This is a genomic window from Isoptericola sp. NPDC019571, from assembly GCF_044389385.1.
GTDB lineage: Bacteria > Actinomycetota > Actinomycetes > Actinomycetales > Cellulomonadaceae > Isoptericola > Isoptericola nanjingensis.
The window spans coordinates 216,611-328,800 of record NZ_JBIRXZ010000001.1; the positions used below are offsets into that span (position 1 = coordinate 216,611).

101 protein-coding genes, 4 tRNA genes and 1 riboswitch (1 of these 106 cut by a window edge) are annotated in these 112,190 nt (G+C 74.1%); of the genes, 56 read left to right on the forward strand and 49 right to left on the reverse strand.

The genetic code is table 11. The features are described from left to right. Window positions 1-60: 60 nt before the first annotated feature. On the reverse strand, window positions 61-414 hold the full coding sequence (locus ACH443_RS01015; RefSeq protein ID WP_429766118.1) for an STAS domain-containing protein: 354 nt from the start codon (window positions 412-414) through the stop codon (window positions 61-63). A gap of 180 nt (window positions 415-594) precedes the next feature. On the opposite strand from ACH443_RS01015, the gene ACH443_RS01020 reads away from it, so the two are divergent. Beyond that, the gene (locus ACH443_RS01020; protein WP_430556383.1) at window positions 595-2,793 is read left to right on the forward strand and encodes a SpoIIE family protein phosphatase; all 2,199 of its coding nucleotides are present in this window, start codon (window positions 595-597) and stop codon (window positions 2,791-2,793) included. A 49-nt stretch (window positions 2,794-2,842) separates the two neighbouring features. On the opposite strand, the gene ACH443_RS01025 is transcribed toward ACH443_RS01020, so the two are convergent. Continuing rightward, window positions 2,843-3,292, reverse strand: a complete 450-nt coding sequence (locus ACH443_RS01025) for a DUF3151 domain-containing protein (protein ID WP_430589227.1) — start codon at window positions 3,290-3,292, stop codon at window positions 2,843-2,845. Window positions 3,293-3,378: 86 nt separating this feature from the next. Here ACH443_RS01025 and ACH443_RS01030 point away from each other — a divergent pair, with 86 nt between their 5' ends. From ACH443_RS01030 to ACH443_RS01055, 6 genes are all read left to right on the forward strand, one after another. Beyond that, on the forward strand, window positions 3,379-3,741 hold the full coding sequence (locus ACH443_RS01030) for an STAS domain-containing protein (protein ID WP_429735554.1): 363 nt from the start codon (window positions 3,379-3,381) through the stop codon (window positions 3,739-3,741). Between the two features lie 121 nt (window positions 3,742-3,862). Continuing rightward, window positions 3,863-5,158 carry an adenylosuccinate synthase gene (locus ACH443_RS01035; RefSeq protein ID WP_429766113.1) on the forward strand — a complete coding sequence of 432 codons (1,296 nt, stop codon included), beginning with the start codon at window positions 3,863-3,865 and terminating at the stop codon, window positions 5,156-5,158. Then, window positions 5,155-5,877 carry a transporter substrate-binding domain-containing protein gene (locus ACH443_RS01040; protein ID WP_430589228.1) on the forward strand — a complete coding sequence of 241 codons (723 nt, stop codon included), beginning with the start codon at window positions 5,155-5,157 and terminating at the stop codon, window positions 5,875-5,877. Before ACH443_RS01035 ends, ACH443_RS01040 begins: the two co-directional genes overlap by 4 nt. A gap of 19 nt (window positions 5,878-5,896) precedes the next feature. Further along, window positions 5,897-6,361 carry a PPOX class F420-dependent oxidoreductase gene (locus ACH443_RS01045; protein WP_430589229.1) on the forward strand — a complete coding sequence of 155 codons (465 nt, stop codon included), beginning with the start codon at window positions 5,897-5,899 and terminating at the stop codon, window positions 6,359-6,361. Between the two features lie 80 nt (window positions 6,362-6,441). After that, complete coding sequence (gene purD / locus ACH443_RS01050) at window positions 6,442-7,722, forward strand: phosphoribosylamine--glycine ligase (RefSeq protein ID WP_430589230.1); 1,281 nt, start codon at window positions 6,442-6,444, stop codon at window positions 7,720-7,722. A 139-nt stretch (window positions 7,723-7,861) separates the two neighbouring features. Further along, entirely contained in the window at window positions 7,862-8,776 is a 915-nt protein-coding gene (locus ACH443_RS01055; RefSeq protein ID WP_430556505.1) for a phosphoribosylaminoimidazolesuccinocarboxamide synthase, read from the forward strand. Window positions 8,777-8,798: 22 nt separating this feature from the next. Here the strand turns inward: ACH443_RS01055 and ACH443_RS01060 are convergent, their stop codons facing one another. Next, the gene (locus ACH443_RS01060; RefSeq protein WP_430589231.1) at window positions 8,799-9,659 is read right to left on the reverse strand and encodes a septum formation family protein; all 861 of its coding nucleotides are present in this window, start codon (window positions 9,657-9,659) and stop codon (window positions 8,799-8,801) included. 232 nt (window positions 9,660-9,891) lie between these two features. On the opposite strand from ACH443_RS01060, the gene purS reads away from it, so the two are divergent. Genes purS through ACH443_RS01075 form a run of 3 tightly spaced genes read left to right on the forward strand, consistent with a single transcriptional unit; the run spans window position 9,892 to window position 11,419 of the window. After that, on the forward strand, window positions 9,892-10,179 hold the full coding sequence (gene purS, locus ACH443_RS01065; protein WP_429766102.1) for a phosphoribosylformylglycinamidine synthase subunit PurS: 288 nt from the start codon (window positions 9,892-9,894) through the stop codon (window positions 10,177-10,179). Beyond that, window positions 10,179-10,898 (forward strand): phosphoribosylformylglycinamidine synthase subunit PurQ, encoded by a 720-nt coding sequence (gene purQ / locus ACH443_RS01070; protein WP_429766101.1) that lies wholly within the window; start codon window positions 10,179-10,181, stop codon window positions 10,896-10,898. Before purS ends, purQ begins: the two co-directional genes overlap by 1 nt. Next, on the forward strand, window positions 10,895-11,419 hold the full coding sequence (locus tag ACH443_RS01075; protein ID WP_430589232.1) for a GNAT family N-acetyltransferase: 525 nt from the start codon (window positions 10,895-10,897) through the stop codon (window positions 11,417-11,419). Before purQ ends, ACH443_RS01075 begins: the two co-directional genes overlap by 4 nt. A gap of 51 nt (window positions 11,420-11,470) precedes the next feature. Here the strand turns inward: ACH443_RS01075 and ACH443_RS01080 are convergent, their stop codons facing one another. From ACH443_RS01080 to ACH443_RS01090, 3 genes are read right to left on the reverse strand one after another with little or no spacing between them, the layout of a single operon-like run. Next, window positions 11,471-11,857, reverse strand: a complete 387-nt coding sequence (locus ACH443_RS01080) for a GNAT family N-acetyltransferase (RefSeq protein WP_430589233.1) — start codon at window positions 11,855-11,857, stop codon at window positions 11,471-11,473. 29 nt (window positions 11,858-11,886) lie between these two features. Further along, window positions 11,887-12,792: an LLM class flavin-dependent oxidoreductase gene (locus ACH443_RS01085; protein ID WP_430589234.1), complete on the reverse strand. Its 906-nt coding sequence runs from the start codon at window positions 12,790-12,792 to the stop codon at window positions 11,887-11,889. Between the two features lie 43 nt (window positions 12,793-12,835). Next, window positions 12,836-13,606, reverse strand: a complete 771-nt coding sequence (locus ACH443_RS01090) for an MBL fold metallo-hydrolase (RefSeq protein ID WP_430589235.1) — start codon at window positions 13,604-13,606, stop codon at window positions 12,836-12,838. Window positions 13,607-13,738: 132 nt separating this feature from the next. Between ACH443_RS01090 and ACH443_RS01095 the strand changes: the two genes are divergently transcribed. Then, on the forward strand, window positions 13,739-14,542 hold the full coding sequence (locus tag ACH443_RS01095) for a DNA polymerase beta superfamily protein (protein WP_430589236.1): 804 nt from the start codon (window positions 13,739-13,741) through the stop codon (window positions 14,540-14,542). 10 nt (window positions 14,543-14,552) lie between these two features. Here ACH443_RS01095 and ACH443_RS01100 read toward each other — a convergent pair whose 3' ends face one another. The 4 genes from ACH443_RS01100 to recC all read right to left on the reverse strand — a co-directional run bounded on the left by ACH443_RS01100 (window position 14,553) and on the right by recC (window position 24,602). Further along, window positions 14,553-15,626, reverse strand: a complete 1,074-nt coding sequence (locus ACH443_RS01100; protein WP_430589237.1) for an LLM class flavin-dependent oxidoreductase — start codon at window positions 15,624-15,626, stop codon at window positions 14,553-14,555. A 104-nt stretch (window positions 15,627-15,730) separates the two neighbouring features. After that, window positions 15,731-17,677: an exodeoxyribonuclease V subunit alpha gene (recD, locus tag ACH443_RS01105; RefSeq protein WP_430589238.1), complete on the reverse strand. Its 1,947-nt coding sequence runs from the start codon at window positions 17,675-17,677 to the stop codon at window positions 15,731-15,733. Continuing rightward, the gene (locus tag ACH443_RS01110) at window positions 17,674-21,192 is read right to left on the reverse strand and encodes a UvrD-helicase domain-containing protein (RefSeq protein WP_430589239.1); all 3,519 of its coding nucleotides are present in this window, start codon (window positions 21,190-21,192) and stop codon (window positions 17,674-17,676) included. The genes recD and ACH443_RS01110 overlap by 4 nt, the downstream gene beginning before the upstream one ends. Further along, the gene (gene recC / locus ACH443_RS01115; protein WP_430589240.1) at window positions 21,189-24,602 is read right to left on the reverse strand and encodes an exodeoxyribonuclease V subunit gamma; all 3,414 of its coding nucleotides are present in this window, start codon (window positions 24,600-24,602) and stop codon (window positions 21,189-21,191) included. The genes ACH443_RS01110 and recC overlap by 4 nt, the downstream gene beginning before the upstream one ends. 155 nt (window positions 24,603-24,757) lie before the next feature. Between recC and ACH443_RS01120 the strand changes: the two genes are divergently transcribed. Then, window positions 24,758-25,756 carry a PIN-like domain-containing protein gene (locus ACH443_RS01120; protein WP_430589241.1) on the forward strand — a complete coding sequence of 333 codons (999 nt, stop codon included), beginning with the start codon at window positions 24,758-24,760 and terminating at the stop codon, window positions 25,754-25,756. Window positions 25,757-25,943: 187 nt separating this feature from the next. On the opposite strand, the gene ACH443_RS01125 is transcribed toward ACH443_RS01120, so the two are convergent. Then, complete coding sequence (locus tag ACH443_RS01125; RefSeq protein WP_430589242.1) at window positions 25,944-26,480, reverse strand: DUF1992 domain-containing protein; 537 nt, start codon at window positions 26,478-26,480, stop codon at window positions 25,944-25,946. Window positions 26,481-26,552: 72 nt separating this feature from the next. Between ACH443_RS01125 and ACH443_RS01130 the strand changes: the two genes are divergently transcribed. From ACH443_RS01130 to ACH443_RS01150, 5 genes are all read left to right on the forward strand, one after another. Next, the gene (locus ACH443_RS01130) at window positions 26,553-27,152 is read left to right on the forward strand and encodes a TetR/AcrR family transcriptional regulator (protein ID WP_430589243.1); all 600 of its coding nucleotides are present in this window, start codon (window positions 26,553-26,555) and stop codon (window positions 27,150-27,152) included. A 167-nt stretch (window positions 27,153-27,319) separates the two neighbouring features. Beyond that, on the forward strand, window positions 27,320-28,036 hold the full coding sequence (locus ACH443_RS01135) for an ABC transporter ATP-binding protein (protein ID WP_430589244.1): 717 nt from the start codon (window positions 27,320-27,322) through the stop codon (window positions 28,034-28,036). After that, on the forward strand, window positions 28,036-28,962 hold the full coding sequence (locus ACH443_RS01140; protein WP_430589245.1) for a hypothetical protein: 927 nt from the start codon (window positions 28,036-28,038) through the stop codon (window positions 28,960-28,962). The genes ACH443_RS01135 and ACH443_RS01140 overlap by 1 nt, the downstream gene beginning before the upstream one ends. Window positions 28,963-29,102: 140 nt before the next feature. Beyond that, entirely contained in the window at window positions 29,103-30,425 is a 1,323-nt protein-coding gene (locus ACH443_RS01145; protein WP_430589246.1) for a sensor histidine kinase, read from the forward strand. Continuing rightward, window positions 30,422-31,081 carry a response regulator gene (locus ACH443_RS01150; RefSeq protein WP_430556401.1) on the forward strand — a complete coding sequence of 220 codons (660 nt, stop codon included), beginning with the start codon at window positions 30,422-30,424 and terminating at the stop codon, window positions 31,079-31,081. The genes ACH443_RS01145 and ACH443_RS01150 overlap by 4 nt, the downstream gene beginning before the upstream one ends. Before the next feature lie 71 nt (window positions 31,082-31,152). Here ACH443_RS01150 and ACH443_RS01155 read toward each other — a convergent pair whose 3' ends face one another. Then, window positions 31,153-31,731: a TetR/AcrR family transcriptional regulator gene (locus ACH443_RS01155; RefSeq protein WP_429766073.1), complete on the reverse strand. Its 579-nt coding sequence runs from the start codon at window positions 31,729-31,731 to the stop codon at window positions 31,153-31,155. A 99-nt stretch (window positions 31,732-31,830) separates the two neighbouring features. Between ACH443_RS01155 and ACH443_RS01160 the strand changes: the two genes are divergently transcribed. Both ACH443_RS01160 and ACH443_RS01165 read left to right on the forward strand, forming a co-directional pair. Further along, window positions 31,831-32,217, forward strand: coding sequence for a DUF1304 domain-containing protein (locus ACH443_RS01160; protein ID WP_429766072.1), 387 nt, complete (start codon window positions 31,831-31,833; stop codon window positions 32,215-32,217). Between the two features lie 32 nt (window positions 32,218-32,249). Beyond that, window positions 32,250-33,266, forward strand: coding sequence for an NADP-dependent oxidoreductase (locus ACH443_RS01165; RefSeq protein WP_429766070.1), 1,017 nt, complete (start codon window positions 32,250-32,252; stop codon window positions 33,264-33,266). Between the two features lie 7 nt (window positions 33,267-33,273). Here ACH443_RS01165 and ACH443_RS01170 read toward each other — a convergent pair whose 3' ends face one another. The 3 genes from ACH443_RS01170 to ACH443_RS01180 all read right to left on the reverse strand — a co-directional run bounded on the left by ACH443_RS01170 (window position 33,274) and on the right by ACH443_RS01180 (window position 36,047). After that, entirely contained in the window at window positions 33,274-33,888 is a 615-nt protein-coding gene (locus tag ACH443_RS01170) for a class I SAM-dependent methyltransferase (protein ID WP_430589247.1), read from the reverse strand. A 405-nt stretch (window positions 33,889-34,293) separates the two neighbouring features. Beyond that, window positions 34,294-35,559, reverse strand: coding sequence for an O-succinylhomoserine sulfhydrylase (locus ACH443_RS01175; protein ID WP_429766066.1), 1,266 nt, complete (start codon window positions 35,557-35,559; stop codon window positions 34,294-34,296). Further along, the gene (locus tag ACH443_RS01180; protein WP_429766064.1) at window positions 35,556-36,047 is read right to left on the reverse strand and encodes a rhodanese-like domain-containing protein; all 492 of its coding nucleotides are present in this window, start codon (window positions 36,045-36,047) and stop codon (window positions 35,556-35,558) included. Before ACH443_RS01180 ends, ACH443_RS01175 begins: the two co-directional genes overlap by 4 nt. Before the next feature lie 303 nt (window positions 36,048-36,350). Then, a riboswitch (SAM riboswitch) is annotated at window positions 36,351-36,467 on the forward strand. 34 nt (window positions 36,468-36,501) lie between these two features. On the opposite strand from ACH443_RS01180, the gene ACH443_RS01185 reads away from it, so the two are divergent. Beyond that, entirely contained in the window at window positions 36,502-37,944 is a 1,443-nt protein-coding gene (locus tag ACH443_RS01185; protein WP_430589248.1) for an aminotransferase class V-fold PLP-dependent enzyme, read from the forward strand. 73 nt (window positions 37,945-38,017) lie between these two features. Here ACH443_RS01185 and ACH443_RS01190 read toward each other — a convergent pair whose 3' ends face one another. Continuing rightward, window positions 38,018-38,191 (reverse strand): CsbD family protein, encoded by a 174-nt coding sequence (locus ACH443_RS01190; RefSeq protein ID WP_429766061.1) that lies wholly within the window; start codon window positions 38,189-38,191, stop codon window positions 38,018-38,020. Between the two features lie 110 nt (window positions 38,192-38,301). After that, window positions 38,302-39,198: an NAD(P)-dependent oxidoreductase gene (locus tag ACH443_RS01195; RefSeq protein WP_430589249.1), complete on the reverse strand. Its 897-nt coding sequence runs from the start codon at window positions 39,196-39,198 to the stop codon at window positions 38,302-38,304. 49 nt (window positions 39,199-39,247) lie between these two features. On the opposite strand from ACH443_RS01195, the gene ACH443_RS01200 reads away from it, so the two are divergent. Further along, a complete protein-coding gene (locus tag ACH443_RS01200; RefSeq protein WP_429766059.1) occupies window positions 39,248-39,655 on the forward strand; it encodes a MerR family transcriptional regulator in 408 nt (135 codons plus the stop codon). Here the strand turns inward: ACH443_RS01200 and ACH443_RS01205 are convergent, their stop codons facing one another. Then, entirely contained in the window at window positions 39,656-41,134 is a 1,479-nt protein-coding gene (locus ACH443_RS01205) for an amidase (protein WP_430589250.1), read from the reverse strand. A gap of 86 nt (window positions 41,135-41,220) precedes the next feature. Here ACH443_RS01205 and ACH443_RS01210 point away from each other — a divergent pair, with 86 nt between their 5' ends. The 3 genes from ACH443_RS01210 to ACH443_RS01220 all read left to right on the forward strand — a co-directional run bounded on the left by ACH443_RS01210 (window position 41,221) and on the right by ACH443_RS01220 (window position 45,569). Then, complete coding sequence (locus tag ACH443_RS01210) at window positions 41,221-41,793, forward strand: GNAT family N-acetyltransferase (RefSeq protein ID WP_429766056.1); 573 nt, start codon at window positions 41,221-41,223, stop codon at window positions 41,791-41,793. 133 nt (window positions 41,794-41,926) lie between these two features. Then, window positions 41,927-43,426 carry a peptide MFS transporter gene (locus ACH443_RS01215; protein WP_430556409.1) on the forward strand — a complete coding sequence of 500 codons (1,500 nt, stop codon included), beginning with the start codon at window positions 41,927-41,929 and terminating at the stop codon, window positions 43,424-43,426. Between the two features lie 28 nt (window positions 43,427-43,454). Next, complete coding sequence (locus ACH443_RS01220; RefSeq protein WP_430589251.1) at window positions 43,455-45,569, forward strand: CocE/NonD family hydrolase; 2,115 nt, start codon at window positions 43,455-43,457, stop codon at window positions 45,567-45,569. Window positions 45,570-45,572: 3 nt separating this feature from the next. Here ACH443_RS01220 and ACH443_RS01225 read toward each other — a convergent pair whose 3' ends face one another. The 4 genes from ACH443_RS01225 to ACH443_RS01240 form a co-directional block, all read right to left on the reverse strand. Beyond that, window positions 45,573-46,493 (reverse strand): LLM class flavin-dependent oxidoreductase, encoded by a 921-nt coding sequence (locus ACH443_RS01225; RefSeq protein ID WP_429766052.1) that lies wholly within the window; start codon window positions 46,491-46,493, stop codon window positions 45,573-45,575. 272 nt (window positions 46,494-46,765) lie between these two features. Beyond that, window positions 46,766-47,788, reverse strand: coding sequence for a MaoC family dehydratase (locus tag ACH443_RS01230; protein ID WP_430589252.1), 1,023 nt, complete (start codon window positions 47,786-47,788; stop codon window positions 46,766-46,768). Next, entirely contained in the window at window positions 47,785-49,140 is a 1,356-nt protein-coding gene (locus ACH443_RS01235; RefSeq protein WP_429766049.1) for a 3-oxoacyl-ACP reductase, read from the reverse strand. The genes ACH443_RS01230 and ACH443_RS01235 overlap by 4 nt, the downstream gene beginning before the upstream one ends. Before the next feature lie 9 nt (window positions 49,141-49,149). Next, complete coding sequence (locus ACH443_RS01240) at window positions 49,150-50,448, reverse strand: acetyl-CoA C-acetyltransferase (RefSeq protein ID WP_430556506.1); 1,299 nt, start codon at window positions 50,446-50,448, stop codon at window positions 49,150-49,152. A gap of 157 nt (window positions 50,449-50,605) precedes the next feature. Here ACH443_RS01240 and ACH443_RS01245 point away from each other — a divergent pair, with 157 nt between their 5' ends. Both ACH443_RS01245 and ACH443_RS01250 read left to right on the forward strand, forming a co-directional pair. Further along, a complete protein-coding gene (locus ACH443_RS01245; RefSeq protein ID WP_430589253.1) occupies window positions 50,606-51,385 on the forward strand; it encodes a TetR/AcrR family transcriptional regulator in 780 nt (259 codons plus the stop codon). Further along, window positions 51,382-53,469, forward strand: coding sequence for an acyl-CoA dehydrogenase (locus ACH443_RS01250; RefSeq protein WP_429766045.1), 2,088 nt, complete (start codon window positions 51,382-51,384; stop codon window positions 53,467-53,469). The genes ACH443_RS01245 and ACH443_RS01250 overlap by 4 nt, the downstream gene beginning before the upstream one ends. 88 nt (window positions 53,470-53,557) lie before the next feature. On the opposite strand, the gene ACH443_RS01255 is transcribed toward ACH443_RS01250, so the two are convergent. Both ACH443_RS01255 and ACH443_RS01260 read right to left on the reverse strand, forming a co-directional pair. After that, window positions 53,558-53,902 (reverse strand): hypothetical protein, encoded by a 345-nt coding sequence (locus ACH443_RS01255; RefSeq protein WP_429766044.1) that lies wholly within the window; start codon window positions 53,900-53,902, stop codon window positions 53,558-53,560. Between the two features lie 98 nt (window positions 53,903-54,000). Further along, entirely contained in the window at window positions 54,001-54,522 is a 522-nt protein-coding gene (locus ACH443_RS01260) for a hypothetical protein (RefSeq protein WP_429766042.1), read from the reverse strand. A 264-nt stretch (window positions 54,523-54,786) separates the two neighbouring features. Here ACH443_RS01260 and ACH443_RS01265 point away from each other — a divergent pair, with 264 nt between their 5' ends. Then, entirely contained in the window at window positions 54,787-55,404 is a 618-nt protein-coding gene (locus ACH443_RS01265; RefSeq protein ID WP_430589254.1) for a hypothetical protein, read from the forward strand. Window positions 55,405-55,417: 13 nt separating this feature from the next. On the opposite strand, the gene ACH443_RS01270 is transcribed toward ACH443_RS01265, so the two are convergent. Further along, entirely contained in the window at window positions 55,418-56,440 is a 1,023-nt protein-coding gene (locus ACH443_RS01270; protein ID WP_429766038.1) for a LacI family DNA-binding transcriptional regulator, read from the reverse strand. A 156-nt stretch (window positions 56,441-56,596) separates the two neighbouring features. On the opposite strand from ACH443_RS01270, the gene ACH443_RS01275 reads away from it, so the two are divergent. From ACH443_RS01275 to ACH443_RS01290, 4 genes are all read left to right on the forward strand, one after another. Then, window positions 56,597-58,519 (forward strand): glycoside hydrolase family 127 protein, encoded by a 1,923-nt coding sequence (locus tag ACH443_RS01275; protein WP_429766036.1) that lies wholly within the window; start codon window positions 56,597-56,599, stop codon window positions 58,517-58,519. Window positions 58,520-58,634: 115 nt separating this feature from the next. Then, window positions 58,635-59,957 carry an ABC transporter substrate-binding protein gene (locus ACH443_RS01280; protein WP_429766035.1) on the forward strand — a complete coding sequence of 441 codons (1,323 nt, stop codon included), beginning with the start codon at window positions 58,635-58,637 and terminating at the stop codon, window positions 59,955-59,957. After that, window positions 59,954-60,862, forward strand: coding sequence for a carbohydrate ABC transporter permease (locus ACH443_RS01285; protein ID WP_430589255.1), 909 nt, complete (start codon window positions 59,954-59,956; stop codon window positions 60,860-60,862). The genes ACH443_RS01280 and ACH443_RS01285 overlap by 4 nt, the downstream gene beginning before the upstream one ends. Window position 60,863: 1 nt before the next feature. Then, window positions 60,864-61,817: a carbohydrate ABC transporter permease gene (locus tag ACH443_RS01290; protein ID WP_429766031.1), complete on the forward strand. Its 954-nt coding sequence runs from the start codon at window positions 60,864-60,866 to the stop codon at window positions 61,815-61,817. A 19-nt stretch (window positions 61,818-61,836) separates the two neighbouring features. Here ACH443_RS01290 and ACH443_RS01295 read toward each other — a convergent pair whose 3' ends face one another. After that, a complete protein-coding gene (locus ACH443_RS01295; protein ID WP_430589256.1) occupies window positions 61,837-62,355 on the reverse strand; it encodes a putative immunity protein in 519 nt (172 codons plus the stop codon). Between the two features lie 350 nt (window positions 62,356-62,705). Between ACH443_RS01295 and purL the strand changes: the two genes are divergently transcribed. Together purL and gdhA are read left to right on the forward strand one after the other, a co-directional pair. Continuing rightward, complete coding sequence (gene purL / locus ACH443_RS01300; protein WP_430556420.1) at window positions 62,706-65,057, forward strand: phosphoribosylformylglycinamidine synthase subunit PurL; 2,352 nt, start codon at window positions 62,706-62,708, stop codon at window positions 65,055-65,057. A gap of 191 nt (window positions 65,058-65,248) precedes the next feature. Further along, window positions 65,249-66,586: an NADP-specific glutamate dehydrogenase gene (gene gdhA, locus ACH443_RS01305; protein ID WP_430556421.1), complete on the forward strand. Its 1,338-nt coding sequence runs from the start codon at window positions 65,249-65,251 to the stop codon at window positions 66,584-66,586. Window positions 66,587-66,698: 112 nt separating this feature from the next. On the opposite strand, the gene ACH443_RS01310 is transcribed toward gdhA, so the two are convergent. Next, entirely contained in the window at window positions 66,699-67,184 is a 486-nt protein-coding gene (locus ACH443_RS01310) for a Dps family protein (RefSeq protein ID WP_429766026.1), read from the reverse strand. A gap of 101 nt (window positions 67,185-67,285) precedes the next feature. Beyond that, entirely contained in the window at window positions 67,286-68,221 is a 936-nt protein-coding gene (locus tag ACH443_RS01315) for an alpha/beta hydrolase family esterase (protein ID WP_430589257.1), read from the reverse strand. 66 nt (window positions 68,222-68,287) lie between these two features. Here ACH443_RS01315 and ACH443_RS01320 point away from each other — a divergent pair, with 66 nt between their 5' ends. After that, complete coding sequence (locus ACH443_RS01320; RefSeq protein ID WP_430556423.1) at window positions 68,288-68,686, forward strand: hypothetical protein; 399 nt, start codon at window positions 68,288-68,290, stop codon at window positions 68,684-68,686. 112 nt (window positions 68,687-68,798) lie between these two features. On the opposite strand, the gene ACH443_RS01325 is transcribed toward ACH443_RS01320, so the two are convergent. Beyond that, on the reverse strand, window positions 68,799-71,030 hold the full coding sequence (locus tag ACH443_RS01325) for an NADP-dependent isocitrate dehydrogenase (RefSeq protein WP_429766021.1): 2,232 nt from the start codon (window positions 71,028-71,030) through the stop codon (window positions 68,799-68,801). Window positions 71,031-71,199: 169 nt separating this feature from the next. Here ACH443_RS01325 and ACH443_RS01330 point away from each other — a divergent pair, with 169 nt between their 5' ends. Next, window positions 71,200-72,705 carry an RNB domain-containing ribonuclease gene (locus ACH443_RS01330; protein ID WP_430589258.1) on the forward strand — a complete coding sequence of 502 codons (1,506 nt, stop codon included), beginning with the start codon at window positions 71,200-71,202 and terminating at the stop codon, window positions 72,703-72,705. Window positions 72,706-72,737: 32 nt separating this feature from the next. On the opposite strand, the gene ACH443_RS01335 is transcribed toward ACH443_RS01330, so the two are convergent. After that, window positions 72,738-73,175 carry a YybH family protein gene (locus ACH443_RS01335; RefSeq protein ID WP_430589259.1) on the reverse strand — a complete coding sequence of 146 codons (438 nt, stop codon included), beginning with the start codon at window positions 73,173-73,175 and terminating at the stop codon, window positions 72,738-72,740. A 303-nt stretch (window positions 73,176-73,478) separates the two neighbouring features. Here ACH443_RS01335 and ACH443_RS01340 point away from each other — a divergent pair, with 303 nt between their 5' ends. The 10 genes from ACH443_RS01340 to purM all read left to right on the forward strand — a co-directional run bounded on the left by ACH443_RS01340 (window position 73,479) and on the right by purM (window position 85,869). Beyond that, window positions 73,479-75,227, forward strand: a complete 1,749-nt coding sequence (locus ACH443_RS01340) for an ABC transporter substrate-binding protein (RefSeq protein WP_430589260.1) — start codon at window positions 73,479-73,481, stop codon at window positions 75,225-75,227. Between the two features lie 129 nt (window positions 75,228-75,356). Next, complete coding sequence (locus ACH443_RS01345) at window positions 75,357-76,349, forward strand: ABC transporter permease (protein ID WP_429766014.1); 993 nt, start codon at window positions 75,357-75,359, stop codon at window positions 76,347-76,349. Next, complete coding sequence (locus ACH443_RS01350; RefSeq protein ID WP_430589261.1) at window positions 76,342-77,367, forward strand: ABC transporter permease; 1,026 nt, start codon at window positions 76,342-76,344, stop codon at window positions 77,365-77,367. The genes ACH443_RS01345 and ACH443_RS01350 overlap by 8 nt, the downstream gene beginning before the upstream one ends. Then, entirely contained in the window at window positions 77,364-78,284 is a 921-nt protein-coding gene (locus tag ACH443_RS01355; protein WP_430589262.1) for an ABC transporter ATP-binding protein, read from the forward strand. The genes ACH443_RS01350 and ACH443_RS01355 overlap by 4 nt, the downstream gene beginning before the upstream one ends. Next, on the forward strand, window positions 78,281-79,108 hold the full coding sequence (locus ACH443_RS01360; RefSeq protein ID WP_430589263.1) for an ATP-binding cassette domain-containing protein: 828 nt from the start codon (window positions 78,281-78,283) through the stop codon (window positions 79,106-79,108). The genes ACH443_RS01355 and ACH443_RS01360 overlap by 4 nt, the downstream gene beginning before the upstream one ends. Window positions 79,109-79,182: 74 nt before the next feature. Continuing rightward, window positions 79,183-79,557, forward strand: a complete 375-nt coding sequence (locus tag ACH443_RS01365) for a sterol carrier family protein (protein WP_430589264.1) — start codon at window positions 79,183-79,185, stop codon at window positions 79,555-79,557. A 248-nt stretch (window positions 79,558-79,805) separates the two neighbouring features. Further along, window positions 79,806-82,616: an ExeM/NucH family extracellular endonuclease gene (locus ACH443_RS01370; RefSeq protein ID WP_430589265.1), complete on the forward strand. Its 2,811-nt coding sequence runs from the start codon at window positions 79,806-79,808 to the stop codon at window positions 82,614-82,616. A 42-nt stretch (window positions 82,617-82,658) separates the two neighbouring features. Next, window positions 82,659-83,108: a hypothetical protein gene (locus ACH443_RS01375; RefSeq protein WP_429766005.1), complete on the forward strand. Its 450-nt coding sequence runs from the start codon at window positions 82,659-82,661 to the stop codon at window positions 83,106-83,108. A 48-nt stretch (window positions 83,109-83,156) separates the two neighbouring features. Beyond that, the gene (purF, locus tag ACH443_RS01380) at window positions 83,157-84,704 is read left to right on the forward strand and encodes an amidophosphoribosyltransferase (RefSeq protein ID WP_429766003.1); all 1,548 of its coding nucleotides are present in this window, start codon (window positions 83,157-83,159) and stop codon (window positions 84,702-84,704) included. A 58-nt stretch (window positions 84,705-84,762) separates the two neighbouring features. Beyond that, a complete protein-coding gene (gene purM, locus ACH443_RS01385) occupies window positions 84,763-85,869 on the forward strand; it encodes a phosphoribosylformylglycinamidine cyclo-ligase (protein WP_429766001.1) in 1,107 nt (368 codons plus the stop codon). Window positions 85,870-86,000: 131 nt separating this feature from the next. On the opposite strand, the gene ACH443_RS01390 is transcribed toward purM, so the two are convergent. Further along, window positions 86,001-86,201 carry a DUF3073 domain-containing protein gene (locus ACH443_RS01390; protein WP_429765999.1) on the reverse strand — a complete coding sequence of 67 codons (201 nt, stop codon included), beginning with the start codon at window positions 86,199-86,201 and terminating at the stop codon, window positions 86,001-86,003. A 398-nt stretch (window positions 86,202-86,599) separates the two neighbouring features. Here ACH443_RS01390 and ACH443_RS01395 point away from each other — a divergent pair, with 398 nt between their 5' ends. After that, window positions 86,600-86,806, forward strand: a complete 207-nt coding sequence (locus ACH443_RS01395; RefSeq protein WP_079575713.1) for a BldC family transcriptional regulator — start codon at window positions 86,600-86,602, stop codon at window positions 86,804-86,806. Window positions 86,807-86,849: 43 nt separating this feature from the next. Here the strand turns inward: ACH443_RS01395 and ACH443_RS01400 are convergent, their stop codons facing one another. The 5 genes from ACH443_RS01400 to ACH443_RS01420 form a co-directional block, all read right to left on the reverse strand. Continuing rightward, window positions 86,850-87,167 (reverse strand): DUF3618 domain-containing protein, encoded by a 318-nt coding sequence (locus ACH443_RS01400; RefSeq protein ID WP_429765998.1) that lies wholly within the window; start codon window positions 87,165-87,167, stop codon window positions 86,850-86,852. Beyond that, window positions 87,164-87,580 carry a phage holin family protein gene (locus ACH443_RS01405; protein WP_429765996.1) on the reverse strand — a complete coding sequence of 139 codons (417 nt, stop codon included), beginning with the start codon at window positions 87,578-87,580 and terminating at the stop codon, window positions 87,164-87,166. Before ACH443_RS01405 ends, ACH443_RS01400 begins: the two co-directional genes overlap by 4 nt. Window positions 87,581-87,704: 124 nt before the next feature. Then, a tRNA-Phe gene (locus ACH443_RS01410) sits at window positions 87,705-87,780 on the reverse strand. Between the two features lie 50 nt (window positions 87,781-87,830). Continuing rightward, window positions 87,831-87,904: transfer RNA gene (locus ACH443_RS01415), tRNA-Asp, on the reverse strand. Window positions 87,905-88,052: 148 nt separating this feature from the next. Further along, window positions 88,053-88,125 (reverse strand) — tRNA-Glu (locus ACH443_RS01420). A gap of 58 nt (window positions 88,126-88,183) precedes the next feature. Here ACH443_RS01420 and ACH443_RS01425 point away from each other — a divergent pair. Continuing rightward, a complete protein-coding gene (locus tag ACH443_RS01425) occupies window positions 88,184-88,546 on the forward strand; it encodes a metallopeptidase family protein (protein WP_430589266.1) in 363 nt (120 codons plus the stop codon). An 84-nt stretch (window positions 88,547-88,630) separates the two neighbouring features. Here ACH443_RS01425 and ACH443_RS01430 read toward each other — a convergent pair whose 3' ends face one another. Then, the gene (locus ACH443_RS01430; protein ID WP_430589267.1) at window positions 88,631-89,854 is read right to left on the reverse strand and encodes a D-alanyl-D-alanine carboxypeptidase family protein; all 1,224 of its coding nucleotides are present in this window, start codon (window positions 89,852-89,854) and stop codon (window positions 88,631-88,633) included. A 269-nt stretch (window positions 89,855-90,123) separates the two neighbouring features. Here ACH443_RS01430 and ACH443_RS01435 point away from each other — a divergent pair, with 269 nt between their 5' ends. Further along, window positions 90,124-90,699 carry an antibiotic biosynthesis monooxygenase gene (locus ACH443_RS01435; protein WP_429765990.1) on the forward strand — a complete coding sequence of 192 codons (576 nt, stop codon included), beginning with the start codon at window positions 90,124-90,126 and terminating at the stop codon, window positions 90,697-90,699. 17 nt (window positions 90,700-90,716) lie between these two features. Here the strand turns inward: ACH443_RS01435 and ACH443_RS01440 are convergent, their stop codons facing one another. Both ACH443_RS01440 and ACH443_RS01445 read right to left on the reverse strand, forming a co-directional pair. After that, the gene (locus tag ACH443_RS01440; RefSeq protein ID WP_430589268.1) at window positions 90,717-91,481 is read right to left on the reverse strand and encodes a glycerophosphodiester phosphodiesterase; all 765 of its coding nucleotides are present in this window, start codon (window positions 91,479-91,481) and stop codon (window positions 90,717-90,719) included. 46 nt (window positions 91,482-91,527) lie between these two features. Beyond that, a tRNA-Lys gene (locus ACH443_RS01445) sits at window positions 91,528-91,600 on the reverse strand. A 271-nt stretch (window positions 91,601-91,871) separates the two neighbouring features. On the opposite strand from ACH443_RS01445, the gene ACH443_RS01450 reads away from it, so the two are divergent. Further along, entirely contained in the window at window positions 91,872-92,156 is a 285-nt protein-coding gene (locus ACH443_RS01450; protein ID WP_429765986.1) for an iron-sulfur cluster biosynthesis family protein, read from the forward strand. Between the two features lie 194 nt (window positions 92,157-92,350). Next, window positions 92,351-93,166 (forward strand): DUF1206 domain-containing protein, encoded by an 816-nt coding sequence (locus tag ACH443_RS01455; protein WP_430589269.1) that lies wholly within the window; start codon window positions 92,351-92,353, stop codon window positions 93,164-93,166. A 21-nt stretch (window positions 93,167-93,187) separates the two neighbouring features. On the opposite strand, the gene ACH443_RS01460 is transcribed toward ACH443_RS01455, so the two are convergent. Continuing rightward, window positions 93,188-93,934 (reverse strand): M50 family metallopeptidase, encoded by a 747-nt coding sequence (locus tag ACH443_RS01460; protein ID WP_429765982.1) that lies wholly within the window; start codon window positions 93,932-93,934, stop codon window positions 93,188-93,190. A gap of 171 nt (window positions 93,935-94,105) precedes the next feature. Here ACH443_RS01460 and ACH443_RS01465 point away from each other — a divergent pair, with 171 nt between their 5' ends. From ACH443_RS01465 to ACH443_RS01475, 3 genes are all read left to right on the forward strand, one after another. Next, window positions 94,106-95,587 (forward strand): DEAD/DEAH box helicase, encoded by a 1,482-nt coding sequence (locus ACH443_RS01465; protein WP_430589270.1) that lies wholly within the window; start codon window positions 94,106-94,108, stop codon window positions 95,585-95,587. Window positions 95,588-95,647: 60 nt separating this feature from the next. Continuing rightward, window positions 95,648-96,052 carry a peptide-methionine (R)-S-oxide reductase MsrB gene (gene msrB / locus ACH443_RS01470; protein ID WP_429765979.1) on the forward strand — a complete coding sequence of 135 codons (405 nt, stop codon included), beginning with the start codon at window positions 95,648-95,650 and terminating at the stop codon, window positions 96,050-96,052. Between the two features lie 61 nt (window positions 96,053-96,113). Beyond that, window positions 96,114-96,890 carry a tyrosine-protein phosphatase gene (locus ACH443_RS01475; RefSeq protein ID WP_430556435.1) on the forward strand — a complete coding sequence of 259 codons (777 nt, stop codon included), beginning with the start codon at window positions 96,114-96,116 and terminating at the stop codon, window positions 96,888-96,890. 82 nt (window positions 96,891-96,972) lie between these two features. Here ACH443_RS01475 and ACH443_RS01480 read toward each other — a convergent pair whose 3' ends face one another. The 4 genes from ACH443_RS01480 to ACH443_RS01495 form a co-directional block, all read right to left on the reverse strand. Further along, window positions 96,973-97,458 carry a MarR family winged helix-turn-helix transcriptional regulator gene (locus tag ACH443_RS01480; protein ID WP_429765975.1) on the reverse strand — a complete coding sequence of 162 codons (486 nt, stop codon included), beginning with the start codon at window positions 97,456-97,458 and terminating at the stop codon, window positions 96,973-96,975. Between the two features lie 112 nt (window positions 97,459-97,570). Continuing rightward, window positions 97,571-99,196, reverse strand: coding sequence for an MDR family MFS transporter (locus ACH443_RS01485; protein WP_430589271.1), 1,626 nt, complete (start codon window positions 99,194-99,196; stop codon window positions 97,571-97,573). Next, window positions 99,193-99,669, reverse strand: a complete 477-nt coding sequence (locus ACH443_RS01490) for a MarR family winged helix-turn-helix transcriptional regulator (protein WP_429765971.1) — start codon at window positions 99,667-99,669, stop codon at window positions 99,193-99,195. Before ACH443_RS01490 ends, ACH443_RS01485 begins: the two co-directional genes overlap by 4 nt. A 221-nt stretch (window positions 99,670-99,890) precedes the next feature. Beyond that, complete coding sequence (locus ACH443_RS01495; protein ID WP_429765969.1) at window positions 99,891-101,330, reverse strand: sugar porter family MFS transporter; 1,440 nt, start codon at window positions 101,328-101,330, stop codon at window positions 99,891-99,893. Between the two features lie 185 nt (window positions 101,331-101,515). On the opposite strand from ACH443_RS01495, the gene ACH443_RS01500 reads away from it, so the two are divergent. The 3 genes from ACH443_RS01500 (at window position 101,516) to ACH443_RS01510 (ending at window position 104,025) form a co-directional block, all read left to right on the forward strand. Then, window positions 101,516-102,115, forward strand: a complete 600-nt coding sequence (locus ACH443_RS01500) for a hypothetical protein (protein ID WP_429766289.1) — start codon at window positions 101,516-101,518, stop codon at window positions 102,113-102,115. Between the two features lie 282 nt (window positions 102,116-102,397). Continuing rightward, window positions 102,398-103,018 (forward strand): DUF47 domain-containing protein, encoded by a 621-nt coding sequence (locus ACH443_RS01505; RefSeq protein ID WP_429765967.1) that lies wholly within the window; start codon window positions 102,398-102,400, stop codon window positions 103,016-103,018. Window positions 103,019-103,020: 2 nt separating this feature from the next. Then, window positions 103,021-104,025, forward strand: coding sequence for an inorganic phosphate transporter (locus ACH443_RS01510; RefSeq protein WP_429765965.1), 1,005 nt, complete (start codon window positions 103,021-103,023; stop codon window positions 104,023-104,025). A 16-nt stretch (window positions 104,026-104,041) separates the two neighbouring features. Here ACH443_RS01510 and ACH443_RS01515 read toward each other — a convergent pair whose 3' ends face one another. From ACH443_RS01515 to ACH443_RS01535, 5 genes are all read right to left on the reverse strand, one after another. Continuing rightward, window positions 104,042-105,037 (reverse strand): NUDIX domain-containing protein, encoded by a 996-nt coding sequence (locus ACH443_RS01515; RefSeq protein WP_430589449.1) that lies wholly within the window; start codon window positions 105,035-105,037, stop codon window positions 104,042-104,044. 58 nt (window positions 105,038-105,095) lie between these two features. Continuing rightward, complete coding sequence (locus ACH443_RS01520; RefSeq protein ID WP_429765963.1) at window positions 105,096-107,471, reverse strand: RNA degradosome polyphosphate kinase; 2,376 nt, start codon at window positions 107,469-107,471, stop codon at window positions 105,096-105,098. A gap of 49 nt (window positions 107,472-107,520) precedes the next feature. After that, window positions 107,521-108,516 carry a mycothiol synthase gene (gene mshD, locus ACH443_RS01525; RefSeq protein WP_430589272.1) on the reverse strand — a complete coding sequence of 332 codons (996 nt, stop codon included), beginning with the start codon at window positions 108,514-108,516 and terminating at the stop codon, window positions 107,521-107,523. A gap of 332 nt (window positions 108,517-108,848) precedes the next feature. Next, window positions 108,849-110,864 carry an acetate--CoA ligase gene (gene acs, locus ACH443_RS01530; RefSeq protein ID WP_430589273.1) on the reverse strand — a complete coding sequence of 672 codons (2,016 nt, stop codon included), beginning with the start codon at window positions 110,862-110,864 and terminating at the stop codon, window positions 108,849-108,851. Between the two features lie 524 nt (window positions 110,865-111,388). Then, a protein-coding gene (locus ACH443_RS01535) for an HAD family hydrolase (protein ID WP_430589274.1) crosses the window boundary here: on the reverse strand, window positions 111,389-112,190 show its 3' portion. It continues 35 nt past the right edge of the window; only the last 802 of its 837 coding nucleotides appear in the window; the start codon falls outside the window, past its right edge — the gene reads right to left on this strand; its stop codon occupies window positions 111,389-111,391.

A 112,190-nucleotide genomic window follows, 5' to 3' on the forward strand; every position in this document is an offset into this window, starting at 1 on the left:
CGGGCGATGCCGCAATCTTGCGGCATCGCCCGGGCTTCTCTATCTCGGCGAGGAGCTTCTCTATCTCGCGGTCGGGGACTCCAGGTCGAAGCCGGGGTCGACGTCGACGATCTCCAGCAGCTCGCCGATCCGCGTGACCTCGAGGAGGAACCGGACGGTGGGCGGGGCGCGCAGCACCCGGACACGGTGCGGGCTGCGCGACGCGAGGCGTGCGAGGAACGCCACACCCGAGGAATCCATGAAGGTGACGTGATGGGCGTCGATCTCGACGGGGAGGCCGGAGCCCTCGGCGTCGGAGATGGCCTCGCCCAGCTCGGCTCCGATGTCGGCGTCGATCTCGCCGGACAGCACGACACGGGCGCGCGACGCGCCCACGATGACGTGCACGCTCGCGGGGTCTCCCAGCTCAGGCACCGCGTCTGCCTCCCTCACGTCCGCACGCCGCAGATCACGGGGGGTCGTGTTCGATCCGTCGTGCACGGTGCTCCTTCCACGCGCGGGGCGTTCACCTCGAGTCTCGGCGGACACCAATCTACGGTTGAATGACCAGCAAGAACACCAACCAGGGCGGGGAATCTCGGCAGTGGAGGCATTATGACCGAATCATCCGGTCCTGTGCCGCCCCTCCCGGACGGATTTCTCGACGGGGCGATCGCGGCCGCCGTCATCCCCGCGTTCGTCACCGGCGCCTGGGAGGACGGGATGCCCGTCCTGTGGATCAACGACGCCTTCGCACGGGAGTCCGGGATCGGCGTCAACGACCTCGCCGTCCTGGGCAGGCACCCGCTCCTGGAGCTCGTGGACGACGACGCGGAGCGCGAGCGCAGCCAGGGCGACCTGCGCGCCGGGCGGCCCACCACCCGCATGGTGAGCGGGCGGCTCGTGGACGGCCGCGCCACCTGGTGGCAGATCACGATGTCGCCGGTGCCGGGCGGACGGGGGCCGGCCGAGCACTGGTTCGGCACCGCCACGGACGTGTCGACGCACGTCGAGCGGCAGGCCAACCAGCTCGCCTCCCTCGAGGTGGAGCGCCGCGAGCGCGCGGACCTCGACCTCATCGCCCAGACCACGGAGCTGCTCGGCGACCTCGAGTACCCGTACGCGCTGCGCGACATCGCCGACCTGCTGCGCGCGCTCGTCCCCTGGGCCGGCTTCTACGTCAACGACGACGGGCTCGTCTTCGCCGACGGCGTGGACGTCGCGTCGCCGCCGAGCGGCCGCGGTCGCCGGCACGCCCGGTACGTGCCCGAGCTGCCCGACGACGCCTCCGGGGAACGGCCGGACCCGCCCGCCGACGGCGAGGCCCGCGAGCCGGTGCGGGACGAGGTGCAGGACCTGCTCGAGGGGGTCGTCGAGGGACCGGTGATGCTCCGTCTGGGGGCGGGCTTCCCGGCGCACTCCGCCTCCGGGTGGCTGCGCCGCGACCTGCTGCGTCGCGTGGTCGAGGAGACCGGGGCGCTGCCGCGCGCCGTCGTCGTGCACGCGGTGGCGGGGCGCCGCCGCGTGCTGGGGTTGCTCGCCACCTGGCACGGCGTGGGGGTGGCGCCCGACGGCACGGTCACCGAGGAGGTCCGGCCCGGTCCGGGCGAGCCGCAGCACGTGCACACCGTGATCGAGGTGGTGGCGCGCCGGGCGGGCACCGCCATCGACAACGCGCGCCTGTACGCGCGCGAGCACCGGCTCGCCGAGGCGCTGCAGCGCGCCATGCTGCCCGAGCAGGCCGACGTGTCCGGGCTCGACGTGTGGACCTACTACGCGCCCAACGCCGAGCACGCCCAGGTGGGCGGCGACTGGTACGACGTGCTGCAGATCAACGAGGGCACCGTCGGGCTGGTGGTCGGCGACGTCGTCGGGCACGACGTCGAGGCCGCGGCGGCCATGGGGCAGCTGCGGTCCGTGGTGCGGTCGTACGCGTTCGAGCTCGCCACGCCCGGGATCGTCGTGGACCGGGTGGACCAGCTCGTCACGGGGATGCGCATCCCGCGGTCGGCATCGATGGTCTACGCCACCCTCAAGCACCAGCAGGACGGCGACGCGTGGACCGTGCAGTACACGCGCGCCGGCCACCTGCCGCCCCTGCTGCTGCGCGACGGCAAGGTCACCCAGCTCGCGGGCGGCGCCGGCTCCCTGGTCGGCTTCGGGTCGAAGCCGCGCACCACCGGGCAGGCCGAGCTGCGCCGCGGCGACGTGCTCCTCTTCTACACCGACGGCCTGATCGAGCGCCGCGACCGGTCGCTCAAGGTCGGGCTCGACGCCCTCGTCGAGACGTCGGGCCGCATCACCGCCCGCGACGCCGCCGGGGTGGGGGAGGAGCTGCTGTCCCGGCTCGCCGACGCGCCCGAGGACGACGTCGCGCTCGTCGTCGTGCGCGTGCCCGACCCGGTCGCCGACGCGCAGGTCCAGCCGCTCAGCCCGCGGTCGCGGCGGTGGCTGCTGCCCAGCGAGCCGGCGTCCATCGGCCGGGCCCGGCACGCCGTGCTGCGCACCTGCCAGGCCTGGGGCCTGCCGGAGTCCGCGTCGGCGGAGCTGGTCGTCTCCGAGCTCGTCGCCAACGGCGTGCTGCACGGCTGGGGCAACATCGCGCTGCGCCTCTTCGACACCGGCGACGGGCTGCGGATCGAGGTGGAGGACTCCAACCCCGCGCCGCCCGTCACCACCGACGGCCACCCCAACCGCGTGGGCGGGTTCGGGATGCAGATCGTCGAGCGGCTCGCCGACTGGGGCTGGCGGCCCGCCGGCTCCGGCAAGCTCGTGTGGGCCAAGCTGCACGCGAACGCCGTCGCGCCCGGCTGACCTGGTCCGTCGGTCGAGCCTGTTCGAGACCGTGCGTGTCTCGAACAGCTCAACCCACGAGCGCGCGGACCTCTTCCGGCGAGGTGCCGGAGTCGCGCAGGAACTGCGCGCAGCGCTCCGCCTCGTCGGCCTCGCCGATCTGCGCGGCCGCCTCGGACAGCGCGGCGAGCGCGCGCAGGAACCCCTGGTTGGGCTCGTGGTCGGCGGGGATCGGGCCCTGGCCGCGCCAGCCCGCTCGACGCAGAGCGTCGAGGCCGCGGTGGTAGCCGGTGCGCGCGTACGCGTACGCCGTCACGGACCGGGCGGCGGTGGGCGCGTCGCCCGCGGCGTCGAGCGTGGCCTCGGCGAGCACGGCCCAGGCGAGGGACGACGCGGGGTGGTCGGCGGCCAGCCGGGCCGGGTCCTCCCCGGCGTCCAGGCCGTCGCGCACCTCGGGGTGGTCGTCGGGCAGGCGGGTCGGGGGCGGGCCGGCGAGCAGGTCGTCCACAGGGGAGGTCATGACGCCCATTCTGGCCCGACTCCCGCCCGCTCCACAGATCGACGCCTCGGGCGCCGCGCGGGGCCGGTCGCGGGTACGCTCGCTCCATGATCGAGATCGCGACGTCTTCGACGACGACGACGCTCGTGATCGCCGGTGACCTCGACCTCGCGGAACGTGACCAGTTCCCGGAGATCGCCACCCGGGTGGTCGGGCTGCGGCGCCAGCTGCTGGTGATCGACATGTGCCGCGTCACGTTCATGGACTCGACTGGGGCCGCCTTCCTCATCTCCCTCGCGGACGCCGGGCGCAAGCGCGGCGGTGCCACCGTGCTGCGCGGCGCGGACGAGCGCGACCTGTTCGTGCTGGAGGTGTGCGGGGCCCTCGACCTGTTCCGCATCGACCGCGACCACCGCTGCGAGTCGGCGCCCGCGCCGTCCACCCCCGCGACGCACCACCCGGCCGGCTGAGCGCGCCGGACCGACGGGCAGGTCACGGGCGGGTAAACTCGGGCGCGGCCCGGACCAGGAGGCCCGCCTCCTCAGGTGACGTGGGTGAACACGCCGGGCCTCGTCGACGCGAGGAGATTTCATGCCAGCCGTGGTGCTCGTCGGTGCCCAGTGGGGCGATGAGGGCAAGGGGAAGGCCACGGACCTGCTCGGGTCCCGGGTCGACTACGTCGTGAAGTTCAACGGCGGCAACAACGCGGGGCACACCGTCGTCATCGGCGACGAGAAGTACGCCCTGCACCTGCTGCCCTCCGGCATCCTGTCGCCCGGCGTCGTCCCCGTCATCGGCAACGGCGTGGTGGTCGACATCGACGTGCTGTTCGAGGAGCTGGACGACCTCATCGCGCGGGGCGTGGACGTCTCCCGCCTGCTGGTCTCGAGCCAGGCGCACGTCATCGCCGGCTACCACCGCACGCTCGACAAGGTCACCGAGCGCTTCCTCGGCAAGCGCCGCATCGGCACCACGGGCCGCGGCATCGGGCCGGCGTACGCGGACAAGATCAACCGGGTCGGCATCCGCATCGGCGACCTGTTCGACCCCAAGATCCTGCGGGAGAAGGTCGAGGGCTCCCTCGACCAGAAGAACCACCTGCTGGTGAAGGTCTACAACCGCCGCGCCGTGGAGATCGACGAGACCGTCGACGAGTTGCTGGCGCACGCCGAGCGTCTCAAGCCGATGGTCGCGAACACGCCGCTGGTGCTCAACCAGGCGCTCGACGCGGGCAAGAACGTGCTGTTCGAGGCCGGCCAGGCCACCATGCTCGACATCGACCACGGCACCTACCCGTTCGTCACGTCGTCGAGCGCGACCGCCGGCGGCGCGGTGACCGGCTCGGGCATCGGGCCCACCCGCGTGGACTCCGTCATCGGCGTCATCAAGGCGTACACGACGCGCGTCGGCGAGGGCCCGTTCCCCACCGAGCTGTTCGACGACATGGGCGAGTACCTGCTCAAGACCGGCGGCGAGTACGGCGTCACGACCGGCCGCGCGCGCCGCTGCGGCTGGTACGACTCCGTCATCGCGCGCTACGCGTCGCGCATCAACGGCCTCACCGACCTCGTGGTGACGAAGCTGGACGTGCTCACGGGCCTGGAGAAGGTGCCGGTCTGCGTGGCCTACGACGTGGACGGCACCCGCTACGACGAGATGCCCGACGACCAGTCCGCGTTCCACCACGCGAAGCCGATCTACGAGGAGATGCCGGGCTGGTGGGAGGACATCTCGCACGCCCGCACCATCGAGGACCTGCCGGCCAACGCGCAGGCGTACCTCGCCCGGCTGGAGGAGCTGTCCGGCTGCCGCATCTCCGCGGTGGGCGTCGGCCCGCGGCGTGACGAGATCATCCCGGTGCACGACCTGATCCACGCCCGGGCATGACGGCGACGGGCCAGGTCGTCGACGCGCTCGCCCCCACGGGCGTGCTGCGCGCGGTCGTCAACCTCGGCAACCCGGTGCTGGCGCAGGGCACGCGCCAGCACCCGTCCGGGGTGACCGTCGACCTCGCCCGCGAGCTGGCCCGGCGCCTCGGCGTCGAGGGAGTGCTGGAGTGCGTCGACGCGGCGCGGCACTCGTTCGCGGCGGTCGCCGACGGCCGGGCCGACGTCGGCTTCCTCGCCGTGGAGCCGGAGCGCGCCGAGCAGGTCGCGTTCACCGCGCCGTACGTGCTGATCGAGGGCGTGTTCGCCGTGCCGGAGGACTCGCGCGTCCGCGCGGCCGAGGACGTCGACCGACCGGGCGTGCGCGTCGGGGTGAAGCAGGGCTCGGCGTACGACCTGTACCTCACGCGCACGCTCCGGCGCGCGGAGGTGGTGCGCGGGGCCGACGGCACCGTCGCCTTCGAGGAGCACGGCCTGGAGGTGGCGGCCGGCATCCGGCAGCCGCTGACCCGGTACGTCGCCGAGCACCCCGGGCTGCGCGTGGTCGAGCCGCGGTTCACCGAGATCCGGCAGGCCGTCGCCACCGGCCGCGACCGCGACCCCGTCGCCGTCGCGTGGCTGCGCGACGTCGTCGCCGAGCTGACCGCCGACGGCTTCGTCGCGGAGTCGCTCGCCCGGTCGGGGCAGGACGCCACCGTGCCCGGGGGAACAACGGCCTGACCTGGCGGGTTGTCCCGGCATGACGACGTCGGGAACGACCGAGACGGACGACCAGCGCGCCCTGCTCGCCCTGGTGGCGGACGGCAACAAGGGTGTCCTCACGACCCTGCGGCGCGCGGGCCGCCCCCAGCTGTCCAACGTGCTCTACGCGTGGGACGAGGAGACGCGGACGGCGCGCGTGTCCGTGACCGCGGACCGCGCCAAGACCCGCAACGCCGCGCGCGACCCCCGCGTCGCGCTGCACGTGAGCGCCCCGGACTTCTGGAGCTACGCCGTCCTCGACGGCACGGCGGAGCTGAGCGACGTGGCGACCGACGCCCACGACGCCGCCGCAGACGAGCTCGTCGAGACGTTCCGCGTCGCCGCCCGCCAGGAGCATCCCGACTGGGAGGAGTTCCGGCAGGCGATGGTGGCAGACCGTCGCCAGGTGCTGCGCCTGCGCGTCGACCGCGTCTACGGGATGGCCCGCCTGCCGCAGCCCTGAGCGGCCCGGCGCGGCTCGCGGGCACGGCGTCCGCGGACGCCACGGCACCCCCGTCGCGGGGGTCGTTAGCATGGTCGCCCGTGAAGATCCTTGTCGTCGGGACCGGCGCCCGCGAGCACGCCATCGTCCACGCCCTCGCGTCGGAGGAGACCGCGCACGAGCTGCACGCCGCGCCGGGCAACCCCGGCATGTCCGCGCAGGCCGAGCTGCACCCGGTGGACGCGAACGACGGCCGGGCCGTCGCCGCCCTCGCCCGGACGCTCGGCGTCGACCTGGTCGTCGTCGGGCCCGAGGCTCCCCTCGTGGCCGGGGTGGCCGACGCGGTCCGCGAGGCCGGGATCCCCGTCTTCGGGCCGTCGGCCGAGGCGGCCCGGCTCGAGGGGTCGAAGGCGTTCGCGAAGGACGTCATGGCCGCCGCGAACGTGCCCACCGCGATGGCGCACGTGTGCACCACCGTCGAGCAGGTCGCCGACGCGCTCGACGCCTTCGGCGCCCCCTACGTCGTCAAGGACGACGGGCTCGCCGCCGGCAAGGGCGTCGTCGTGACGTCGGACCGGGACGCCGCCCTCGCGCACGCCCGCGAGGCGCTCCAGGCCCGCGGCGACGACGGCACCGTGGTGGTCGAGGAGTACCTCGACGGCCCGGAGGTCTCGCTGTTCTGCCTGTGCGACGGCGCCACGGTCGTGCCGATGGTCCCCGCGCAGGACTTCAAGCGGGTGGGCGACGACGACGCCGGCCCCAACACGGGCGGCATGGGCGCGTACACGCCGCTCGACTGGGCGCCGTCGGGCCTCGTGGCCGAGGTGGTCGACCGGATCGCGCAGCCCACCGTGGACGAGATGGCCCGCCGCGGCACCCCGTTCTCCGGCGTCCTCTACGTGGGGCTGGCGCTGACCTCCCGCGGCACCCGCGTGGTGGAGTTCAACGCCCGCTTCGGCGACCCGGAGATCCAGGCCGTGCTCGCGCGGCTGCGCACCCCGCTGTCGGGCGTGCTGCTCGCCGCCGCCACCGGCCGCCTCGACGGCATCGAGCCGCTGCGCTGGTCGGACGAGGCCGTGGTGAACGTCGTCGTCGCCTCCCAGGGCTACCCCGAGTCGCCGCGCAAGGGCGACCCGATCACTGGCATCGCCGACGCCGAGGCGCTGGCCGACGTGCACGTGCTGCACGCCGGCACCGCCGTCGTCGACGGCGCGCTGGTGTCCGCCGGGGGACGCGTGCTGTCCGTCGTCGGCCGGGGCGCGGACCTCGCGGCCGCCCGGGCGGCGTCCTACGCCGGGGTCGAGAAGATCGCGCTGGACGGCTCCCACCACCGCAGCGACATCGCGCTGAAGGCCGAGCGCGGCGAGGTCGCCGTCCCCTGACGGCTGCCTCCCGACGTCGTGCGAGACGCTCGACGCCGCCCCGCGGCGCGGTGAGAGACTGTGCGTCGTGACCGAGACGCACGATGTCGACCAGCCCGGTGCCGACCAGAACGACGCCTTCGCCGGGGGACCGCTCGACCTGCCGGGGTGGCGGCACGTCTACTCCGGCAAGGTCCGCGACCTGTACGAGCCGGACCTGCCGGCGCTGGGCGGCGTGCACCCGCTGGGCGACGTCGTCCTCGTCGTCGCGTCCGACCGCCTCTCGGCGCACGACCACGTGCTCACCCCCGGCATCCCGGACAAGGGCGTGGTGCTCACGCAGCTCAGCCTGTGGTGGTTCGAGCAGCTCGCGGACGTCGTGGACAACCACGTCGTGTCCACCGAGGCGAGCGCCGAGCCGGGCGACGGCCTCGTGCCCGACGTCGTCGCCGGCCGCGCGATGATCTGCCGCCGGCTCGAGATGTTCCCCGTCGAGTGCGTCGCGCGCGGCTACCTCACCGGCTCCGGCCTGGCCGAGTACCGCGCGTCCGGCGAGGTCACGGGCATCCCGCTGCCGGCCGGCCTGGTCGACGGCTCGCGCCTGCCGGAGCCGATCTTCACCCCCGCAACCAAGGCCGAGGTGGGGGAGCACGACGAGAACGTGCCGTTCGAGGAGGTGGCCCGCCGGATCGGCGACGACGCCGCCACGCGCCTGCGGGACCTCACGCTCGCCGTCTACGCCCGCGCCGAGGAGATCGCGCGCGAGCGCGGCGTGATCCTCGCGGACACCAAGCTGGAGTTCGGCGTCGACCCTGCGACCGGGGCGACCGTGCTCGGCGACGAGGTGCTCACGCCCGACTCGTCGCGGTTCTGGCCCGCCGACGAGTGGGAGCCGGGGCGCTCGCAGCCGAGCTTCGACAAGCAGATCGTGCGCGACTGGCTGACGTCCCCCGCCTCCGGCTGGGACCGCGCGTCCGACGTGCCGCCGCCCGTGCTGCCGTCCGAGGTCGTCGAGCGCACCCGCGACCGCTACCTCGAGGCGTACGAGCGGCTCACGGGGGCGCCCCTGCGCTGAGGCGCCCCCGCGGGTCGGCGGGTCAGAGGCCGGAGCCCTGGACGCTGGCCTCCAGCGGCGAGTCGTCCGGGTTCTGCGCCCAGCACATGAGGCGCCGGTCGCCGAACGTCCACGACGCCTCGGTGGGGTAGAGGTACATCATGTCGAGGCCGGACGCGTCGTAGTCCGTGCCGACGTAGTCGGCGAACTCCTCGAAGCAGAAGTCCTCGGTGGTGGCGACGACGGAGTCCTCGCCCGGGTACTCGGCGTCCGTCAGCTCGTCGACGCCCACCAGCTCCGCCCCGTGCGGCGACGTGCAGTCGACCGCGACGATGCCGGTGAGGTCGGTGGCGTCGGCCGGCAGCTCGAAGCAGTCGCCCAGGTTCAGGTTCGCCCCGGTGCGGTCGGCGTACGACTCCTCGAAGCCCTGGCTGAACCCCTCCTGGAGCTCGTCGTTCGTCGCCGCCAGGACGACCAGCCCGACGACCAGGAGCCAGCCGAGGATCCCGAGCGCGCCGAGCACGACGCCGGCGATCGCCAGGCCACGGCCGCTCTGTCCCGTACGCCGGGTGCGCCGCATCCCCGCGATGCCGAGGCCCAGCGCGACGGGGCTGATGCCGAGGATGCCGGTGATCAGCGCGGCGATCGAGAGCCCGTCCGTCCCCGGCGCGGGCTGCCCGTACGGGGACGGCGCGCCGTAGGGCGCGGGCTGCGCGTACGGGGTCGGCCGGCCGCCGTACGGGCCCTGCTGGTCGTACGGCGACCCCGGGGCGGGCGAGCCGGGCTGGGCGTACGGCGCCGGCGGCTCGGTCGGGGCGGGCTCCGGCGAGGGCGTCGCGCCGGCGTCGGGCGTGGCGTACGGGTCGGGCGTGCCGCCGGAGGGCGGAGGGGTGGGTGCGGACATGCTTCCTCGGGGTCGGTGCGATGGTGGATGACGCGGCATCGACGGCGCCGTCGTCCGGCTGCGCCCCGCGGCGTCAGAAGGCTAGCGCGCGGGCGGTAGACTCGTCGCGGAATCCCGCCGTCGTGCTCCCGCCCCCACGCGCGCGCCTCCGCGGCGCCGCCCGTGCCGGGATCCCGGAGCGGCGGCCGCTGGACCACCCGGCCAGCTACCGGTCACGATCCAAGGAGCACCCGTGGGACGCGTCGTCGTCGAGGTCATGCCCAAGCCCGAGATCCTGGACCCCCAGGGCAAGGCCGTCGTGGGGGCACTGCCCCGCCTCGGCTTCACCCAGTTCAGCGGGGTGCGCCAGGGCAAGCGGTTCGAGCTCGAGGTGGACGGCGACGTCACGCCCGAGGTGCTCGCCGCCGCCCAGCAGGCCGCCGAGACGCTGCTGTCCAACCCCGTCATCGAGGACGTCGTGCGCGTGGCGGACGCCGCGACGGACGCCGCTGGGACGATCACGTCCGAGGGCGTGGCCTGATGTCGGCCGCCACCCTCGCCTCCGCGCGGATCGGCGTCATCACCTTCCCCGGCACGCTCGACGACCGGGACGCCTTCCGCGCGGTGCGGCTCGCGGGCGGGGAGCCCGTGTCGCTGTGGCACGCCGACGGCGACCTCCAGGGTGTCGACGCCGTCGTCCTGCCCGGCGGGTTCTCGTACGGCGACTACCTGCGCGCCGGCGCCATCTCGCGCTTCGCGCCCGCCATGGACGCCGTGGTGGACGCCGCCAAGGGCGGCATGCCGGTGCTCGGTATCTGCAACGGCTTCCAGGTGCTGACCGAGGCGCACCTGCTGCCCGGTTCGATGGTGAAGAACGACCACCTGCACTTCGTGTGCCGCGAGCAGGTGCTGTCGGTCGAGAACACGTCGACGGCCTGGACCAACCAGTACCGACCCGGTCAGCACATCACCATCCCGCTGAAGAACCAGGACGGCCAGTTCGTGGCCGACGACCGCACCCTCGACGAGCTCGAGGGCGAGGGCCGCGTCGTGTTCCGCTACCAGGGCTGGAACCCGAACGGCTCGCGTCGTGACATCGCGGGCATCACCAACGAGCGCGGCAACGTGGTCGGCCTCATGCCGCACCCGGAGCACGCCGTCGAGGCCGGGTTCGGTCCGGACGGCGAGGCCGGCCCGCGCTCCGGCACGGACGGCCTCGGCTTCTTCACGTCGGTGCTGGCCTCGCTCGTCTCGGCATGACCGCCACCACGGTCCTCCCGTCGACCGTCGGGCCCGAGGGCCTGACGGTCGACGCCGTGGCGTGGGACGACCCCGCTGCCGCGGGGCTGCGCGCCGCGCAGGAGGCCGAGATGGCCGTGCGGTACGGCGGAGAGGACGAAGCGCCGACGATCGACCCGCGGTCGATCGTCGTCACGCTCGTCGCCCGGCTGGACGGCCGCCCCGTCGGCACCGCCGCGGTGCGCGACGTCTCCGGCACGGACGACCGGCGCGGCCGCGGCACGGCGCACCCGGCCGCGACCGGCGAGGTCAAGCGCCTGTACGTGGACGGCGACGCCCGCGGGCGCGGCGTCGCGCGGCGGCTGATGGCCGAGCTGGAGCGCGCCGCCCGTCAGGTCGGCTTCCGCCGGTTCGTGCTCGAGACCGGCACCGCCCAGCCCGAGGCGATCGCGCTGTACGAGGCCATCGGCTACGAGCCGATCGAGTCCTTCGGCGACCACGCCGGGTTCGAGCAGCAGCGCTGCTACGGCAAGCGGCTCTGACCTCTCCCGTCGGTCGAGCCTGTCGAGACCACGGTTCGGGTGTCGACAGGCTCAACCAGCGGCGCCCGCGGACCAGGCGGGCAGCTGCTGCAGCGTCCAGGAGTTGCCGTCCGGGTCGGCGAACGTGACGAACCGGCCCCAGGGCTGGTCGTCCACGCCGTCGGCCTCGACGCCGACGCCCCGCAGGTGCGCCAGCGCCTCGTCCGCGTCGGGCACCACCACCTGGATCGCGTCCAGCTGACCCGGCTGCAGCGTGCCGCCCAGCCCCGTGCCGAACGCGATGGAGCATGCTGAGCCCGGCGGCGTCATCTGGACGAACCGCAGGTCGTCGTTCACCTGCTGGTCGTGGTCGGCGTGGAAGCCGACGCGCTCGTAGAACTCCTTCGCCCGGTCCACGTCGCTCACGGGCACGTGGATGAGCTCGATCTTCCAGTCCATGGTCTGCTCCTCGGTCGTCCTCGGGTGGGTCATGCCTGGTCGAGCAGGGGCCGCACCTCGCGGCCGAGCAGCTCGACGAACCCGGCGAGGTCGGGCTCGTCGGCGGTCGGCTGCACCGCGACCGCGGAGGCGCCGGCGGCCGCCAGGCGGAGCACGGCGTCGGCGATGGTGCGTGCGTCGCCGGCCGCGCCGATGCCGCGCCCGGGCTCCGCACCCCACAGCGGGAGCTCGGCGTCGAGCCGCTGCTGCGCGCCGTCGCCCGTGGCGGCGATGAGCGTGGCGTACACGTTCGGAGCGGGCCGACCGGCCTGCTGCGCCGCAGCCCCGGCGGTCTCGGCGGCGGCGCGTACGTCGTCGGGCGTGAGCGCGTTCGCGAGGATCAGGCCGTCGCCCAGCTCGCCTGCGAGAGCCAGGGAGCGCGGGCCCACGCCGCCCACCACGATCGGAACGTCGGGTGCCGGCCACGCCAGGCGGACGGAGTCGAGCCGGACGTAGCGTCCCGACGTCGTCACCTCCTCGCCGGCAAGGAGGCTGTGCAGCGCCGCGGTGTGCTCGCGCAGAAGGGTCAGCGGGGAGTCCACCCGCACGCCGGACTGGCCCATCCACTCCTGCACCCCGTGCCCCACCGCGGGCACGAACCGGCCGGGGAACATCCGCGCGACGGTGGCGATCTCCATCGCCGTCACCGCGGTGCTGCGCAGCGGGGCCGGCATGAGCCCGATCCCGACGCGCACCCGCTCGGTCCAGGCGAGCGCGGCGGCGGCCGACGCGATGCCGCTCTGCTTGAAGCAGTCCTCCCACACCCACAGGTCGTCGAGGTCGGCGGCCTCGACGGCGGTCGCGAGGGAGCGCAGCGACTCCGGTTCCATCGTGGGGACGAAGGCGACACCGAGGCGGACGGCGGGGCGGGCTTCCGGGACTGGGGTGACCGTCATCACGCCATCGTGCCGCGGGACACCGACACCCGCCCGCGTCAGGTCAGGCGGGCTCGTCGCGCAGGTACGCGAGCTGGGCGACGACGGACTGCCGCGCCGCGCGGCGCACCGACGGGTCCACCTCGGCGTAGACGTGCGCCACGACCGCGTCGGCGTCCGCCGTCGGGCCGAGCGTCGCGAGCGCGGCCCGCACCTGGTCCAGCCGCTCCAGGCGGTGACGCCGGTAGACCCGCACGGCGTCGCCAAGGTCCTCGATCCCGGGTCCGTGCCCCGGCAGGCCGACCCGGCCGTCGCCCACCCGTTCCAGCGCGTCCAGGCTGGCGAGGTAGTCCCGCAGGGACCCGTCCGGCTCGGCGATCACCGTGGTGCCCTGCCCGAGCACCGTGTCGCCCGTGAGCACCACGGGCTCGCTCGTCCCGGACGGGCCCGGCGCCGCCACGACGAACGACACGGAGTCGGCGGTGTGCCCCGGCGTCGCGAGGACGTCGACCCGGAGCCCGGCCGCGTCGATCGTCTCGCCGCCGCGCAGCGGCTCCCCGCCGTGGCAGTGCCCCGGGTCGGCGGCCCGCACCGGGGCGCCGGTCAGCGCGCGCAGGCGCGCCGAGCCGGCCGTGTGGTCGGCGTGCCGGTGCGTGACCAGCACCAGGTCCACCGGGCCCGCCTCGGCCAGGGTGGCGAGGTGCCGCTCGTCGTCGGGGCCCGGGTCCACGACCACGCACGACGTCGAGCCCGGTGCTCGCAGCACATACGAGCGCGTGCCGTCGAGCGTCATCGGGCCGGGGTTGTCCGCGCGGACGACGGTGACGTGGGGCATGCGCGTCTCGCTCTCGTGCGTCGGTGGTGGTCGGTGCCCGACCCGGCGCGTCCACGGTAGTCGAGTCACCGGGCGCCGCAGACCGCCGGAATTCCCGCGACGCGACGCCCGTCGTCCGGCTACGGTCGCGCGATGCGAGCCGTCCCCGCCACCCTGGACCCCGCCGTCGTCGCGGAGATCGACACGCGCCTCCTGGGCGTCGAGGCGTCGTCCGGGGTCAGCGTCCGGTGGGCGATCGAGTCGGGCAGCCGGGCCTGGGGCTTCCCGTCCCCGGACAGCGACTACGACTTCCGGTTCCTGTACGTGCACCCCGCGGACCGGTACCTGTCCCTCTGGCCCGGGCGCGACGTGATCGAGACGCCCCTGGACGAAGTCTTCGACGTCAACGGGTGGGACCTCGCCAAGGCCGTGCGGTTGCTGGTGAAGGGCAACGTCACCACGGTCGAGTGGCTGCGCTCGCCGATCGTCTACCGCGGCGACCCCGGCTTCCGGGACCGGCTGCTGGCGCTCGCCGACGACGTCGTGGACCGCGGGGCGGTGGGGCGCCACTACCTGCACGTCGCGCGGCAGCAGCGGCTCCTCGGTCCCTCGCTGAAGAAGTTCCTGTACGCGCTGCGCCCGGCGGTCGCGCTGCGGTGGCTGGCGGACCACCCGGGCGCGGTCACCCCACCGATGGACCTGCCGACGCTCGTCGCCGAGAGCTCGCTGCCGGCCAACGTCCGCGCGGCCGTGACTGACGTGGTCGCGCTCAAGGCGGTGACCCGTGAGCTCGGCGCGGCGACGCCGCCCGCCGTGCTCGAGCGGTTCGTGGACGCCGAGCTCGACCGCGCGGCCGCGTTCGACGAGCCGGGGCCGGTGCGGGACACGACCGAGGCGCGGGCGCGGGCCGACGCGCTGTTCCGGGCCGAGGCGGAGCTCGCGGCGGCCGCCGTCTGACGCGCGGGCGTCAGACGGCGAGCGCCTCGGCCAGCAGCTCGAGGGTGCGGACGCGGCCGGGCGTGGCGTCCAGCGGCTCGGACTCGTAGGAGCCGGCCACGGGCACGACCATGACCTCGTCCACGCCGTGCCGGGCGGCGAGGTCGCGGAGCTGGGCGGCGGCCTGGTGGGGCTCGCCGACGACCCAACGGGCGCGCATGTCGGCGACGATCTGCTCCGCCATGGGGTCGAGCGGCTCGGCGGCGGCCTGCTCGACGGTCTCCGCGCGGCCCATCGGCTTGCCGGTGCGCAGCCGGGCCATCGACCGGAGCTGCGGCAGGGCGCGCTCGTGCGCCTCGACGGCGGTGGGCGCGACGACGACGTTCGCCGTGAGGAACGTCTGCGGCTCCGGGTGGGCGGGGCTGGGGCGGTAGCCGTCGCGGTAGAGCGCGAGCACCTGGTCGACGCCCGCGCCCGAGAAGTGGTTCGCGAACACGTACGGCAGGCCGAGCTCGGCGGCGAGGCGGGCGGAATAGTCGCTGGAGCCGAGCAACCACACCGTCGGCGTGCCGTCGGCGGCGGGGGTGGCGTGCACGTCGTAGAGGTTGCCGTCGCCGAGGCGCAGGGCCGCGCCGTCGGGGCTCATGAGGGAGAGGATGTCGCGCACGTGCTGCGGGAACCGCTCGACGTCGGACGTCGGGCCGGACTGGCGCAGCAGCGCGGTGACCACCGGGTCGGAGCCGGGTGCGCGGCCGAGGCCGAGGTCCACCCGTCCGGGTGCCAGCGCCTCGAGCGCGGCGAACTGCTCCGCCACGACGAGCGGAGCGTGGTTGGGCAGCATGACCCCGCCCGAGCCGACGCGGATGCGCTCCGTGACGGCGGCGGCCGCCGCGATCATCACCGGCGGCGTCGACGCCGCCACCGCGGGCATGTTGTGGTGCTCGGCGAACCAGTACCGCTCGAAGCCCAGCTCGTCCGCCCGGCGCACCAGCGCGAGCGAGGCGGCCAGCGCCTGCGGGCTGGACTGGCCCGTGCGGACCGGGACCAGGTCCAGGACGGACAGTCGGGGGGACGTGGGCGCGGGGGCGGGGGCGTCGGCGTTCATCGCCTGGGACAACCCGCGCGACCCGGGGCCCTATTCCGTGACGTGGTGGGCGCTCGTTCAGCGCTATCCGTGGGGCGAACAGCGCCACAGGAGCGCCCACCACGTCAGGGGAGGGGGTCGCGCAGCCCGCTCGCGCGGCGGACGGGGTGCGCGACCGCCGCGCGCACGGCGTCGGCGGTGCCGACGACGCGCACGAACTCCTGGGCGCGGGTGACCGCCGTGTACAGCAGCTCGCGGGTGAGCAGCGGCGACGTGGGCGGCGGCAGCACCAGGGAGACGCGGCGGAACTGGCTGCCCTGCGCGCGGTGCACGGTCATGGCGTGCACCGTCTCGACGGGCGGCAGCCGGTGGGTGCGCACGCGCAGCGGGGCACGCGGGTCGCCGAACGCCGCGACCACCGCCCCGTCGGCCGGGTCGCCCTCGGCGACGAGCACGCCGGTGTCGCCGTTGTAGAGGCCGACGTCGGCGTCGTTGGTCGTGACGAGCAGCGGGCGGCCGACGACCCACGGCGAGCCGGGGACCGTCGGCGGCAGGGTGCCGTCCGCCGTCGCCTCCTCGACCCAGGCCTCGACCTGCGCCGCCCAGCGAGCGACGCCGACCGGCCCGCGCCGGTGCGCCACCATGACCCGGTGCGCGCCCAGCGCCTCCAGCGCGCGCGCCGCGTCGCCGGCCCGCGCCGCGGCCACGAGCCGTCGGCCGGCGTCGATCGCGTCCTCGTGCAGGCCCTCCACGGCGGACTCGTCGAGGCGCTCGGTGTCCGCCTCGACGAGCTCGACGCCGCCCGTGCCGGCGCGCAGGACGTCGAGCACCGCGTCGGCGTCGCCGTCCCGGATGGCGGCCGCCAGGGGCAGGATCGCGGAGTCCTCGTCCTGGCGGTGCACGGTCACGAGCCGGACGACGCCGTTGGCGAGGGTCTCGTCCTCGACGGGCTCCACCACGGCCCGGGTGGTGGTGACGTGCTCGGCCAGGTCCTCGACGACCGCCGGCCGCGCGACGAGGTCGCCGAGCACGGCCCCCGCCTCGACCGACGCGAGCTGGTCCGGGTCGCCGACGAGGACGAGCCGCGCGTCCGGGCGCAGCGCCTCCAGCAGCCGCGCCATGAGGGACAGCGGCACCATCGACGTCTCGTCGACCACGACGACGTCGTGCGGCAGGTGGTGCCCGGCGTGGTGCCGGAACCGGGTGGCGCTGCGGTAGCCGAGCAGGCGGTGGACGGTCGTGGCCTCGGGCCGGCCGGTGCGCTCGCGGTCCTCAGGCGGCAGGGCGCCGACGACGTCGCGGACCGCCTCCTGCAGCCGGGCGGCCGCCTTGCCCGTCGGGGCGGCGAGCGCGACCCGCAGGGCGGGCTCGCCGGCGACGTCCTGCAGCACGGCCAGCAGCCTCGCCACCGTCGTCGTCTTGCCCGTGCCCGGACCGCCGGTGAGCACCGTGAGCCTGCGGCCGGCGGCGTGCGCGGCGGCGAGCCGCTGCCGCACATCACCCGCCTCCGGGAACAGTCGCGCGAGCGCCGCCTCCAGCCGGCCCGCGCCCGCGGGCACCAGGGGAGCTGCCTGCAGCCGGGCGTCGACCAGCCGCCGCACCGTGAGCTCGTCCCGCCAGTACCGGTCGAGGTACAGCCGGCCGCCCACCCAGCGCGCGGGCCGGTCCTCGGGGCCGCCCGCGCCGACGGCCACCAGGGGGCTGGCCTCGATGGCTCGGACCCACGCCGCGTGCTCCGGCCACGGGGGTGGAGCGGCCGCGCCGGGGCTGTCGGCGGCGTCGCCCCGGTCGGCGTCCTCGGGCAGCGCGAGGGTGGCGAGCTCGTCCGGGTCGTCGAGCCGCACGCAGACGGACCCGCCGCGCAGCGCCCGGACGGCGAGCGCGACGGCGAGCAGCACCGTCGCGTCGTCCTCGCCCGTCAGCCGCCCGAGCCGCGTCGCGACGTGCACGTCCGTCGCGGCCACGAGGCCGGCCGCGTTGAACTCCCGCAGCAGCTCAGGCGCCGCGGCGGCGAAGCGGACGTCGCCGGAGGTCGTGACCGGTCCGCCCGGGAACGTGGTGGTGTCGGTCATGCGTCGCCTCCGTCGAGCAGCGCGGACAGCGCCGGCACCAGCCCGCGCGGCGGCACCCACGACACGACGCCGTACGGGGCGCCGTCGGGCCCGGTGGGGGTGCCCGGCCCGCACATGCCGCGCACGAACAGGTAGAGCCCGCCGCCGAGGTGGACGTCCGGGTCGTAGCCCGGCAGCCGCCACGCCAGGTAGCGGTGCAGCGCCACGAGGTAGAGCACGAGCTGCAGCGGGTAGTGGGCGTGCAGCATCGCGTCGACCGTGGCCTCGGGCCGGTAGTCGTGCGCCGTGAGCGGGGCGTCGAACGCGCCGAGGCGGTTCGTCTTGTAGTCGACGACGAGGAAGCGCGGTTCGCCGTCCTCCCCGGGCGCCCGCAGCACCGCGTCGATCGACCCGGTGAGGTAGCCGCGCAGGGGGCGGGCGGTGGGGTCTGCGGCCGCGAGCTCGGCCAGCGCGGCGGGATAGGCGGCGAACGCGTCGTCGTCGCCGAGGTAGCGGCCCAGCAGCGCGGCGATCCCGGCCAGGGTGGCGCCCTCGAGGCCGGGCCCGCCGGCGCCCGTGTCGCCGCCGGCGAGCGGGAGCTCGAACTCCAGCTCGGCGAGACGGTCGCGAGGGACGACGTCCGCGAGCGTGCGACCGCCCGCGAGCGGCCCGAGCGGGGTGCGCGCGACGACGCCCAGCGCGGCGGCGAGCTCGGCCGGGTCGGTACCCGGCACCCGCGTCGTCGCGGCGGCGGCGCACCGGGCGAGCAGCTCGGCGTCGAGGTCGGGGGCCGCGGTGTCCGCGTACTCCAGCACCTCGTGCACGAGGGTGCCGAATCCCGTCCCGGCCGGCAGCCCCGACATCGGGGACGGCAGGTCGGCGCCGGGCACGTCGCCGGTCGGGGCGTCGGCCGGACCGCCCGGCCGGACCGCGGTCGGTGCGGCCTCGGCCGGCTCGTCCTGCAGGCCACCGCCCTCCGGCTCGGACTCGACACCGCCCGGGGCGGGCTCGGCCGTGCCCGGCGTTGGCGTCAGTCCGCCCGGGCGACCGGCGTGCGCCCCGGCGGTGAGCGCGGAGTACGACGCGCGCCGCCACGTCGGGTCCGGCACCCGGTCGAGGTGCGCGACATCCAGCGCAGGCTCGTCCTGGGCGGGCGGCCGCCAGCGCTCGGCGGACGGCGTGCCCGGCACCTCCTCGACGGCGATCGTGCCGCCGGAGCCCTGGGCGAGCGTCCCGAGCGACGCCCGGACGGCGTCGTCGCGCATGGCCTGCTGGGGCGCGTGCGGCGCGGGCTCGCCGCCGAGCGTGCGGTCCCCCAGCACGACGCGGGTCAGGCCCGCCTTCGCGGAGTTCGCCTTCGACGGCGCCCAGTGCGCCACCACTTGGTGCCGGGCGCGGGTCAGCGCCACGTACAGCAGGCGCAGGTCCTCGCCGCCCTCCTCCCGGCGGTGGCGTTCCAGGGCGGCGTCGTACCCGAACGAGCCGGGGCCGCCCACGTGCAGGATGCGGCGCCCGTCGCCGGCGTGGAACCGCAGCACGTCGGGCTGGCGCGGCTCGAACCGGTCCCAGGCGAACGGCACGTACACGACGCCGAACTCCAGGCCCTTGCTGGCGTGCACGGTGACGACCTGCACCGCTGCCGCGTCCGTCTCCAGGCGGCGGCTGCGCTCCTCGTCGTAGTCCTGGGCGGCCTCGCGGATGCGCCGCCGCAGCCACGCCGTGAGCGCCGAGGCACCCAGGCCCTCCGTGACCGCCGCGGCGTGCAGCACCTCGCCCACGTGCCGCAGGTCGGTGAGGTGGCGCTCGCCGGTGCTGGTGCGCATGAGCCGCTCCGCCAGGCCGTCGCGGGTCACCGCCTCCTGCAGCGCGGCGACCCCCCGCGACCACAGCAGCCGCGACCAGCGCCGCACCGTGTCGGCGAGCGCGTCGTGCGCGGCGTCGTCCGCGGTCGCGAGCCGCTCGGCGTCCCAGCCGACGAACGGCGTCAGCGCCAGGGCGGCGGCCCGCCCGTGGGCGCCCGGCTGCTCCAGCGCGGCGAGCAGGGTGAGCCAGTCGCGCGCGGACGGCGTCGCGAACACGCTCGACAGCCCCGAGACGACGGCCGGCACGCCGCGCTTCGTCAGCTCGGACCGGACCGCCTCGGCCTGCGCGTTCGTGCGGGTCAGCACCGCGACGTCGCGCGGCTCGAGCGGACGCCACGCGCCGTCCTCGGCCCCGGTGTCCCGGTCCACCAGCCGGTCGCGGCCCAGGCGTGCGGCGATGTCGGCCGCGACGTCCGCGGCGACGAGCTGGCGCGGCGGACCGACCGGCGGCGTCTCGCCCGGCGACATCCCGAGCGCGGCACGCGTCACCTGCCGCAGCCGCAGAGGTGCGCCGCCGTCGAAGCGCGACCCGCGGTGCGCGGCGTCCACCGGCCGCACGACGATCCGCTCGTCGCCCAGCGCCGCCCCGCCCAGCAGGGTGTCGAGGGCACGCAGGAGCGGTTCGTCGCTGCGCCAGCTGGTGCCGAGCGTGGCGACGGCGGTCGCGTCCTGCTGCGCGTCGAGGTAGGCGACGACGTCGGCGCCGCGGAAGGCGTAGATCGCCTGCTTGGGGTCGCCGATGAGCACCAGGGTGCGGTGCCCGTGGAACGCGGTGCGGAGGATCTCCCACTGCACGGGGTCGGTGTCCTGGAACTCGTCGACCATCACCACGCGGAAGCGCGAGCGCACGCGCTCGGCCGCGACCGGGCCGTGCACCGGGTCGGCGAGCGCGTCGCGCAGCATGACCAGGAGGTCGTCGTAGTCCAGGAGGTGCTGCGCCCGCTTGCGGCGCAGCGTCTCGTCGCGGGTCTCCTGGGCCACGGCCCGGCGCAGCGCGCCCGGGGAGGAGGGTGCGCCCCCGCCCGGTTCTGCGGGCTCGACGACGGCCTGGTGGTCGCTCACGGCGGCGCGGCCCAGGTCGGCGGCCATCGACGGGGTGAGCGCGGGGTGCGCCTCGTCGGAGAAGAGGCGCACGTACAGGTCGTCGGACACCTCGCGCACGAGGTCGGCGACGTCGGCCACGAACGTCGCCGCGGGGTCCACGTCGGCCGCGATGCCGAGCGACGTGAGCATCTGCTGGCAGAAGCCGTGCGTCGTCGTGATCGTCGCGGCGTCGAGCTGCGACAGCGCGGCCGCGAGGCGGGCGCGGCGGCGGTCCAGCTCGGCCGCGTCGACGTCGGCGAGCAGCGCCACGACCGGGTCGTCGCTGGTCGCCGGGTCGGATCCGCGCAGCGCCCGCTCGGCGCTCACGAGCCGCTCGCGGACGCGGTCGCGCAGCTCCGACGTCGCGGCCCGGCCGAACGTCACGAGCATGAGCTCGCGCAGCTCGGCGCGGCCCTCGGCGACGAACCGCGTGGCGAGCGCCGCGATCGTGAACGTCTTGCCGGTGCCGGCGCTCGCCTCGAGCACCGTGGTGCCGTCCGGCAGCGGCCCGCACACGTCGAAGACCGGGCGCTCGGGGACTCCCGCCAGACCCCCGGTCGCGTCGGTGCCGAAGCCCGTCCCCGCCGTCATGAGGTGCCCTTCTGCTCGTGCGCCAGCAACGGGTCCCACACCCGCCGGGCGAGCGCGCCCAGCCGCCAGGGCTCGTCGGGGAACCGGCGCCGGTCGTCCTCGTCCGGCACGCCGGCGATCGCGTCGAACGACGCCCCGTCCCCCCAGACCATCAGGTGGTAGGCGTCGGACTTCTCGAAGCCGCCGTTCCAGGTGAAGCGGGCCTCGCTGGTCGCCTGGCCGGGGTCGCCCGTGCCGCCGCCGCGGGAGACGGCGTACGCGTGCGACGCGTCCGGCGGCAGGGGGAGCGGAGCGCGGGTCGCCTCGGCACGCAGCGCGACCAGGTCGTCGAGCAGCCGGGCGGCGTCGGCCGGGTCGGGCGACTGGATCAGGCTCCACGCCGCCTTCGCGCCGCGGCCCGGTGCGCGCCCGACCGTCCCCGCGTGCCACCGCTGCCCCTCGGGCAGCCCGCCGTCGCCGCCCGACGCCGCGAGCGCGAGGGTCTGGACCCAGGCGCGGAGCCGGTGCTTCGGGCCGAGCTTCGAGTACTCCGCGCGCACGACGCGGCCGCCGTGCACGCCGGGGACGGTGCCGGTGACGAGGACGCCCGAGGGGAGCGCGGCGGACACGTCGACGGCGCGTGCCGCCTGGTCGGCGCGGACCTGCCGCGCCATCGTCTCCACCGGCTGCACCCGCTCGACGACGTCGCGCAGCGCGGTGCGGCCCAGCTCGCGCGGCGGGGCCTGGCCGCGCCGCCACTCCGCCTGGAACGCCCGGCCGGGGTCGGTGCCCCCGAGCACGGCCGTGAGGATGCGGTCGCCCGCGCCCCACGCCGCGAGCGGCGCCATCGTCAGGGGCAGGCGGTCGTCGACCTCGTCCTCGTCCTGCGCCACGCGCACGTCGAGCGTGGTCCGCAGGAACCACCGGACCGGGTGCTCGAGCATCGCGACGAGGTCGTCGAGGTCCACCTCCGCCGGGGGCGAGGCCTCGAGGGCGAGCGGCTCGGGCACGAGCAGCCCCGGCTCGACGCGCGCCCCGCGCCCGGCCTCCGCGCCCCGGAACGCCGCCGTGTCGAAGCTGAACGGGCCCGGGGCGCCGAGCGCGCCGGCCTCGAAGTTGCGCTCGCCCACCACCTGCAGCGGGTGCCGCACCACGACCTGCCGCCGCACCGACCCGCCGTCCGACGCCTCGCCGACCCGGTCGAGAGCGTCCAGCAGCTCGGCGACGGGCACGGCGGGCGGGCGGGCGGCGCCGGTGCGCTCGTCGGCGCCGGAGTGCAGCACCACCAGGTGCTCGCGCGCGGCGGTGAGCGCGTCGAGGAAGATCTGCCGGTCCTCGCTGCGCCGGTCGCGCTCGCCCAGCAGCGGGTCGCGGGCGAGGAGGTCGTCGCCGTCGGGCGTCGCGGACCGGGGGAACGCGCCGTCCTCCATGCCCAGCAGGCACACCACGCGGTGCGGGACGGCACGCATGGGCTCCAACGAGCACACGGTGAGCGCGCCGGTGCGGAAGCCCGCGCGCGTGGGGCGCCCGGCCAGCCGGTCGGCGAGCAGGGCACGCACGTCCTCCAGCCGCAGCCCGTCGCCCGCGGTGGCCCGGCCAGCGCCCGCGGCCCGCACGTCGCCGAGCACGCGGTGCGCCTGCAGCGACTGCCATGCGTCGTCCGGCGCCGGGTCCGCGAGCAGCGTGACGGCCCGGTCCAGGGTGTCGAGCCAGTGCTCCAGCGGGTGGGTGCCGTCGAGGTCGGCGAGCAGCCCGGTCAGGCGGGAGACCAGCTCGGCGAACCGGCCCGCGACGTCCACGTCGGTGGAACCGACGTCGTCGAGCGGCAGCGCCGGGCCCACGAACCGCGAGTCCTCCTCGGCCATCGCGACGCCCAGCAGCACCCGGTCCAGGGCCGCGTCCCAGGTGCCCTGCCGCACCCGCGGGTCGATGCCGAAACGCTCCCGCCGGGACCCGTCCTCGCCCCAGCGCACCCCGACCTCGACGGCCCAGTCGCGCCAGCGGTCGAGGTCGTCGTCGGAGAGGCGGAAGCGGCGGCGCACGGGCTCGGTCGTGGCGAGGTCGAGCACCTCCGACGCCGTGACGCGCCCGTCGGCCAGCCGCAGCAGGGTCGCCAGCACGCCGAGCACGGGGTTGATGACGCCGGGCCCCCGGTCGGCGAGGCTGACCCGCAGCCGCTGGCCGGGGTGCACCTGGGTGACGCCGTCGGGCGCGGCGCCGAACGTGGCCGTCACGAGCGGGGCGAACGACTCGACGTCGGGACACATGACGATGACGTCGCGCGCCTCCAGCGTGGGGTCGGCGGCGAACAGCCCGGTGAGCACCTCGCGCAGCACCTCGACCTGGCGCGCGCGGCCGTGGCAGGCGTGCACCTGGACGCTGCGGTCGTCGGGGGCGACCTGCACGGGCGCGGCGTCGGGGTCGTCCGCGCGCAGGGCTGCCTGGAGCGCGCCCAGCAGCGTCCCCGGGGGCGGCGGCGCCGGGTGGGAGGAGACATGGACCTCGGGGGCTCCGTCGTCGTCGGCGTCGAGGGCGCCGGAGAGCCTGAGCTGCAGCTCGACCGAGTCGCGCGCGGTCGAGGCCAGCAGGGCGTGGCGTGCGGCCGGGGGCAGGTCGTCACGACGCGCCCCGGCGACGGCGCCCTCGGCGACCAGGCCTTCGACCGACTGCCACAGCGCGGGTGACGGGTGCGGCAGCCACAGGTGGACGTCGCGGTGCAGCGCGAGCGCGGCGAGCACCTCCCGCTGGTCCTCCGGCAGCCGGGTGGGGCCGAAGACGGACAGCCGGGCGGGGAGGTCGACCGCGCCCGGGTCGGTGCGCAGCACGCCGACCGCCTCCGTCAGCACCTCCGCGGGCCCGGGCGCGTCCACCCGCTCGCGTATCCGCCGCCACAGCCGCGGTTGCCACGCGAGGTCGTCAGGGACGGGCGCGCCGGCGCCGTCGTCGTCACGGCCGTCGAGCCAGGCGGCGAGCAGGGCGGGCCGCTGCTGCGCGTACGCGGCGAACAGCTCCGCCACGCGCTGCGCGAGCGCGACGCGGCGCGAGCGCCGGACGCCGTCCTCCCCGACGTAGCGCGCGAGCGGCGCCGCCCAGCCCTCGTCGAGGGACGCGTCGATCGTCTCCAGCACCGGCCACACGAGCCGGACGCGGCGCCACGGGTCGTCGTCGGGCTCGACGCCGGTCACCGCCGTGACCGCGGACGCGACCAGACGCGACGGCGAGGAGAAGTCCACGTTGGCGCAGATGCCCGCTCCCGAGCCTCCGTGGACCCCGAGCCGGTGCGACAGCCGCTGCGCCAGCCACCGCTCGATGCCGCGCGTGGGCACGGCCACGACGTCGGGGACGAACGGGTCGTCCGGCGGCACGGCGAGCACGTCGGCGAGGGGAGTGACCAGCGCGTCGGAGCGCTCGGACCGGTGGACGTGCAGCACGTCCACAGACTACGGGGCAACGATGCGCAGCGGGCCGCGCCGTCCACACGTATGCGAGTCCGGAGCCATACTCGAAGTACCCGGGCCACAGCGTCAGCCGTGCATTGTGTCCTGGATGATGCCCAGAACTGCATCACCAGATATAGGGTATGGCCGTGGCTGAGGGGTTCAGGTACCATCAGGGGCGGCCGTCAGATGACGAGGTTGTCGCGGGGATTCAGAGTGGCGTCGTCGCGTTCGATGCCAACGTGCTTCTCAACTTCTATGAGGCCGATCCTAAGACTCGGCGCAAGCGGGTCGAACTCCTTGGCATGCTCGGGGATTCATTGTTCATCCCCTTTCAGGTAAAGGAAGAGTTTCATCGCCGAAGAAAGGAGAGCGCGAGGAGTGTCTCTAAAGAGTATGCCGCTCTGCGGACTGCGGTAGCCGAGCTAAAAAAGGTCGGAGCCGCGTTCGGGAGAGTCAACAAGGCGACGTCCAAGAGTAGAGACCCTGTCTCGGTTTCCAAGGCGCGGAATGTCATAACGGAATGCATTCACGATCTGCTTGGGCAGATCGAAAATCTTGAGCGCGAAGATCCGCACATTGTTGATCTCGCCGAAGATCCGGTACTTGCTGGCCTGGTTAGCGTATTTGAAGGTCACGTTGCTGAGATTCCTTCCGCGAGGAAGATCGCCAAGCGGGTTCGAGAATTTGTTGAAATTCGAGTCCCTTTGGGGATTCCACCCGGCTTTCGCGATGTCACGAAAGGCGACGAGGCTCAGGCGGCAGGCGACTACCTGATCTGGTCGGAACTGATTGGTTGTGCCAAGTCGCGTCAGGTCGATCTAGTCTTTGTCACGGACGACCTCAAGTCGGACTGGTGGGTTGAAGGGTCGAGAGAGAATCCGACGGCAGCGCATCCGTCGCTGATTGCCGAGTTCGGCCGCGAAACCGCCGGGCGCCGCTATTTTCAAGTAACTGCCAACGAGTTCTTTGCCCGGGCGGTCCGCGCATTAGGTGATCCGCCGGTTGATAGAACGTCGATTGACATGTCCAATACGGACCCGTATGAGGGCGAGTTCGAAGACGGCCCGACCTCGCCCGGTCTAATCGCGAGTGTGCTCGATGACAGTCTATACATGGAGATTTCGCGGTCAGAGCCCCCCTTCTAAAGGGCGCTGCGATTCGTGGCGCTGCCGGGGGTGGATTCGGAAACGCTTTGATGGGGCCAAGGGGCGTGAACATCAATGTGCACGGACCGGGGCGTTCTTGCTATGGCTCTATCCCAACTCGGAGGCGGTTTCCGAGGCATGGCATCGACTTCGTTAGGAGAGGACCTCGGGTGGCACTCGCCGAACCTCAGTGCCGCCGCCGACGGGAGCGCTGCCGCCAGGGCCGACGATGGCGGTCCTCCTCGGCCTCCGCCTCGGCCCGCGCCTGCTCGCGCGACAGGGCGGCCCGCGCCTCGCGGCGGTCCGCCCAGGCGGTGACCGTCGCCTCGACGTCGCGCGGCATGGTGACCAGCGGCGGCCCGGCCGCCGGCTGGTAGCGGCCGCGCAGGACCCGTCGGTTGAACTCCTCGACCTCCTCGCGCACGTCGTCCTCGCTCCACAGCTCGTCGAGGAGCCCGTCCAGCGCGGCGTCGTCCTTGCGCAGCTGGATCGAGGGCGGCAGCACCACGAGCTTCTCGCGGCGCATGAAGGCCTTCAGCCACCAGTCCGGGTCGTGGAGGTCCTGCAGGTCGAGCGGCTTGCCGCTGCCGGGCAGGTCGTCGAAGTCGCCGCGCTCGATCGCCTTCCTGAGGTGCATCTCGGCGAGCAGCGCGATCGCCACCTCGTCGTCGATGGCGACCGCGTACGGGTCGAAGAACGCCGCCGGCGGCTGCTCGTCGGTCATCGTGGCTCCCGTCCTGGCGCGTTTTCGGTCAACTGTATTATGTCGAGCGTACGACAACCCGGGAGGGGCACGATGCCGAAGCTGGTGGACCACCAGGAACGCCGCGAGGAGATCGCGCACGCGCTGTGGCGCGTCGTCGACCAGCACGGCTGGGCGGGCGCGTCCCTGCGCGAGGTCGCCCGCGAGGCGGGGGTCTCGCTCGGCCAGCTGCAGCACTACTTCGCGTCCCGCACGGCGATGCTGACCTTCGCGACGGAGTTCGCCGCCGAGCGCACCTCCGACCGGGTCGAGCGAGGGCTCGCCGCGCTCGACCAGCCGCCCCACCCCCGGGACGTGCTGCGCGTGGTGCTCACCGAGATGCTGCCCCTGCACCCCGACGCCCGCGCGTCCAGCCGCATGAGCGCCGCCTACGTCCTCGAGGCGCTGCACGACCCGGTGCTGCGCGAACAGGCGGGCCTCGGGCTCCGCGACGGCCGCGCGACGGTCGAGCGCCTCGTCCGCCAGGCGATCGCGCAGGGCCGGATCGCCCCGGACCGGGACCCCGACGTCGAGACGGACCTCCTCCTGGCACTGACCGGGTTCACGCCCCTGCTCGAGCTCGGCGTCATCGAGCCGGAGGCCGCGCTGGCGGCCGTCGACCAGCACCTGGAGCGCCTCTTCGCCGCGGCGTGACCCCGATCCCTCTCCGTCGCCCGGTCGGGCGCCGGGACGCACGACCTCCCCCGAGAGTCGCAACCGAGGTTCCGCCCTCCGCCCCAAGACCCGGCCACCCCCTCCCCGGAAGGCTCGGGGTACCGGCACGGCGAACGACGGCCGCCGGACGACGAGGGAGGGGACGGATGACCACCATCCGGATCGAGGGGCTGCACAAGTCCTACGGCGGCTTCGAGGCCGTGCACGACGTGGGTTTCACCGCCGAGCCGGGGCGGGTCGTGGGCCTGCTGGGCCCGAACGGCGCGGGCAAGAGCACGACCCTGCACGTGCTGCTCGGACTGGCCCGGGCGGACGCCGGCACGGCGACGTTCGACGGCCGGCGCTACGCCGACCTGGAGCGCCCGGCGCTGGTGGTCGGGGCCCTGCTGGACGCGGGGGGACTGCATCCCGGGCGCACCGGCCGTGACCACCTGCGGGTGCTCGCCGCGGCGTCGCGCCTCCCGGCCCGCCGGGTCGACGAGGTGCTCGCCGCCGTCGGCATGATCCCCGCCGCCGACCGCCGCGTGCGCACCTACTCGCTCGGCATGAGGCAGCGCCTCGGCATCGCCGCCGCGCTGCTCGGCCACCCCGACGTCCTGGTGCTCGACGAGCCCGCCAACGGCCTCGACCCGGCCGGGATGCGGTGGCTGCGCGAGCTGCTGCGCACCTTCGTCGACGACGGCGGCACGGTGCTGCTGGCCAGCCACGTGCTGGGCGAGGTGGCGCAGGTCGCGGACGACCTGGTCGTCGTCGGCCAGGGCCGCGTCGTCGCCGCGGGCACGCTGGGCGAGCTCGTCACCACCGACCGGAGCCTCGAGGACGTGTACCTCGACCTCACCGCCGCCACCGAAGGAGTCCGCTGATGTCTCTCGCCGTGTTCAGGGCCGAGCTGCTCAAGCTGCGCAGCACCCGGACGCCCTGGGTCATCGGGATCGTCGCCGTCGCGGGCATGCTCCTCGCGCAGACCCTCACGCTCGTGCTGCCGCGTACGCTGCGCACCCTCGAGGCGCTGGGCGGGGCGGACGCCGGGTTCCACGTCGGGCCGCAGATGTCCCCGGCGGACACCAGCGAGCTCCTGTCCGGTCTCGCCGCCGCCACGGATCTCGGGTCCGCCGCCGCCCAGCGGTCGCTGCTCGACCTCATGGGCAACGGGCCCGCCGGGTCCGGCTCCAGCGGCGTCACCGCGCTGTGCGTGCTGCTGCTCGGCGCGCTCGCGGCCACGACGGACTTCCGCACCGGCGGCATCGTGCCCACGGCGCTGGCCGTGCCGGACCGGCTGCGGATCCTCGCCGGCAAGGCGGGCGCGACGGCGACGGCCGCGCTCGCGATCGGGGTGGCGCTCGCGCTGGTCACGGCCGTCGGGCTGGTCCTCGCGGTCGCGACGACGCCCGGCGCGAGCCTGGCGATCGGGCCCGGCGAGGCGCTCGGCGTCTGGGGGCGAGGCCTCACGGCGATGGTCCTGCTCTCGTGGCTGGGGCTCGCCGTCGGTACCCTCGTGCGGGGGCAGGTCGCGGCGATCGTCGTGGTCGTGGCGCTCGCCCTCGTGGAACCGATGATCCAGGCCGCCGCGCTCGTCCTCACGGGCGGCGCGACGACGGCGACGTCGTGGCTGCCGATCACCCTCGGGTCCCTCGCGTCGGCGGGTCAGGGCGCCGCCCAGCTCTTCGGGGCGACGACGGGCGCCAGCCCGGCGCTCGGTGCCGCCGCGGCGCTGGCGGGGCTGGTCGCCTGGGCGGCCGTGCTGCTCGTCACCGCGGGCGCCGTCCTCCGCCGTCGTGACCTCGCCTGATATCCGATCGATATCCGCCTGACCAGCGACGACGGGTCGTGCCCGGCCCCGGACGGCGTACCGTGGGCCGGGCTCGACGGTCACCCCGAGATCGTCCAGAGAAGCATCCAGACAGCCATCCCGACACCGACGGAGGACCTGTGCTCGACGCGCTGCGACGGAGGCTCGACGCTTTCGGCGTCCGGACCGCCACGGGACGCGACGCGCTGCTCGGCGCCGTCATCGCGGCGCTGTCGGTCGCGTTGCTCCTGACGCTGCTGCAGGTGGTGTCGTCGAGCCTCGGAGAGTCGTTCGGGGCCCAGGCGTCGGTGGACGGGACGAGCACCGGTGCACAGGTGACGGCATGCGTCGTCCTCGTCGGGCAGGCGATGGCGCTCACGCTGCGGCGCCGGTTCCCGATGCTGTGCCTCGCGCTCGTGCTGCTCGGGCAGCTCGCGCTGGCACCGCTGCTGCCGCCGTTCGTGAGCTTCCAGGCGCCGGCGACCCTGGTCGCCGCCTACTCGGTGGGCGTGCAGGCCCCGCGACGGCCGGCCCTCGGCGCGGCGGCGGGCGCCGCCGTCGTGCAGGTGCTGCTCGGGTACGTGCTGGGCGGCCCCGCGACGGTGGCGGAGCTCGGCGTGACCGTCGGCACCCAGCTGTGGGGCGGGCTGGTGTCCGCGCTGGTGGTCTACCTCGGCGCGGTCCTCGTCGGCGCGTACGTCGGCACCCGGCGCGAGCTGCTGGCTCAGCTGCGGGCGCGCGTGGCGCAGGCCGAGCGGGAGCGCGAGGCGCTCGCCGCCCAGGCCGTCCTCGCGGAGCGGGGCCGCATGGCCCGCGAGCTGCACGACGTCGCGGCGCACCACCTGTCCGGCATCGTCGTGCAGGCGGCCGCCGCGGAGCGGCTCGTCACGGGAGACCCCGAGCGGGCGAAGGAGTCGCTGCGCTGGATCCGCGGGCAGGGGCGGGAGACGCTCGACAACCTGCGCCTCGTCGTCGGCATCCTCCGCGACACCGGCGAGGGCGACGACGTGCCGTCGGCCCCGCAGCCGACCCTCGCCGACGTGCCCGCGCTGATCGACCTCGCCCGCAGCACGGGCACGCGGGTGCAGGAGACGCGGCGGGGCGAGCCCTACGGCCTCCCGCCCACCGTGCAGCTCACCGTGTACCGGGTGCTGCAGGAGTCGCTCGCCAACGCCCGCCGGCACGCGCCGGGCAGCGCCGTCGACGTCGAGACCATGTACGACGAGGACGAGCTGGCGGTCACCGTGCGCAACGGCCCGGCCGACCGGTCGGCGTCGACCGCGTCGCCGCAGGAGGCGGGCCCGGGGCACGGCGTCATCGGCATGACCGAGCGCGCGGAGCTCGTGGGCGGCCGGCTCACCGCCCGGCGCACGTCCGGCGGCGGCTGGCTGGTGCGGCTCGTCGTGCCGCGCCCCGCGGGCGCCGAGGACCGGTCGGTGCGTGTCGGGCAGGGCGCCCGATGACGCGCGTCGTGCTCGTGGACGACCAGGCGGTGGTGCGCGCCGGGTTCACCGTGATCCTGCAGAGCGAGGGCCTCGAGGTCGTGGGGGAGGCGTCGAACGGCGCCGACGCCGTCCGCGTGGCCCGCCGCGAGCGGCCCGACGTCGTGTGCATGGACGTGCGCATGCCCGGCGGCGACGGCATCACCGCGACGCGGGAGCTCGCCGGGCCGGGCGTCGTCGACCCGGTGCCCGTGCTCGTGGTCAGCACGTTCGACCTCGACGACTACGTGTTCGGCGCGCTGGAGGCCGGCGCGTCCGGCTTCCTGCTCAAGGACGCCGAGCCCGAGGTGCTCGTCGACGCCGTGCGCCGGGTCGCCGCGGGGGACGGGCTGGTGGACCAGACCCTGACGCGGCGCGTCATCGACGAGTTCGCGCGGCGCCGCGGCCCCGTCGTGCCCGACCCGGCCGCGACCGGGCTGCTCACCGCGCGCGAGCGGGAGATCGTCGCGCTGCTGTGCCGGGGGCCGTCCAACGCGGAGATCGCCGCGGCGCTGTTCCTCGAGCCCAGCACGGTGAAGTCGCACCTCAGCCGGATCATGACCAAGACCGGTGCGCGCGACCGCGTGCAGCTCGTGGTGTGGGCGTACGACACCGGGCTCGTGGTCCCGGGCGGCTGACCGTCGGGTCAGCGATTCCCGGCCGCCGCGACGCACCACCCGTCGACAGCCGGGTGGTCGCGCGTGCGGCGTCAGTGGTCGAGCACGTCGACGGCGGTGTCCAGGCAGTGCAGCGCGCTCGGCGGGTCCACGCGCACCAGGGTGAAGGCGCTGATGACCAGGGCCGTGCAGACGTCGGCGAGCCGGTCGGCGTCGGCGGGTGTCGCGTCCGGTCGCCGCGCGACCACCCCGCGCCGCAGTGCGGCGCGCAGCTCGGCGCGGTAGTCGGCGACGGTGCGGCGCACGGCGTCGTCGGCCGCGATGGGGGAGCCCGACGTGTTGACCAGCAGGCAGCCCGAGGTGCCCTGGACCTCGTCCGCGCGGGCGAGCGCCGCGCGCAGGCCGGTGAGGTACTCGACGAGCGCTCCGGGGGCGACGTCGTCGGCCACGAGCGGGCGCAGCCGTGGCCGCACGACCTCGTCCAGGTAGCTCTGCACGGCGGCGTCGAAGAGCCCGCGCTTGGAGCCGAAGGCGTGGTAGATGCTCGACCGGTTCAGCCCGGTGGCGCGTTCGAGCGCGGGGACGGACGCCTCCGCGTATCCGTCGCGCCAGAACACCTCGCGCGCCGCCCGGACCGCCTGCTCGGTCTCGAACCCCTGCGCCCTGCCCATCGTTCCTCCAAGTTGTGTAACGCTCGTTGCAGTATATACAGTGGACCGACCGTTACAGAATCGACCGGCGGGTGCGCCGGCAGGCAGCAGGGAGAACCGATGGTCGTCGCAGGGCTCGTCCTGGCCGGGATCGCCGCGGCGCTCCACGTGGTCATCTTCTGGCTCGAGTCGGTCGCGTGGACCACCCCCCGGGCGCGCGCCACGTTCGGCACGACCGAGCAGGAGGCCGCCGCCACGCGCGAGCTGGCCTTCAACCAGGGCTTCTACAACCTGTTCCTCGCCGTCGTGACCGCGATCGGCATCGTGCTCGTCGCCGCCGGCACCACCGGTGCGGGCGCGGCCCTCGTGCTGGCCGGCACCGGCAGCATGCTCGCCGCCGCCCTCGTCCTGTTCCTCTCCTCGCCCGACAAGCGCCGGGCCGCCGTCACGCAGGGCGCCGCGCCGCTGCTCGCGGTCGTCGCGCTCGTCGTCGGCCTCGCATCCTGATCATCGACCCCGGAAGTAGGCACCACACCCGCATGTCCTCCATCGTCAGCACCCAGGTCCAGCTCGCCGCCCGCCCCACCGGGTGGCCCGCGCCCGACGACTTCCGCACGGTCCAGGTCACCTACGGCGACCTCGAGCCGGGCCAGGTCCGCGTGGCCAACGAGTTCGTCTCCGTCGACCCGTACATGCGCGGGCGCATGAACGACGTGAAGAGCTACACCCCGCCCTTCGCGCTGGGGGAGACCATGACGGGCGGCGCGATCGGGCGCGTCGTCGAGTCGGCGTCCGACGACGTCCCGGTGGGCGCGGTGGTGCTGCACCAGCACGGCTGGCGCGACGTCGCGCAGGAGGACGCGCGCGGCTTCCGCGTCGTGCCCGAGCTCCCCGGGGTGCCGCTGTCCCTCCACCTGGGCATCCTCGGCATGACGGGGCTCACGGCCTACGTCGGCCTCACCGCGATCGCGGGCATGAAGCCCGGCGACACGGTGTTCGTCTCGGGCGCGGCGGGCGCCGTCGGCACCGCGGCCGGCCAGATCGCGCGCCTGCTCGGCGCGGAGCGGGTCGTCGGGTCGGCCGGGTCGGCCGAGAAGGTCGAGCTGCTCACCTCGAAGTACGGCTACGACGCCGCCCTCAACTACAAGGACGCCCCGGTCCGCGAGCAGCTCCCCGCGCTGGTGCCGGGCGGCGTCGACGTCTTCTTCGACAACGTCGGCGGCGACCACCTCACCGCGGCGCTCGACGTGATGAACGACGGCGGCCGGGTCGCGCTGTGCGGGGCCATCGCCGGCTACAACGCCACCGACCGCCTGCCCGGCCCGGACAACATGGCGAACCTCATCACCAGGGGCCTCCGGCTCGAGGGCTTCACGCTGGGCGGCTACCTCCACCACGGCGCCGAGTTCCGCGAGCTCATGACCGGGTGGTTCGCGGACGGGAAGATCGCCTACGACGAGACCGTGGTCGACGGCATCGAGAACGCCCCGCAGGCGTTCCTCGACATGATGGCCGGCGCCAACACCGGGAAGATGGTCGTCCGCACGGCGCGCTGAGACCGCGTCAGCCGCGCTCGACCGCCCGGGCGACGAAGACCCACTCCAGCCCGGGCCGGTCGGGCGCGTCGTGCACCTGCTCGACGACGTAGCCGGCAGTCTCGAGCGACGCCGCCAGCTCGTCGTGCTCCCGGAACCGGAGGGTCGAGTCCGAGCGCAGGACCCGTCCGTCGGCCAGGACGAACGTGCCGCGGAACGTCACGAGCGGCAGCGAGACGTCGACCAGGTCCGTCCACGTCTCGACGACGCCGAACCCCGCCACGTCGCTGCGCCGGTGCGTGCGCTCGCGCGTCCAGCGCTCCCAGGACCGCCGCGCCGGGTCGCGGGTCTCGAACGCGAGGCGACCGCCCGGGAGGAGCGCGGCGTGCACGCCCCCGAGTGTCGCCGCCCAGTCGTCGTCGGTGAGGAAGACCTGCGCGACGTTCCCGGTCATCGTGGCGAGGTCCACCTGCAACGGCGGCAGCGTGGTGGCGTCGCCGTGCAGCCAGCGCACGCGCCCGGCGCCGGGCTTGCCGCGGGCCACGTCGAGCGACGCGCCCGCCGGGTCGAGGCCGACGACGTCGATGCCCTCCGCCGCGAGCAGCACGGCGAGCGCGCCCGTGCCGCAGCCGACGTCGAGCACCTGGCGCGCGCCCAGCTCGCGGCGAGGGCCAGGTACGGATCGAGGTCGCGGCGGTCCGGGTCGAGCGGGTCGTACAGCCGGGCCAGCGTGGGGTCGGCGAAGATCGGGTCGGGCACGGGGCGACCGTAGGCACGGCCGCGGCGGGCGGCCCAGGGAATTCCGCGGGTGCCGGACGTGTCGTCCGCGTTCCCGAGGCCGTCGAGGATCTGCCCGGCGACGGCCTCGGTGTCGAACTCGGTCCAGGTGCCCGTCGTCGAACCCGGGGCCAGGGGTTCGGTCCAGCGGCGATGACGGACGCGCCACGCGCCGAACAGGAAGTCGACGTCGTGCCGTGTCCCCACAGGTCCTCCTCGTCGGGCGTGCCGGGCCCGAGCATGGCAGGGGCCTCCGACACGTCGCGGGAGCTCAGGCGCGCAGCGCCTGCTCGACGTCCTCCACGATGTCCCGCGGGTCCTCGAGGCCGATCGACAGCCGCACGGTGGTCTCGGCGATGCCGACCTTGGCGCGGCCCTCCGGGCCGAGCTTGCGGTGCGTCGTCGTGGCGGGGTGCGTGATGATCGACTTCGCGTCGCCGAGGTTGTTGGAGATGTCGACGACCTGCAGGGCGTCGAGGAACGCGAACGTCCGCTTCTTCGCCTCCGCCGGCTCGGTGCCCTCGGGCACCGCGAGGTCGAACGTCACGACCGTGCCGCCGCCCGACTGCTGCGCCTTGGCGAGCTCGTGCTGCGGGTGCGAGGGCAGGAACGGGTAGCGCACGCCGGTCACACCGTCGAGCTCCTCGAGCGCGGTCGCGACCTGCAGGGCTGCCGCGTTCTGGGCGCGCACGCGCACGTCGAGCGTCTCCAGGCCCTTGAGCAGCACCCACGCGTTGAACGGGCTCAGCGACGGTCCGGTGTTGCGCACGAACGTCTGCACCGGCCCGGTGAGGAACTCCTCCGAGCCGAGGATCGCGCCGCCGAGCACGCGCCCCTGTCCGTCGATGTGCTTGGTGGCCGAGTACACGACGACATCGGCGCCGAGCTCCAGCGGCTTCTGCAGGACCGGCGTCGCGAACACGTTGTCCACCACGACCACGGCACCCGCGGCGTGCGCGAGCTCCGCCACCCGCCGCACGTCGACGAGGTCCTGCATGGGGTTGGACGGCGACTCGAAGAACACGACGTCGGCCGGCGTGGCGAGGGCCTCCTCCCACTGCGAGGTCACGTGCCCGTCGACCAGGTCGACGCGCACCCCCCACTTGGCGAGGATCTCGTCGTAGATGACGTTCGTGGACCCGAACAGCGCCCGCGCCGATACGATGCGCGAACCGCTGGAGACCAGCGCGGCGAGGGCGTTGAACACCGCCGACATGCCCGACGCCGTGGCGTAGCAGGCCTCGGCACCCTCGATGAGGCGCAGCCGCTCCTCGAACGTGTGCACCGTCGGGTTGCCGTACCGCGAGTACAGGAACTGGGACCGCTCGCCGGCGAACGCCGCCTCCGCGTCCGCAGCCGAGCCGTAGGTGTACCCCTGGGTGAGGAACAGGCCCTCGGACATCTCCTGGAAGTCCGAGCGGCGGTGCCCGCCGCGCACGGCGAGCGTCGCGGGCCGGACCGTGGCGGGCAGCGGGCGCGAGCCGCCGAAGGTCGTGGGGTCGGCGCCGGGGCCGGTCGGGACCTGCGCGTCGCTCATCGGGCCTGCTCCGAGTCCTGCTGGGCTGCCCGCGTCGCGGCGGCGTCGTCGAACGCGCCCCACGGCAGGCCGCGCACCTTCCAGCCCTCGCGGTCGCGGACGCCGTCGAAGCCGGGGCCGCCCTCGAACCCCTCGAGCACGTTGTACGCCGGGCCCAGGCCGGACGCCGTCGCGAGGCGCGCCGCGCCGATCGAGCGCTGACCGGAGCGGCACAGGAAGACGATCGGGCTGTCGGCGGTCACGCCCGCGGCGGCCAGCTCGGCGAGGAAGCCGGCGTTGGGGCGACCGCCCGCCTGCACCCACTCGACGAAGAGGGGGGCCTTGCCGGCGGTGGCGGTGTCCGGCACGCCGATCGCGCGCCACTCGCCCTCGGTGCGCACGTCCACGAGGACGGCGTCGGGGTCGCCGGCGAGCAGGTCCCACGCCTGCTGCGGGGTGAGGTCGCCGGCGTAGCCCTCGGCGGGGCGGGGATCGATCTGGGTGCTCATCGCAGTCCTCCCATCGGTCGTGGCGGTAGCACCCTCGTCCGGTACGGCCGCCGTCGCCGACGACCGGCCCGCGGGTTGCTGCGGCGTCGACGTGCCACGTCACTCGGCCGCTCGGGATGGTCGTGGCGATCGTACGCCCGCCGTCCGCGTGCTGGTCACCCCGTCTCGCGACGCGAACGCCGCGCGTCCCCCGGGGTCGCGCGCCGGCGACGCCGAACCCGAGGTGGCCACCCTCGACCGCATCGTGAGAAGGACGCCGGATCCGCTTGACCGCGAGGTGCCGCGCACGCACGATGGGCGGCAGGTCAAGAGCGCCAGCGCGAAGCCCCGGCTCGCTGGCCGGCAACCCTCCTCTCGCGGCGGGGTGCCCCGGGTGACGACCTGGCCCCGCGCCGTCCGGCGTGCGGGCAAGCGCGGGGAGCCACCTCCCCGGCACGACCGAGGAGGACCACGCATGACCACGCTCACCACTGCGCCTGCGGTGCCCGCCGCGCGCGCCGCCGCCGTGCACGACGTCGCCCCCGTGCTGCCCGTCGTCGGCGGCGACACGCTCGTGCCGCTCGTCGACGGCCGCCAGGTGCCGTACGCCAACCTCGACGTCGCGGCGTCGGCGCCGGCCCTGCAGGCCGTGGCGGACCGGGTCGCGCGCGTGCTGCCGCTGTACGCCAGCGTGCACCGCGGCGCCGGCTACCTGTCCCAGGTCTCGACCGCCCTGTACGAGACGGCGCGCCGCACGATCGGCGCGTTCGTCGGCGCCCGCGAGGACGACCTCACGATCGTCACCCGCAACACCACGGACTCGCTCAACCTGCTCGCGGGCTGCGTGCCCGCCGACCCGGCCACCGGCGAGCCGGGCCGCGTCCTCGTGCTCGACATCGAGCACCACGCCAACCTGCTGCCCTGGCAGCGCGTCACCGACGCGACCGTCGTCACCGGCGGGCCGTCCGTGTCCGCCACCCTCGCGGAGATCGAGGAGGAGCTGAGCTCCGCCGCCGCGGCGGGCCGCCCCTACGCCCTGCTGGCGCTCACCGGCGCGTCGAACGTGACCGGCGAGGCGCTGCCCGTGGCCGACGTCGTCGCCGCGGCGCACGGCGCGGGCGCGCGCGTCGTGCTCGACGGCGCCCAGCTGGTGCCGCACCGCCGCTTCTCGCTCGCGGAGACGGGCGTCGACTACGTCGCCTTCTCGGGCCACAAGACGTACGCGCCCTTCGGCGCGGGCGCCCTGGTCGGACGCCGCGACTGGCTCGACGCCGGCACCCCGTACCTCGCCGGCGGCGGCGCCGTGCGCCGGGTCCGCACCACCACCACCGAGTGGCACGAGGGCCCCGCCCGGCACGAGGCCGGCTCGCCCAACGTCGTGGGCGCGGTGGCGCTCGCGGCCGCGTGCGACGAGCTCGCCGCGCTCGACCCGTGGGTCGCCGGCGAGCACGAGGACGCCCTGCGGCGCCGCCTCGTGGACGGGCTGGGCGAGGTCGAGCGCGTCGAGGTCGTGCACGTGTGGGACGACGCCGTCGACCCGGTGGGGGTCGTGACGTTCACGGTCTCCGGGTACGACCCGGGCCTCGTCGCCGCGTACCTGTCCGCCGAGCACGGCATCGGGGTGCGCGACGGCCGGTTCTGCGCCCACCCGCTGCTCGGCCGCCTCGGGTTCGATGCCGGGGCCGTCCGCGCGTCGGTGGGCCTCGGCACGGCGGGCGAGGAGGTCGAGCGGCTCGTCGCCGCCGTCCGCTCGCTCGTGACCGAGGGGCCGCAGGCGCGGTACGACGTCGTGGACGGGCTGTGGGTCGTCGTCGACGACCCTCGCCCCGTGCCCGAGGGCTCCGGCCTCGAGGGGCTGCTCGCCACCGCCGCGCTGGGCGCCGACGAGGCCTTCGGCTGCCTGCCCGACGACCTCTGAGCCGTCGGTCCCGCCCCGGGCGGACATGACGACGGGGCGCCACCGTGCGGTGGCGCCCCGTCGTGTCAGCGGGTCAGCCCTTGAACGCGTCCTTGACGTCGTCGCCCGCCTGCTTGAGGTTCGCGCTGGCCTGCTGGGCCTTGCCCTCGGCCTCTTTGCTCTCGTCGTCGGTGAGCTTGCCCGTGGCCTCCTTGGCCTTGCCTTCGGCCTCTTCCGCCAGGTGCTTGGCCTTGTCTCCCAGTCCCATCGGGGCTCCTTCCGTCAGACGAACGACCTCGAAGACCGACCGTAGGCGCGTGCCCGCCGGCTCGCACGCCGACGTCTCAGGCCGTGGTCCTCCGGCCGGCGACCGGCAGGTCAGGGCGTCGGGCGGCCGAACTCCTCGATCAGCACCGGGTACTGCTCGTGACCGTGGCCCGCGGCGACGCCACGGTCGGCCACGGCCTTGAGCAGTCTCGGCAGCTCGGTGCTCACGCCCAGCGCCTCGCTCTCCTCGACGAGGTGCGCCATCGCACGCGCGTCCGTCTCGAGGGCCGAGGCCTCGGCCGGGAACCGGCCGCGGTCGACCTGCTCCGCGTAACCGGGCAGCCACGCGGCCACGCCCTCCGCGATCTGCCGGGCGAACGGCGCGAAGGCGGCGGCGTCCACCCCGGCCGTCCGGAGCATGGCGGTGCCGTGCAGCCACGCGTCGAGGACGCTCCACATCATCGTGAGGCCGGCCGCGTCGTAGAGGGACGCCAGCCCGGGGTCCTCGCCGAGGTGGGTGACGGTGCCGAGCGCCGCGAGCGTGGCCGCGTGCGCGTCGAAGTCGGTCCGGGGCCCGCTGTGCAGGACGACCGCGTCCGCCGTCCCGATCGCGGAGGGCACGGCCATGATCGCGCCGTCGAGGTAGCGCGCGCCGCGTCGGGCGGTCCACCGGGCGGTCTCCCTGGCCTGCGAGGAGCTGCTGGACGTGAGGTTGACCAGCGTGGCGCCGGCGACGTCGACGCCGTCCTGGCCGATCAGCTCGCGCACGGCGTCGTCGTCGGTGAGGCAGACGACCGTCAGGCCGTCGGGGCGGAGCGCCGCGGCCGCCGAGGGCGCCAGGTGCGCGCCGTCCGCCACCAGCGCGTCGGCCTTGGCGGGGGTGCGGTTCCACACGGTGGTGGGGTGCCCGGCCCTGAGGAACGCGCCGGCGAGCGCGCGGCCCATGAGGCCGAGACCGACGACGGAGACGGGGACGGGGGACGACGGCTTGTGGGTTCTGGTGACCATGGCAGCATCGTCGACGTTCATACCGGTGTGAAGGTCAAGGGGGAGCGGGATGCGGATCGGGGAGCTGAGCCGCCGCACGGGCGTGCGGACGCACCAGCTGCGCTACTACGAGGCCCAGGGCCTGCTGGACGTCGCCCGGCGCTCGAACGGCTACCGCGAGTTCGACGAGGGGGCCGTGCTGCGGGTGCGGCAGATCCGGCACCTGCTCGACGCGGGCCTGTCGTCCGAGGACATCGCCTCCGTGCTGCCGTGCGCGGTCGGCGAGGAGCCGCAGCTGCCCGGCTGTGTCGAGCTCCTGACCGCGATGCGCTCCCGCCTGCGGCGCCTGGAGGACCAGATGGCGAGGCTCGCCCGCTCGCGCTCGGCCCTGGCCGGGTACATCGCGGCGGCGGAGCGGGTGGGCGGCGAGAGCTACCCGCCCCTCGACGGCGCGACGGCGGAGCGGGTTCCCGCCTGATCACCAGGCCGGCGGGTGCCGGTCCGCCCAGCGCAGCCGGTCCTCGAGCTGTGCGGCGAGGGCGAGGAGCGTCGTCTCCCCGCCCGGCCGCCCGATCAGCTGCACGCCCATCGGCAGCCCGTCGTCGGTCCACCGCGTGGGCACGGTGATCGCGGGCAGGCCGGCCACGTTGAGCATCGACGTCCACGGCGTGTACTGGCACTGCTGCTCGAAGTTGCGCTCGGGGTCCTCGGGGTCGAACCAGCCGAGCGGGCGGGGCGTCATCGCGAGGGCGGGGGTGACGACGGCGTCGAACCGCGACACCTGCGCGACCAGCCGGCGCTCGAAGGCGGTGAGGGCGCGCAACGCCTCGGCGAGCTCGCGGGCGGGCACCTGGCGGCCGCGGCCGACGAGCCACCGGGTGAGCGGCTCGAGGCGGTCGAGGCGTGCGGGGTCGTCGATCGGCACCGCGGACGCGCCCGCCATCCACAGGGTGCGGAACGCGGGGCCGTACGTCGGGTCGGGTTCGAGGGACAGGCCGTCCACCTCGTGCCCGAGCCCGGTGAGCGTCGCCACGCCGGTGTCGAGCGCGGCGCGCGCCTCGTCCGACGTCGAGATCGCGTAGAAGTCGTCCCAGGCGGAGTCGGTCGTGACGGCGATCCGGAAGCGGCCCCGCACGTCCTCGCCGCCCACTCCCGCCACCTCGCCGCGGCGGGCCGCGGCCAGGTACTCCCCGGCCCGGGCCGACGGCGCGCGCAGCGTCAGCGGGTGCGCCACCCGCCCGTCGGGCGTCCGGGTGAGCATCCCCTCGAGCAGCAGCGCGGTGTCCTCCGTGGTGCGGGCGAGAGGCCCGTCCACGACCAGACCGCCGAGCGACTCCTGCCCCGACCCCGCGGGGACGAGGCCGCGGCTCGGCTTGAGCCCGACGACGCCGCACGCCGCGGCGGGGATGCGCACCGAACCGCCGCCGTCCGACCCGGGCGCGCACGGCAGCAGGCCCGCGGCGACGGCGACGGCGGCGCCGCCGCTCGACCCGCCCGCCCCGAGAGCCGGGTCCCACGGATTGCGCGCCACCGGCCCGGCCAGCGGCTCCGTGTACGCGGGGAAGCCGAGCTCGGGCGCCGTCGTGCGGCCGAGGCTCACCATGCCGGCGGCGTCGAGGACGTCGACGATCTCGTCGCTCACCGGAACCACCACGGCGTCGTCGCCGGCGAAGGCGCGGGAGCCGAACCCGGCGGGCACGCCGGCCCGCAGCCACAGGTCCTTGTCCCCGCCGGGCAGCCCCCACAGCACGCCCCGGGCCTCCGCGCCGTCGCGCTCGAGGCGCGCCGCCCGCTCGCGCGCCGCCTCGGGGGTGACGCTGACGAAGGCCCCCAGGGCGGGGTTGGCGCGCTCGATCCGGGCCAGGAAGTGGTCGGCCACCTCGGTCGGCGTGAGCTCGCCCGCGCGCAGCAGGTCACGCAGCCGGGCGGCGGTCATCTCGTGCAGGGCGTCGTCCATGACCCCCATCCTGCGCCGAGCATGCAGATGTGCTCGGCATGCGGCGCGAGAACGTGCACAGGTGCAGGGTCGGCGAGGATGGGTGCGTGACCCACGACCTCGTCCTCGCCGGCCACGGCGTGCGCCTGGAGCCCCTCGGCCCGCAGCACGCCGCGGCGCTGCTCCCCCTCGTCGACGCCGACCTCTGGTTCGGCATGACCTCGCCCGTCCCGACGACCGTCGCGGACCTCGAGGCGTGGATCGACGCCGGGGTCGCCACGCCCGGCACGATGGCGTTCGCCGTCGTGGGCGACGACGGCGCGGTCCGCGGGTCCACGCGCTTCTACGAGCTGGCCCCCGGGCCGCGCCGCGTGGAGATCGGCACCACGTTCTACGGGCGCGACTGGTGGGGCGGCACGACCAACCCCGCGTGCAAGCTCCTGCTGCTGCGGCACGCGTTCGAGGAGTGGGGGATGCGCCGCGTCGCGCTGCGCGCCGACTCGCGCAACACGCGCTCGTGCGCGGCCATCCAGCGCCTCGGCGCGAAGCCCGAGGGCGTGCTGCGCAAGCACCGCGTCGCCGCCGACGGCACGGTGGGGGACACCGCGTACTTCTCGATCGTCGACGACGAGTGGCCGGACGTCCGCGACGGGTTGCGGCGCCGGCTCGCGGCGGCCTGACGGTTCGACGGGTCCCACCGGCCGGGCGGTGAGACCCTGGCGGGAGCACGACAGGTAGGGTCGACGGCCGGCCCGGGCCAGGCGTGACGTGGCCGGCTCGCGGCCAGACCTGTCCCCGAACCCTGGAGAGCCCGTGACCACCGAGGACGCCGCCGCCGTCGAACCGACACCCGAGCGCGAGCCGCACGACAGGTCGTTCTTCGGCCACCCGCGCGGCCTGGCCACGCTGTTCAGCCTCGAGGTCTGGGAGCGGTTCTCGTTCCTCGGGATGCAGGCCATCCTCGTCCTGTACTTCACCGCCTCGGTCGCGGACGACGGGCTCGCGATGGAGGCCGGCAACGCGGCGTCGATCGCGGCCGGCTACGGCACCATGGTCTATCTGGTGTCCGTGGGCGGCGGCTGGATCGCGGACCGGGTCCTCGGCTCCTACCGGAGCGTGCTGTGGGGCGGCATCCTCATCGCCGCGGGCCACTACACGATGGCGATCCCGGCGGAGTTCTCCACGTGGGTCGGCCTGGTGCTCATCAGCCTCGGCACCGGGCTGCTCAAGCCCAACGTGTCGACGCTCGTGGGCAAGCTCTACCGGACCGACGACGAGCGGCGCGACGCCGGCTTCGCGCTCTACTACATGGGCATCAACGTGGGGGCGTTCTTCGGCCCGCTGGTCACCGGGTGGCTGGGCGCGGAGGTCGGCTGGCACTGGGGCTTCTCCGCCGCCGCGATCGGCATGACGGCCGGGCTGATCCAGTACGTCGTGGGCCGACGCGGCATCCCCGGCTACGGCCGCGGGGCCGAGGCGGCGCTGCCGCCCGACGTCGCGCGCCGCACGCGCTGGATCCTCGGCGGCTCGGCGGCCGCCGTGGTCGTCGTCCTCGTCGTCCTCGCCCTCGTCGGACGGCTCAGCGTGGACGGCGTCGTCGACGCCCTCACCGTGATCGCGATGGTCGCGCCGATCGTCTACTTCACCGTGATGTTCCGCAGCCCCCGCGTGACGGGCGAGGAGCGTGGGCGGCTGCGTCCGTTCCTCGTGCTGTGGATCGCGTCGGTCGCGTTCAACTTCGTGCTCTTCCAGGCGTACTCGGTGCTCATCCTGCTGGCCGAGGACCACGTGGACCGCACGATCTTCGGCTGGGACGTGCCCTCGTCGTGGTTCAGCTCCTACCTCGGCGCGGCGGAGGTGCTGGTCGCCCCGCTCGTCGCCGCGCTGTGGACCTGGCTCGGGCCGCGGCAGCCGCACGCCTCGAAGAAGGTCGCGTTCGGCGCCCTGCTCGGCGGCCTGTCCTACCTGGTCCTCGTCCCCGCCGTGAGCGGGCAGTCCGGCGACTGGCGGATCGCCGTCTGGTGGATGCTCGTCTCGCTGCTCCTGCTCGGCCTGGGCGACGTGCTGCTGCAGACCACCGGCCTGTCCGCCACCACGAAGCTCGCACCGCTCGCGTTCTCCAGCCAGTCGATGGCGGTGTGGTTCCTGTCCATCGCGCTGGCCAACGGCATCCAGGCGCAGACGGTCCGCTTCTACGGCGAGGTCCCCGACGGGGTCTACTTCGCCGTCAACGGCGCGGTGCCCGTGATCGTCGCCGTCGTCGTCCTCGCCCTGTCGCCGTGGATGAAGCGCACCATGCACCCCGTCCACTGAGCCCGACCGCGACCTCCCGGAGGACACCATGCGATACGTCACCGACCTGCCTCACGAGACCCGCGTCGAGGACCACTGGATCCCCCTGGCGGACGGCACGCGCCTCGCGGCCCGCGTCTGGCGGCCCGTCGACCCCACGCCCGTCCCGGCGATCCTGGAGTACCTGCCCTACCGGCTGTCCGACTGGACCGCCCCCCGCGACGCCCAGCGCCACCCGTACTACGCCGGGCACGGCTACGCGTCGGTGCGGGTCGACATCCGTGGCAGCGGCAACTCCGACGGTTTCCAGGACGACGAGTACTCGCCCACGGAACTCGCGGACGGGGTGGCCGTCGTGGAGTGGCTGGCGGCGCAGGACTGGTGCGACGGCTCGGTCGGCATGTTCGGCATCTCGTGGGGCGGCTTCAACTCGCTCCAGATCGCGGCGCTCGCCCCCGAGCCGCTCAAGGCGATCGTCACGGTGTGCTCCACCGACGACCGCTACGACAACGACGTGCACTACACGGGCGGCTCCGTGCTGGCCGTCGACATGCACGCGTGGGCTGCCACGATGCTCGCGTTCTGCTCGCGCCCGCCGGACCCGGCGTACGTGGGGGAGGGGTGGCGCGCGCAGTGGCTCGAGCGGCTCGAGCGCACGGAGCCGTTCGTCCACACCTGGCTGGACCACCAGACCCGCGACGACTACTGGCGGCACGGCAGCGTCATCGAGGACTACTCGACGATCTCGGCCGCGGTCCTCGCCGTCGGCGGCTGGAACGACCCGTACCGCGACACGGTGCTGCGGCTCGCCGCGGCGGGGGACGACGGCGCGCTGCGCGCCCCGGTGCGCGGCATCCTCGGCCCGTGGTCGCACCAGTACCCCGACCGCGGCCTGCCGCCCGGGCCGGCCATCGGCTTCCTGCAGGAGACGCTGCGCTGGTGGGACCACTGGCTCAAGGGCGCCGACCGCGGCGTCCTCGACGACCCGCCGCTGCGCGCGTGGATCAGCGAGTCCGTGCCGCCCGCCACCGTCTACGACGAGCTGCCCGGCCGGTGGGTGGGCGAGCCGACGTGGCCGTCGCCGCACGTGTTCGCCCGCGAGCTGCCGCTCGTGGCCGCGGGCGCCGACGACCCTCCCGAGGGCGGCCTGCGGACGACGGCGCCGACGGTCGGGGCGCTCGCCGACGGGCACCCCGTCCCGACGTCGTGGCTGGTGGACTCGCCGCCGCACACGGGCGTGGACGCGGGCCGGTTCTTCCCGTTCGGCAACGACGCCGACCTGCCGCCCGACCAGCGGGAGGAGGACGGGCGGTCCCTCTGTTTCGACTCCGACCCGCTGACCGCCCCGCTGGAGATCCTCGGCCGGGCGCGCGTGCGGCTGCGGCTCACGTGCTCGGCGGCGAAGGGGCAGGTCGTGGCGCGGCTGTGCGACGTCGGGCCCGACGGCGCGTCGACGCTGGTCACGCGCGGCGTGCTCAACCTCTCCGCCCGGCACGGCCGCGACCGGGCCGTGCCGTGGACGCCGGGCGCCACCGAGGAGGTGACGTTCGAGCTCACCGGGACCGGCTACGCGCTGGCGCCCGGCCACCGGCTCCGTCTGGCGGTGTCCTCCGCCTACTGGCCGTGGGTCTGGCCGCAGCCGGGTGACGCCGTGCTCGCCGTCGCGGTCGGCGACGGCGCGCTCGAGCTGCCCGTGCACGACCGCGCGTCGTCGCACCCGCCCGTCGTCTTCGAGGAGCCGGAGCAGACGCCGCCGCTCGGCGTCGTCTTCGGCGAGGCGGACGAGGCCCGCCCGGAGCGCCGTGTGGTGCGCGACGTCGCCGAGGGCCGGTGGCTGCTCGAGGTCGACCCGCGCTACGGAGGCACCCGCACCTACCCCGACGGGCTCGAGTTCACCGAGGACGCGCTCGAGCGGTACTGGATCGGCAGGGAGGCCACGAGCGCGCGGACGCGCTCGGACTGGACCGTGCGGCTGCGCCGCGGCGCCGGCGACCCGCTGCCCGCGGGGATGACCGACGGCTGGGACGCGAGCGTCGTCACCCGGTCGGAGATCACCTGCGACGAGCACGCCTTCCACACCGAGAACGAGGTGGTGGCGCGCGACGGCGACGAGGTCGTCTTCGAGCGGCGGTGGACGCGGACGATCCCGCGCACCGCCGGCTGACGCCTACCGCAGCAGGGGCGCGACCTCCTCGCCGAGGAACGCCGCGAAGCCGTCGAGGTCCGGCTCGTCCAGGGTCGGCTGCGCGACGACGGTCGTGGCGCCGAGCGCGACGTAGCGGCGCAGCCCGTCGGCGACCTCCTCCGCGGACCCCCAGCTGGCGTGGTCGGCGAGCGCCTCGTCCGACGACGCGTCGACGTCCCACCGCGCGAGGGACCGGCGCAGGCGGTCGGCCGCGCCGTCCCCGGTGGCGACCTGGGCGAACGCGACCGTCCGGAACGGGTGCTCGCCCTCGGGCGCGGACTCGGCGACCGGCGGCAGGCCGGCGGCCGCGCGCCCCTCGTCCACGAGCACGACCGCCTGACGGGCCCCGGAGACGCCCGTGTCGCCGTCGATGACCACGCCCTGGGCGACCTCGCCCACCAGCCGCAGCGTCTTGGGCCCCTTCGCCGCCGCGACCACGAGGGGCGCGACGGCGGGCGGCCAGTCGAGCGCGACGTCGTCGAGCGTCACGTAGCGGCCGGACGTCGTGACCCGCTCGCCGGCGAGCAGCGCGCGCAGGGCGCCGACCTGCTCGCGCATGAGCGTCAGCGGCGACGCCACCCGGGCGCCGACCTGGCCCATCCAGCTCTGCACGCCGTGCCCGACGCCCGGCACGAACCGGCCGGGGAACATGCCGTCGATCGTCGCCGTCTCCATCGCCGTGAGGGCCACGTTGCGCAGCGGCAGCGGCATGACACCGATCCCGACGCGCAGGCGTTCGGTGGCGCTCAGCATCGCCGCGGCCGCGGACGGGCCGGACTCGAGGAAGCAGTCCTCCCACAGCCACACCTCGTCGAGGCCCGCGGCCTCGGCGGTGCGGGCGAACGGGACGAACCGCGAGGGCGGGTTGCCGTAGGGCGCGAGGATGCAGCCGAGGGTCACCATGACCCGATCCTGCACCAGCCCCGCGCGCCGAGGTAGTACCGGACCCCGCGAGGTAGTACAGCTCCTGCTGAGGTAGCACCGGATCCCGCGAGGTAGTACGGATGCTGCCGAGGTAGTCCCCGATCAGCGACGGCGGACGCGCAGGACGGCGGAGTCGACGCGCCGCGGTGGCCGCACGGCTTGTCCGCCCGGGACGCCGGACAGGCGGTCGACACCTCGGGCCTCGTCGGGCCCGAGGTGTCGACCGCCTGTGCGGCAGCCACGGCGCCCGGTCAGAGCGGGGTGACCGTGCCCCGGAAGTGCTGGCGGCGTCGGCCGCCGTTCCAGCCGACGTACGCGAAGCCGTCGTCGTCCGGGGTCACGGCCACGTCCACCGTGCCGGGCAGCAGGACGGGGGAGGCGAACTCGACCGTCCAGCGATAGGCATCGCCGCGCGCGTGGCCGACGTCGGCCAGGGCGCGCGCCGCCGTGTACATGCCGTGCGCGATGGCGCGCGGGAAGCCGAACGCCTTCGCGGACAGCGCCGACAGGTGGATCGGGTTCCGGTCGCCCGAGACGGCGCCGTACGCGCGGCCGGTGCCCGGCCCGAGCGCCCACCGGCCGGTGGGCAGCGGCGGGGTCCACGTACCTGCGGGGGCGCGGTCCTCGGCGTCGGCGTCCGCCGGCTCGTCCCGCGGGGCGTCCGCCTCGTCGGACCAGGGCAGGTGGAAGCCCTTGGCGAGGTAGGTCGACACGCCCCGCCACACGGGGCCGGCGTCCGGGTCGGCCTGCGGGCGCACCTCGGCGACGAGGTCCACCTGCACGCCCCGCTTGTGCGGGCGCAGGTTCTCGGCCCAGGCGCGCACCTCGAGCACGTCGCCCACGACGACGGGCCCGCGCAGCTCGACGTCGTTCGCGAGGTGCACCATCCCGAGCAGCGGCAGCGGGAAGTCGTTGCGGACCATGACCGCGGTCGCCAGCGGGAACGCCAGCACGTGCAGGTACCCCGCGGGCAGCACGTCGGTGACCGGCTCGTGCAGCAGCCGCTGGTAGTCGTGCAGGTGGTGGGCGAGCTCCGCCGTCGGCACGCGGGTGACGCGGTACGCGACGTCGGGCAGCGTCAGGGGTGCGGGCTCGCCGTCTCCCTCCGACCGGCCCTGGCCGATCACGGGCAGGCCCGGCATCGCGCGCCCCGCCGCGATGCGCCCCGAGGCGGCGGCGCCGCGCGCGTAGAGACTGCCGAGGCCCGGCAGGGTGGGCAGGGTCTCGACGCGCAGCGGCTCGCCGGCGCTGGTGGCCGGCGCGGCCGCCGTCACCGCCCCACCAGGTTCTGGCCGCACACGCGCAGCACCTGCCCGTTGACCCCGGCGGACGCCGGCGACGCGAGGAAGACGATCGCCTCGGCGACGTCGACCGGCCGGCCGCCCTGCTGCAGCGAGTTGAGGCGCCGGGCCACCTCGCGGGTGGCGAAGGGGATCGACGCCGTCATCTCGGTCTCGATGAAACCGGGCGCGACGGCGTTCGCGGTGCCGCCGCGCGCGGCGACCAGCGGGGCCGTGGCACGGGTGTGCCCGATGACGCCGGCCTTGGAGTAGCCGTAGTTCGTCTGGCCCTTGTTGCCCGCGATGCCGGAGGTCGACGCGAGCGACACGATGCGGAGCCCGTCCACGCCCTCGCCCCCGTCGAGGCCGAGCAGCTGGTCGTTGATCCGCAGCTGGGCCTCGAGGTTGACGGCGATGACGGCGTCCCACTGGGCGGGCTTCATGTTGGCCAGCAGCTTGTCGCGCAGGATTCCCGCGTTGTGCACCACGACGTCGAGGCCGCCGTGGCGGGTGCGCGCGTGCTCGAGGATGCGTCGTCCGGCGTCGTCGGACGTGACGTCGAGCTGGAGCGCCGTGCCGCCCACCGCGTTGGCGGTGCGCGCCAGGCCCTCGCCGGCTGCGGGGACGTCCACGCACACGACGGTGGCGCCGTCGCGGGCGAGGGTCTTCGCGATGGCGGCGCCGATGCCCCGGGCCGCACCGGTGACGACGGCGACCTTCCCGGCCAGCGGCCGGTCCCAGTCGGCGGGGGCCGCGGCGTCGGCCGGGCCGACCGGCAGCAGCTGGCCGTCCACGTACGCGGACCGAGCGGACAGGAAGAACCGCAACGTGGCGAGGACGGACGTCGAGTCGACGGCGGCGCCCCCGGTGAGCACGATCCCGTTGCCGGTGGCGCCGGCGCGCAGCTCCTTGGCGAGCGAGCGCAGGAAGCCGTCGACGCCGTTGCGCGCCGCGGCGAGCGCCGGGGCGTCGCCGTCGGCGGCGGCGCGCGAGACGGTGACGACGCGCCCGTTGGTGGCGAGCCGGCGCAGGACCGAGCCCGTGGCCAGCACGGCCGCGGAGACGTCCGTCGGGCGCCGGGTCTCGGTGAGCACGAGCAGGACGGCGCCCCAGCGGGCGTCGTCGCTGGGCTGGCGGCGCACGTCGAGGCCCCAGCCGAGCAGCACCTGGGCGATCCTGTCCGCGTCGCCGGTGGAGGCGTCGTCGGAGACGACGAGCACCGGCCCGACGGTGAGCGGGTCACCCGCGCGGAAGCGGCGCAGGATCGCGGGGCGGGGCAGGCCCAGCTTCTTCGCGAGCGTCTTGGTGAAGCCGGAGTTGACGGCCTTGGTGTAGGAGTCGGTCACGGGTTCCTCTCAGACGGACTCGACGACGGCGGTGGCCCCGAGGCCGCCCGCGGCGCAGATGGAGATCAGGGCACGCGCCGGCCGGCCGGTCTCGGCGGCCTTGGCCGCGACGAGCTTGGCGGCCGTGGCGAGGATGCGGCCGCCCGTCGCGGCGAACGGGTGGCCGGCGGCGAGCGAGGAGCCGTTGACGTTGAGCTTCTCCCGGTCCACGCTGCCGAGCGGCGCCTCGAGGCCGAGCTCCGCCTTGCAGTAGTCGGCGTCCTCCCAGGCGGCGAGCGTCGTGAGGACGGTCGACGCGAACGCCTCGTGGATCTCGAAGAAGTCGAAGTCGTCGAGGGTCAGGCCGTTGCGGGCCAGCAGGCGCGGCACCGCGTGCACGGGCGCCATGAGGAGTCCGTCGTGGCCGTGCACGAAGTCGACGGCGGCGGTCTCGGCGTCGACGAGCCGCGCGAGCACCGGCAGGTCGCGCTCGGCGGCCCACGCGGCCGACGACAGCAGCACGGTGGAGGCGCCGTCGGTCAGCGGCGTGGAGTTGCCGGCCGTCATCGTGGGCTCGGCGGGCTCGGCGAGGCCGCGGCCGAACACCGGCTTGAGCTTCGCGAGCTTCTCCAGCGAGGTGTCCGCGCGCAGGTTGTCGTCACGGGTCAGGCCGCGGAACGGCGTGACCAGGTCGTCGAAGAACCCGGCGTCCCACGCGGCGGCGAGGTGCTGGTGGCTGGCGAGCGCGACCTCGTCCTGCGCGGCGCGGGAGATGCCCCAGCGCGCGGTGGTGACGGCCTGGTGCTCGCCCATCGACAGGCCGGTGCGCGGCTCGTCGGTGGCGGGCGTGAGGGGCTTCAGGTCGGCCGGGCGGATCTTCGCGAAGGCCTTGAGGCGCGCCTGGAGCGTCTTGGCGTGCGACGCGTCGAGCAGCGCGCGGCGCAGGCCCTCGCTCACGGCGACGGGGGCGTCCGAGACGGTGTCGGAGCCGCCGGCGACGCCGGACTCGATCTGGCCGAGCCGGATCTTGTTCGCGACGGTGATCGCGGCCTCGAGGCCGGTCGCGCACGCCTGCTGCAGGTCGAAGGCGGGGGTCTGGGGCGACAGCGAGGAGCCGAGCACCGACTCGCGGACCAGGTTGAAGTCGCGCGAGTGCTTGAGGACGGCCCCGCCCACGACCTCGCCGAGGCGCTCCCCCTGCAGGCCGTACCGGGCGACGAGCCCTTCGAGCGCCGCGGTGAACATCTCCTGGTTGGAGGCGTCGGCGTACTTCTTGCCGGCGCGCGAGAACGGGATGCGGTTGCCGCCCACGATCACGGCGTCGCGCACTCCGGCGGGGGCGGACGGGTTCGCTTCGCGGGTGTTCCGGGAGGTGCCGGACGGCTTGCGTGTAGCCACAGGGGTAGATCCTTCACTCCGTCGGTCAGGTAGGACTCACAGTACCTGATACTCTCAGTCTCGTGAGACGAGTCACAAGGTGCGGCCGATGACGGCCGCGGAACAGCTCGACGCCCGTTCGGCTCCGGGTGCTCGTTCGGCCCTCGACGGTCGTTCGACACGGTGGGACGACCATCGTGCCGCGCGCCGGGCGCAGCTCGTGAACGCCGCGCGCAAGGCCGTGCACCGCGCCGGGCCAGGGGTCTCGATGGACGAGATCGCGGGCGAGGCGGGCACGTCCAAGTCGATCGTCTACCGGTACTTCGAGGACAAGGCGGGCCTGCGCCTCGCCGTGGCCGCGCACGTCGTCGCGACGATGCACGACGCCCTCCGCGAGGCCGCCGAGGCCGCGCCCACCCCGCACGCGGCCCTGCGCGCGATGGTCCGGGTGTACCTCGAGATGATCGAGCACTCGCCCAACGTCTACTGGTTCGTCACCCGCACCGCCATCGGCGGCAACGAGCCCGCGCCCGGCACCGCCGGGACGGGACAGGTCGAGGCGCTCGGCGCCTACCTCGACTCGGTGATCGAGCTGGTGGCCGAACCGTTCGCCAAGGCCGTCCAGGTGCCCCCGGCGCTCGCCGCCGCCTGGGCCGCGGGGGCCGTCGGCTTCGTGCGCGGCGCCGGCGAGTGGTGGCTCGGCCACGCCGCGGACCAGGGCGGTCCCGACCGGCTCACCCGGGAGGACCTCACCGAGAAGGTGACGCTCTGGCTGTGGACCGGCCCCGTCGGCGTCCTCCACCACGAGGAGTCCGCGCCCTTCGACCTCGCCGGGTCCTCCCACCCCTTCGAGACCTCCAACCCCGCACAACCGCAGGAGAACCGATGACCACGACGTCCGACCGTCCCGCGACGACGCAGGCCGCGCCCGCCCCCAAGGCGACCCCGCGCGTCGACGTCGCCGGCCTGTCCGAGCAGCTGCTCGGCCGGTGGCCGGAGTGGCGCCGCCACGCCCGCGCGCGCTCGACCGACCCGACCTTCTGGAAGGACGAGTCGCTCTCGATGGCGGAGCACCGTGAGCGGGTGCTCGAGCAGATGAAGCTGCTCGCGACCGACCCGAAGCACCAGGTGTGGCTCGGGTACCCGACGCGCCTCGGCGGGGCGGACTCCCCGGGCGCGAACCTGGCGGGCTTCGAGGAGCTCGCCGTCGCCGACCCGTCGCTGCAGATCAAGGCGGGCGTCCAGTGGGGCCTGTTCGGCTCGGCCATCCTGCACCTGGGCACGCCCGAGCAGCAGGACCGCCTGCTGCCGGGGGCGATGGACCTGTCCGTGCCCGGCGCGTTCGCGATGACGGAGATCGGGCACGGCTCGGACGTCGCGTCGGTGGCCACCACGGCCACCTACGACCCGGAGACGGAGGAGTTCGAGATCCACACGCCGTTCCGCGCGGCGTGGAAGGAGTTCCTCGGCAACGCGGCGGTGCACGCCACGGCGGCCACCGTCTTCGCGCAGCTGATCACGAACGGCGTCAACCACGGCGTGCACTGCTTCTACGTGCCGGTGCGCGACCCGGAGACCATGGAGTTCCTGCCCGGGATCAGCGGGCACGACGACGGGCTCAAGGGCGGCCTGCGCGGCGTCGACAACGGGCGGCTCGCCTTCGACCACGTGCGCATCCCGCGCGCCGACCTGCTCGCCCGCTACGGCGCGGTCGCCGCCGACGGCACGTACTCGTCGTCGATCGACAGCCCCGGCCGCCGCTTCTTCACCATGCTCGGCTCGCTGGTGCAGGGCCGGGTGTCGCTGGACGGTGCCGCGTCGACGGCGTCCAAGCTGGGCCTCGCCATCGCCGTGAAGTACGGCGCCGAGCGCCGCCAGTTCACCTCGTCGTCGCCGATCGAGGAGACGGTGCTGCTGGACTACGCGACCCACCGCCGCCGCCTGTTCCCGCGCATCGCCGAGACGTACGCGACGCACTTCGCGCACGACCGCCTCCTCGACCTGTTCGACGACGTCTTCTCCGGGGAGAAGGACACCCCGGAGAACCGCGAGGACCTCGAGACGATGGCGGCGGCGCTCAAGGCGACGTCGACCACGTTCGTGCTCGAGACGCTGCAGGAGGCCCGCGTGGCCTGCGGCGGCGCCGGCTTCATCACCGAGAACCGCATCACGAGCCTGCACCACGACATGGACGTGTACGCCACGTTCGAGGGCGACAACACGGTGCTGCTGCAGCTCGTCGCCAAGCGTCTCGTGGGCGACTACGCCAAGGCCCTCAAGGGCGCGACGTCGACGCCGGCCGGCATCGCCCGGTTCGTCGTCGACCGCGCCGCGGACGCCGCGCTGCACCGCACCGGCCTGCGCCGGGCCGGCCAGGCCCTCGCCGACGCGGGCGACCCGCGCCGCGCCGCCGGGCACCTGCGCGACGCCGAGACGCAGCGCGAGCTGCTGGCCGACCGCGTCGCGACCATGGTCGAGGAGGTCGCGATGGCCCTGCGTCCCGCGCAGAAGGCGGACCCCGTGACGGCTGCGCGGATCTTCGACGAGAACCAGGTGCAGCTCGTCGAGGCGGCCAGGGCGCACGCGGACCTGCTGCGCTGGTCGGCGTTCACCGACGCGCTCGAGCAGATCGACGACCCGGGCACCCGCCGCGTCATGACGTGGGTGCGCGACGTCTTCGGGCTCACCCTCATCGAGCGCAACCTCGCCTGGTACCTCATCAACGGGCGGCTCTCCGCGCAGCGCGCGCGCACCGTGACGTCGTACGTGGACCGCCTGCTCGACCGCCTGCGTCCGCACGCCGTCGACCTGGTCGACGCGTGGGGCTACGGGCCCGACCACCTGCGGGCGGTCATCGCGTCCGGTATCGAGGCGGAGCGGCAGGACGAGGCCCGGGCCTACTACGCCCGGCAGCGCGCCGACGGCACCGCGCCGATCAGCGAGAAGGCGCTGAAGAAGCAGAAGCGCGCCTGACACGGTGAGAAGCCCGGGCCGGGCCGCACCTGCTGCGGTCCCGTCCGGGCTTCTCTGTGTCTCGCGGACCCGCCTTCTCGGCGTCCCGTCAGGCGGCGGCGGGGGTCGGCTGGGCCGCGCGCACCGGCTGCGGGTAGTCCTCGACGACGGCGGGCGGGGTCTCGACCGTGCCCGCCGTCGTGCCCGGCACCGGGGCGGGCACGACGGCCGCCTCCTCGGCCGCCCGCTCGTCACGCAACGGCAGGCCGAGCGTGACGGTGGCCGGTCGTGCGACGCGGGCCGGCGGGACGGACATCGCCACCACGGCCGCACCCCCGAGCCCGGCCAGGAGGGCGGCCCACGCCACCCACGTCCAACCGAGCGCCGCCGACGCGCCCAGCAACGCCCCGTCCATGACCCCCACGACGAGTCCGACGACGAGCACCCGTCTCATGCCTACCTCCCACGGTCCGCCTCATCCGTGCCTTTCCAGGAGACGACACGACGGCCGGTCGTGCATCTGCTGGGCGGACCGTGCAGGTCACAGGTGGGTCACGGTCGCCGGTCGTGCCCTGCCGTGTCCCAGGCGAGGGCGGTCGCGGACATCCGGGGGTCGGCGTGCCCGAGCAGCAGGGGGGACGGCGACGGGTCCAGCGTGGTGCGCAGCTGGTGGTGCATCTCCCCGGTGAGCCGCAGCGCCAGCTCGAACCTCAGCGGTGCCACGTGGTCGGCATGGAGCCGGCCGCCGATCGCCGGGTGCGGGGAGAAGGCGAGCACCTCGTCGGGTCGCGGGTGGATGCCGGCGTCGAGCACCTCCCGGCACAGGTCCTCCAGCAGGAGGTCCGCGCGCCCGTCCGCCGAGTCGAGCTCGGTGTACATCTCGACGGCGGTGGCCCAGCGGAGCTCGAGCGTCCCCTCGATCGTGTCGAGGAACCACCAGCCCTCCAGGGACTCGAGGAAGACGTCGCCGAAGACGGTCGTGAAGCGGGGCGTCTTGCCGTGGACCCCCAGCCACGACCAGGACGCCAACCCGTACGCGAACGCGCCGGGAGCAAAGGTTCTGAGCAGTTCCACGTGCGCATCAAACCACCTTGTGGTAAGCGGCGAAACCCCGACTCTGCCGGGGCGCCACATGGCCCCGCTCACGCAGAATTGTCACCTGGTGATGATGTCGGTCAAGGATCCGAGCGTGCAGGTCAAGAAATAGTCATCCATGCAGGTCGGCGTCGCGCCGGCCCGGAGTCGCGGAACTCTGCCCCGGTGCCGCCCGTTGACCCACGGGTGGCCCGAGGACCTCGGCGCCGCCGCCGCACGAGCCCCCGACCCGGAGGTGGACCCATGGAGACGCCCGCCGCGCGCAGGCGAGTCGACGCCCGGAGCGTCGCGATCACCGGACTCACGACGCTCGCCTGGTACGCCGTGCCCGACGTCGTCGGCCCCCGCTGGGCGCGCGCCCTCGCCAAGGCGGGCGTGCTGGCCGGCGGGCTCGGCCTGGGGATGGCCCTCACCGCCGAGGGCCGCTCCGCCGTCGACGGCGTGCGCGAGGCGCGCGACGAGGTCCGCGACCTGCGCGACCTCGCCCGGCGCGTGGAGGCGCCGCCCGAGGGCGACGACGGCGACCTCGGCGACGCGGGCCTCGACGATGCCGGGGTGGCCGACGTCGATCTCGAGGACAACGTCCTCCTGGGCGACGCGGAGCTCGCGGACGCCGACCCGCTGCCGGACCCGGCCGTCGCGGGAGCGGCCGCGGCGGCCGCGGTCGCCCTCGCGGTGACGGTCGCCGTGGCGGGGGAGAAGTGGGCCTACCGGCGCGGCGAGCGGTGGCGCGCCCAGGGGCGGCGGCTGCCGCACACGCGGGTCGGGCTCGTCCTCGGGGCGCTCGCGGCCGTGGCGACCGCCCTCGACCCGTCGATCTCCATGGTCCGGCCGGCCGAGGGCGAGACGCCCGCGAGCTGACGCCGCCCCGGGCTCAGGAGTCCCCGGCCGTCGAGCCCCGCACGACGAGGCGTGGGGGTGAGAGCTCCGTGCCGTGCGCGGGGCGACCGTCGATCGCGGCGAGCAGGAGCTCGGCGGCCCGCTGCCCAAGCCGGTCGAGCTGCGGGTCCACGGTGGTCAGCGGCGGCCTGCTGGCGAGGGCCATGACCTCCCAGTCGTCGTAGCCGGTCACGGCCACGTCCTCGGGCACCCGCACGCCGCGGTCGCGCAGGCGGTCGCAGCCGCCCCTGGCGAGCTGGTCGGAGGCGAACACGATGGCGTCGACCGGCAACGGGTCGCCGGCCCGGTGGTCGCCGAGCACGACGTCGACCGCGAGACGGCCCCAGCGCTCGGACCACTCGCCGAACTGCGGCTCGCCGACGATCCTGGCGCCGTGCGCCGCGAGGGCGGCGGCCAGGGCGGCGTGCCGCTGCACGGAGGCCGCCTGGTCGCCGCGACCGCCGACGTAGGCGACCCGGGTGCGGCCGAGGGAGAGCAGGTGCTCCGCGACGGCGGTCATGCCGGCCGCGTCGTCGGGCACGACGGACGCGTCGTCCGGGTCCTGCGACGGTGCGAAGGCGTAGACGACCGGCATCGGCACCCGGATGGGCGGCCGGGGGTCGGTGGTGCGGCCCGTGACGATGATCCCGTCCACGCGCCGCGCGACGAGGCTGCGGACGTGGTGCTGCTCACGGACGGCGTCGTGCCGGGCCGTGGCCAGCAGCGCCGAGATCTGACCCCCGACGAGCGCGTTCTCGGCGCCGAGCACCACCGGCAGCGAGAACCGGCCGGCCGAGTCCGTGCTCAGCAGGCCGACGGTGAAGCTGCGCCGCGCCGACAGCGACCGTGCCTGCGCGTCGGGGACGAAGCCCAGCCGTTCCGCCGCCTCGCGCACGCGGGCCCGGGTCGCGGGTCGCAGGGAGCCGGTGTCGTTGAGCGCCTTCGACACGGTGCTGGGGGACACTCCCGCCAGCGCGGCGACGTCCGTGATCCGCACGACGCCCGGAGTCTCCGCCATGAGGCCTCCTCGAGATTCCTGCCGTTCCGCAGGATGGCGGGCGGCGCTGCCGATGGTACGCGATTCCCCCTGTCGGGCAGGTGCTTGACGACTCGCACAACGCTCCCTACCGTGAGGAAAACGGATTCCTAGTTTCCTTCCTCGAGGGAGAGGTGCATGACGACGACGACGCTCCGGACCGCTCGCGGCCCGGCCGAGCCCACAGATTCGGCGATCAGCAGCCTGCGGCCGCTGCCGCCGGGCAGCGCGACCCTCCACGGCGGGCTGTGGGGCCACCGGCTCCGCGTCAACCGCGACGCCTCGGTGCCCGAGGGCCTCGGGCACCTGCGCGAGTACGGGAACCTGCGCAACCTCGAGATCGCCGCCGGGCTGGCCGAGGGCGAGGCGCAGGGGCCGATCTTCGCGGACTCCGACGTGCACAAGTGGCTCGAGGCCGCGGCCTGGGAGTACGGGCGCGAGCCCGACGAGGCGCTGCTCGCCGACATCCTCGAGGTCACCCGGGCCGTCGCCGGCGCCCAGGCGCCGGACGGGTACCTCGACTCGGTGCCGCAGCTGCGCGGCGTCGAGCGCTACTCCGACCTGCCGTGGAGCCACGAGCACTACTGCGCGGGCCACCTCATGCAGGCCGCGGTGGCGCAGGTGCGGGCGACCGGCCGGCGCGAGCTGCTCGACGTCGCCGTCCGCCTGGCCGACCACCTCGTCGAGACGTTCGGCGACGGCGAGGGACGGCGGCGCGAGGTCGACGGGCACCCGGTGATCGAGACCGCGCTCGTGGAGCTCTTCCGGGAGACGGGGACGCGGGCGTACCTGGACCTGGCGTCGTGGTTCGTCGAGGCCCGCGGCACGGGGATCATCGCGGCCCACGGCAAGCAGCCCACCTACTTCTCGGACCGGGTGCGCGTCCGCGAGGCGACGACGGTCGAGGGGCACGCCGTGCGCGCCGTCTACCTCGGCGCGGGCGCCACCGACGTCGCGGTCGAGACGGGCGACCGCGAGCTCCTCTCGGCGCTCGAGGCGCAGTACGCGGCGATGGTCGACGGCAAGCAGTACCTCACGGGCGGGCTCGGCTCCCGCTGGGACGGCGAGGCGTTCGGCGACGCGCACGAGCTGCCGAACGACCGGGCGTACGCGGAGACGTGCGCGGCCATCGGCGCCGTGCAGTGGGCCTGGCGCCTGCTGCTCGCCACGGGCGACGCACGCTACGCCGACCAGATCGAGCGGATGCTGCTCAACGGCTTCCTCTCCGGGCTCTCCCTGGGCGGCACCGAGTACTTCTACGTCAACCCGCTGCAGGTGCGCACGGGCGCCCACGCGGAAGAGGAGCGGAACCCCGCCGCCGGACGACGGCCGTGGTTCGGCTGCGCCTGCTGCCCGCCCAACATCATGCGGACGCTGTCGAGCCTCGAGGGGTACCTCGCGACGGTCGCCGACGACGCGCTCCAGGTGCACCAGTACGCACCCGGCACGATCGCCGCCGACCTGCCCGGCGGCGTGCTGCGCGTGCGTGTCGAGACGGGGTACCCGTACGCCGGCCGCGTGACGCTGCACGTCGAGGAGGCGCACACGGGAGCCGGGCTCGCGCTGCGGGTGCCGGGCTGGGCCGAGGGCGCCACGCTCGACGGCGCCCCCGTCGCGGCCGGTGGCTACGCCACCGTGGACCGGGCGCTCGCGGCCGGGGACGTCGTCGTGCTGGAGCTGCCCGTGGCGCCCCGCCTCACGGCCGCGGACCCGCGCGTCGACGACTCCCGTGGCTGCGTCGCGATCGAGCGCGGCCCGCTCGTGTACGCGCTGGAGCAGGAGGACCAGGACGCGGGCGCCGTCGTGGACGACGTCCTGATCGACGTCGCCGGGCCCCTGGGCGAGGAGGACCGTCCCGACCTGCTCGGCGGGACGGTCGTGGTGACGGCGACCGGGTCCGTGCGGTCCCGGCCCGCGTCGCCCGCGGGCGACGGCCCGTACCGGCCGGCGGAGACGCCCGCCCCGCCCGTGACCGGCGCGGTGACGCTGCGGGCGGTCCCGTACCACCTGTGGGCCAACCGCGGCCCCCAGGCCATGCGGGTCTGGATCCCCGTGGCCTGACCGGCAGCACCTCACGCGGGGCGCCCGACGCGGGCGCCCCGCCCCCCGCAGGCACCGCCGCCCGCGGGCAGTACACGGAGGACACGGCGCCCGAGGGGCGCGGAGGAGGAGAGCGATGGAGCTCACCAGACGGCAGCTGCTCGCGCTGCTCGGCGCGGGCGGCGCCGCCGCCGCCGGCGTGGGACTGGCCGGCTGCGCGACGCCGGCCACCGCCGTCGACGTCGGCGCCCCCGGGTTCGGGGACGGCGCGCGCGGCACGGTGGAGATGTGGTGCCGCTCGGACACGGTCAACGGCGTCCAGGCCGTGGTCGACGCGTTCCACACGGCGCAGGACCGCGTCCGGGTGCGGCTCACGCCGATCCAGAACGGTCAGTACGTCACCAAGGTCGCCACGGCGATCCGCGGCGGCCGGGTGCCCGACGTCATCGACATCGACGACATCTACTCGACGATGTTCGCCTTCCGCGACGTGTTCACCGACCTCACGCCGCTGGTGGAGGACCTGGCCCTCGGTGACGCCCTCAGTCCCGGCCACCTGGCCCTCGCCACCAAGGACGGCAAGCACTACGGGGTGCCCTTCCTCGGCGACTTCTCGGTCCTGTTCTGCAACACCGAGCTGTTCGACCGCGCCGGCCTGGACGTCGACGAGCACACCGCGTCGTTCGAGGGGATCCTCGAGGCCGCCCGCGCGATCGCGGGGCTCGGGGACGACACGTACGGCTGGTCGTTCCCCGGCAACGCGTCCGGTGCGCTGGGGTTCACCGTGCAGCCGCACGTGTGGGCCACGGGCGCCGACCTCATCGCCGGCGACGTCGGCGACCAGCGGGGGAACGTCGCCGGCAACGACGCGCTGCGCCGCACGCTCGACCTCGAGCGCACGCTGTGGGAGGAGCAGCTGGTGCCGCCCGGCTGCTTCGCCGACGACGCGTCGCGCTGGTCGGCCGACTACGTCGCCGGGAAGCTCGGGATGTTCCCCGCCGGGTACGGCGTCGTCGCCCCCAACGCGTCGCCCGAGCTCCTGGAGCGCAGCCGCGTCGTGCTGCTGCCCGGGCCGGACGGCGGCCGCGCGTTCTTCGACGGCGGCGACAACCTGTGCATGCCCGCGGGCGGGAAGAACCCGGAGGGGGCGGCCGAGCTCATCCGCTTCGCCGTCGCCCTGGAGCAGCAGGCACGCATGCCCGACGGGTTCTACTCGCCGATCCGTTCCGACGTCGTGACGCCGGAGTTCGCCCGCGAGCACCCGCTCGTCACGCCCACGCTCGAGCAGCTCGACTCGGGGTACGCCCCCACCACGCTCGCCTACAACCTCATCTACAACCAGCAGGACGGGCCCTGGCTGCGCATGTTCCGCAGGGCCGTCTTCGACGGGGAGGTCGACGCCGCCATGGACGAGGCCCAGACCACGTACGACCGCATCCTGCGGCAGGCCCAGGCATGAGCGCCCCGGCCGTCGCCCGGCCCGCACGACGTCACGGCACCCTCACGCATCCCGCCCGCACGGGGGTGCTGCTCGTCGCGCCGGCGGTGGCGTTCGTCGTCGTCTTCGTGCTGGTGCCGCTCGTCTCCGCCGTGGGGATCTCGTTCACGAACCTCCCGCTCATCGGGACGTGGCGGTTCGTCGGCCTGGAGAACTACGCGTCCGTGCTCACGGATCCCACGTTCTGGCGGGCCGTCGGCTACACGCTGCTCTACACCGCGATCGTCACGCTGCCGATCCTCGTGCTCGGCTACACGCTGGCGGTGGTCGTGCGGTCCAACCGCCGCGGCGCCACGGTGCTGCGCACGATCTTCTTCGTCCCGTACGTCATCGGCCTCACGACGCTCAGCTTCCTCATGCTGCTCGAGGCGCAGCCGAACAGCGGCATGGTGAACGTGGTGCTCAAGGCCCTCGGGATCACCGACGGCTCGACGGCGTGGCTCGTCGACGGGCCGCTCGCCACCGGGCTGCTGTGCGTCATGGTGATCTGGGCGGTGTCCGGGCTCACCATGGTGCTGCTCATGTCGGGGATGCAGGGCATCCCGCGCGAGGTCTACGAGTCGGCCGAGCTCGACGGCGCCTCGTGGTGGGTGCGCGAACGATCGATCACGATCCCCATGCTGCGGCGCACCATCGCGATGACCGTCGTGCTGTCGGTCATCGGGTCGCTGCTCGCGTTCACGCAGTTCTACATCCTGACCCAGGGCGGCCCCGGCTCCGACACCACCACCGTGGTGATGGCGATCTACCGCCGGGCGTTCGTGCAGCTGCAGCTGGGCGCGGCGACGGCGATGTCGCTCGTGCTGGTCGTCATCACCGGACTGGTCACCGCGGCGCAGTTCTGGCTGCTGCGGGAGAGGAGCTGATATGGCGGTCACGACGAGCGCACCGGGCACGACCGGGCTGGGCGCACCGGGCGGGAGCTCCCGCGGCACGAGCCCGGGCCGCGGGTCCTCGCCCGGTGCGGCGGGGCCGGCGTCGGGCCCCGAGCGCGACACGCGCGTGCGCCGCACGCTGTACGCCGTGGGCGGCATCCTCGCCGCCCTCGTCTTCCTCGTGCCCCTGGCGCTGGCGCTGGTGCGGTCCGGGCAGCCCGGCGACGTCGTCGTGGCCGCGCCGGACGGGCGCTTCCTCGACCTGTCGTGGGTCAACTTCCGGCTGATCCTCGACCAGCCGGAGATCTGGCGCGGCATCGTGAACTCGGTCGTCGTGTCCGTGGCGACGGCCGTGCTCACCGCGGTCCTCGCGACCCTCGCCGGGTACGGGTTCGCCAAATTCGGCTTCCGCGGCCGGGGCCTGCTGTTCGGGCTGGTGCTGGTGACCCTCATGGTGCCGTTCCAGGCGATCCTCACCCCGCTGTACCTGCAGATGAACGCCATGCGGCTCACGGACAGCCTGTTCGGCCTCGTGCTCTTCTACACGACCGTGAACCTGCCGTTCTGCGTGTTCGTCATGCGCAACGCGTTCGAGTCGGTGCCCGGCGAGATCGAGGACTCCGCGCACGTGGACGGCGCGGGGACCGTGCGCATGATCGTGTCGGTGCTCCGGCCGCTCGTGCTGCCCGGTGCCGCGACCGCAGCCCTGTACGCGTTCCTGGCCTCGTGGACGGAGTTCCTCGGTGCGCTGACGTTCCTCACCGACTCGTCGCTCTACACGCTGCCCGTGTCGCTGGTGAACCTGCAGCAGGGGGCGTACGGGCAGGTGAACTTCGGGCTCCTGGCCGCCGGGTCCGTGGTCGCGATGATCCCGTGCGTCGTGCTGTACGTGGCCCTGCAGCGGTACTACGTGGCAGGGCTCGCGTCGGGGTCGGTGAAGGGCTGACGGTGCGCGCCCGACCGGGCTAGTCGTCGAAGACGTCCCAGCAGATCGCGGAGCGCGCCCGCTGGTCGTCGAGGACCAGGGCGAGCAGCTCGGCGGGCACCCGTTCCCGTTGCCAGTCCCGCTCGGCGAGCCGGGCGGGCTCGGCCCGGCCGGCGGGGGCCGCGGCGCTCGCGGCGCGGATCGCGTAGGCGGCGGCGCCCAGGTCGTGCGCGGCGACGTGGGCCACGGCGACCGCCTGGCCGGCCGCGAGCGCCGCGAACCGGGCGGGGTCGGGACGGCCCTTGCCGGCGGCGTTCGCGACGAACGCGGTGCGGTGCGCCTCGCGCATCGGCACCTCGCCCCGGATCCACCCGCGGGCGACCTCGAGCGCCTGCCGGGGGCGGTCGTCGTCCGGCGCCTCGCGCTCGAAGCAGGGCAGCACGTGGTCGGCGCAGGCCACCGCCCACCCGGCCAGCATCCGGTGGTGGTCGTCGGTGAGGGTCCCGCCCCGGCGGACGGTGATCAGCCGGGGGTCGCGATCGGTCGGCAGGATCGGCACGGCACCATCCTGCCCGCATCCGCGCCCGGCCGGGAGGTCACGACCTGCGCGTCAGCGCGACGACGCCGACGACGGCCACCCCGACGCCCCGTCCCGGCAGGCCGGCGGCCGTCAGCGAGCGCTCCTGCGGCCAGGAACAGCACCGCCTGCACGACGAGCCGCCACGGCTGGCGCGGTCGTGCGCGCACCCTGGCGGCGTCGTCGGGAGAAGCGGCGCGCGCCGGTAGACTGGCGGCGCGCCGCAAGGCGCCCCCGCACGGACCGACGCCGGATGCCGGCACCCCGCGGTGCGGTGATCACCCGGTCCGAGCCCTGAGCTCTGCAGTACTCGCGCGACCCGAGGGAAGTTGATGACCGCCGCTGCCGACCGTGCCGAAGCCGTGTCCGCCCCCCGCCCCCAGCTGGACACCGTCGAGACCGCCGCGTCCACGCCGGACGAGGTCCAGCCGTACGCCGAGCTCGGCCTCAAGCCGGACGAGTACCAGCGCATCCGCGACCTGCTCGGGCGCCGCCCGACGGCCGCCGAGCTGGCCATGTACTCGGTGATGTGGTCCGAGCACTGCTCGTACAAGTCGTCCAAGGTGCACCTGAAGAAGTTCGGCGACCGGGTCACCGAGGAGATGAAGGAGCACCTGCTCGTCGGCATCGGCGAGAACGCGGGCGTCGTCGACGTCGGCGACGGCTGGGCGGTCACCTTCAAGGTCGAGTCGCACAACCACCCGTCGTTCGTGGAGCCGTACCAGGGCGCCGCGACCGGCGTCGGGGGCATCGTCCGCGACATCATCTCGATGGGCGCGCGCCCCGTGGCCGTGATGGACCAGCTGCGGTTCGGCGCCGTCGACCACCCGGACACCGCACGCGTGGTGCACGGGGTCGTGAGCGGCGTCGGCGGCTACGGGAACTCGCTCGGCCTGCCCAACATCGGCGGCGAGCTCGTCTTCGACGGTTCCTACCAGGGCAACCCGCTCGTCAACGCGCTGTGCCTCGGGGTGCTCCGCCACGAGGACATCCACCTCGCGAACGCTTCCGGGGTGGGCAACAAGGTGGTCCTGTTCGGCGCCCGCACGGGCGGCGACGGCATCGGCGGTGCCTCGATCCTCGCGTCCGAGACGTTCGAGGACGGCGTGCCGGCCAAGCGGCCGAGCGTCCAGGTGGGCGACCCCTTCATGGAGAAGGTGCTCATCGAGTGCTGCCTCGAGCTCTACGCCGCGCAGGTCGTGGAGGGCATCCAGGACCTCGGCGCCGCGGGCATCTCCTGCGCCACGAGCGAGCTGGCGTCCAACGGCGACGGCGGCATGCACGTCTGGCTCGACGACGTGCTGCTGCGCGACCCCACGCTCAACGCCGGCGAGATCCTCATGTCGGAGTCGCAGGAGCGCATGATGGCGGTGGTCACGCCCGAGAAGCTCGAGCAGTTCCTCGCGATCACCGGCAAGTGGGACGTCGAGACCGCCGTCATCGGTGAGGTCAACGACTCCGGCCGACTCACCATCGACCACCACGGCCAGCGCATCGTCGACGTCGACCCGAAGACGGTCGCGCACGAGGGCCCCGTCTACGAGCGCCCCTACGCCCGCCCGGCGTGGCAGGACGGCCTGCAGGCCGACACCACGGTCGCCGCGGGCCTGGCCCGCCCGACGTCGGCCGACGACCTGCGCGCCACCGCGCTGCGCCTGCTGGCGTCGCCGAACCTCGCGTCCAAGGCCTGGGTGACGAACCAGTACGACCGCTTCGTCCAGGGCAACACCGCGCTCGCGCAGCCCGACGACGGCGGCGTGGTCCGCGTCGACGAGGCCACCGGCCGCGGCGTCGCCCTCGCCACCGACGCCAACGGCCGCTACGGCAAGCTCGACCCGCGCACGGGCGCCCAGCTCGCGCTCGCGGAGGCGTACCGGAACGTCGCGACGGCCGGCGCGAAGCCGCTCGCCGTGACGGACTGCCTCAACTTCGGCTCGCCCGAGCACCCGGACTCGATGTGGCAGCTCGTCGAGGCGATCGAAGGCCTCGCGGACGCGTGCCAGGAGCTCGGCGTCCCGGTCACGGGCGGCAACGTCTCGCTCTACAACGGCACCGGCGAGCCCGGGCAGATCGACTCCTCGATCCACCCGACGCCTGTCGTCGGCGTCCTCGGCGTCATCGACGACGTGCGCACCGCGGTGCCGTCGGGCTGGCGCGCCGAGGGCCTGTCGATCCTGCTGCTGGGCCGCACGGCCGACGAGCTCGACGGCTCCGCGTGGGCCGACGTCGAGCACGGGCACCTGGGCGGCCTGCCGCCGCGCGTGGACCTGGCGGCCGAGCGCGCGCTCGCCTCGGCGCTGGTCGAGGCGCGCGAGCAGGGCCTCGTCGCCGCCGCGCACGACCTGTCCGAGGGCGGCCTCGCCCAGGGGCTGCTGGAGGCGTCGCTGCGCTACGGAGTCGGCGCCGACGTCGCGCTCGACGGCGTCACCGGCCGCGACGGCGTGACGCCGTTCGCCGCCCTGTTCAGCGAGTCCACCGCGCGCGCCCTGGTGGCCGTGGACCCGGAGCACGAGTCCGAGCTCGTCGCGGTGGCCGAGGCCGCCGGCGTCCCGGTGCTGCGTCTCGGCCGCACCGGCGGCGAGCAGCTGGCCGTGGCCGGCGGCTTCGACGGCGAGACCTTCACGGTGCCGCTCGCCGAGGCCCGCGAGGCGCACGAGGGCACCCTGCCGCGCATCTTCGGCTGACAGGAGGGGCGCGGGACAGCACCGGTCCCGCGCCCCACCGTGCGGCGCCGGGTGACGCGCGGCGCACGCCGGTGACCGTCTCGACGCGTGAGATCACGTCTCGCGGACACATACCCTGCAAGGGACGTGCGTGTGCCGTGCCGCCCTCCGGGCCTTGCGGGCGCGCTCCCCACCAACCGGGAGGAGCCCCGATGGAAGACCGTCTGCAGCCTGTGTTCGCCGAGGTGCTGCGCCGCAATCCGGGCGAGGTGGAGTTCCACCAGGCCGTGCGCGAGGTCTTCGAGTCGCTGGGCCCGGTGCTGCGCAAGAACCCGCAGTACGTCGAGGCCGCAGTGCTCGAGCGCATCTGCGAGCCCGAGCGGCAGATCATCTTCCGCGTGCCGTGGGTCGACGACACGGGCCGCGTGCGGATCAACCGCGGCTTCCGCGTCGAGTACAACTCGGCCCTCGGCCCGTACAAGGGCGGCCTGCGCTTCCACCCCTCGGTGTACCTGGGGATCGTGAAGTTCCTCGGCTTCGAGCAGATCTTCAAGAACGCCCTCACGGGGCTGCCGATCGGCGGCGGCAAGGGCGGCTCCGACTTCGACCCCCGCGGCCGGTCCGACGGCGAGGTCATGCGGTTCTGCCAGTCGTTCATGACCGAGCTGTACCGCCACATCGGCGAATACACGGACGTGCCCGCCGGCGACATCGGCGTGGGCGCCCGCGAGGTCGGCTACCTGTTCGGCCAGTACAAGCGGATCACCAACCGCTACGAGTCCGGCGTGCTCACCGGCAAGGGCCTCACCTGGGGCGGCTCGCTCGTGCGCAAGGAGGCCACGGGTTACGGCGCCGTCCTCTTCGCGCAGAGCATGCTCGGCACCCAGGGCGAGAGCCTCGACGGCCGTCGCGTCTCCGTGTCCGGCTCGGGCAACGTCGCGATCTACGCGGCGGAGAAGGCGCAGCAGCTCGGCGGCCGCGTGATCACGTTCTCGGACTCGTCGGGCTACGTCGTCGACGAGGCCGGCATCGACCTCGACCTGCTCAAGGAGGTCAAGGAGGTCCGGCGCGGCCGCGTGGCCGACTACGTCGACCTGCGTCCCGGCGCCCGACTGGTGTCCGACGGCAGCATCTGGGACGTCCCCACCGACGTCGCGCTGCCCTGCGCCACCCAGAACGAGCTCTCCGAGGCCGACGCCAAGCAGCTCGTCGCGAACGGCGTGCGCGCCGTCGCGGAGGGCGCCAACATGCCGACCACCCCGGAGGCGGTCGCCCTCCTGCGCGAGGCCGGCGTGCTGTTCGGCCCGGGCAAGGCCGCGAACGCGGGCGGCGTCGCGACGTCGGCGCTGGAGATGCAGCAGAACGCGTCGCGCGACTCGTGGAGCTTCGACCACACCGAGTCCCGCCTCGCCGAGATCATGACCGGCATCCACGACAGCTGCCTCGCCACGGCGGAGGAGTACGAGGCACCCGGTGACTACGTCGTCGGCGCCAACGTCGCCGGCTTCACCAAGGTCGCCGACGCGATGATCGCCTTCGGCGTCATCTGACGGCCGCAGCACGCACGACGACGGCGCGGCCCCCCGCTGGGGGACCGCGCCGTCGTCGTCAGCAGGCGACCGGACCTCGGCTCCTGAGGTAGGGCCGAGCCTGCGCCCCGGCTCAGACCTCGGTGTTCTCCGACGAGATCATCCAGGCCTGCTTCTCGAGGTCGGTGATGATCTCGTGCAGCAGGTCGGCGCTGGTCGGGTCCTCGGCGTCGACGTCGTCGTGCACCTCGCGCGCGACCTCGACGGTCTGCGCGACGCGCTCGACGATCGCGTCGACCGTGTCCTCCACCGACACCAGGCCGGCGGGGTAGGGCGACAGGTCGGTCGTGGTGGCGACGGTCTCGGTGCGGCCGTCGGGCACGGCCTGGAGCGCGCGGAGGCGCTCGGCGACGGTGTCGCTGTGCTCGCGGGCGACGTCGACGAGCTCGTCGAGCTGGAGGTGCAGGTCGCGGAAGCCGCGGCCGGTGACGTTCCAGTGGGCCTGCTTGCCCTGGACGTGCAGGTCGACCAGCGCGACGAGCACGCGCTGCAGGTGAGCGCGGAGCTTGTCGGAGGCCTCGGCGCGGGGAGTGTTGCGCTTCATCGTGGGAGTGGTCATGGGTGAACCTTCCTTCCGGTGACGATCGCTCTCTTGAACCATTCCAGGTTAAGGAGCCTTCCCGGGCGCCGCCAGCAAGGGCAGGCGAGCCTTGGTCGTCGTCAGCGCGCGCCCGTGACGAGGTCGAGCAGCGCCGTCGCGAACGCCGGGGCGAGCGAGGGGGAGTGGTCCGCGCCCGCGATCGACCACAGCCCGACCTCGGCGCCGCCCGTGCACCCGCCCCACGTCGTCACCCTGGTCTCGGCGCCGGGCACCGCGCTGTCGAGGTCGCGCCGGTCGGGAGCGGTGACGGGGGCCGCCGCGCAGCCGTCGTGACGCGCCCAGGCAGCGGCCGACTCCGCCGCCGCCGGGTAGGCGTGCCCGTCGCGGACCCCGCCGCCCGCGCGGATCACGGGGTCGTCCGCGCCGTGCGCCTGCACCACGGTCACCGGGCGCGACGGGCGGCAGGCGCCGTCGTCCGCCGGCATCGCGCCCGCGAGCGACACCACGACGGACACGAGGTCGGCGTGGTCGCACGCCGTGCGATAGGCCATGAAGCCGCCGTTGGAGTACCCGACCACCGCGACCCGCGCGGGGTCCACGGCGTAGGTGGCCGCGAGCGTGCGGATCACCTGCGCCAGGTACGCGGAGTCGTCGACGCCCGCGCGGTCGGCGCCGCAGCAGGCGTCGGTCGCGTTCCAGAACCGGCGCCCGTCGGGCCCTTCGGTGCCCTCGGGGAGGGCGTAGAGCACGCCGCGCGCGAGGGCCTGGTCCCGCAGCCCGAGCATGGCGTCCGCGCGCGCCGCGTCGGACCCGAAGCCGTGCAGGACGACGAGGAGCGGGGCGGGGAGGTCGGGCTGGTACGCGGGCGGCACGTGGAGCTGGACGGGCCGCCCGCCGACGTCGACGACGCCCGTCGTGCCCGCCGGCATCGCCTTGGCGGCCGCGAGCACCAGGGGCTGCTCGTCGGCCTGCGGAGGCGCGGCGGAGCCGCAGGCCGTGAGCAGCAGGGTGACCAGCGCGACGAGGGTCGCCAGGATCGGGCGGTGCGCCGGCATGCCGTCGATTGTCGCGTGCGAGCAGCGCCCGGCATAGGCTGAAAACGGTGCGGAGGTGGTGCTCCGATGACGTGGCAGCTGGCGCTCCTGACGGCGGCGTTCGCGCTGGTCGCGACCGTCGCCGCCCGGTCGTGGGCGCGTTCCGACGCGCACTGCGACGCCGTCGCCCGCCGAGCGCTCCGTCGTCGTGCCCCCGCCGCCGACCCGCTGCTGACGCTGACCGTCCAGGTGCGCCTGGGGGAGCTGGCCCGCGAGCTGCGCGCCATCGACGACGACCCGCAGGTCTTCGCCCGCGCCCACCACGCGCGCGCCGCGCAGGGCGCCTACGACGCCCTGCTGCGCGAGGCGTGCCGCCTCGCCGGGCTGAGCGTCGTCGACCTGCCCATGCGCGCCGGCGAGCGTGCCGAGTCCGCCGAACGGCTGCGCGAGGAGCTGGAGCTCAGCTCCCGCGGCTGGTCCTGGTAGCTGCCGAGATAGAGAAGGCGAACCCGCGAGATAGAGAAGCCCGGACGGGCCGCAGCCGGTGCGGCCCCTCCGGGCTTCTCTATCTCGCGGGTTCGCCTTCTCTCTCTCGGCGTCAGAGGGCCTCGAGCGCCGTGTTGAAGGTGGCGGACGGGCGCATCACCGCGGCGGCCTTGGCGGCGTCGGGGCGGTAGTAGCCGCCGATGTCGGCGGGCGAGCCCTGGACGCCGACGAGCTCGTCGACGATCGTCCGCTCCTGCTCGGCGAGCGACGCCGCGAGCGGGCCGAACGCGGCGGCCAGTTCGGCGTCGTCCGACTGCGCGGCGAGCTCCTGCGCCCAGTACAGGGCGAGGTAGAAGTGCGAGCCGCGGTTGTCGATGCCGCCGACGCGGCGCGTCGGCGACTTGTCCTGGTCGAGGAACGTGCCCGTGGCGCGGTCGAGCGTGTCCGCGAGCACCTGGGCGCGCGCGTTGCCGGTGACGGTCGCCAGGTGCTCGAACGACGCGGCCAGCGCGAAGAACTCGCCCAGCGAGTCCCAGCGCAGGTAGTTCTCCGCGAGGAGCTGCTGCACGTGCTTCGGGGCGGAGCCGCCGGCGCCGGTCTCGAAGAGGCCGCCGCCGTTCATCAGCGGCACGACCGACAGCATCTTGGCCGACGTCCCCAGCTCGAGGATCGGGAACAGGTCCGTGTTGTAGTCGCGCAGCACGTTGCCCGTCACCGAGATGGTGTCGAGGCCCTGGCGGATGCGCGCGAGGGAGAACGCCGTCGCCTCGGCCGGCGCCATCACGTGGATGTCGAGGCCGTCGGTGTCGTGGTCGCCCAGGTACTCCTCGACCTTGGCGATGAGCTGTGCGTCGTGGCCGCGCTGCGCGTCGAGCCAGAACACGGCGGGGGAGCCGGTGGCGCGGGCGCGGTTGACGGCGAGCTTGACCCAGTCGCGGATCGCGACGTCCTTGGTGGTGCAGGCGCGCCAGATGTCGCCGGCCTGGACGTCGTGGCTCAGCAGCACGTCGCCGGCCGCGTCGACGACCTCGACGGTGCCGTCGGCGGGGATCTCGAACGTCTTGTCGTGCGAGCCGTACTCCTCGGCCTTCTTGGCCATGAGGCCCACGTTGGGCACGGAGCCCATGGTGGCCGGGTCGAGGGCGCCGTTCGCGCGGCAGTCGTCGATGACGGTCTGGTAGACGCCGGCGTACGACGAGTCGGGGATGACGGCGAGCGTGTCGTGCTCCTTGCCGTCGGGGCCCCACATGTGACCGCCGCCGCGGATCATCGCGGGCATGGAGGCGTCGATGATGACGTCGGACGGCACGTGCAGGTTGGTGATGCCGCGGTCCGAGTCGACCATCGCGAGGGCCGGGCCGTCGGCGAGGCCCTGCTCGACGGCGGCGCGGATCTCGGCGCCGTGGGGCAGCGTGTCGACCGTGGACAGCAGGTAGCCGAGGCCGTCGTTGGGGGAGATGCCCGCGGCCTTGAGCTCGTCGCCGTACTTCTCGAACAGGGCGGGGAAGAACGCCTGCACCACGTGGCCGAAGATGATCGGGTCGGAGACCTTCATCATCGTGGCCTTGAGGTGCGCGGAGAACAGCACGCCCTCGGCCTTGGCGCGGGCGACCTGCTCGGCGAGGAAGGTGTTCAGCGCCGCGACGGACATGAAGGTCGCGTCGACGACCTCGCCGGCCTCGACCTTCAGGCCGTCCTTGAGGACGGTGGTGCCGGCCGGGGTGACCAGGCGGATCGTCAGGGTGTCGTCGGCGGGGACCACGACGGACTTCTCGTTGGAGAAGAAGTCGTTCTCGCCCATCGTCGCGACGTTCGTCCTCGAGTCGGCCGACCAGGCGCCCATGCGGTGCGGGTGCGCCTTCGCGTAGTTCTTCACCGAGGCGGGGGCGCGGCGGTCCGAGTTGCCCTCGCGCAGCACCGGGTTCACCGCCGAGCCCTTGACCTTGTCGTACCGGGCGCGCACGTCCTTCTCGGCGTCGGTCTGCGGGTCCTCGGGGTAGCTCGGGACGTCGTAGCCCTGGGCCTGCAGCTCGGCGACGGCGGCCTTGAGCTGCGGCACGGACGCCGAGATGTTCGGCAGCTTGATGATGTTGGCGCCGGGGGTGGTGGCCAGCGCGCCCAGCTCGGCGAGCGCGTCGCCGATGCGCTGGTCGTCGGTGAGCCGCTCCGGGAACTGGGCGAGGATGCGGCCCGCGAGGGAGATGTCGCGCGTCTCGAGCGTGACCCCGGCCTGGGCGGCGTACGCCTCGACGATCGGGAGGAACGAGTACGTCGCGAGCAGCGGCGCCTCGTCGGTGTGCGTGTAGATGATCGTGGCGGCCTCGGGCCGGGACTCGGTGGTCATGCGGCGATGCTCCCTAGGCAGGGCAGTGGTGGACGAGAGATTGTTTGACATCAAGATATCTGGCCGCGGCGGAGCCTGTCGAAACCCCGGGCGACCGCCGTGCCGTGCCGTGCCTCACGGTCGGGTCCCTCGCCGCGCGGCCCCCGGCGTGCGCCGTTACGGTCGAGCGGTGCCGACGCGTCAGCTCCATCTCGCCCAGGCGGGCCCGGCCGAGGTCGCCGACGCCCTCGCCGCGCTCCGCGCCGAGGCCGGCCTGCCCGCGATGTTCCCCGCCCAGGTGCGGGACGAGGCGGAGAAGTCCGCCGCGGACGGCGGGTCGGCCCTCGGGGGCACGGGAAGGAAGGGCCGTCAGGACCGCCGCGACGTCGAGCTCGTGACCATCGACCCGCCCGGCTCGATGGACCTCGACCAGGCGGTGCACGTCGCGTCGTCGGGCCGCGGGTACATCGTCCGGTACGCCATCGCGGACGTCGCCGCGTTCGTCCGGCCGGGCGGCCCGCTCGACGCCGAGACCCACCGTCGCGGCACGACCGTCTACGGCCCGGACGTGCGCACCCCGCTGCACCCGCCCGTCCTCTCCGAGGGCGCCGCGAGCCTGCTGCCCGACGAGGACCGTCCGGCCGTCCTGTGGACGATCGGGCTCGACGCGGACGGCGAGATCACGAGCAGCTCCGTGACCCGCGCGACCGTGCGGTCGCGCGCCCGCCTCACCTACGGCGAGGTCCAGGGCCAGCTCGACGCGGGGACGGCGTCGGACTCCCTGTCCCTGCTCGCAGACGTGGGCCGCCTGCGGCAGGAGCGCGAGCGGGACCGCGGCGGGGTGTCGCTGGAGGTCCCCGAGCAGGAGATCGCGTCCGGGCCCGACGGGTCGTTCACGCTCGAGCTGCGGCGCACCCTTCCCGTCGAGGGCTGGAACGCGCAGATCTCGCTGCTCACCGGCATCGCCGCGGCGGCCATGATGCGCGAGGCGGGCGTCGGCCTGCTGCGCACGCTGCCCCCGGCGGACGACCGCGACGTCGTGCGCCTGCGCCGGACCGCCGCGGCCCTCGGCATCGACTGGCCCGAGGAGGTCTCGTACGCGCAGCTCGTCCCGACGCTCGAGTCCCGTCGTCCCACCCACGCGGCCTTCCTCGCCGAGGCGACGTCGCTCTTCCGGGGCGCGGGCTACCTGGCGTTCGGCGTGCCGGGGCCCGACGGCGGGCCGCCGGTCGCGCTGCCCGCGGACGCCCGGCACGCGGCGATCGCGGCCGAGTACGCCCACGTGACGGCGCCGCTGCGGCGGCTCGCCGACCGCTACGCCACGGAGGTGTGCCTCGCCCACGCCGCCGGCAAGGAGCCGCCCGCCTGGGTGACCGAGGCGCTCCCCACCCTGCCCGAGACGATGGCGGCTGCCTCCCGCACGGCGGGCGCGTTCGAGCGCGGCTGCGTGGACGTCGTCGAGGCGGCGCTGCTCGCCGGCCGCGAGGGGCAGGCCTTCGACGGCGTCGTCGTCGACGTGCGCGGCGACGACGAGGACGGCACGGCGGACAACCCGCAGCGCGGCGAGGTCATGCTCGAGGCGCCGGCCGTGCGGGCGCGCATCGAGGGCGCCGGGCTGCCGCTGGGCGAGCGCGTCCGCGCGACGTTGGCCGAGGCGTCGGTGCCCGACCGGCGGGTGCTCTTCACGCTGGGCTGACGACGCGGCCGTGCCGGCCCGGCTCTCCCGGGTCAGGGCTCGAGGTCGACGGCCGCGGCTCCGGTGCGCACGTCCACGGGGACGGACACCTGGTCGTGAGCGACCAGCCAGCGCTCACCGTCGCGACGCAGGCCGAACGTGCCGCGGACCCACGTCCCGGGCACGGGCGTGCCGTCGGCGAGGGTGCCGCTGAGCCGGCCGAAGGCGTGCCCGAAGGCGACGTGCTCGTCGACGGTCAGGGCGAGGTCGCGCAGCTCGTAGTCGACGGTCGCGAAGGCGTCGAACACCTGCACCCGGTTCCGCAGCTTGGCGTCGATCCCGACGTGCTGCAGCGGGGGCTCGACGTCGAACGAGACGACGTCGCGTGCGTAGATCTCGCGCACCGCGTCGAGGTCCTTGGCGCGCAGGGCGCCGACGAGCGACCCCAGCAGCTGCCGGATCGCGTGCTCGTGGTCGTGGGTCGCGGACATGGTCGCCCCTCGGGGTCGGGGGCAGGGGGCAGGGGGCAGGGGTATCGGTCGAGGCGAGGATCTGCCTCACCCCGACCGACGACGGTGGCTGCGGGGACGTGACGGTCCGCGCCCTGCCGTGGCCGGCTCCGTCCACGCGGAGCCCGGCTCCCCGGGCAGGAGCCCCAGGTGACGTTTTGATAACACTCCTGCCTTATAACGATTCAAGGTCTAGCGCCGGCCCTGTGACTATTCGTTAAGGTTCCTTCCCTAAGCGTGAGCGATCGCGGCGTGAGGGTGCGCTGCCGACTGGAAGGACCAACGATGATCCGAGGGAAGATCCGCGGACGGTGGCTCGCAGCCGCCGCCGCCCTGACCAGCGTGACCCTCTTGGCCGCCGGGTGCTCCGGTTCCGCCGAGGGCAACGACGGCGGCGACGGCACCAGCGCCCCCGCGGCCGAGGGCCAGGCCACCGACCAGGAGCTCGTGATCTGGGCGGGCTCGCAGACCCCGATCACCCCCAACTTCAACCCCTACGCGGTGGGCGTGCTGCACCTCGCCAACGGCGGCATCTACGAGTCGCTGTTCGCGTACAACAAGCTCCAGGACGTGGACCCCACGCCGATGCTCGCCGAGTCGTTCGAGTGGAACGAGGACGGCACCGAGCTCACGGTGAAGCTCCGTAGCGGGGTGCAGTGGAACGACGGCCAGCCGTTCACCGCGGACGACGTCGTGTACTCGTTCACGAACGACACCGCCAAGCCCGTCTACCTCAAGGACGCGGTCGCGCAGGACGAGTCCACCGTGGTGTTCTCCTTCGACGAGCCGGCGTTCGCGAACGAGTTCGCGATCCTCGGCAGCACGTACATCGTGCCGAAGCACGTGTTCTCCGAGCACGAGAAGGACTCCGGCGAGGACGCCGAGGGCAACGCCCTCACCGGGCTCGTGGCGTGGGACAACGCGGAGTCCCCGGTCGGCACCGGCCCGTACATGCTCGACACGGCGTCCAACGCCGCGTACACCGCGAAGGCCAACCCCGACTACTGGGGCGGGGCGCCGAAGGTCGCCTCCCTGCGCTACGTCGGCATCGACGCCAACCAGTCCGCGGAGGACCTGCTCACGACCGGGCAGATCGACTGGACCACGATGTTCGTGCCGGATCCCGAGCGGATCACCTCGACCGGCGGTTTCGGGTACGTCAACACGCCCGTCGACCCCGTCGTGCTGTACACGTGCTCCAACACCGACCTGGGCTGCAAGGGCGCCCAGACGGACGTCGCCGTCCGCCAGGCGCTCGACGCCGCCATCGACCGCTCCGCGATCACCGAGAAGGCGTTCGTCGGGCTCGCCAAGCCGATCTCGCCGACGTTCGCGCTGCTCGGCCGCGACGACAAGTGGATCGCGGACGGCATGCCGAAGGAGTCGCCGCAGAGCGCCGACGCCGCGGCCGCGGGGAAGATCCTCGAGGAGGCCGGCTACACCAAGGACGCCGACGGCTTCTACGGCAAGGACGGCACGCCGATCGACCTGACGCTGACCTCCGTCGACGGGTGGTCGGACTTCAACAACGCCGCCAAGCTCATCGAGGAGCAGGCCAAGGCCGCGGGCCTCAAGGTCACCGCGTCCACGATCTCCTGGAACGAGTTCGCCGACGCGCGCGTCTCCGGCGAGTTCGAGCTGATCATGGGCGGCGTCGTCGGCACCTCGCTGGCCGACCCGTTCCAGATCTACCGCGAGTGGTTCACCGGCGACTACACCCAGAAGGTCGGCACCGCGCTCGAGCCGGGCGAGTGGAACATCTCCCGCTACGACGACGACGAGGTGAACGCCGCCGTCGAGGCCGCGTCCCAGACGAACGACGAGGCCGCCAAGAAGGAGGCCTACGCCACCGTCCAGGAGAACATCGTCGAGGACCTGCCGTACATCCCGATCGTCGTGAACGGCACGCAGACGTTCTTCAACACGACGAAGTTCGCCGGCTGGCCCACGGAGGACGACATGTACATGTTCCCGCCGTCGTGGCAGGGCCCGTCCTCGGGCGTCATCCTCGGCAAGCTCGGCGGCGCCCAGTAACGCGCTCCCGACCCGGTGACCGGCGGGTCCCCAGCCCGCCGGTCACCCGCACGACCCGCACCACGACGCAGTGACGCACCGAGCGAGGAGGAGCCGCATGCCCGCGACACCGAAGGGCGGCCCGACCCCATGAAGTTCTACGCCAGGCGGATCGCCTTCTATGCGGTGACCTTGTGGGCCGCGATCTCGCTGAACTTCTTCATCCCGCGCATGCTGCCGGGCGACCCGTTCTCGATCCTCATGGCGAAGCTGCAGCGCGCCGGAGGCATCCCGGCGGGCACCGAGAACAGCATCCGGCTCCTCCTCGGTGCGGCCGAGGACCAGTCCCTGTGGGAGCAGTACGTCACGTACTGGAAGAACGTCCTCACGGGGAACCTGGGCGTCTCGGTGACGAACTTCCCGACGCCGGTGACCGAGCTCATCGGCGACGCGATCCCGTGGACCCTCGGCCTCGTCGGCACGGCGACGATCATCTCGTTCGTCCTCGGGATCGGGCTGGGCGCGCTCGCCGGCTGGAAGCGCGGCACCTGGGTGGACAGCCTCGTGCCGAGCACCACCATGCTGCAGTCGCTGCCCTACTTCTGGGTGGCCCTCGTGCTCATCTTCGTGTTCGCCGTGAGCCTCCAGTGGTTCCCCATCATCGGCGCGTACGACGTCTTCCACTTCAACGGACCGGAGTGGAGCTGGGCCTTCGTCGGCTCGGTGCTCTACCACGCGTTCCTCCCGGCCGTCACGATCGTCATCTCGTCGGTCGGCGGCTGGCTGCTCGGGATGCGCAACATGATGGTCTCCACGCTGTCGGAGGACTACGTCACGACCGCCGAGGCCAAGGGCCTGCGCCCGCGCCGCGTGTTCACCACCTACGCGATGCGCAACGCCGCGCTGCCGTCCCTCGCCGGGTTCGGCGTGTCCCTCGGGTTCGTCGTGGCCGGCTCCCTCGTCATGGAGCAGGTCTTCACGTACCCGGGCGTGGGCAAGCTCATGATCACGGCGGTACGCAACAACGACTACGCGCTGATGCAGGGCGTCTTCCTCGTCATCACGCTCGCGGTCCTGGCAGCACTGTTCCTCATGGACCTCATCTACGGCTTCCTGGACCCGAGGACGCGCCACAATGACTGACACCGACACCACCGCACCCGCCACCACGCCGGACACCGAGCCGGCCACGCCTCCTACGCCGCCGGGCAAGAAGTCCGGCGTGCGACAGATGCTGCCCTCCATGTCGGGCAAGCTCCTCGCCGGGCTCATCCTCATCGGCGGGATCGTGCTGTTCGCGATCGTGGGCCCCTTCGTCACGCAGGATCCCCGCAGCTCCGCCAACGACCCGCTGCTGCCGCCGCAGCCCGGCCACTGGCTCGGCACGACCAGCCTCGGCTACGACGTGCTCGCCCAGCTCGCCGAGGGCGCCCGCGGCTCGCTGGTCGTCGGCGTGACCGCGGGCCTCGTCGCGATCGTCCTCGCGCTGTTCTTCGGCGTCGTCGCCGGGTACCTGCGCGGCTGGACCGACGAGTTCCTCTCGCTGGTCACCGGCATCATGCTCGTCATCCCCGGCCTGCCGCTGATGATCGTCGTCGCCAGCTACCTGCAGGTGCGCAGCCTGTGGGTCGTCGCGCTCATCCTGGGCGTCACCGCCTTCGCGGGGCCCGCCGTCGTGCTGCGGTCCCAGGCCCGGTCGCTGCGGGTGCGCGACTACGTCTCCGCGGCCCGCGTCGCCGGGGAGAAGACGCCGCGCATCATCGGCGTCGAGGTGCTGCCCAACCTGCTGCCGCTGCTGGCGTCCCAGTTCCTCTTCGCGATCGTGCTCGCCATCCTCGGCGAGGCCGGCCTGTCCTACCTGGGCCTGGGTCCCAACGGGTCGATCACCTGGGGCACGATGCTCAACGAGGCGCAGGGCGGCGGCGCGCTGACCCGCGGCGCCTGGTGGTGGTTCGTCCCCCCGGGGCTGATGATCGCCCTGTTCGGCACCGGGCTCTCCCTCGTCAACTTCGCCATCGACGAGATCGTCAACCCGAAGCTGCGGCTCGCGCCCGCCGCCGCCAAGAGCGTCCGCGAGGCGCGCAAGGCGGGCAAGGACAAGCTCGGCCGCCGAGCCGCGGCCGAGACCGTCGCCGCCGACAAGGAGAGGGTCGACGCATGACCGCCACCACCACCGGCCCGCTGTCGTCGCCGACGCACGACGACCACGTGGCCCGCCTCGAGCCGGTCCTCACCGCCCGGAACGTGTCCATCGAGTACCAGGTGGACCCGCCCGTCCGCGCCGTGGACGACGTCTCCCTCGCGCTGCACCGCGGCGAGATCCTCGGGCTCGCCGGCGAGTCGGGGTGCGGCAAGACGACGCTCGCCTACGGACTCAACCGGCTCCTCAAGCCCCCGGCCATCCTCCGCTCCGGCGACGTGACGTTCCACGACGCGAACGGCACCGACATCGACGTCGTCAGCCTCACCGGTGACGCGCTGCGTGCCTTCCGCTGGGACAAGGTGTCCATGGTCTTCCAGGGGGCGATGAACTCGCTCAACCCGGTGATCAGCGTGCGCAAGCAGCTCGGCGACGTCCTCACCACCCACAGGCCGCAGATGGGCACGAAGGAGCGTGCCGCGCGTTCCGCCGAGCTCCTCGAGCTCGTGGGGGTCGACCCGACGCGCCTCGACAGCTTCGCCCACGAGCTGTCCGGCGGCATGCGCCAGCGCGTCATGATCGCCATGGCCATGGCGCTCAACCCGCAGGTCATGATCATGGACGAGCCGACCACCGCGCTCGACGTCGTCGTCCAGCGCGGCATCCTGCGCGAGATCATGCGGCTGCGCGAGCGGTTCAACTTCGCCGTCGTGTTCATCACCCACGACCTGCCGCTCCTGCTCGAGATCAGCGACCGGATCGCCGTCATGCGCGCCGGCCGGATCGTCGAGCTCGACACCTCGGAGTCCATCTACGCGCGGGCCCAGCACCCGTACACGCGGCAGCTCCTGGACTCCTTCCCGAGCCTCACGGGCGACCGTGGCTCGTTCGTCCGCACCGGCGTCACCCGCGACGCCGCCGAGGAGGAGGCGTCATGAGCAGCCTCGAGGTCCGCAACCTCGTCAAGGAGTTCAAGGTCCGCAGCGGGCTGCGCAGCGGCACCCTGCGTGCCGTGAACGACGTGTCGTTCACGCTCGAGCCCGGCAAGACCCTCGCTCTCGTCGGCGAGTCCGGGTCCGGCAAGTCGACCGTGGCCAAGATGATCTCCCAGCTGGAGACCCCGACGAGCGGCGAGATCCTGCTCGACGGCAGGCCCATCGGGCGCCGCGGCCGCGCGCTGTCGAGCTACCGCCACCAGGTGCAGATGGTCTTCCAGGACCCGTTCGCGTCGCTCAACCCGTACCACACGGTGGCGCACCACCTGGAGCGTCCGTTGAAGCTCCACGGTGTCGCGAGCGGCGACGCCCTCGGGCCCGCGGTCCACGACCTGCTGGAGCGCGTCAACCTCACACCGGCCGACCTCTACGGGGTCAAGCGGCCGCACGAGATGTCCGGCGGTCAGCGGCAGCGGGTCGCCATCGCCCGGGCCCTCGCACCCGGCGCGAGGTTCCTCGTCGCCGACGAGCCCGTCTCGATGCTCGACGTCTCCATCCGGCTCGGGGTGCTCAACCTGCTCGCAAGGCTGCAGCGCGAGGAGAACCTCGGCGTCCTGTACATCACCCACGACCTCGCCACGGCGCGGCACTTCAGCGACGAGATCATCGTGATGTTCCGGGGGGACATCGTGGAGCGTGGGCCGTCCGACGAGGTCATCCTCGACCCGCAGCACGAGTACACGAAGACGCTGCTCGCCGCCGCCCCCGAGCCGTCACGGCACGGGCGGCTGCGGGAGGAGGTCCGGGCGGAGCTGGCTGCTTCCTAGCCGCTGTTCCGCGTCGGTGCGGTCGCGCGGAGCGACGCCGTCGGACGGTGGGTGGGGAGGCTTAAGGTGCTGGCGTGCCTGCGCGACGACGGACCGAACCTGCTGCTGGACGGGCGGCCGTGGCCGCGTGGCTGGGCGGCGACACCTCGCGGCCCGTCATGACGACGGCGGTGCGGTTCACGCTGGAGGAGCTGGCCGACGTCGCGCCCGGGAACTCGGTGGAGGTGCGGGTGCCGCCCGCCGGGGCCGTGCAGGCCGTGGCGGGGCCGCGGCACACGCGCGGGACGCCGCCGAACGTGGTGGAGACCGACGTCGAGACCTGGCTCGCGCTCGCCACCGGCCGGCTCTCGTGGGCCGACGCCGTCGTGTCCGGGCGGGTGAGCGCGTCGGGGGAGCGGGCCGACCTGTCCGCCCTCCTGCCGCTGCAGGCAGCACGCCCGCGCCCCTGACGAGCTCCGCCGAGGTAGCACGCATCCCCGCGAGGTAGTACCGATCCCTGCGAGGTAGTACGTGAGGCGCCGAGGTAGTACCTGATCCGGCGGGCGCGCGGGTGTCGGCCGGTTCCGCTACGTTCGGCGCACCGGGCAGGCACGCATCCCGACGGCCGGACGACGACGTCCGGTGACGTGGGGTTCAACAACGGTTCACGCGGGTCTGCTGAGGTGACGTCACCCACGTCCGCCGCGAAGGAGCCACCGTGAGCCCCACCCGTCCCTCCCGCCGTCGAGCACCGCTCGCCGCCGCCACCGCGGCCGCGCTCGTCCTGCCCGTCGGCGCCGCCCTGGCCGTCCCCGCGACGGCCGCCGTCTCGCCCGACGCCCCCGTCGTCATCGACGAGCTGTACGGGGGCGGCGGCAACAGCGGCGCCGCGTTCAACCAGGACTTCGTCGAGCTGTACAACCCGACGGACCAGCCGGTGTCCCTCGAGGGCTGGTCGGTGCAGTACGCGTCCGCGACCGGCACCTGGGCCAACGGGGCCCAGACGAACCTCGCGGGGTCGATCCCGGCGGGCGGGTCGTTCCTCGTCGCGGAGGCGCTGGGCGGGAACACGTCGCTGCCCGCGCTGCCGGCCCCCGACGTCACCGGCACCATCGCGATGTCCGGCACGGGCGCGAAGGCGGCGCTGGTGCGCTCGACGGACCGCCTGACGTGCGCGGGCGCGGACTGCGCGGCGGCCGAGGCCGTCGTCGACCTCGTCGGCTGGGGCCCGACCGCCAGCGCCTTCGCGGGCTCGGGGCCGGCGCCGGCGACGACGAACGCCACGTCGGTCGCACGCCGCGACCACGCGCACACCGCCGACAACGCCGCGGACTTCACGGCCGGTGCGCCGACGCCGACCGCGAGCGGCACCGACCCCGGCACGGACCCGGGCCCGGCAGAGGACGCGACGATCGCCGAGATCCAGGGCACCGGCGCCGCGTCGCCGCTGGTCGGGAAGACGGTGACGACCACCGGCGTCGTGACCGCGACCTACCCCACGGGCGGCTTCGACGGCCTCTACCTCCAGACGTCAGGTACGGGCGGCGACCCCGCGTCCGACGCCACCCCCGGCGCCTCCGACGCCGTCTTCGTGTTCTCCCGCGCCGCGGCCGCCGAGCTCGAGGTGGGCGACCACGTGGAGGTCACCGGCGAGGTCAGCGAGTACTCCGGCCTCACGGAGCTCACCGCGGACTCCTGGACCGCGCTGGACGAGCGCGGCGCCGTCGAGCCGCTGGCCACGACCTGGCCCGCGACCGACGCCGAGCGCGAGGCGCTCGAGGGCATGCTGCTCGCGCCGCAGGGCGACTTCACCGTCACCGACAACTACGACACGAACTTCTACGGCACGATCGGGCTCGCCACGGGCGACGCGCCGCTCGTGCAGCCCACCACGGCCGGCCGGCCCGGCTCGGTGGAGGCGAAGCAGCAGGCCGAGGACAACGCGGCCCGGGCCGTCCTGCTGGACGACGGCGCGTCGACGAACTACGGCTCGGCCGCCAACTCGTCGCAGCCGCTGCCGTGGCTGACGGGCGGCGACCCCGTGCGGGTCGGCGCCGCCGTGACCTTCACGCGGCCCGTCGTGCTCGACTACCGGTACGACGCCTGGGGGCTGCAGCCGCAGCACCGGCTCACGCCCGACGTGGCCGACGCCGTGCAGCCCGCCACGTTCGAGAACACGCGCGAGGCCTCGCCGCAGGACGTCGGCGGCACGCTGCAGGTGGGCACCTTCAACGTGCTCAACTACTTCACCACCACGGGCGACCAGCTTGACGGGTGCACCTACTACACGGATCGCGCCGGCGACCCGGTCACGGTGCGCGGCGGCTGCGACGCCCGCGGCGCGGCCGAGGCCGAGGACCTCGAGCGGCAGCAGACCAAGATCGTCGCGGCGATCTCGGCGCTGGGGGCCGACGTCGTCGGCCTCGAGGAGATCGAGAACTCCGCCGCGTTCGGCAAGGACCGCGACCAGGCCCTGGCCGACCTGGTCGACGCGCTCGACGCGCACGACGGCGCGGGCACCTGGGCGTACGTCGCGTCCCCGGCCGACCTCCCGGAGAGCGAGGACGTGATCCGCACGGCGTTCGTCTACCGGACCGCGGGCGCCGAGCCCGTCGGGACCTCGCGGATCCTCGACGACCCGGAGGCGTTCGGCAACGCACGCCAGCCGCTGGCGCAGGTGTTCCAGCCGGCCGGCGGGGTCGACGCCGACCCGGGCGACGACGTCGTGGTGATCACCAACCACTTCAAGTCGAAGGGGTCGGCGGGCCCGTGGCCCGGGGACGAGGACACGGGCGACGGCCAGGGCGCGTCCAACGAGTCGCGCGTGCGTCAGGCGACCGCGCTGGTGGCCTTCGCCGACGACGTGGCCGCCGACGCCGGGACCGACGCGGTGCTGCTCGTGGGCGACCTCAACTCCTACGAGCAGGAGGACCCGGTCGTCGTCCTCACCGACGCGGGCTACACGGACCTCGGGCCCACCACGGGCGAGTACACGTACGCGTTCGACGGCGCGGTCGGCTCGCTCGACCACGCGCTCGCGTCGTCGGGTCTGATCGCCCGGGTGACCGGCACGGACATCTGGAACGTCAACGCGTACGAGCCGGTGGCGAACGAGTACAGCCGCTACAACTACAACGCGACGATCCTCTACGACGAGACGCCGTTCCGGTCGTCGGACCACGACCCGCTGCTCGTCGGGCTCGACCTCACGCCGTCCGCACCCGCGTGGGACGCGAAGGACACCTACGGCAAGGGGGACCGGGTCGCCTTCGAGGGCGGGCTCTTCGAGGCGCTGTGGTGGTCGCGCGGCGACCGGCCCGGGGCGTCGGCGTACGGGCCCTGGGCCGAGGTCGGGGCTCCGGTCGCCACGTCGGCCGGGACCTTCTCCGCCTGGACCCGCACCTGGGTGTACGGGAAGGGTGACGTCGTCGTGCACGACGGGCACCGCTGGCGGGCCCAGTGGTACTCCCGGAACGACGAGCCCGGCGCGACGCCGTGGGGCCCCTGGAAGGACCTGGGAGCCGCCTGACGGGCGGCCGTCGGGTGCCGGCGGGTGGCTTAGGCTCGAGGGGTGAGCAGCTCGACCCCCGACCAGGACACCCCGGCACCCGACGGCACCGCGCCCGACGCCACGCCGCCCGCCGGCGAGGCGCCGGCGGAGACCGTCGAGTCCGCCGCCGGCACCGACGCCACCCCGGACGGCGCCTCGGACGATGCCGCGGACGAGGCGTCGGACAAGGTCGAGGCGCCGCAGGACGTGACGCTGCTGGTCGACCCCGAGCGGGTGCGTCGCGCCCCCAAGTTCCCGGTGTTCCTGTGGATGGGCGCGCTGGTCGGCGGTGTCGTCGGGCTGATCTTCTCGACCTGGCTCATCGACGCCGCCGATCCGGAGGTCGCTGCGGCCCTGCTGAAGCCGGGCGTCTACGTGTCGGTGATGATCCTCGGCGGGATCGCCCTCGGCCTGGGCGTCGGCGGGCTGGTCGCCGTGATCTCCGACCGGCGCAGCCTGCGTCGTCGCTGACGCGTCCGGGCAGGTCGACGCACCGGGGCCCTGTGGGATACTCGAGGCATGCCCTTGCGCCCTGACGGCCGCCTGAACCATGACCTCATGCCCGGCGAGAAGGGCCCCCAGGACGCGTGCGGCGTCTTCGGGGTCTGGGCCCCCGGCGAGGAGGTCGCCAAGCTCGCCTACTTCGGCCTGTACGCCCTGCAGCACCGCGGACAGGAGTCCGCGGGCATCGCCACCAGCAACGGTGAGCAGATCCTCGTGTACAAGGACATGGGCCTCGTGTCCCAGGTCTTCGACGAGACGGCGCTCGACGCCCTCACCGGCCACCTCGCGGTGGGCCACTGCCGGTACTCCACCACCGGCGGCGTGACCTGGGAGAACGCCCAGCCGACCCTCGGCGCGACCGCGGGCGGCACCGTCGCCCTCGGGCACAACGGCAACCTCACCAACTCCGCCGAGCTGGTCAACCTCGTGGCCGAGCGCTACGGCGCGCAGCGCCGCGGCGAGCTCGCACGCGGCAACACCACCGACACGGCGCTCATCACGGCCCTGCTGGCCGGCGACGCCGACCACACCCTCGCCCAGACGGCGCTCGAGGTGCTCCCGAAGCTGCGCGGCGCGTTCTCCCTCGTCTTCATGGACGAGGGCACCCTCTATGCCGCCCGCGACCCGCAGGGCGTGCGCCCGCTGGTCCTGGGCCGCCTGCAGCGCGGCTGGGTGGTCGCGTCGGAGACGCCGGCCCTCGACATCGTCGGCGCGTCGTACGTGCGCGACGTCGAGCCGGGCGAGCTCCTCACCATCGACGCCGACGGCCTGCGCTCCGAGAAGTTCGCCGAGCCGGAGCGTGCGGGCTGCGTCTTCGAGTACGTCTACCTCGCCCGCCCCGACAACACCATCAACGGCCGCTCCGTGCACGCGTCGCGCGTCGAGATGGGCCGCACGCTGGCCCGCGAGCACCCCGTCGAGGCGGATCTCGTCATCCCGACGCCGGAGTCCGGCACGCCGGCCGCCGTCGGGTACGCCGCGGAGTCGGGCATCCCGTTCGGGCAGGGCCTCACCAAGAACGCCTACGTGGGACGCACGTTCATCCAGCCGTCCGACACGCTGCGCCAGCTCGGCATCCGCCTCAAGCTCAACCCGCTCAAGGAAGTGATCCGCGGGAAGCGTCTCGTCGTCGTCGACGACTCGATCGTGCGCGGCAACACCCAGCGGGCCCTGATCCGCATGCTCCGCGAGGCGGGCGCGGCCGAGGTGCACGTGCGCATCTCGTCGCCGCCGGTGAAGTGGCCGTGCTTCTACGGCATCGACTTCGCGTCGCGGGCCGAGCTCATCGCCAACGGCCTCAGCCCGGACGAGATCGGCCAGTCCCTGGGCGCCGACTCCCTCGGCTACATCTCGACCGAGGGCATGATCGCGGCCACCGAGCAGCCGGCGTCCCAGCTGTGCGCCGCCTGCTTCACGGGCAAGTACCCGATCGAGCTCCCCACCGCCGACCAGCTCGGCAAGCACCTGCTGGAGCAGGCCGAGCTGCCGCTCGGCGCCCCCGAGGACGGGCTCCGCACGGTCTCCGTGGGGGCCGGTGGCGGCACCGCGCTCGACCACCCGTGACTGACAGCCGACCCCGCCTGACAGCCGACCGACACAGCCGACGAACGGTGAGCCCCACGTGACGAACGAACCCCTGACCTACGCCGCGGCCGGCGTCGACACCGAGGCCGGCGACAAGGCCGTCGAGCTGATGAAGGACGCCGTGCGTCGCACGCACGGGCCCGCCGTCCTCGGGGGCGTGGGCGGCTTCGCGGGGCTCTTCGACCTGTCCGCGATCCGCGAGTACCGCAAGCCGCTCCTCGCGACGTCGACGGACGGTGTCGGCACCAAGGTCGCGATCGCGCAGGCGCTCGACAAGCACGACACGATCGGCTTCGACCTCGTCGGGATGGTCGTGGACGACATCGTCGTGGTCGGCGCCGAGCCGCTGTTCATGACGGACTACATCGCCACCGGCAAGGTCGTCCCCGAGCGCGTGGCCGACATCGTGCGTGGCATCGCGCAGGCCTGCGAGGTGGCCGGCACGGCCCTCGTCGGCGGCGAGACGGCCGAGCACCCGGGCCTCCTCGCCCCCGACGAGTACGACGTCGCCGGCGCGGCCACGGGCATCGTCGAGGCGGACGCCGTCCTGGGCCCCGAGCGCGTGCGCGCCGGCGACGTGCTCGTCGCGATGGGATCGAGCGGCCTGCACTCCAACGGCTACTCGCTGGTGCGCGCGGTCGTGAAGCACGCCGGCTGGTCGCTGGACCGCCACGTCGAGGAGTTCGGCCGCACCCTGGGTGAGGAGCTCCTGGAGCCCACCCGCGTGTACGCGCGGGACGTGCTCGCGCTCGCCGAGGACCCGGCCGCGCAGGTGCACGCCGTCACGCACGTGACGGGCGGCGGGCTCGCGGCGAACCTCGCGCGCGTGCTCCCCGCCGGCACGGTGGCGACGGTCGACCGGGGCTCGTGGGAGGTGCCAGCCGTGTTCCGCACGGTGCGCGAGCTCGGCTCGGTGCCGCGGCGGGACCTGGAGAACACGCTCAACCTCGGTGTCGGCATGGTGGCCGTCGTGGGCGCGGACGGCGTCGACGCGGCGCTGGCGACCCTCGCGGCTCGCGGCGTGCCGGCGTGGGTGCTGGGCTCGGTCGAGGATCTTGACCCGGGCGTGCCGGCCGAGGACCTGGTCGCCGGGACGAAGGGTGTGCAGGGCGGCGCGGTCCGCCTCACGGGCGACTACCGCTGACGTCCTGCGCGGGGGAGCGGGCCTCCCCCGCGCCCGACCTCGCGCATGGCGAAGGGCCGGACGGCTGCTGCCGTCCGGCCCTTCGCGCGCGGCGTCGGAACCCGTGGGTCACGGGGTCCGACGCTGGGGACTCAGCGCTCGTCGCCCCAGGAGTTGTATCGGTTGTCGTACTCGTCGTCGTCGGAGAAACGATCCTCCGTGGCGACATCCGTGCGACCGCCCTCGCTGCCCTTGAGCTCCTGCTCGAGCGCGTGGTAGTTCGTCTCGGGGCTGTAGTACTTCAGCTCGCGAGCGACCTTAGTCTGCTTTGCCTTCTGACGGCCGCGGCCCATGGCTGAGACCCCCTCAACGTAGGAGCGGGGCTTGCGCCGTCCGTGACGGCGGCCCCGTGCGTAAGTAGTCTGTTCAGACCCCAACGGTACATGCTCGCGCGCCATTCCCTCCACTCCGCGACGCGTGCCGTATGCATCGACGGACGTGGGAGCGGGTGATCCTCGTCCGATGGTGTCTCAGGTCACGAGACCGATCGGTGCGCGGAGCGGTCCGGAGGCGCCTGACGCCCCGGCAGAACGGACGCACGCGTACGACTCGGTCCATGCCAGGACGATCCGGACGATTTCATCCGGCTCCCAAGTCGCCTCAATCCCGCTTTCTGCACACAATGGATGAGCGAGACCGTGTCCGCACACCGGGCGCCGCCCGGGCCGGTCCGTACCAGGAGGTGCAGGGGATGTCGCTCCACGGAGACTCCGAGGTTCTGCTGACGCCTGCCGAGGTGGCCAGCCTGTTCCGCGTCGACCCGAAGACCGTGACCCGCTGGGCGAAGGCGGGCAAGCTCTCGTCGATCCGCACGCTCGGTGGTCACCGCCGCTACAAGGAGTCGGAGGTGCGCGCGCTGCTCGGCGCCGCCTCCGAGGAGGCGACGCCGGACAAGTAGGGCGCCCCGGGGGCGCCGCGGCGCCGCTCGAGCGCGGGGGCGCTCAGTGGCGCCGCGCTCGCACCACGACCATCACGACCAGCGCCAGCCCCGCCGCCGCGGCGCCGAGGAGCACCTGCGCGTTGCGCTTGCGGCGGGGGTCGGTGGCGGGGAGCCCGCCTCCCGTGACGAACGTGCCGGCGTCGCCGGCGGCCTGCTTGGTCGCCCGGGCGAGCTGGTTCGCCTGGTACTTCGGCGAGAGGCGCGTCGCGAGCTGGTCGAGCGTCGCGGCGAGCTCCGCGCGGGTGCGGGCCACCTCGTCCTCGAGCTCGCGGGCCGTGGGGGCCGGGGTCCTGTTCTCGGGCGTCGTGGGCTCGGTCACCGGCGCACCCCCTTCTTGATCGTCTCCACGTCCTCCTTGACCCGGTCGATCGTCTCGGGCCGCCGGGCCGCCTTCTTGAGCTGGCGCACCGCGATCGCGACGGCGAGGCCGGCGACGAGCAGCATGGCGACCCCGACGACGAGCGCGGAGAGCCACAGCGGCCAGACCGTTGCGAGGCCCGTGATCCCGGCCCAGATGAGGACGCCCACCGCGTAGAGCACGACGACGAGGGCTGCGGCGATGAGCCCGATCCCGATGCCGGAACGCTTCGCCTTCTCCGTCAGCTCGGCCTTGGCGAGCGCGACCTCTGCGCGCACGAGCCGCGTCGTCTGTTCCGACAGCTGCTCCACGAGCCGCCCCATGGAGGGTGGCTGCTCGGCGGGCGGGGTGCGCCCGTCGTCCCAGTCCGTCATCGGCTGCTCCGATCCTGCGTGAGGTGATCGTCCGTGCGGTCCCACTCAACCCGTCCCTGCTGGTCCAGGCAATTCCTGGCGGAAAGACGACGAGACCCCCACGCCCGGGGCGTGGGGGTCTCGATGGTGGCTCCGACCGGCGTCGATCCGGTGACCTTTCGATTTTCAGTCGAACGCTCTACCAACTGAGCTACAGAGCCTGGACACGAACGCCCGGGCGCCGTTTCCGACGAACCGGGCGCATCATGCGCGACCCTGACGGGACTTGAACCCGCGACCTCCGCCGTGACAGGGCGGCGCGCTAACCAACTGCGCTACAGGGCCAAGGTGGGGAGTGGACTCCCACCGAGGAAGCTCGTTTCGAGCCGAGAAGAAGCGTACCCCATGCTCGCCGGGATCTTGAAATCGGATCCTGACCAGCAAGGACGCGCCGTTTTGCGGGGCTGCCGACGCTGCCGGCGTCCTCGCGGAGTACCCCCAACGGGATTCGAACCCGTGCTACCGCCGTGAAAGGGCGGGGTCCTAGGCCGCTAGACGATGGGGGCTGGACCCGGCAAGCATACCCAGCCGGCAGGGACGGCCCTCGCCCGTCCGTGGGCGAGGATGGGACCCGTGGTGGAGATGACGCGCGAGGAGTTCGAGGAGGCCGTCCGGGACGGCCTCGACCAGGTCCCGGCCGACCTGGCGGCGATGATGGACAACGTCGTCGTCCTCGTCGAGGACGACGCCCCCGCCGACGACCCCGAGCTCCTGGGGCTGTACGAGGGCGTGCCGCTCACCGAGCGCGGGCAGTTCTGGGCCGCGGGCTCGCTGCCCGACCGGATCACCGTGTACCGCAACCCGACCCTGGCCATCTGCGACACGCGTAACGACGTCGTCGAGGAGGTCGCCATCACCGTGGTGCACGAGATCGCCCACCACTTCGGGATCGACGACGAGCGGCTGCACGAGCTCGGCTGGGCCTGAGCCGCGCTCCGGACCGACGACGACGGACCCGTGACGCACGGGGCGTCACGGGTCCGTCGGGGTCGTGCTGCGGGGCGTGGAGCCTCAGGACGGGCGGTACTCCCAGTGCCACGCCTCCGGCTTGCGGCCGTCCGCCTGCGCCCAGGCGGGGTTGCGCCACCCGAACTTCGCGGCGTTCGCGACCAGCCACTGGTGCTGGGCGCTCGAGCGCTCCTCGACACCGCCGTTGATGTCGACGGCGATGCCCCAGCCGTGGTCCGAGTAGCCGGGCACGGCGGCGAGGTAGCCGCGGCTCGCCTTGACGGACACCTGCGACTCGTAGGAGCGGTAGGAGTCACGGATCTGCAGGTGCTCGCCGAAGCGCGCCTGGTAGGCGGCGTCGAGGCGCTCGAGCTGCTCGGCCGCGTCGCGACGCAGGGACTCGCCCGACGCGAAGGACAGGCCCTCGAGGTCGGCGGACGCGAGGCGACCGTTCCCGTACCCCTCGGTGTCGTCCGCGAACTTCTTGAGGGAGGGGGCGGCCTTGCGGGCCGCCGCGGCCTGCGCGTGGAGGATCTCGGCCGGCGTCGCGGGTGCGGGCGTGATGCTGATCGCCGTGGTGTCGGTCTTCTCGATCAGGGTGGTGAGGTCCTCGGTCGCGTCGGCGACGTCGGCCGCGTCCTGCCCGCGGACGTCGAGCGCGGTGCGCTCGCCGGCGCGCGACGCCGCCTCTCCTCCGGCGCGGTCGGTCACGACGTCGCGCAGGTGCGCCGCGCTCTTCGTGACGGCCTTGCGCTGCTTGGCGGGGATCCCGATCGTCTCGGTCGTCACCTGGTCGGCGCGGGCCAAAGCCTCCTGGGCGGCGGTGAGCGCCTCGTCGCCGGACGGGGCGGCGCTCTTCGCGGCGCCCTTCGACGACGCCTGCTCGGTGTCGGCCTTCGCGGTGCCCGTGCTCGCGGTGCCCGAGCCGACGGCGCCCGACGTCGCGCCCGCGGCGCCGGACAGCGCGGGCCGCACGATCGCCGTCGTGGCCGAGGCGGTCGGGGAGACGGTGCCGAACGTGCCGGTCTCGATGGTGCCCACGGACGACGAGCCCGCGTCGGTCGACGCGGCGGTCCGCGTCTCCCCGGACGCGGTGGAGTTGCCGGTGAGGACCACCCCGGTCGTCAGCGCCATCACGGTCAGCGCGACGGGGACGCCGGCGCGCACGGTGCGGCGCCCGAGGCGCGGCGTCGTGGGACGGGCGGCGTGGACGTCGGCGCGGCGCTGCCGGGACGGGTGGTGGATGTCGCGGCGCCGGGGCAGCGGCGCAGGGGCGTGCTCGGTCACGTGGGGAAGTCCTCGGGGTAGGGAAGGCGGGGAGCTCGAACCTCTCGGGAGCTCGCACCGGTCGGAAGCTCATTCCATCTTCAACCGTTTCGACGGGTGCTCCGGGCCAACGAGGCGACCAGACGACACGAATCCCGTGCGGGGCGTAGGGACGAGATGTGAAGGCCGGGACATCCCGGCGATCCTCGGGCGCCCGGATCGTGGGACGCGTCGTCCCGCCGGGCCGGGGGCAAGGGGCGCGACACCGGGACGCGGCCCAGGATGCTCGGATGACTTCCGCACCCGTGACCGTCGCGGTCCACCGCGCCGTCAGCCCCGACCGCGTCCCGGAGGTCACCGCCTGGGTGCAGTCCGGCGTCCGGCTCGCGAACCGCTGGGACGGCTTCCTCGGCTCGGGCTGGATCCGCGCCTCCGAGGGCGCCGCGGACTGGATCATGCTCTACCGCTTCGCCGACGCCGCCCGCCTCGAGGCATGGGAGGAGTCGCCCGAGCGCCGGCGCTGGCTCGCCGCCGGGGAGGGGCTCGTGGAGGAGCGGCGGGTGGAGAGGCGCACCGGCATCGAGGGCTGGTTCGACCCGCCGGTGCGGCAGGACGAGCCCACCGGGCCGCCGCTGCTGGCCGCGCCGCCGCGGTGGAAGCAGTCCGTGGCCATCTGGCTCGGCTTCTTCCCCGTGAACCTCGCCTTCACCGTGCTGGTGGGGTGGCTCGTGCCGCCCTTCGCGGAGCTGCACGTGCTGCTGCGGGTGCTCGTCTCGACGCTGGTGCTCACGCCGATCATGTCGTTCTGGGTGCTGCCCTGGGTGACGGGGCGCCTCTCGGGCTGGCTGCACGCGCCGCGGCGCTGAGCGGGCGCCCGGCCCGGTCAGCCCTGGGCGGGGGACGCCGTCGACCCGAGCCAGTCGCGCAGGGCCGCCGGACGGTCGGTGATGATGCCGTCCACGCCCGCGTCGACGAGCGTGCGCCACGCGGGCTCGTCGTTCGCCGTCCAGCCGAAGACCCGCAGCCCCGCGGCGTGCGCCGTCGGGACGAGGTCCGGGTCGTCGGCGATCAGCGCGACCCCGGGGCTGACGGCGGCCGCGTGGAGCGCGGCGAGAAGGGCGGGCAGGCCCTCGCGGGGGTGCTCCACCAGCAGGGAGCGCGGCACCTGCGGCGCGACGTCGCGCAGGGCCGCGACCGTCTCCGGGACGAAGCCCTGCACGATGAGCCGGCCGTCCATTCCCGGGTCGTCGAGCACGCGCATCGTGACCGCGACGTCGTCGGCGCTCCAGCGGCCCTTGTACTCGCACAGGACGCCGAGGCCCGGGTGCCGTGCGACGACGTCCAGCACCTCCGCCAGCGTAGGGATGCGCTGCCCGGCGAACTCCGGGCCGAACCACGAGCCGGCGTCGAGGCCCTGCAGCTCGTCCCGGGTGCGGCTCCGCACCTCGCCCGTACCGTCCGTCGTGGCGTCGACCGTCCCGTCGTGGATGACCACCGGGACGCCGTCGGCGCTGAGGTGGACGTCGATCTCGACCATCGCGGCGCCCACCTCCCCGGCGAGGTCGATCGCGGCCAGCGTGTTCTGCGGGGCGTCGGCGGACGCGCCGCGGTGGGCGACGACGGCGGGGACCTGGACGCGGACGGGCACGGGGCTCCTTCGGGCGGCGAGGGCCTGCGACGGTGTCGTGCAGGAGTGGGCCCCGTGGGGATCGAACCCACAACCCGCGGATTAAAAGTCCGCTGCTCTGCCAGTTGAGCTAGAGGCCCGCCGCCGTCCGCCCGGAGGTCGGTCGCCAGCTGCGGACAGCGTACGCGGGGCCGCGGGCGGCCCGTGCGCACCGGGTCCCGGCAACGCCCGTGACGCCGCCCGCAAGGTCACGATCCGGTCACGGAGGGCAACCTATCGACGCGCCGGCACGGCTGTCACGCGGGGTCTCACCCACCGGGAGATCTCGTCCCGATCGCGTCTCATCGTTGCGTCGGGCCCCAGGTCCTGTTTCGGTGGACGGGTTCGCAAGGACCGACGAGAGGAGCGTCCATGCTCACCGTGACCGACAACGCCCGTACCGCCGTCCAGGACCTCGCCCAGCAGGCGGGGGTGCCCGACGAGGGCGGGCTGCGGATCGCGCAGTCCGCCGGCCAGCCCGGCAACTTCGAGCTCGCGCTCGTCCCGGCGCCCCAGCCCGACGACCAGGTCGTCGACGAGGAGGGAGCCACGCACGTGTTCGTCGAGGCGCAGGCCGCGCCCGCCCTCGACACCCTGACCCTCGACACCGACCCTGCCGCGCAGGGTCCCGGGTTCGTGCTCACGCCGCAGGCGTGACGTCCGGGCGGGGACGCGGCGCCTCCTGAGGGCGCACCGCCCCCGCCTGACCGGTCCTCCGACGGCCGGGTACGGAGATCGCTCCGTGCCCGGCCGTCGTCGTGCCGGGAGCGGGCGCGGCGCGAGTGGCGTCCAAGGCCCGGTTGCGCCATCGTGTGGTGCCGCGACCCGCGCGGCACCGACGGAGGTGACCTGTGTCCGACCCCGCCCGCGCCGCCCGACGCTCCTCGCGCAGCGCGAACGACAGCACCGCACTGCTGGCGCTCGCGCGTGCCGGCTACGTCGCGTCCGGCGTGCTGCACCTGCTCCTCGGCTGGTTGGCCGTCCGCCTGGCCTTCGGGTCCTCAGGGGGGAACGCCGACCAGCAGGGCGCCCTGCGTGAGCTGGCCGACGCCCCGGGCGGCGCGCTGCTCCTGTGGCTGACGGCGGTGGGCTTCGCCGGCCTCGCCCTGTGGCAGCTCACCGAGGCCGTGGCGGGCGTGCCCGGGACGGACAAGGCGAAGCAGGTCGGTGCCCGGGCCAAGGCCGCGGCGAAGGCCGTCCTGTACGGGGTGCTCGCCGGCACCGCGGTGCGGGTCGCGACCGGGTCGTCCGGCGGCGGCTCCGAGGAGGGGCTCACCGCCGACCTCATGCGCGCCCCCGCGGGCCGGTGGCTCGTCGCGGTGGTCGGCCTCGTGATCGTCGGGGTGGGCGTCTTCCACGTCGTCAAGGGGTGGCGGAAGTCGTTCCGCGACGACCTGCGCGCGACCGGGGGCGGCGCCGTCGGGCAGGCGGTCGTGCGGCTCGGCCAGGTCGGCTACGTGGCCAAGGGGATCGCGCTCGGCGTCCTCGGGGGCCTCTTCGTGGCGGCCGCCGTCACGGCCGACCCCGAGAAGGCGGGCGGTCTGGACGACGCCCTGCGCACGATCCGGGAGCAGCCGTTCGGGGTGGTGCTGCTCGTGGCGACGGGCCTGGGCATCGCGGCCTACGGCGTGTACTCGTTCGCGCGGGCCCGGTACGCGCGGCTCTGACGCGCCGGCGGGGAGCCGTCGTCAGGTCGCGGGCTCCACGATCCACGTCGCGCCGAGCAGCAGGCAGCCGACGGTGACCAGCAGGAAGACCACGACCCACAGGATGCCCGTCGTGCGGGTCAGCGCCGCGAGCTGGTCGGCGTCCGACCGTCGCGCGCGCCCCCGGGAGCGCTGGGCCTGGAGCTCGAGCACGGGCCGCACGGACCCGATCAGCAGGAACCACGTCACCGCGTAGGCGACGGTCGCCTGCGCGGCGGGCTCGAGCCACCACGAGACGGCGACGAGGGCGGCGCCGGAGACGAGGATCGACCAGAGGCCGAACCAGTTGCGGATCTTCAGCAGCAGGAGCGCGAGCAGCAGCACCAGCAGCCACAGCAGCCCGACGGCGTAGCCGTGCCGCAGCAGCCAGGCGGCGCCGAGCCCGGTGAGGCCGGGGCCGACGTACCCGGCGAACGCCGTGACGATCATCCCGAAGCCGCGTGGGCGCCCGGCGGACACCGTGAGCCCGGAGGTGTCGGAGTGCAGCCGGATGGCGTCCAGGCGTCGCCCGGTGAGCATGGCGGCGACGGCGTGCGCGCCCTCGTGTGCGATCGTCACGACGTGCCGTGCCACCCGCCACACGGGGGTCACCAGCACGACGGCGAGCGCGGCGAGGCCCGCGGCCAGTACCACCGGCTGCGCCGGCGGCGGCACGGGGGTGGTGGCGGCCGTCCAGATCTGGGTCAGCACGTCGCCGACGGTGGTGAGGAAGTCGTCCACGGCGGCAATTCCACCACGGGCCCCTGAGAGGCCGGTCGGTCGACCCGGGCGCCGGTCGTGAGAGAATGGGGGCAGGTGGCTGCGCGTTGCGCGCCCCGCGTCGTGGAGATCCCCCCGGATTGCGTGCGGCGGACCCCGACCTCGACGTCCGAGACGTCCCTGCCCGAGAGGCCCTTTTCCTTGACTACCTTTGCCGACTTCGGCCTGCCTGCCCCTGTCGTCCGTCAGCTGACGGACCAGGGCATCACCACCCCCTTCCCGATCCAGACGGCGTCGCTGCCGGACACGATGGCCGGCACCGACGTGCTCGGCCGCGGCCGCACCGGCTCCGGCAAGACCCTGGCGTTCTCGCTGCCCGTCGTGACGCGGCTCGCGACGTCGGCGGCGAAGGCCGCGGCCGCCGGCCGCCCGCGCCGTCGTCCCGGCCGCCCGCGGGCGCTGGTGCTCTGCCCGACCCGCGAGCTCGCCAACCAGATCAACGCCACGATGGAGCCGCTCGCGAAGGCCCTCGGCCTCGTGACGACCACCGTCTTCGGCGGCGTCGCGCAGTCCCGCCAGGTCAACGCCCTGAATGCCGGCGTCGACGTGCTCATCGCGTGCCCCGGCCGCCTCGAGGACCTGCTCGGCCAGAAGCACCTCACCCTGGACGACGTCGAGATCACGGTGCTCGACGAGGCCGACCACATGGCCGACCTCGGCTTCCTGCCCGGCGTCAAGCGGATCATGGACCGCACGCCCACGGTGGGCCAGCGCCTGCTCTTCTCGGCGACGCTGGACAACGGCGTCGACGTGCTCGTGAAGCGCTACCTCAAGAACCCGGTGACGCACTCCGTGGACGAGGCCGCCGCCCCGCCGCCGCAGATGACGCACCACATCCTCGCCGTGGCGGACGCCGACGCGAAGAAGCACGTGGTGCACGCGCTCGCCTCCGGCACCGGCCGCCGCGTGCTGTTCACGCGCACCAAGCACCAGGCGAAGAAGCTCGCCAAGCAGCTCACGGGCGCGGGCGTGCCTGCGGTCGACCTGCACGGCAACCTCGGCCAGGGCGCGCGCGAGCGCAACCTCGCGGCGTTCTCCTCCGGGGACGTCAAGGTGCTCGTCGCCACCGACATCGCCGCGCGCGGCATCCACGTCGACGACGTCGAGCTCGTCGTGCACGTCGACCCGCCCGCCGAGCACAAGGCGTACCTGCACCGCTCGGGCCGCACGGCACGCGCCGGGTCCGGCGGCGACGTCGTCACCGTGATGCTGCCCGAGCAGCGCGGCGACGTCCGCGACCTCACGCGCAAGGCGAAGATCGACGCCCGCCCGCAGCCCGTGGCCCCGGGCGACGCGACCGTCGCCGCGCTGGTCGGCGAGGTCGCGCCGTACGTGGCGCCCGCGCCGGCGGCGCCCCCGCAGCCGCAGCGCCGCAAGGGCGGCGGCCCGCAGCAGGGCGGCAGCCAGCGCGGCCGCACGTCGCACGGCCAGGCGCCGCGCGGCGAGGCACAGCGCGGGCAGGGGCAGCGCGGCCAGCAGGGCCAGCGCTCGCAGGCGCAGCCGGCGTCGTCCGGCGGCCACGCCCCGCAGGCGGTCCGGGCCGACGGGTCCGCACCCGCCCGCCGTCGTCGGCGTCGTGGCGGCCGCGGCCGCGGGCAGGGCGGCTCGGCACCCGCGGCCTGAGCCGCCGCAGGGCAGGAACAGTCGCACGCCGGTCCGGGTTGAGCACGACGGAGGTGTCAGATGACGTACGAAGTCACCAAGTCCGACCAGCAGTGGAAGGTCGAGCTGAACCCGCAGGAGTTCGCCGTGCTGCGGCAGGCGGGCACCGAGCGGCCCTGGACCGGCGAGCTGCTCGACGAGAAGCGCGTCGGCGTGTACCGCTGTCGCGCGTGCGGCAACGAGCTGTTCCGGAGCGAGACCAAGTTCGACTCGCACTGCGGCTGGCCGTCGTTCTACACGCCGCTCGCCGGCGACGCCGTCGAGCTGCTCGAGGACCGGTCGCACGGCATGGTCCGCACCGAGGTGCGCTGCGCCCGGTGCGGCTCGCACCTGGGGCACGTCTTCGACGACGCGCCGCAGACGCCCACGGGCGACCGGTTCTGCATGAACTCGCTCAGCCTGACGTTCGAGCCCGCCGAGGGCTGACCGCCCGGTCGTCGCGCCCTGCCCGCAGCGCTTCGGGCAGGGCGCGGCTAGGGTCGGTCGGGTGACCGACTCCGCGCCCTCTGCGCCCTCTGTGGCCGACGCCGCCACGGCCTGGACCGCCGCGCCGACGTCCGTGCCCGACCATCTCGTCAACGTGCGCGACGTCGCGACGGCCGCCCCGGGCCTGGTGCCCGGGGCGTTGCTGCGTTCCGACGCGCCCCGGTCGGGCGACGTCGCCCCGGCCGACGTGGTGTGGCCGCCTCGCACGGTGCTCGACCTGCGCGACCCGGGGGAGAACGGCGAGCCGCACCCGCTGACGGGCGTCGCGCACGTCGTCCCGCTGCCCCTGCTGGACGGCACGGCGATGCAGGGCGCCACCGCGCCGGCGCCGGTGCCCGGCCTCGGGGAGCTGTACCTGCAGATGCTCGACGGCGTGGGCGCCGGGCACCTCGTGGAGGCGGTGCGGCTGATCGCGGTCGACGACGCGCCGGTGCTCGTGCACTGCACCGCCGGCAAGGACCGCACGGGGGTGACCGTCGCGCTGGTGCTGGCCCTGCTGGGCGTGGACCGTGCCGCGATCGTCGCCGACTACGAGCGGACCGGTCCCCACATGCGAGAGGTGCTGGCCCGCGCCGCCGTCACGGCGAACCTCGCCGTCCCTGACGCGCACGTGCTGGCGAAGCTGCCGCCCGAGCTCGTCACCGCTCCGGGCTGGGCGATCGAGACCGTGCTGGACCGGTTCGCCGAGCACGACGGCGGCGCACCGGGATGGTTCCGTGCGCACGGCGGCGGCACCGAGACGCTGGACGCCCTGCGGTCCCGTCTCCTCGAGGGCTGACCCGGCCCCGGACACGCGTCGAGCCTGCCGGGACGGGTCCCGACAGGCTCGACCGGCGACGTGGGCCCAGGCCCACGACGTCTCAGGAGCGCGTGTCGCGCCAGCGGACGAAGTCCTCCGAGTAGCGGTGCAGCAGCGTCGCGAGCTGCGCGACGTCCGCCTCGTCCCAGTCGCCGAACGCGTCCTTGTACATCTCGATGCGACGGTCGCGGGCCCGGGCGAAGCGCTGGGCGCCGTCGGCGGTCAGGGTGATCCGCTGGCCGCGGGTGTCCTCCGGGTCCACCTCGCGGTGCACGAGGCCGAGCTCCACCAGGCGGCTGAGCTGTCGGGACACGGTGGCACGGCCGACGCCGAAGTGTGCGGCGAGGTCGGAGCCGCGGATCCCGGGATGGGAGTCGATGTGCGCGAGGATCGGGTAGGCCGACGCCTCGAGCTCGGGGTGCACCCGCCGGGCGGTCTGGGCCGCCGACGACTGGGCGCGACGGATCAGGACCCGGATCTCGCGTTCGAGGGCACCGAACGGGTCGGTGGCCGGGTCGGGCAGGGGCTGGGCGGCGACGTCGTGCATGCGCCCATCATGAGGCTTCGCCGAGGCAAACGGGAGTGGCGTAGCAGGCGAACTTGCACCCGGACGGCGTCTCAGCGGGTGAAATCGACCCCGTCCGGGTGCTGGGCCGGTGTCAGGCCCGTTCGGCGACCGGAGCGGCGACGTCCTGCTCGGCCGACTTCTCCTCGTCGAGCACCTGCTCGATGCCGGAGCGCTGGCCCAGCGGGATCTCCTTCATGAAGAGCACCGCGATCAGCGAGACGACGGCCATCGGCACGGCGTACAGGAAGATCGTCGTGATGCCGTCGGCGTAGGCACCCTCGACCACCGTCTGCACGGGGGCGGGAAGGGCGGCCAGGTCCGGGACCGCGCCCGAGCCGGCACCCATCGCGTCCGAGGCGATGCCGAGCTTCGCCAGGCCGGTGGAGAGGTCCGTCTTGATCTGCGCGGCCATCACGGCGCCGAGCGCCGAGACGCCGATCGCGCCGCCCAGCGAGCGGAAGAACGCGACGCCGGAGGTACCGGCACCCATCTCGTGCACGTCGAGGGTGTTCTGCGTGGCGAGCACGAGGTTCTGCATCAGGGCGCCCACCGACAGGCCGAGGCCGAACAGGAAGACGGAGATGAGCACGAAGCTCGTGTCCACCTCGATGGTCGACAGGCCGAACAACGAACCGGTGAGGAGGACGGCGCCGCCCACCATGATCGCCTTGTACCGGCCGGTGTTCGAGATGATCCGGCCGAGCACGATGCCCGCGAGCATCGTGCCGACCACCATCGGGATGGTGAGCAGGCCGGACTCGGTCGGCGTCTTGCCGCGGGCGAGCTGGAAGTACTGGCTGAGGAAGACCGCGGTGCCGAACATGGCGACGCCGACGGACGCCGAGGCGACCACGGCGAGCACGAACGTGCGGTTCTTGAACAGGTGCAGCGGGATGATCGGCTCGGCGGCGTTCTTCTCGACGAAGCCGACGACGACGAGCGCCAGCAGGGCGCCGCCGACCATCGCGCCGGTCTGCCACGACAGCCACTCGAACTGGTCGCCGGCGAAGGTGACCCACAGGAGCAGCAGCGCGACGGCGACGGCGATGAGGCCGGCGCCGGCGTAGTCGATCTTCACCTCCCGCTTGGCCAGCGCGGGCAGGTGCAGCGTCTTCTGCAGCACGATGAACGCGGCGACGGCGAAGGGGACGCCGACGAAGAACGTCCAGCGCCAGCCGATCGAGTCGGTGAGCACGCCGCCGAGCAGCGGGCCGCCGATCTGCGCGACGGCCATGACGCCGCCCATGAGGCCCATGTACTTGCCGCGCTCGCGCGGGCTGATGATGTCGGCCATCAGGACCGTCGCGAGGGCGGTGAGGCCGCCGGCGCCGATGCCCTGCAGGGCGCGGAAGCCGATGAGCATCTCGATGTTCTGCGACAGGCCGGCAGCGGCGGCGGAGACCACCGTGATCGCGAGGGCGACCTGCATGAGCACCTTGCGGTTGGTCAGGTCGGCGAGCTTGCCCCACAGCGGGGTCGAGATCGTCATCGTCAGCAGCATCGCGGTGACGACCCAGGTGTAGGAGTGCTGGGAGCCGCCGAGCTCGCTGACGATCTTGGGCAGCGACGTCGAGACGATGGTGGTGGCCAGCAGCGAGACGAAGACGCCGAGGAGGATGCCCGAGAGGGCCTCGAGCACCTCGCGGCGGGTCATCGCCGGGGCCGGAGCGGCGGAGAGGTCCGGCGCGGTGGGCGCCGGGCTGGGGGACTGACTCATCGGGCGGGGATCTCCTCCTGCGCCGTGGCGCGGTCGTGGGTCGTGGTGAGTGCGGCCGCGACGCTGCGGATCCGGGAGATGGCGTCGGCGAGGTCGTTCTCCGACCAGTCGGAGAACGACTCGGAGACGAGGTCGTCGATGCGTTCGAAGGAGGCCTCCGCGAACTCGCGGCCGGCGTCCGTCAGGGCGAGGTAGCGGGCGCGCCGGTCGTCGTCGTCCACCGTGCGCTCGACGAGACCGGCGTCGACGAGGGCGCTGATCTGGCGGCTCGCGACGGAGACGTCGACGCGGAGCTTCGCGGCGACGTCGGTGATCTGGACGCGCCCGCACCGCGTGAGCAGGTGCAGGGCCCCGAGGCCGGCCCGGGGGAGGTCCAGGTCGCGCGCCACGCGCATGGCGGCCTCGCGCTGGGCGCGGGAGAGCTCCTCGAGCGTCTCCACGAGCTCACGGGCCGCGGTGCGGTCAACGGGCATGGCAGGGCCTTTGCTGAAAGAGGGTGGGTGCTCGGGGCCGGACGGCCGGAGCGGTGCGGCCCGGGGCGCGGGCCGAGTTGTTGCAGGGTGCAAACATACGCCTGGTGCTTGCAGCAAGCAAGTGTCCTGGTGGGGAGCTCACCCGGCGGACGACGACGGCCCGTGACGCCCCGGGCGGAGCGTCACGGGCCGTCGTCGTGTCGGCGCGACTCGGGCGTGCGTCAGGCGCGCTTGTACGCCTCGCCCGCCATGTCCTCGAGCTCGACGCCCTTCGTCTCCGGGATCTTGCCGAGCACGAAGAAGAACGACAGCACCGCGAAGACGGCGTACATGAGGTAGGGGATCGCCGGGCCGAACGTGTCGAGCATCGGCGGGAACGTCAGCGTGATGACGAAGTTCGCGATCCAGTTGGCCGCGGCGCCGACACCGAGGGCGGCGGCGCGGATCCGGTTCGGGAACATCTCGCCCAGCAGCACCCACATCAGCGGGCCCCACGTGGCGCCGAAGAAGACCACGAAGGCGTTCGCGCTGACCAGCGCGATGATGCTCCACGGATCCGGGAGGCTGATCGAGTCGCCCGAACCCGTGGCCTGCGTGAAGCACACCGCCATCAGGCCCAGCGAGACCGCCATGCCGGCCGAGCCGATGAGCAGCAGCGGGCGCCGCCCCACCTTGTCGATGAGGGCGATGGCGATGAACGTCACGGCCACGTTGGTGACCGCCGTGATCGTCGAGACGAGGAACGCCTGGGACTCGTCGAAACCGACCGCCTGCCACAGCGTCGTCGAGTAGTAGAAGATCACGTTGATCCCGACGAACTGCTGGAAGATCGCCATCACGATGCCGACCCAGACGATGGGCTTGAGCCCGAACCGGTCGCCCTTGAGGCTGCCCAGCTCGGCGTTCTTCTCGTCGACGGCGATCGAGCGGCGGATCTCGCCGATCCGGTCGTCCGGGTGCTCGTCGGGGCCGAGCACGGACGCCAGGACGGACCGCGCCTCGTCGTCGCGTCCCTTCGTCACGAGATAGCGCGGGGACTCGGGCATCCGTAGCGCGAGGATGCCGTACACGGCCGCCGGGACCACGGCGACGAGGAACATCCAGCGCCACGCCTCCCAGCCGAACCACAGCTCGTTCGCGGCGCTGCCGGCCGCCGTCGCGAGGATCTGGTCGGACAGCAGGGCCGCGAAGATACCGACGGTGATCGCGAGCTGCTGCAGCGAGCCGAGGCGCCCGCGCATCGCGGCCGGGGCGATCTCCGCGATGTACGCGGGGGCGATCACGGACGCGATGCCGATGCCGACGCCCGCCATGAACCGCCAGACCGCCAGGTCCCAGGCGCTCCACGCGATCGCCGACAGGATCGACGAGACGAAGAACAGCACCGCGCCCAGCACCATCACGTGGGTGCGGCCCCAGCGGTCGGCGAGCTTGCCGCCCGACCATGCGCCCAGGGCGCAGCCGAGGAGGGCGATCGCCACGACGAGCCCCGTCACGGTGGAGTTGAGGTCGAACTGGCCCTCGATCGCGTCGACCGCGCCGTTGATCACCGACGAGTCGAAACCGAAGAGGAACCCGCCGACCGCCGCCGCGAAGGCGAGGGCCGTGGCCTTCCGGTGGGCGCTCTGCGCACCCGCCTGACCAGGTGTGGAGGTGGACATGTGTCTCCTAAGTCCGTGGTTGCTTCGATGCTAGGTCCGCGATCGTGTGTCGGCTCGGGGAGCGACAGGCGCGGGAGACCTCGGGCGCCGGGTGGGCGTCGCCGGACGTGCCTGCAGGGCGCGGACCGCGGGAGACTGTACCGGTGAGCAACGAGCCGGAACCACGCAGGCACCGCCGACCGGCGATGCTCGACCCGCAGACCGCGGAGCAGATCCCCGGCTCCCTCGACCCCGCGCTGCGCGACGAGGTCGCGCACACCACCGCGCGCGCCGTCGTGCACCGGGCGCGGGCCGCGGAGGACCCGGAGGTCGTGGACCGCCTGGTGCGCCTCGTCGAGCGGGAGGGGCTCGACGTCGTCGCCGCCCTGTGGTCCGACGCCGCGCCCGCCTCGCTGCCCGGCGCGTTGTGGCGGCTGTACGTGCTGCGCGAGTGGGTGCGCCGCGACCCCCGCACCGTGGGGCTGCGCTACCGGCTCGGCGTCGACGCCGCCCCGGTGCACGAGGCGGTGGCCGGCGTGCCCCGCCCGCCCGCCCCCGAGGACCTGCGGACGCTCGCGGACGACGTCCTGTCCGGCGTCTACGCCGGCGACCTGGCCGTGGCGCTGGAGCGGGCCGCGTCGTTCTGCCGCATCCTCGCGACCGGTGCGGCGTTCGACGCCGACGCCCGCGAGGTCGCGGACCCCGACGGGGCCACGCGGATGACCCGCGGGGCCGCCGACCTCGTGCGCACCGCCGAGGAGCTGGAGCGCGCGGCCACGGGCTGGCGGGCGGGCACCCTCGACTGAGTCGCTCCGAGCCCGAACGGCGGCGCTGACCTGCGTGTTCGGAGCACGCCGACACCCGGGCTTACGATGTTCGGGCGACGTCGGGCCGCGGTAGCCCCGGGCTCCATCTTCAGCCGCTACGAGCGGCCACGCGCCGAGAGGCGCTCCCGGTCCGGCGTCGCACCTCACCCGAGTTTTCCCGCAGCCGCGAGGCGGATCGTTCAGCGCGCGTTCAACTGGTCGCGCCAGGATGGCCACCTCTAGTCTGTGAGAGTCTCAGCGTCCTCGATCCGGGAGCCACACGTGCGCCTGCGCCTGACACCGCGCGACACGACGTATTTCGACATGCTGGCGACGCTCGCGCAGCACAACGTCACGGGGGCCTCGCTCCTGGCGGAGCTGCTCGGGGCGTCCCGGCAGGAGCGGGAAGGGATCGTCCGCAGGCTCAACGAGGCCGAGCACGTGGCCGACGACGCCGCCCACTCGATCATGCGGCGCCTGAACCAGACGTTCGTCACCCCGTTCGACCGGGACGACATCTACGGCCTCGCGTCCGCGCTCGACGACTGCATGGACGCCATGGAGGAGGCCGGGGACCTCATCGTCCTGTACAAGGTCGACGAGCTGCCCCTGCGCGTGTCGGAGCAGGTGCAGGTGCTGCAGCGCTGCGCCGAGCTCACCGCCGAGGCCATGCCGCGCCTGCGCTCCATGGACCAGCTGTCCGACTACTGGGTCGAGATCAACCGCCTCGAGAACCAGGGCGACAAGCTGCACCGCGAGCTCATCGCGCAGCTCTTCGACGACACCACCGACCCGATCCTGCTCATCAAGCTCAAGGAGATCGTCGACATGCTCGAGGAGGGCGCCGACGCCTTCGAGCGGGTCGCGAACATGGTCGAGACCATCGCCCTCAAGGAGTCCTGACGGTGGAGGCGGCTCTCGTCGTCCTCGTCGTCGCGATCGCGCTCGGCTTCGACTACACCAACGGCTTCCACGACGCGGCCAACGCCATCGCCACCTCCGTCTCGACCCGTGCGCTGACGCCGCGGGTCGCGCTGCTGATGGCCGCCGTGATGAACTTCGTCGGCGCGCTGCTGGGCACGGAGGTCGCCGAGACGATCGCGACGTCGATCGTCGACCTGCAGGACGCCTCGAACCACACCGCGCTCGTCGTGGTGCTGTGCGCCCTCATCGGCGCCATCGCCTGGAACCTCATCACCTGGTGGTTCGGGCTGCCGTCGTCGTCCACGCACTCGCTGATCGGCGGGCTGGTCGGGGCAGGCCTGGCGGCCGGGCTCCCGATCTACGGGCAGTCGATCATCGACAAGGTCGTGCTGCCGATGGTGTTCTCCCCGCTCATCGGCTTCGTCGGCGCCTACCTGGTGATGGTCGCGGTGCTGTGGATCTTCCGGAACGCGGCCCCGTCGCGGGTGACGCGCCGGTTCCGGCTCGCGCAGACCGCGTCGGCGGCCGCGATGGCCCTCGGCCACGGCCTGCAGGACGCGCAGAAGACCATGGGCGTCATCTACATGGCGCTCGTGACCGTGGGGTGGGCGGCCGCCGACGGCAGCATCCCGCTGTGGGTCAAGCTGGCCGCCGCGAGCGCGATCTCGCTCGGCACCTACTCCGGCGGCTGGCGCATCATGCGCACGCTGGGCCGCCGCATCATCGAGCTCGACCCGGCCCGCGGCTTCGTCGCCGAGTCCGTGTCGGCCCTGGTGCTCTACGCCAACGCGTTCATCCTGCACGCGCCCGTCTCCACGACGCACACGATCACGTCGGCGATCATGGGCGTCGGTGCGACGCGCAGGCTGTCCGCCGTCCGCTGGGGCGTGGCCAAGAACATCGGCGTGGCCTGGGTGCTCACCATCCCCGCCGCCGCCCTCGTCGCCGCGATCACGACCTGGATCCTGCACCCCTGGCTGACCTGACCACCAGCCGCGGCGGTCAGTAGACCGGGGGCGTGACCTTCTCGACGGCGACGACGCGCGGGCCCTTGCCGGTGGTCGCGACGTGGGCGACGAGCAGGTCGCCCGGCTCGAGGAACGGGTCGCGCGACGGCAGGACGTTCGCGACGGCGCGGCGGGAGTGCTGGCCCAGCACGTCCAGCACGGTCGGCAGCACGGGGCGGTGCGTGCACAGCACCGACGACCGACCCGACTCGAGCAGGTCGAGCACCGTCGCGGCGACGCGGGACGGCGACCGCTCGTGCTCGGCCTCGCCCAGCTGGTCGCTGAGCTCCGGTCGGGCGCGCGCCGCCTGCACGTACGGCTCGATCGTCGCCGCGCAGCGCTCCCAACGGCTCGACACCACGGACGTCACGCCGTAGGCCGCGAGGACCGGGACGAGCGCCGCGCCCTGGGCGTGCCCCACCGGCGTCAGCGGCCGGTCGTGCTCGGCGCCGTGCCAGGCCGCCCGGGTGACGGCCTTGCCGTGCCGGACGATGACGACGGCGTGCGTGGCGAGCCGGCCCTGGCCGTGCGCCTCCACGAGGGCCTCGAGCGGCCCGCGGTCGGCGCGGCGCGTCAGGCGCGCGGCGGCGTCGTCGACGTCGAGCCACGCCTTCTTGTCGACCTCGTCCGTCGACGGCGGCTGCACGGGGGACCGTGCGGCCAGCGCCGCGGCGTCGTCGGACCGCGAGGCACGGCGTGCCGCCCAGTAGTGCACCCGCTTCACGCGGCCCTCGGGCGTCAGGTACTGCAGCCCCGGCAGGGGGACACCCAGCACCACGGGCTTGCCCGTCTCCTCCGCCACCTCGCGCGCGGCGGCCGTGTTCAGCGACTCGCCCGGCTCGAGCTTGCCCTTCGGCCAGGACCAGTCGTCGTAGCGCGGCCGGTGCACGAGCTGCACCTGCAGCCGCCCGTCCCGCTCGCGCCACACGAGCGCGCCCGCCGACTCGATCACCGGGGCGTGCTCCACCGACGTCGCCCCCAGCCTGTCCACGAGCGGCGACGCCGTGGTGCCCGCCGCCCGGCGCACCCGTGCCGCCCTCACCGCGCCCTCATCGAGCCCGCTCGGGCCGACGGCGGTGGCGGTCGACGAGCTGCGCCTGCAGGTCCACGAGGGGCACGCCGTCCCGCCCGACGGCGTGCCGCACCCAGGTGTCGTCCGGCTGCAGGTGCCACGTGGAGGTCTCGTCCGACATGGACGCGTCCATGAGGTCGAGGAGCTCCGCGACCTGGCCCTCGTCGGCGATCCGGACCAGCGCCTCGACGCGCCGGTCGAGGTTGCGGTGCATGAGGTCGGCCGAGCCGATGTACACCTCCGGGCCGGACTCCGGCCCCTCGCCGATGGCCGGGCCGGCCGCGTTGGCGAAGGCGTAGATCCGGGAGTGCTCCAGGAACCGGCCGAGGATGGAGCGCACGCGCACGTTCTCGCTCAGGCCCGGCACTCCCGGTCGCAGCGCGCAGATGCCGCGGACCACCAGGTCGACCTTCACCCCGGCCTGCGAGGCGCGGTACAGGGCGTCGATCGTGGCCTCGTCGACGGCGCTGTTCACCTTGATGCGCACCCAGGCGTCGTGCCCGGCACGGGCGGCGGCGGCCTCCCGCTCGATGCGCTCGACGAGGCCCGCGCGCACGGCGCGCGGCGCGACCAGCAGCCGGTGGAAGCGCGACTGCGGGGCGTACCCCGAGAGCTGGTTGAACAGGCGCGTGAGGTCCTGGCCGACGTCGCGGTCGCACGTGAGCAGCCCGTGGTCGGTGTACATGCGGGCCGTCTTCGGGTGGTAGTTGCCGGTGCCGACGTGGCAGTACCGGCGCAGCCCGTCCGCCTCCTGGCGCACCACGAGGGACAGCTTGGCGTGCGTCTTGAGGCCGACGATCCCGTACACGACGTGCACGCCCGCCTCCTCGAGCTTGCGCGCCCAGGAGATGTTGGCCTGCTCGTCGAACCGCGCCTTGATCTCGACGAGCGCGAGCACCTGCTTGCCCGCCTCGGCGGCGTCGATCAGGGCGTCCACGATCGGGGAGTCGCCCGACGTGCGGTACAGCGTCTGCTTGATCGCGAGGACCGCCGGGTCGGCGGCCGCCTGCTCGAGGAACGTCTGCACCGACGTCGAGAACGAGTCGTAGGGGTGGTGGAGCAGGATGTCCCGCTCGCGGATCGCGGCGAAGACGTCGCGCGCCGTGGCGGACTCCACCTCGGCGAGCTGGCGGTGCGTCGTCGGGACGAAGGGCGGGTAGTGCAGCGACGCGCGCTCGATGTCGGCGATGACGTTGAGACCGGTGAGGTCGAGCGGCGCGGGCAGCTCGTACACCTCCTCCTCGGCCACGTCGAGCTCGCGCACCAGCAGCTCGCGGATGCGCGGCGAGATGCCGTGCGCCAGCTCGAGCCGCACGGGCGGGCCGAACCGGCGGCGCAGCAGCTCCTTCTCCATCGCCTGCAGGAGGTTCTCGGCGTCGTCCTCCTCGACCTCCACGTCCTCGTTGCGCGTGACGCGGAACGTGTGGCTCTCGCGCACCTCCATGCCCGGGAAGAGGTGGTCGAGGTGCTGGGCGATGACCTCCTCCAGCGGCACGAACGACGTCTGCGTGCCGCCGCCCTGCGTGGGCGTGGGGGCCGACGGGCGGCCGCGGTCGTCGACGGCGATGAACCGCGGCAGCAGCGGCGGCACCTTGACGCGGGCGAAGTGCTCCTTGCCCGTGAGCGGGTTCGCGACGACGACCGCCAGGTTGAGCGACAGCCCTGAGATGTACGGGAACGGGTGCGCCGGGTCCACCGCGAGCGGCGTGAGCACGGGGAAGATCTGCTTGCGGAAGAACTTGTGCAGACGCTCCTGCTCGCGGACCTCGAGCTGGTCCCAGTGCACGATCGTGATGCCCTCGGCGTCGAGCGCCGGCTGCACGTCGGAGCGGAACACCTCCGCGTGCCTCGTCATGAGGCGGTGCGCGCCCTCGCCGATCGTCTCCAGCACCTGCCGCGGGCTCAAGCCCGACGCCGCGGTGACGGCGATGCCCGTGGCGATGCGCCGTTTCAGGCCCGCCACCCGCACCATGAAGAACTCGTCCAGGTTGGACGCGAAGATCGCGAGGAACCGGGTGCGCTCCAGCAGCGGCAGCGACGGGTCCTCGGCCAGCTCCAGCACCCGCTCGTTGAACGCGAGCCAGCTCAGCTCCCGCTCCGCGAACCGGTCGTCGGGCAGCGGCTCGAGCTCGACCGCGGCGGCGACGCCGTCGGACTCCGGCTCCTCGGCGATGTGCTCGGCGATGTGGGCCGCGAGCTGCGGGTCCAGGGGGCGGGACGGCGCGACGGCCGTGGAGCGCGGGCGGCTGTCCGTGACCTCGGCGGCCACGACGGCGGTGTCCGGCGCGGCGGAGGGGCCGCGTCCGTCGCGGGACCGGGACGTTCGGGGGCGCGACGCTGTCATGCCCCCCATCGTGGCACCGATAGGTGAACGGCGGGTGACGAAGTCCGCCGCCCCGTCGCTACGCACCCGTGGGTCGCGCGTACTGGACGTCCACGGCGGCGCGCTCGAAGCCGGCGCTCGCGTACGTGGCCAGCGCCGGCGCGTTGTCCCCGTCCACGTAGAGCACCGCACGGTCGCAGCCCACGCGCGCCAGGTGGCGCAGCCCGACGGCGGTGAGCGCGCGGCCCAGACCTCGGCCCTGCGCGTCGGGGGAGACGCCGACCGCATAGATCTCTCCGGAGCGGCTCTCTCCGTCCCGGGAATTGTCCGGCTGGTCGTTCTCGACCTTGGTCCACAGGAAGCCGAGCGGCTCGCTGCCCGGGCCGGCGGCGTCGTCGCCGGGCACGACGAGGAAGAAGCCGTCGGCGTCGAACCAGGGCTCGCGCCGCCGGTCGTGCAGGTCGTCGACCGTGAGGCGGCCCTGCTCCGGGTGGTCCGCGAACGCGCGCGCGTTCAGCCGCACCCACGCCTCGTCGTCGGCGTCGGGGCGGAACGTCCGCAGGGAGAGGCCGGGCAGGTCCGGTACGTCGCGCGCCGCGTCGTCGGGCCCGAGGGGGCGCGCGAGCACGAGCAGCTCGCGCGCGGCCTCGTAGCCGTGCGCCGCGGCGAACGCCCGCGCCGCGGACAGGTCGCCGTGCGCCCACACCCGCAGTGGCTTGCCGCGCTGGCCCGGCGCGCCCGAGAACATCGGCAGCCGCGCGTCGCGCTCGGCGGTGCGCAGCAGGACGCCCCCGACGCCCCGGCGCCGGTGGTCGGGGTGCACCACGAGCTCGGCGCTCGCGTCGTCGCCGCCGCGGTCCACCTGGAGGTAGCCGACGACGGCGCCCTCGTCGTCGCGCGCGACGACGTGCGTGAGCCAGTCGGCGTCCGTGCCCAGCCGCAGCAGCGGCTGCTCCGACAGCGGGGCGACGCCGTCGTGGGCGGACGCCGCCGCGGCGAGGGCGCGCACGGCGTCCTGCGCGGTCGCGTCGAGCGCGTCGAAGGACAGGGTGGGCTGGACGGGCGAGGTGGGCACGACCCCATTGTCGCCGAGGTGGCGCGGATCTTCGTGAGGTGGTGGACCGACCCCCCACGTCACGAGAATCCGTACTACCTGGCGGAGATCCGCACTACCTCGGCGGGGTGATGACTTCCGCGCCGCCGGGCGCGCCGTCGCACCGGGGGGAGTGGGCGGGTGGGGAGAGTGCGACAGGGTGGGACGTCCTCGTCTCTCGTGCGACTCGGCACGCGCTGCGCGTGCGGTCCCCGAGTGGTCGAGGCGTCGCCGCCGTTCCGAGGGCCGAAACGGCCAAGCCGAGCCTGCCGGGGTCGTGAGGACCCCGACAGGCCCGGCCCGTCGTACCGCTGTCAGTCCTCGTTCGCCGCCGACGGCTTCGCGAGACCCGCGGAGATGAGGTCCATCACCGAGGAGTCGGCGAGCGTGGTCGCGTCGCCCACGGTGCGGTTCTCGGCGACGTCGCGCAGCAGGCGGCGCATGATCTTGCCGGACCGGGTCTTGGGCAGCTCCGGCACGACGAGGATGCGGCGCGGCTTGGCGATCGGGCCGATCTCCTTGGCGACGTGGTTGCGCAGCTCCTGCTGGACCTCCTCCGCGCCCTCCGGCGTCGAGGCGCGGTCCGCGTGCTCGCCGCGCAGGATGACGAACGCGACGACCGCCTGGCCGGTGGTCTCGTCGTTGGCGCCGACGACGGCGGCCTCGGCCACGACGTCGTGCGAGACGAGTGCGGACTCGATCTCCGTGGTCGACAGGCGGTGGCCGGAGACATTCATGACGTCGTCCACGCGGCCGAGCAGCCAGATGTCGCCGTCCTCGTCCTTCTTCGCGCCGTCGCCGGCGAAGTAGAGGCCCTCGAACCGCGACCAGTACGTGTCCTTGAAGCGCTGCAGGTCGCCCCAGATGCCGCGCAGCATGGACGGCCACGGCTCGGAGAGCACGAGGTACCCGCCGCCGCCGTCGGGCACGGAGCGGGCCTCGTCGTCGACGACGTCGGCCACGATGCCGGGCAGCGCGACCTGCGCCGAGCCGGGCTTGGTGGCGGTGACACCGGGCAGCGGGCTGATCATGATGGCGCCCGTCTCCGTCTGCCACCAGGTGTCGACGATCGGCGCGGTGTCGCCGCCGATGACGCGGCGGTACCACATCCACGCCTCGGGGTTGATGGGCTCGCCCACCGAGCCGAGCACGCGCAGGCTCGACAGGTCGAAGCCGGCGGGGATGTCCTCGCCCCACTTCATGCAGGTGCGGATCGCGGTCGGCGCGGTGTAGAGGATCGACACCTTGTACTTCTCGACGAGCTCCCACCAGCGGCCGCGGTGCGGGGTGTCCGGGGTGCCCTCGTACAGCACCTGGGTGGCGCCGTTGGTCAGCGGCCCGTAGACGACGTACGTGTGCCCGGTGACCCAGCCGATGTCGGCGGTGCACCAGTAGACGTCGCTCTCGGCCTTGAGGTCGAAGACGTTCTTGTGGGTGTACGCCGCCTGCGTGAGGTAGCCGCCCGTGGTGTGCAGGATGCCCTTCGGCTTCCCCGTCGTGCCCGAGGTGTACAGGATGAACAGCGGGTGCTCGGCGTCGACAGGGACCGGCTCGTGGAAGGTGTCCGCGCGCTCCAGGGCGTCGTGCCACCAGACGTCGCGGCCCTCGGTCCAGTCGACGTCCTGCTCGGTGCGACGGACGACCAGCACGTGCTCGACAGTCGTCGCCGGCTCCCCGTCCTTGGGGCCGATCGCCTCGTCGACGGCCGGCTTGAGGGCGGACGGCGCGCCCCGGCGGTAGCCGCCGTCGGCCGTGATGACCAGCTTGGCCTCGGCGTCGGCGATGCGGCTGCGCAGCGCGTCGGCGGAGAAACCGCCGAACACCACCGAGTGCGGGGCGCCGATGCGGGCGCACGCCAGCATCGCGACGACCGACTCGACGAGCATCGGCAGGTAGATGACGACACGGTCGCCCTTCGTGACGCCCAGCGACGTGAGCGCGTTCGCGGCCCGGGACACCTCGCGCTGCAGGTCCGCGTAGGTGACGGTGCGGGTGTCGCCCGGCTCGCCCTCGAAGTGGATGGCGACCCGGTCGCCGCGCCCGGCCTCGACGTGCCGGTCCACCGCGTTGTAGGCGGCGTTGAGCTGCCCGTCCGCGAACCACCTCGCCACGGGCGCCTCGGACCAGTCGAGGGTCTGGGTGAACGGCGTGGACCAGCTGACCAGCTCCCGAGCCTGGTCGGCCCAGAACCCGAGCCGGTCGGCCTTGGCCTCCTCGTACAGGGACGGCTGGGCGTTCGCCTGCGCCGCGAAGGCGGGGCTGGGCGGGAACGCTCGCGTCTCGTGCAGCAGGTTCTCGAGGCTGGGGGCGGTGGTCTCGTTCTCTGGCACGCTTACCTCCGGTGCGCATCGTCGCTGGTGCGTTCCCCGTCGGGACGACGGCGCGTCGCGACCCCGGGGACGGCGGCGCCCCGCGGGGCCCCGCCGTCGGGAGTCTAGACCTCGCGCGTGACCGTGGTCACGCTGTCCCACGGTTTGGCCGCACTCCTTGCAAAAGTGGTCCCCGGACCCCTCGTACGTCGCACCGCGACGTCGACCGGGTGCAGGCGTGGCACGACGAGCTGGGCTGGGTGGACGGGTACACGGACGCCGTCCTCGCCGACGAGTGGGCGGGTGCGCCTGAGCGGCAGCCCGCGGGCTGAGGCACCTGGCCCGGGCACGAGGACGGCGCCCGGGTTGCAGGACACCGAGCGCCGTTCTCGCCAGCCCGGACGCGGGTAGCAGGCGCTTGGTCCGATCACTGGGTGGGGTCGTTCCCACCGAGTGGGTCCTCAACCGGGGACTTCCTTAGCGTGGGTCCCGGCGTCCGGCTGTCTCCCTCCATGGAACGCCCGCCCGGGCGGGCGTGCAAGCGCTCAGGCGTGCCGACGCCGCCACCAGCGGCGGAGCAACCAGGCGGCCACGACGGCGACGACGACGCCGCCCGTGGCGAGAGCCACGGCGGGCGGGCGGATCGCGGAGCGGAGGGCCACGGGACGGGAGAACGTGAGCACGCCCCAGCCGTTCTCGGCGGCCACGCGGCGCAGCGTCTTGTCCGGGTTGACGGCGAAGCCGTGCCCGACGGCGCCCAGCATCGGCGCGTCCGTCACGGAGTCGGAGTAGGCGTAGCTGCGCTCGAGGTCGTAGCCGCGCCGGGCGGCGAGCTCGCGCACGGCCTCGGCCTTCTGCTCCCCGTACGCGTAGAACTCGATCTCGCCGGTGTACCTGCCGTCCTCGACCGCCATGCGGGTGGCGACGACGTGGTCCGCGCCCAGCACGGTGGCGATCGGCTCGACGAGCTCGGTGCCGGAGGCAGAGACGATGACGACGTCGTGACCGAGCTCGTGGTGCTCGGCGATGAGCTCCACGGCCTCGGCGTAGACGTACGGGTCGATGAGCTCGTGCACCGTCTCGGCGACGATCTGCTGCACCTTGCTCACCTCCCAGCCGGTGGCGAGCTCGGACAGGTGCTTGCGCATCCGCTCCGTCTGGTCGGCGTCGGCGTTGCCCGCGTAGAAGAGGAGGTGCGCGTACGCGCTGCGCAGCACGTCGCCGCGCGTGATGAGGCCCCCGGCGTAGAACGGCTTGGAGAACGCGGCCGACGAGCTGGTCGCGATGATCGTCTTGTCGAGGTCGAAGAACGCTGCGACGCGCGACCGCGACGTCGTCGTCGCGGGT

Excerpts from the sequence above, each read along its gene's own strand:
- ACH443_RS01020 (WP_430556383.1), top strand. The coding sequence starts at position 595 with ATGACCGAATCATCCGGTCCTGTGCCGCCCCTCCCGGACGGATTTCTC.
- ACH443_RS01025 (WP_430589227.1), bottom strand. The coding sequence starts at position 3,292 with ATGACCTCCCCTGTGGACGACCTGCTCGCCGGCCCGCCCCCGACCCGC.
- ACH443_RS01030 (WP_429735554.1), top strand. The coding sequence starts at position 3,379 with ATGATCGAGATCGCGACGTCTTCGACGACGACGACGCTCGTGATCGCC.
- ACH443_RS01035 (WP_429766113.1), top strand. The coding sequence starts at position 3,863 with ATGCCAGCCGTGGTGCTCGTCGGTGCCCAGTGGGGCGATGAGGGCAAG.
- ACH443_RS01040 (WP_430589228.1), top strand. The coding sequence starts at position 5,155 with ATGACGGCGACGGGCCAGGTCGTCGACGCGCTCGCCCCCACGGGCGTG.
- ACH443_RS01045 (WP_430589229.1), top strand. The coding sequence starts at position 5,897 with ATGACGACGTCGGGAACGACCGAGACGGACGACCAGCGCGCCCTGCTC.
- ACH443_RS01060 (WP_430589231.1), bottom strand. The coding sequence starts at position 9,659 with ATGTCCGCACCCACCCCTCCGCCCTCCGGCGGCACGCCCGACCCGTAC.
- purQ (WP_429766101.1), top strand. The coding sequence starts at position 10,179 with ATGTCGGCCGCCACCCTCGCCTCCGCGCGGATCGGCGTCATCACCTTC.
- ACH443_RS01075 (WP_430589232.1), top strand. The coding sequence starts at position 10,895 with ATGACCGCCACCACGGTCCTCCCGTCGACCGTCGGGCCCGAGGGCCTG.
- ACH443_RS01080 (WP_430589233.1), bottom strand. The coding sequence starts at position 11,857 with ATGGACTGGAAGATCGAGCTCATCCACGTGCCCGTGAGCGACGTGGAC.
- ACH443_RS01085 (WP_430589234.1), bottom strand. The coding sequence starts at position 12,792 with ATGACGGTCACCCCAGTCCCGGAAGCCCGCCCCGCCGTCCGCCTCGGT.
- ACH443_RS01090 (WP_430589235.1), bottom strand. The coding sequence starts at position 13,606 with ATGCCCCACGTCACCGTCGTCCGCGCGGACAACCCCGGCCCGATGACG.
- ACH443_RS01095 (WP_430589236.1), top strand. The coding sequence starts at position 13,739 with ATGCGAGCCGTCCCCGCCACCCTGGACCCCGCCGTCGTCGCGGAGATC.
- ACH443_RS01100 (WP_430589237.1), bottom strand. The coding sequence starts at position 15,626 with ATGAACGCCGACGCCCCCGCCCCCGCGCCCACGTCCCCCCGACTGTCC.
- recD (WP_430589238.1), bottom strand. The coding sequence starts at position 17,677 with ATGACCGACACCACCACGTTCCCGGGCGGACCGGTCACGACCTCCGGC.
- ACH443_RS01110 (WP_430589239.1), bottom strand. The coding sequence starts at position 21,192 with ATGACGGCGGGGACGGGCTTCGGCACCGACGCGACCGGGGGTCTGGCG.
- ACH443_RS01125 (WP_430589242.1), bottom strand. The coding sequence starts at position 26,480 with ATGACCGACGAGCAGCCGCCGGCGGCGTTCTTCGACCCGTACGCGGTC.
- ACH443_RS01130 (WP_430589243.1), top strand. The coding sequence starts at position 26,553 with ATGCCGAAGCTGGTGGACCACCAGGAACGCCGCGAGGAGATCGCGCAC.
- ACH443_RS01135 (WP_430589244.1), top strand. The coding sequence starts at position 27,320 with ATGACCACCATCCGGATCGAGGGGCTGCACAAGTCCTACGGCGGCTTC.
- ACH443_RS01140 (WP_430589245.1), top strand. The coding sequence starts at position 28,036 with ATGTCTCTCGCCGTGTTCAGGGCCGAGCTGCTCAAGCTGCGCAGCACC.
- ACH443_RS01150 (WP_430556401.1), top strand. The coding sequence starts at position 30,422 with ATGACGCGCGTCGTGCTCGTGGACGACCAGGCGGTGGTGCGCGCCGGG.
- ACH443_RS01155 (WP_429766073.1), bottom strand. The coding sequence starts at position 31,731 with ATGGGCAGGGCGCAGGGGTTCGAGACCGAGCAGGCGGTCCGGGCGGCG.
- ACH443_RS01160 (WP_429766072.1), top strand. The coding sequence starts at position 31,831 with ATGGTCGTCGCAGGGCTCGTCCTGGCCGGGATCGCCGCGGCGCTCCAC.
- ACH443_RS01165 (WP_429766070.1), top strand. The coding sequence starts at position 32,250 with ATGTCCTCCATCGTCAGCACCCAGGTCCAGCTCGCCGCCCGCCCCACC.
- ACH443_RS01175 (WP_429766066.1), bottom strand. The coding sequence starts at position 35,559 with ATGAGCGACGCGCAGGTCCCGACCGGCCCCGGCGCCGACCCCACGACC.
- ACH443_RS01180 (WP_429766064.1), bottom strand. The coding sequence starts at position 36,047 with ATGAGCACCCAGATCGATCCCCGCCCCGCCGAGGGCTACGCCGGCGAC.
- ACH443_RS01185 (WP_430589248.1), top strand. The coding sequence starts at position 36,502 with ATGACCACGCTCACCACTGCGCCTGCGGTGCCCGCCGCGCGCGCCGCC.
- ACH443_RS01190 (WP_429766061.1), bottom strand. The coding sequence starts at position 38,191 with ATGGGACTGGGAGACAAGGCCAAGCACCTGGCGGAAGAGGCCGAAGGC.
- ACH443_RS01195 (WP_430589249.1), bottom strand. The coding sequence starts at position 39,198 with ATGGTCACCAGAACCCACAAGCCGTCGTCCCCCGTCCCCGTCTCCGTC.
- ACH443_RS01200 (WP_429766059.1), top strand. The coding sequence starts at position 39,248 with ATGCGGATCGGGGAGCTGAGCCGCCGCACGGGCGTGCGGACGCACCAG.
- ACH443_RS01205 (WP_430589250.1), bottom strand. The coding sequence starts at position 41,134 with ATGGACGACGCCCTGCACGAGATGACCGCCGCCCGGCTGCGTGACCTG.
- ACH443_RS01220 (WP_430589251.1), top strand. The coding sequence starts at position 43,455 with ATGCGATACGTCACCGACCTGCCTCACGAGACCCGCGTCGAGGACCAC.
- ACH443_RS01225 (WP_429766052.1), bottom strand. The coding sequence starts at position 46,493 with ATGGTGACCCTCGGCTGCATCCTCGCGCCCTACGGCAACCCGCCCTCG.
- ACH443_RS01245 (WP_430589253.1), top strand. The coding sequence starts at position 50,606 with ATGACGGCCGCGGAACAGCTCGACGCCCGTTCGGCTCCGGGTGCTCGT.
- ACH443_RS01250 (WP_429766045.1), top strand. The coding sequence starts at position 51,382 with ATGACCACGACGTCCGACCGTCCCGCGACGACGCAGGCCGCGCCCGCC.
- ACH443_RS01255 (WP_429766044.1), bottom strand. The coding sequence starts at position 53,902 with ATGAGACGGGTGCTCGTCGTCGGACTCGTCGTGGGGGTCATGGACGGG.
- ACH443_RS01265 (WP_430589254.1), top strand. The coding sequence starts at position 54,787 with ATGGAGACGCCCGCCGCGCGCAGGCGAGTCGACGCCCGGAGCGTCGCG.
- ACH443_RS01270 (WP_429766038.1), bottom strand. The coding sequence starts at position 56,440 with ATGGCGGAGACTCCGGGCGTCGTGCGGATCACGGACGTCGCCGCGCTG.
- ACH443_RS01275 (WP_429766036.1), top strand. The coding sequence starts at position 56,597 with ATGACGACGACGACGCTCCGGACCGCTCGCGGCCCGGCCGAGCCCACA.
- ACH443_RS01280 (WP_429766035.1), top strand. The coding sequence starts at position 58,635 with ATGGAGCTCACCAGACGGCAGCTGCTCGCGCTGCTCGGCGCGGGCGGC.
- ACH443_RS01285 (WP_430589255.1), top strand. The coding sequence starts at position 59,954 with ATGAGCGCCCCGGCCGTCGCCCGGCCCGCACGACGTCACGGCACCCTC.
- ACH443_RS01290 (WP_429766031.1), top strand. The coding sequence starts at position 60,864 with ATGGCGGTCACGACGAGCGCACCGGGCACGACCGGGCTGGGCGCACCG.
- purL (WP_430556420.1), top strand. The coding sequence starts at position 62,706 with ATGACCGCCGCTGCCGACCGTGCCGAAGCCGTGTCCGCCCCCCGCCCC.
- gdhA (WP_430556421.1), top strand. The coding sequence starts at position 65,249 with ATGGAAGACCGTCTGCAGCCTGTGTTCGCCGAGGTGCTGCGCCGCAAT.
- ACH443_RS01310 (WP_429766026.1), bottom strand. The coding sequence starts at position 67,184 with ATGACCACTCCCACGATGAAGCGCAACACTCCCCGCGCCGAGGCCTCC.
- ACH443_RS01315 (WP_430589257.1), bottom strand. The coding sequence starts at position 68,221 with ATGCCGGCGCACCGCCCGATCCTGGCGACCCTCGTCGCGCTGGTCACC.
- ACH443_RS01320 (WP_430556423.1), top strand. The coding sequence starts at position 68,288 with ATGACGTGGCAGCTGGCGCTCCTGACGGCGGCGTTCGCGCTGGTCGCG.
- ACH443_RS01325 (WP_429766021.1), bottom strand. The coding sequence starts at position 71,030 with ATGACCACCGAGTCCCGGCCCGAGGCCGCCACGATCATCTACACGCAC.
- ACH443_RS01335 (WP_430589259.1), bottom strand. The coding sequence starts at position 73,175 with ATGTCCGCGACCCACGACCACGAGCACGCGATCCGGCAGCTGCTGGGG.
- ACH443_RS01340 (WP_430589260.1), top strand. The coding sequence starts at position 73,479 with ATGATCCGAGGGAAGATCCGCGGACGGTGGCTCGCAGCCGCCGCCGCC.
- ACH443_RS01345 (WP_429766014.1), top strand. The coding sequence starts at position 75,357 with ATGAAGTTCTACGCCAGGCGGATCGCCTTCTATGCGGTGACCTTGTGG.
- ACH443_RS01350 (WP_430589261.1), top strand. The coding sequence starts at position 76,342 with ATGACTGACACCGACACCACCGCACCCGCCACCACGCCGGACACCGAG.
- ACH443_RS01355 (WP_430589262.1), top strand. The coding sequence starts at position 77,364 with ATGACCGCCACCACCACCGGCCCGCTGTCGTCGCCGACGCACGACGAC.
- ACH443_RS01360 (WP_430589263.1), top strand. The coding sequence starts at position 78,281 with ATGAGCAGCCTCGAGGTCCGCAACCTCGTCAAGGAGTTCAAGGTCCGC.
- purF (WP_429766003.1), top strand. The coding sequence starts at position 83,157 with ATGCCCTTGCGCCCTGACGGCCGCCTGAACCATGACCTCATGCCCGGC.
- ACH443_RS01390 (WP_429765999.1), bottom strand. The coding sequence starts at position 86,201 with ATGGGCCGCGGCCGTCAGAAGGCAAAGCAGACTAAGGTCGCTCGCGAG.
- ACH443_RS01395 (WP_079575713.1), top strand. The coding sequence starts at position 86,600 with ATGTCGCTCCACGGAGACTCCGAGGTTCTGCTGACGCCTGCCGAGGTG.
- ACH443_RS01405 (WP_429765996.1), bottom strand. The coding sequence starts at position 87,580 with ATGACGGACTGGGACGACGGGCGCACCCCGCCCGCCGAGCAGCCACCC.
- ACH443_RS01425 (WP_430589266.1), top strand. The coding sequence starts at position 88,184 with ATGGGACCCGTGGTGGAGATGACGCGCGAGGAGTTCGAGGAGGCCGTC.
- ACH443_RS01435 (WP_429765990.1), top strand. The coding sequence starts at position 90,124 with ATGACTTCCGCACCCGTGACCGTCGCGGTCCACCGCGCCGTCAGCCCC.
- ACH443_RS01450 (WP_429765986.1), top strand. The coding sequence starts at position 91,872 with ATGCTCACCGTGACCGACAACGCCCGTACCGCCGTCCAGGACCTCGCC.
- msrB (WP_429765979.1), top strand. The coding sequence starts at position 95,648 with ATGACGTACGAAGTCACCAAGTCCGACCAGCAGTGGAAGGTCGAGCTG.
- ACH443_RS01480 (WP_429765975.1), bottom strand. The coding sequence starts at position 97,458 with ATGCACGACGTCGCCGCCCAGCCCCTGCCCGACCCGGCCACCGACCCG.
- ACH443_RS01485 (WP_430589271.1), bottom strand. The coding sequence starts at position 99,196 with ATGAGTCAGTCCCCCAGCCCGGCGCCCACCGCGCCGGACCTCTCCGCC.
- ACH443_RS01490 (WP_429765971.1), bottom strand. The coding sequence starts at position 99,669 with ATGCCCGTTGACCGCACCGCGGCCCGTGAGCTCGTGGAGACGCTCGAG.
- ACH443_RS01495 (WP_429765969.1), bottom strand. The coding sequence starts at position 101,330 with ATGTCCACCTCCACACCTGGTCAGGCGGGTGCGCAGAGCGCCCACCGG.
- ACH443_RS01500 (WP_429766289.1), top strand. The coding sequence starts at position 101,516 with ATGCTCGACCCGCAGACCGCGGAGCAGATCCCCGGCTCCCTCGACCCC.
- ACH443_RS01520 (WP_429765963.1), bottom strand. The coding sequence starts at position 107,471 with ATGGGGGGCATGACAGCGTCGCGCCCCCGAACGTCCCGGTCCCGCGAC.